Raw genomic sequence first — 114,332 nt, 5'->3', positions numbered from 1 at the left:
GGCGGCGAACAAGGACGTGGGGCTGAAGGGCTTCTGGATGGGCTACTTCGGCAGCCGCGCCGCCCCGCTCGGCGCGGTGCCGGCGGGCGTGGTCGAGGCGACGTTCTTCGGGTTCCATCCGTCCCGGGTGCGGCGGGCCGTCCCGGACGCGTGGCGTTTCGCCTCGCCCGCGAGCATCCTCGCGGCGCGGGGCGCCGCGGCGGCGCGGGCCCTGCGCAGGATCGTGCCGGGCATCGAGCGGATCGCCGCCGGCGCGGCGCCGCCGCTGCGCCGGGCGGTCGAGGCGGCGGACGCGGCGGGCCGTCCGCTGTTCGGCGCGAACCGCGACCTGGACGTCCCGGACGACCCGGTCGAGGCGCTCTGGCAGGCCGCGACGGCGCTGCGCGAGCACCGCGGCGACGGGCATGTGGCCGTCCTGACGAGCGAGGGCCTCGACGGCCTGACCTCGAACGTCCTCGCCGCCGCCGTCGGCGCGGTCACCCCTGACCTGATGCTGCTGAGCCGGGGATGGACGCGGGAGCAGTGGGACGAAGCGGCCGGCGCCCTCGCGGCCCGCGGCCTCGTGGACGGCGGTGCCGCGACCGACGCGGGACGCGCCCTCAAGGCCCGCGTCGAGGAGCGCACCGACGCCCTCGCCGCGCCGCCGTACCGCGTCCTGGACGACCCGAAGGCCCTCTACGACCTCCTGATGCCCGCGGCGGAGGCGGTGGCCGATGCGGGGGAGATGCCCTTCCCGAACCCGATCGGCCTGCCTCGCGTCGGCGCGGGTTAACCGCGGGTCGGGGTCTTGGAGAGGTCGACTTCGGTGATGCTGCGGGTGATGCCCGCGGCGGAGTAGGCGGCCTCCTCGTCGAGGGTCTCGGCCTCCAGCAGCGCGGCGGCGAGCGAGTCGAGCTGGTCGCGGTGCGCGCGCAGCGTCTCGAGGGCCTCGGCGTAGCATTCGTCGACGATGCGGCGGGCCTCCAGGTCCACGGCGTCCAGGGTGCCCTGCGCGGCGTACTGGCCCATCGGCTCCATGCCGTCGGACGGCAGGATCGACAGCGGGCCGACCTTCGGGGACATGCCCCACCGGCCCACCATCCCGCGGGCGATCTTGGTGACCTGCTCCAGGTCGCTCTCCGACCCGGTGGTGATCACGCCGAACACCAGCTCCTCGGCGGCCATCCCGCCGAGCGCGCCGATGATCCTGCCGCGCAGGTACCGCTCGTCGTAGGCGTAGCGGTCGCTGTCGGGCGTGGACACGGTGACGCCGAGCGCCCGGCCGTGCGGCACGATCGTGATCTTGCGGACCGGGTCGGCGCCCGGCTGCAGCATGCCGAGCAGCCCGTGCCCGGACTCGTGGTAGGACGTGCGGCGCCGCTCCTCGTACGGCATGACCAGCGCGCGGCGGGTGCCGAGCTGCACCTTCTCCAGCGCGGTCTGGAAGTCGTCCATGTCGACCGCGCCCTTGTCCCGCTTGACGGCGAGCAGCGCGGCCTCGTTGACGAGGTTGGCCAGCTCGGCGCCCGTCATGCCGGGCGTCATCTTCGCGACCGAGACGATGTCGGCGTCGCCGCCGAGCGGCACCTCGCGGGTGTGCACCCGCAGGATCGCGACGCGCCCGTCCAGGTCGGGGGGCGACACCGCGACCTGCCGGTCGAACCGGCCCGGCCGCATCAGCGCCGGGTCGAGGATGTCGGGACGGTTCGTGGCGGCGATGACGACGACGCCCTCGGAGCCGGAGAACCCGTCCATCTCGGTGAGGATCTGGTTCAGCGTCTGCTCGCGCTCGTCGTGGCCGCCGAGGCTGGCGCCGCTGCCGCGGGCCCGGCCGATCGTGTCGATCTCGTCGATGAAGATGATCGACGGGGCGGTCTTGCGGGCCTCGGTGAACAGCTCGCGGACCCGGGCCGCGCCGACGCCGACGACCATCTCGATGAACTCCGACGCGGCTGCGGAGTAGAACGGCACGTTCGCCTCGCCGGCGACGGCGCGGGCCAGCAGCGTCTTGCCGGTGCCGGGCGCGCCGGTGAGCAGCACGCCGCGCGGGACGCGGGCGCCCATCCGGCGGTACTTGCCGGGGTCCTTGAGGAAGTCGACGACCTCGCTCAGCTCCGCCTCGACCTCGTCGATGCCCGCGACGTCGGCGAACGTGGCGCGCTTCTCGTCGGGCGCGACGGGCTTGGGCGAGCGGCCGAAACCGCCCATGAGGCCCCCGCCGCCGCCCCCGGTCATCCGGCGCTGCAGCCACACCATGACGCCGATCCACAGGCCGACGAACAGCAGGGTGGGCAGCAGCGACAGCGCCAGGTTGGCGAGCAGGCCGCGGTCCTCGTTGACGGGCTTCGCCTCGACCTCGACGCCCTTGCTCACCATCTCGGTGTAGATCTTGTCGTCGGCGAACGCCGGACGCAGCGTCTCGAACGCGGTGTAGGTCTTCTTCGGGTCCTTCTGCCCGGGGACCTGCTGCGCGCTCTTCAGCTTCCCCTGGATCTGGTAGCCCTTGGTGTAGACGTCCTTCACGTTCCCGGCCTGCACCTGCTGGGTGAAGGCCGTGTACGGGACGCTCACCTTGTCCTGCTGCCCGGTGTAGTGCATCGAGACGTAGCTCAGCCCGAACACCACGAGCAGCAGCAGCCAGAACAGGGAGGTGTTGCGGCGGGGACGCCAGCCGCCGAAGCCGCCGCCGGCCCGCTTCGGCCGCTCGGGCACGCCTTCGGCGCGCCAGGGCCGCTCGGGGTCGTTGCGCGGCGGCACCGACTCGCGCCGGTCGCGCTCCGTGGAACCTGCACGCTGCGCCGCCGCCTCGCTCGGCTGTGGCGCGGGTCGCTTGGACGGCACGTCTGGCATCTCCCGGTACGCATCGCTCGCGGGTGGCACGAGCGATCGGCTTCAGCGGGGTCCCGGTTCGGGGCTCCGGGGAGGTAAACGGGATTCCGCTACGAGACGTTCCCGTGCCGTATCAGCGGTGGGCGAACGCACACTCCGGGTGTGTCCCGGGTCACTGCGGCGCGACGGGGGTGGTGAACCCGTACTTGTGGAACAGTGCCTGCGCCTCGGGCGTGACCAGCCAGGATACGAACTCGTCGGCGTCGCGGCGGTGCGGCCCGCCCTTGACGGCCGCCGCGGAATAGGTCGCGGTGACGTTGTCGGCGGCCGGGATCGGAACGCTGCTGACCGCGACCCCGGCGGACCGCAGGTCGGTGACGTAGACCACACCGGCGTCGGCGTCGCCGACACGGATCTGGTCCAGCACGGCCCGTGAGCTGATCTCCTCGGCGCTCGTCCGGACACGCACCCCCGCCTTCGCGAACGCCTGGCGGGTGTAGCGGCCGATCGGCACCGACGAGGCGCCCGCGACGACGCGCAGCCCGCGCCGTTCCAGGTCGTCCAGGCCGCGGATGCGCCTGGGGTTGCCGGGGCCGACGGCGATGGTGAGCGAGTTCCCGGCGACGGCGCGGCGGTGGCCGTCGAGGTACATGCCGGCCTGGTCGAGGCTCGCGGTGTCCGCGGTGGCGAGCACGTCGCCGGGGTCGCGCTCGGAGAGCCGCTCGGCCATCTCCGCCGAGCCGCCGAACTCCGCCCGCACCCGCACGTCCGGATGCGACTGGCGGTAGGCCGTGCCCATCTCGCCGAGCACCTCGGTCAGCGACGAGGACGCCAGCACCGTCAGCGTCACCGGCCCGGACGACCCGCCGCACCCGGCGGCGAGGCCGAGCAGCAGGACCGGGACGAGCAGGGCGGACGCGCGGGCACGCCCGACGGCGCCGCTGAGGCGCGCTCGGGGGGAATCGGGCATATCGCAGCATCCTAGGGACGCCCCCGGCCCGTCCCGAGCATTACGCCCCCAGCGTGTCGGTACTGCCCGAGGGGGGTCGACCCTCCACTCCCCCCGATCGCCTCCGGCGTGTCGGTACTGTTCGAGGGGGGTCGACCCCCCACTCCCCCCGATCGCCTCCGGCGTGTCAGTACTGTTCGAGGGGGGTCGACCCCCCACTCCCCCCGATCGCCTCCGGCGTGTCAGTGGGCAACGCTACTGTTCCCTCAACTGGAGATCACCTTCCCCGGAGGCACGGACGATGTCCCTCGACCTGATGGAACTGCTCCCCGGCGACTGGCGGCAGCGGCTCGACCCGCTGCTCGACCCGGCCGCCACCGCCGCGCTGGGCGCCTTCGTGGCCGGGGAGTACGACGGGCAGACCGTGTACCCCCCGCGCGAGGACCTGTTCAACGCGTTCCGGCACTGCCCGTACGACCGGGCCCGTGTGCTGATCCTCGGCCAGGACCCGTACCACGGCCCGGGCCAGGCGCACGGGCTCAGCTTCAGCGTCCGCGACGGCGTCCGGCTGCCGCCGTCGCTGCGCAACATCTACAAGGAGATGGCGTCCGACCTGGAGATCCCGCCCGCCGTGTCCGGCGACCTCACCCCGTGGGCCGACCAGGGCGTCCTGCTGCTGAACGCGGTGCTGACCGTGCGCGGCGGGGAGGCCGGGTCGCACGCGGGCAAGGGCTGGGAGGACTTCACCGACGCCGCGATCCGCGCGCTGAACGACAAGACCGACCGCGTCGTGTTCGTGCTGTGGGGCGCGTACGCGCGCAAGAAGGCGCGGCTCGTCACCGGCCCGCAGCACACCGTGATCGAGTCCGCGCACCCGAGCCCGCTGAGCGCGAAGAAGTTCTTCGGGACGCGCCCGTTCAGCGCCGTGAACAAGGCGCTCGTCGACGCCGGCCAGCCCGAGATCGACTGGAGCCTCGCCTGACCGCGGCGGCCTGAGCGCCGCGCCCGGCTCAGAGCGCCAGGCCGATGGCGAGCAGCACCCCGTAGGCGATCTGGAGGCGGCCGGTCTCGCCCAGCACCGGGATCAGGGCCGGGCCGGCCGCCCCGCCCAGCACCTTCTGCGTCGGCGGGATCGACAGCGGCGCCGCGAGCAGCGCGATCAGCACCCACGGGTGCGGCGCGGCGAGCGCCAGCACGAACATGAACGGCAGCGCGGCGCACGCGGCGTACAGGAGCCGGGTCCGGCGGTCGCCGAGGACGACCGCGAGGGTCCGCTTGCCGGACTCGCGGTCGGTGGGGATGTCGCGCAGGTTGTTGGCGACCAGCAGCGCGCAGGCGAGCAGGCCGACCGGCACCGCCGCCACCCAGCCCTCCCACGGCAGCTCCTCGGCCTGCACGTACACGGTCCCGACGACGGCGACGAGGCCGAAGAACACGAAGACCGACACCTCGCCGAGGGCACGGTAGCCGTAGGGGGTCTTGCCGCCGGTGTAGAACCAGGCGGCGAGGATCGCGACGGCGCCGACCAGCAGCAGCCACCAGGTGGTGACGGCGGCGAGCACCAGCCCGGCCACGGCGGCGGCGAGGAAGCAGCCGAGCGCGGCGGCGAGCACCTGCCCGGGCGGCGCGGCCTTCGAGCCGACGAGGCGCAGCGGGCCGACGCGGTCCTCGTCGGTGCCGCGGATGCCGTCGCTGTAGTCGTTGGAGTAGTTCACGCCGATCTGCAGGACGAGCGCGACGAACGCCGCCAGCAGCGCCCGCCACCAGATGGCGTGGTCGACGCCGATGGCGACGCCCGTTCCGACGACGACGGGAACGAGGGACGCGGGCAGGGTGCGGGGCCGGGATCCGGCGACCCATTGGTTCAGCGTGGCCACAGTTACCGCTCGATCTCGTGGGACGACAGGGGTGCAGGGGGCGGAGGGTGTCAGCCGTCCTGGCGCTTCGATTCTTCCCGATGCCGATCAGTGCTCGGGCGCAGGCGCAGCGACAGGGCCAGCCCCGCGGCGAGGATCGCCGCGGTCGCGAGCGCGGCGTGCCTGGTCGCGACGGCGAGGCTCGCGTCCGCCGCGTGCGCCTCGACCGCCATGCCGGGACTGTCGTGAAGATCACGTCCGTACGTGCCGGCGCTCTCGCGCAGGTGCCGGGTCACCGACGCCTGCTCGGCCGGCGTCAGCGACGTCCCGGCGAGCCGGTCGCTCATCGCGTGCCCGAGGCCCGTGGCGAACACCGTCCCGATCAGCGCGATGCCGAGGGCCGCGCCGACCTGCCGCGCGGTGGACTGCGTGCCGGACGCCTGCCCCGCCCGCGCCGGCGGGACGTCGGCGAGCGACACGTTCGTGAGCTGCGCCGACGTCAGGCCGAGGCCGAGGCCGTACAGCAGCATCCAGGGCGCGAGCCCGAACCCGCCGGTGGTCGCCGACACGGTGACGGCGAGGGCGAGGACGGCGGCGACCTCCAGCACCATGCCGATCTGGACGACCCGGTGCGCGCCGCGCTTGTTGGCGAGCCTGCCCGCGTAGCCGCCGGTGAGGAACGCGCCGACGGCCAGCGGCAGGATCGCGACGCTGATCTGCAGCGGGTTCGTGCCGTGCACGCCGAGCAGGAACAGCGGCAGGACGAACAGCAGCCCCAGCTCGCCGACGTTGATCAGGGACGAGGCGAGGTTGCCGTGCCGGAAGTTCGGGATCCGGAACAGCTCGAAATCCAGCATGACCGGGCGGCCCGCCGCGGCCCGCGACCGCTCGACGACCACCAGCGCCGCGAGCAGCACGGCGCCGAGCGCGATCACGACCGGGACGGGCGACAGCGCGGTGCCCGGCCAGTCGAACCCGGCCGCCGAGAACCGCCGGGTGGCCGCCCACCAGCCGTACGTCTGGCCCTCGATCAGCCCGCACACCAGCGCGGCGAGCCCGAGCGCGGACAGCCCCGCGCCCGGCCAGTCGATCTCGCGCAGCGCCCCGTGCGCGGCGGCGCCCGCCGCGCGGGTCTCCGGCATCAGCCGGAACGCGCCCGCGATGAGCGCCGCGCCGAGCGGCACGTTGATCCCGAAGGCCCAGCGCCAGCCGCCGCCGGTCGCGACGGCCCCGCCGAGCAGCGGCCCGAGCGCGGCCATCCCGCTGATCATCGAGCCCCAGATCCCGAACGCGACGGCACGGTCCCGTCCGGTGAACACCGCGTTCACGGTGGACAGCGTCGCGGGCATGATCATCGACGCGCCGACGCCCTGCGCGGCCCGCGCGGCCACCAGCGCGCCGCCGCCGCCCGCCGCCGCGGCGGCCAGGCTCGCGACCGCGAACACCGCCGTGCCGAGCACGAACATCCGGCGCCGCCCGAACAGGTCGCCGGCCCGGCCGAACGGGATCAGCAGCGCGGCGAACACCAGCGCGTACACCGAGGTGATCCACTCCGCGCCGGCGGTCGTCAGGTCCAGGTCGGACACGATCCGCGGCAGCAGCACGCCGACGATGGTGGCGTCCACCACGACCAGCGAGACGCCCAGGCTCATGACGACCATGCCGAGCCAGCGGCGGTGGTCGGCGCGCGGCGGCGTCGCCGGGGCATGCGGCGTCAGGGAGGTGGACTCGGGCACGGCCTCAACGATATGGCCGGACGGGCCGTGCCCCTCACCGGCCCCTACGGAACGCCGATGTCGGTGTGCAGCCGGATCTGCCGGACGGGCTCGCCCATGTCGAGGGTGCGGGCCGTCCCGTCGGGCGCCCAGCCGGCGCCGCCGAGGAACGCCCGGGTGACCTCGTCCTGCTCGAACGCCCAGCTGGTCAGGGTGGTGAAGCCGGCCTCGCGGAGCAGGTCGACGGTGGCGGCGAGCAGCCGGCTGCCGTGCCCTTCCCGGGCGTGCAGCGGGTCGACCAGCAGCGTGATCAGCTCGGCGGTGGTCGCCGGGTCCAGGTCGGGGTCCTCGGCGGGGGCGTGCGCCGCGAACCCCACGACCAGGTCGGACGCGACCGCGACGAGCAGCCGGTGCCGCGGGCTCGGCGGGTTCGCCGCCGCGTCCGCCCAGCGCTCCCGCCACGCCTCCAGCGCGTCCGGGCCGGTCACCCGGTCCAGGACGCCGGCGGGGAGCAGGTCGCGGTAGCCGTGCCGCCAGGCGCGCACCTGGATGTCGGCGACGGCGGCCGCGTCCGCGCGCCGCGCCTCCCGCACCCCCGCATCGGCCCCACCGGCGGTCATGGCAGCCCCCTCTCCTGGACGATCACCGCACACCCTAGGCCCGGGCGGCGCCTCAGGCGCGGTTGCGGGCCCGGTAGGCGCGGGTCTTGGTCCGGTTGCCGCAGGTGCGCATCGAGCACCAGGACCGCGACCGGTTCTTGGACGTGTCGAGGAACGCCCAGCGGCAGGTGTCCTCCTGGCAGACCTTGAGGCGCGGCCAGGTCCCGGCGGCGGCCGCGTCCACGATCGCGGCGGCGATGCGGGCGAGCCCGGCGGCGGCGGTCGCGGGCGGGTCGAGCGGGACGAGCGCGGGCCGCTGCCCGGCGAGGCCGACCCGCAGCGGCAGCGCGGACAGCGCGTCCTCCAGCTCGCCGGGCGCGTCGGCGTCCTGCGGCCCGTGGTGGGCGGCCATCGCCTCGCGCAGGCCCCCGCGCAGGGTGAGCGCGGTGCCGAGGTCGGCGGCGCCGGCGGGCGTCCCGGCCGGGACGAGCCCGCGCCCGGCCAGCCATCCGGCCAGCGCCTCCGGGGTGGGGAGGCCGTCGGTGCCGGCGTCGAGGTTCAGCGTGTTGACGAAGTCCCGCAGCAGCAGCGCCGGGTCGGCGGCCCGCGGGGCGCCGCCGGTCTGCGCCGGGTCGTCGGTCTGCGCGTCGGCCATCGGTCCCTCCACCCGTCCGTGAGCAGCGTACCAACCATCGACACCGGTAAACGGCTTTTGCTGGTTGTACAATTCCGACACCGCCGTTACGGTTTCACTGGTGTCAACGAAGGGAGGCGCGATGAACGCGCTGCCGTACCTGGCCGGTCCCGCGACCCGGCACGCCTGGGCCGAGCGGGAGTACGCGCAACTTCAGGCCGACCTCGTCCAAGTGCGGCTCGCCGCCGGCGCCCTCGCGGGGGACCGCGCCGCGCGGCGGCGCGCACGGCTCCGGGCCCTGCTCCGAGACCTGCTTCCGGCGCGTCCGGTCCGCCGCCCCGAGCCCGCCCGCTCCCAGGGCGCCGCCGCGCCCTCGGCCCGGATCGTCCGTCCTCTGGGAGGGTCCCGATGACCGGGCGGGACGTCAGCGCAGCACGGTGGCGAGGCGCCGGACGCCCTCCGCCAGCTCCGCCTCCGACGCCGCGCTGCCGTAGCTCAGCCGCAGGTACGCGCCGGGAGGCTCGGCGGGGAAGAACGGGCGCCCGGCGCTGACCAGCACGCCGGCGCGCAGGGCGGCCTCGGCGACCGCGACGTCGTCGAGGCCGTCCGGCAGCCGGACCCACAGGTGCAGGCCGCCCGCCGGGCGGTTCGCCCGCAGCTCCGGCAGCTCCCGGGCGAGCGCGGCGCGCAGCGCGTCCCGGCGCGCCGGCAGCGCCGCCCGGAGCGCCCGCAGGTGCCGCGGCCAGCCGGGCGAGCTGACGAGCTCGAGCAGCGTCTCCTGCAGCGGCCGGGCCGGGAAGAACCCCTCGACGAGCTGCGTCGCGCGGATCCGCTCGGCGACCGGCCCGCGCGCGATCACCGCGGCGATCCGCAGGCTCGGCGCGGTGGCCTTGGTCAGCGAGGCGATGTGCACGACCCGGCCGTCGGCGTCCTGCGCGACCAGCGGCGGCGGGGGCGGGTCGATGCCGAGGTGCCGTGCGTAGTCGTCCTCGACGACGAAGGCGCCGGCGGCGCGCGCGACGTCGAGGACCCGCCCGCGCCGCTGCGCGCTCAGCACCGCCCCGCTCGGGTTGTGGAACGCGGGCTGGCAGTAGAACGCCCGCGCGCCGCTCATCGCGAACGCCTCGGCGAGCAGGTCGGGCCGGACGCCGTCGCCGTCCACCGGCACCGGGACGGGCCGCAGCCCGCTCGCCCGCGCGACGGCGAGCACGCCGAGGTAGGTCGGCGACTCGACCAGGAGCGGCGCGCCGGGCGGGAGCAGCGCCCGCAGCACGGTCGTCAGCGACTGCTGCCCGCCGTCGGCGATGGTCACGTCGCCGGGGGACACGCCGCCGCCGACCGCGCGGGCGAACCAGGCGCGCAGCTCGGGCACCCCGCCGAGCCGGGGCATGTCCCAGGCGCTCGGGCGCCGCGCGGCCCGCGCCGCGGCGTCCGCCAGGGCGCGGACCGGCTGCAGGCCCGGGTGCGGGTAGCCGCCGCTGAGCGGGACGGTCCCGTCCGGCGGCGGGGTGAGCAGCCAGGACACGCCCGCCGCGTCCACCGCGCGGCCGGCGAGCGGCACCGCCTGCCAGCCGTAATCGGCGGGCTCGGACGCGGAGGACGGCCGGCGCGTGGCGAACGCGCCCGCGCCCGGGCGCGTGACGACCAGCCCCTCGGCGGCGAGCAGCCCGATCGCCCGCGACACCGTGACAGGGCTGACGCGGTGCCGCTCGACCAGCGCCCGGCTGGACGGGAGCCGCTCGCCCGGGCTCAGCCGGCCGACCTCGGCGCGCAGCGCGTCGGCGAGCGCCGCCACACTGCTATCGTTTTTCATGAGGAATAAAGATAGCGCTACTGTCACCGGCCCGGTAGCGGGCAAGGGCCCGGTGCTCGGCATCTGGTCCGCCGCGCTGGGCGTGCTGATCTTCTCTTTCACCCTTCCCGCCAGCGAGTACGGCCTCGAAGGGCTCGACCCCTACCTGATCGGCGTCGGCCGTTCGGCCGCCGCCGCCGTTCTCGCCGCCGTGGCACTGCTATCGGTCCGGGCCCGCCGGCCGCGCGGCCGGGAGTGGGGCGCGCTCGCCGTCGCGGCCGCCGGGGTCGTCTTCGGCTTCCCGGTGCTGTCCACGCTCGCGCTCGACCAAGGCGCCTCGTCCGCGCACTCGGCCGTCGTGGTGGGGCTGCTGCCGGCCGCGACCGCCGTCCTCGGAGTGCTGCGCGCGGGGGAGCGCCCGTCGCGCGCCTTCTGGCTGGCGAGCGCCACCGGGGCCGCCTGCGTCACCGGCTTCGCGCTGATCCGCGGCGCCGGCCGGTTCAGCGCCGCCGACCTGCTGCTGTTCGGCGCGCTGCTGGCGGCCGCCGCGGGCTACGCCGAGGGCGGCCGGCTCGCCCGCGGCATGCCCGGCTGGCGGGTGATCTCCTGGGCGCTCCTGCTGGCCGCGCCGATCACCGTCCCGCTGACCGGGTGGCTGCTCGCCACCACGCACCCGCGCTGGACGGGCCACGCCGTGCTCGGTTTCGGCTACGTGACCGTCCTGTCCGCCTACCTCGGCTTCTTCGCCTGGTACGAGGGCCTGGCACGGGCCGGGATCGCCCGCGCGAGCCAGGTGCAGCTCGCCCAGCCGGTGCTGACGCTCGCCTGGTCGTGGCTGCTGCTCGGCGAGCCGGTCGACGCGGTGACCGTGCTGGGCGCCGCCGGCGTCCTCGTCTGCGTCGCCCTGACCCAGCGGACCCGGGTCCGCCGCGCCCCCGCCGCCGACCCCGACGCGGCCGGGCCGCACGCGGCCGGGACCGAGGTGCGCACAATGGACGGCAGGGCGTCATGAAACGGGGACCAGCGAGGAGCCTTCCATGGCCGACGAGCCGACCGTTCCTGAGGGCGGGTTCTGGCCCTCCCCGGACATCCCGCAGCCGAACATCTACCCGATGGAGTGGCGGGTCGAGACCGGCAAGCTCGCCGCCATCTACGAGAAGTCCAAGCGCACGGTGTGGAACCCCGCCGACCTGCCGTGGGACGAGCTGCGCCCGGACGGCTTCACCCCCGAGCAGCGCCTCGGGCTCATGTACTGGTTCGCCGTGCTGGCGAACTTCGACGCGTCCGGTCCCGCGGTGGTCGCCCGCGCGACCATCCACGCGTTCGAGCAGCACGAGGAGGACCCGGTCCGCAAGTGCTTCTTCTCGATCACCCGCGACGAGATGAACCACGAGGAGTGCTGCCAGCGGTCGATCGCGCGGATCTGGCCGGGCGGCCCGCTCGACTGGACCCCGCGCACCGACCTGGAGAAGGCCGCGCACAAAGCACCCGCTGTTCAGCGAGATGTTCAAGCGGATCGGCCGCGACGAGTCCCGGCATCTGCAGATCTGCATGACGATCCTGGAGAACGAGTGGCCCGGCCTCACCGAGGACGTCAAGGGCCAGATCACCAAGCAGCTGCGGGCCGGCTTCGTCTTCCTGCCGATGATCCTCTGGGAGCCGCCGGAGGGCTTCTGGGACCTGCCGCCCTACTTCCTGCACAACCACCGCGTCCTGATGGACCACGCCCGCGACGCGGGCCTCGGCGTGCTGCCGTTCGAGGAGCAGGCGGAGAACTGGCGGGTCGCGATCGCCCGCGTCCGCGCGATCGTGGAGCGGTGGGGGATCGCGTTCCCCGCGATCCCCGGCGTCGACGTCACCGGCATCGAGGCGGAGGACATCATCCCGGTCTTCTGATCTCTCGTCGAGTTGTGGGGGGGGGGGGGGGGGGGGGGGGGGGGGGGGGGGGGGGGCCCCCCCCCCCCCCCCCCCCCCCCCCCCCCCCCCCCCCCCCCCCCCCACACCCCCACGGCCTTCAGTCCTTGACGATCTGGGCCAGCAGGGTGACCACGCCGACGCCGACCCCGATCGGGATCGCGGCCTGCGGGGCCCACGCGGTCAGGGCGCCGGCGCCGATCGCCACGAGGACGATCAGCAGCGCCCGGGTGCTGACCAGCGCTTCTCGCGGGGGAACGGCCCCCCGCGCCCCGCGGGACGGCTTCGGTGGCGGCAGGGGTCTCGGTTCGGCGTGGTCCGGTCGTGCTCGCATGTCGGTTCGACCTCCATCCCGGTATTCGGAACAGGATCGGGGCGACCCCCCGCGAGACCCCATCGGACCAGGGGCCCGGCACCGCTGAGCCGCCTCGTCACCTAAGGGTTCCCCCGCTGTCAACGCTTGCCGCGCGCGACGCGCCGTCCCGGCGCAATCATGATCGACTCATGGCCGGCGCGTGGCCTCCGGCACCCCGGACCGGGAAGCGGGGGGAACGCGGCGCGCCCGATGTGACGGGCCGATACGGGATCATTGCTGGATGACGGGGATAAGGCGTTCTGTCAGGATCCAGCGCGGTTTCCGGCGCGGTGCGCGGTGGGCGGGCTGGACGGCGGCGTACGTGCTCGGGCTCGTCGCGATCACCTTCGCCGGCGCCTGGACGTGGTGGCAGCCCGAGCCGGAGGCGCGCGGCACCGAGGCGAACGCGCTGTGGGCCAGGCACCAGTGGGTGGGGGAGCCGCACACCGACGCCGAGTACCGGGGCCTCGCCGCGCTCCTGCGGGAGAACCGCATCACCGACGTGTTCTTCCACGCCGGGCCGTTCGAGGCGGACGGGACCGTCCCCGCGGCGAAGTACCGGTACGCGGGGGCCCTCATCAAGGCGGTTCACCGGTACGCGCCGGGCGTGCGCGTCCAGGCGTACCTCGGGCAGATCCGCGAGGTCGAGGGGAAGGGCGTCATCGACCTGGACGACCCCGCCGTCCGCGACCGGGTGGTGCGCACCGACGCGGCCCTGCTCGACCTCGGCTTCGACGGCGTCCACTACGACTTCGAGCCGATCTACCCCGACGACGGCGCGTTCCTGGCGCTGCTCGACGCGACCCGCGCGCTGACCCGCTCACGCGGCCGGCTGCTGTCGGTGGCGCTGGAGCAGCCGACGCTGGTCGACGCGGCGCAGCCCGTCTACAAGGCGCTGCTGCCGCGCACCGGGCCGTGGCACTACCCGCCGCGCCCCACCGACGCGTTCCTGCGCAAGGTCGCCGCGCGCGTCGACCAGGTCGCCCTCATGGCTTATGACGTGGAGTTGCCGACGCAGTCGCTCGCGGGCTGGCACTTCGCCCGGCATACCCGCCGCACCCTGGAACTCATCGGCGATCAGGTCACGGTGTTCATCGGCGTTCCGACGTACCGGCCGATGATGGACTGGGCTGAGAATCTCACCGTCGCGCTGCGTGGTGCACGGCGCGGAATAGCCGAGCTCAAACGCCCGCCGAAGCGCCCGTACGGCGTCGGCGTGTACGCGGACTGGACCACCACACCGGCCGAATGGGCTCGATATCGCGCCACCTGGCTGCCGCCGGCGACAGAAAAGGTTGGCCGCTGAGAAACCCGGCCGACTACGTACCGATTTCTTCGTATGCCCAGGTGGGAAGGGGCGTATAGGCGTGCGGCGGCGGGGTACGCATCGGTGCGGAAGTCCGGGAGGTACCGGCGGATGGCTAGGGAAGTGGGGACGAGGCCGATGCGCATTCAGCGGACCGCGCGGCATGACGCCGACCGGCTCAGCGAGCTGTCAGCCGAGTTCACCGGCTGGCGGATCGGGCGCGGCGGATCGGGCCAGTGGTGGGCCGTCCGGGGCAATGATCTCGTGCGCACGCCGGACGTCGAGGAACTGCGCGGCCGGCTGCGCGAACTGACCGGAGGGTCACGTTATCCAACCGAGTCCGGGAAGTGGCCGGACTGACCCCGTAACGAGGCATTTGCGTGCCACGATGACGGGTGTGGGAGCCGCCGCCACGCGTACCCCCGAGCGTGTGGCGGCGGCTTCTTCCGCGCCCGCCCCCGGCCCGCCCGGGAGCCGCCGCGGACCCGTCCGAAGCCCGGTGCCGGGGCCCTCGCGGAGGCCGGTCGGCGCGCCCGTCCGGGCCCGGCCGCGAAACCCCTCCACCTGCGGCTCCAAGCCGGCGGCCGGAACGGTACCGTTCGATGCATGGCACCCAGCACAACGACCGACGCCCCGTTCGGGCGGATGCTGACCGCGATGGTCACGCCGTTCCTGCCGGACGGCGGAGTCGACTACGACGGCGCCGCGCGCCTCGCGACCCACCTGGTCGACGAGCGGCGCCACGACGGCCTGGTCGTCAACGGGACGACCGGCGAGTCGCCGACGACGAGCGACGACGAGAAGAGCACGCTTCTGCGCGCGGTCATCGAGGCGGTCGGCGACCGCGCCGTGATCGTCGCCGGTGCCGGAACCAACCACACCGAGCACACCCTGAAACTCGCGCGGCAGGCCGAGGCCGCCGGCGCGCACGGGCTGCTCGTGGTCACCCCGTACTACAACAAGCCCCCGCAGGAGGGCCTGCTCCGCCACTTCACGGCGGTGGCCGACGCGACGGGCCTGCCGAACATGCTCTACGACATCCCGGGGCGCGCCGGGGTGCCGATCCAGAACGACACGCTGGTGCAGCTCGCCGAGCATCCGCGGATCATCGCCGTCAAGGACGCCAAGGGCGACCTGTTCGGCGCGTCCAGGGTGATGGCGCAGACCGACCTGGTCTGGTACTCCGGCGACGACGTGCTGAACCTGCCGTGGCTGTCGGTCGGCGCCGCCGGGTTCGTCAGCGTGGTCGGCCATGTCGTGGGAACCGAACTCCATGAGATGATCGACGCATACCGCGCCGGTGAGCATGGGCGGGCGCTGGAGATCCACCGGCGCCTGCTGCCCGTGGTCGCCGCGATCATGACCCGTACGCAGGGCGCCATCGCCGTCAAGGCAGCGCTGAACCTGCTGGGCCTTCCCGGGGGCGGCCCGCTGCGCGCCCCGCTGGTGGAGGCCACGCCGGAGTTCGCGGCGCGCCTGCGCGAAGACCTCACGATAGGGGGAGTCAAAGTGCCGGAGGACGTCATTCCGGAGGTCGCCCGGTGAGTCATCCTCACCCGGAGCTCTCGGACCCGCCCGCCATGCCCGAAGGGGGCCTGCGCATCGTCGCGCTCGGCGGGCTCGGGGAGATCGGCCGCAACATGACGGTCTACGAGTACGGCGGCCGCCTACTCGTCGTCGACTGCGGCGTCCTGTTCCCCGAGACCGAGCAGCCCGGCGTCGACCTGATCCTGCCGGACTTCGAGTACATCAGGGACCGCCTCGACGACATCGAGGCCGTCGTCCTCACGCACGGGCACGAGGACCACATCGGCGCCGTCCCGTACCTGCTGCGCGAGCGCCGCGACATCCCGCTGATCGGCTCGAAGCTCACGCTGGCCCTGCTGGAGGCCAAGCTCACCGAGCACCGCATCAAACCGGTCACCGACGTGGTGGCCGAGGGCGAGCGGCGCGCGTTCGGGCCGTTCGACTGCGAGTTCTTCGCCGTCAACCACTCCATCCCGGACGCGCTCGCGCTCGCGGTCCGCACGCCCGCCGGGCTCGTCCTGCACACCGGCGACTTCAAGATGGACCAGCTGCCGCTGGACGGCCGGCTCACCGACCTGCCCGGGTTCGCCCGGCTCGGCTCCGAGGGCATCGACCTGCTGCTGTCGGACTCGACCAACGCCGAGGTCCCCGGGTTCGTCACCAGCGAGCGCAACATCGGCCCGGTCGTCGACGAGGTGTTCCGCACCGCGCAGGAGCGGCTCATCGTCGCCTGCTTCGCCTCGCACGTCCACCGCGTCCAGCAGGTGCTGGACGCCGCCGTCGCCAACGGCCGCAAGGTGTGCTTCGTCGGCCGCTCGATGGTCCGCAACATGGGCGTCGCCCGCGAGCTCGGCTACCTCAACGTCCCCGAGGACGTGATGGTCGACCAGAAGGAGCTGGACGACATCCCCGGCGACCGGCTCGTGCTGGTGTGCACCGGCTCGCAGGGTGAGCCGATGTCGGCGCTGTCGCGGATGGCCAACCGCGACCACTCGATCCGCATCACCGACCGCGACACCGTGATGCTGGCGTCCTCGCTCATCCCCGGCAACGAGAACGCGGTGAACCGCGTCATCAACGGCCTCACCCGGTGGGGCGCGCGGGTCGTGCACAAGGGCAACGCGCTGGTGCACGTGTCGGGGCACGCGTCGGCGGGCGAGCTGCTGTACGTGCTGAACGTGACCAAGCCGGGCAACTTCATGCCGATCCACGGCGAGTGGCGGCACCTTCGGGCGCACGCCAAGCTCGCCGCGCTCACCGGCGTGCCGGACGACAACATCGTCATCGCCGAGGACGGCGTCGTCGTCGACCTGGTCGACGGGCACGCCGAGATCGTCGGTGCGGTCCCGGCCGGGTACGTGTACGTGGACGGCCTGTCGGTCGGCGAGGTCACCGAGACCTCGCTGAAGGACCGGCGGATCCTCGGCGAGGAGGGCTTCGTCTCCATCGTCGTCGGCATCGACTCGACCTCCGGCAAGCTGGTGGCCGGGCCCGAGGTGCACGCCCGCGGCGCCGGCATCGTCAACGAGGACTTCGACGAGGTCATCGAGCGGATCGAGGACGTGCTGGCGGGCGCGGCCGGTGACGCCGTCAACGACTTGCACCAGATCAATCAGCTGATCCGCCGCACGGTCGGCAAGTGGGTGAGCGACAACTACCGCCGCCGCCCCATGATCATCCCGGTGGTCGTCGAGGTGTAGCGGCCGCTCCGGGGCGGCCGTGCGCGCACAGCGCGGCTGCCCCAGGGTGGTGTCGTCCCGGGCCCGCCGGGTGGTGTCAATGCCCGGTCGTCCCGGTATGGGCAACACGCCCGTTCGCCGTCCCGGGAACCCCGGCGCTCCTTGGTTACTCTCATAACCATGGCCACACGTGCGTCCGGGGGAGCGAAGACCACCTCCTCGCGTACCGGGGGCAGCGCGGCTCGCAAACCAGCAGGGTCGGCCCCCCGGAAGCGAACGAGCGGCGGCGCGAAGGGCGGTGGAGCGCGCGGCGGCGCGAAGGGCGGCGGACGGGGATCCGGCCGGGGCCGCCCGCAGCAGAAGCCGGACCCGATCTCGCAGGCCGTCCTCGGGTTCTTCAAGCTGCTGTTCAAGCTGTACCTGCTCGCGGCGGTCGCCGTCGGCTCGATCTTCCGCGCCTACGGCAACGGCGCCCGCAACCTCGACCCCGAGCACCGGCGCGACGGCCTCGGGCTCGCGCTGCTCGGCTCGTCGATCGTGCTGGCCTCGGTCACCTGGTTCCGGCCCGACGGCGTCGTCACCATCGCGCTGGAGAAGGTCGTGCGCGGCGGCATCGGCATCGTCGCGATGGCGCTGCCGGTGGTGCTGGCGCTGCTGGCGTGGCGGACGCTGCGCCACCCCGAGCAGAACGAGGAGACCGGGCGCGTCGTCATCGGCCTGACCGCGCTCACCGTCGGGGTGCTCGGCATCCTGCACATCGCGGCGGGCATCCCGTCGCCGTCGAAGGACATGCCCGGCGTCCGCGACGCCGGGGGCGTCGTCGGCTGGCTGGTGTCGGCGCCGCTGGACGCCGCGCTCAGCGGCTGGGTGGCGGTGCCGCTGCTGCTCCTGCTGTCGGGGTTCGGCCTGCTGGTCATCACCGCGACGCCGATCGCGAAGGTGCCCGAGCGGGTCGGTGAGCTGTGGGCCGTCGCGACGCTGCAGGGCCGTCCGGAGCGCCCGTCCGACGCGGCGGACGACGAGCAGGAGGCGCCGAAGAAGCGCTGCCGCAAGAAGAAGGCGGACGAGGCCGACGACGAGCTGGAGGTCGGCGAGCACTCCCGGCCGTACGACACGCCGCTGCTGGAGGACGAGCCGAAGCGCCGCGAGCGGCCGAGCCGCGACCTCGCCGACGAGCTGTTCGAGCCGGACCCGTTCGGCGGGGACGTCCCGCCGCCGGCGCCGCCGGTCGACGACATGCCGCCCTTCGACGACGCGCCGCCGCCGGCCGACCCGGTCCCGCAGGAGCCCGCGCCGCCCGAGGAGCCCGTGCACGGCGACGTCCCCGACCCGACGCCGGCGCCGCGCAGCTCCGAGCAGCTGCCGCTGTCGTCGTCCGGGGAGATCTACCTCCTGCCGGACCCGTCGGCGCTGCGGCCGGGCAGCGTGGCCAAGCCGCGCACGAAGGCCAACGACACGGTGGTGAACGCGCTCACCGGCGTGCTGGAGCAGTTCGACATCGACGCGCAGGTCACCGGGTTCACCCGGGGCCCGACGATCACCCGGTACGAGATCGAGCTCGGCCCGGCGGTGAAGGTGGAGAAGGTCACCGCGCTGACCAAGAACATCGCGTACGCGGTGAAGAGCGCGGACGTGCGGATCATCTCCCCGATCCCCGGCAAGTCGGCGATCGGCGTGGAGATCCCGAACACCGACAAGGACATCGTCAGCCTCGGCGACGTGCTGCGGTCCCCGGCGGCGACCAACGAGCACCACCCGATGGTGGTGGGGCTCGGCAAGGACGTCGAGGGCCGCACGGTGGTGGCGAACCTGGCGAAGATGCCGCACATCCTGATCGCGGGCGCGACGGGCGCGGGCAAGTCGACCTGCATCAACGGGCTCATCACCTCGGTGCTGATGCGGGCGACGCCGGACGAGGTGCGGATGATCCTGGTCGACCCGAAACGGGTCGAGCTGACCATGTACCAGGGAATTCCCCACCTGATCACCCCGATCATCACCAACCCCAAGAAAGCGGCCGAAGCCCTCGAATGGGTCGTCGGCGAAATGGACCGCCGGTACGACGACCTCGCCGCGTCCGGGTTCCGGCACATCGACGACTTCAACAAGGCGGTGAAGGCGGGCAAGCTGACCGCGCCTCCCGGCAGCGAGCGCGTCTACACCCCCTACCCGTACATGCTGGTGATCGTCGACGAGCTCGCCGACCTGATGATGGTCGCGCCCCGCGACGTCGAGGACTCGGTCGTGCGCATCACCCAGCTCGCCCGCGCCGCCGGCATCCACCTGGTGCTCGCGACGCAGCGCCCGTCCGTCGACGTCGTCACCGGCCTCATCAAGGCCAACGTGCCGTCCCGGCTGGCGTTCGCGACCTCCTCGCTGTCCGACAGCCGCGTCATCCTCGACCAGCCCGGCGCGGAGAAGCTCGTCGGCCAGGGCGACGCGCTGTTCCTGCCGATGGGCGCGAGCAAGCCCATGCGGATCCAGAACGCCTACGTGTCGGAGAAGGAGATCCACAGCGTCGTCGACCACTGCAAGGGGCAGATGGAGGCGAACTACCGGGAGGACGTCGCCGAGTCGTCCGCGCCGAAGAAGGAGATCGACGAGGAGATCGGCGACGACATGGACCTGCTCGTCCAGGCGATCGAGCTGGTGGTGTCGACGCAGTTCGGGTCCACCTCGATGCTGCAGCGCAAGCTGCGCGTCGGCTTCGCCAAGGCGGGGCGGCTGATGGACCTGATGGAGAGCCGCGACATCGTCGGGCCGAGCGAGGGCTCCAAGGCGCGCGATGTGCTCGCCAAGCCCGACGACCTGCCCGGGGTGCTCGCGGAACTGCGCGGCGGCGGCTGACCGGCGCCGCCCCGCGGCGCTTACCGCGGGGAACAACGGAATGTCGGCGCCGTTACCGTCATATGGCCACCGGACAGCGGGAAGGGCATGGCGGAATGATGCGAAATCTTGCCCTGTTTCGAACGTGTTGGCGCTCGCCGAGCGGGCATTTCCGTTTCTAGACTGGTGTCGCAGCAGTGTGGAACCAGCCGCGAACGTGCTCGAAGGAGGCTCGGCGTGAGCATCGGTGAGACCTTGGCCCAGGAGCGTCGGCAGGCGGGTCTCTCGGTGACACAGGTCAGTCTGCAGACGCGGATCCGCGAGACGGTGATCCGCGGCATGGAGGCCGACGACTTCTCCGCCTGCGGCGGCAACTTCTACGCGCGCGGCCACATCCGCAGCGTCGCGCGGGTCATCGGCATCGATCCGGAACCGCTCGTCAGCGAGTTCGACGCCGCGCACGGCGGCGCGCCGCAGCCGGTGTCGGCGACGGCCGCGTTCGAGCCGGAGCGCCCGATCCCGTTCCGCGAGCGCCGGTCGGCGAACTGGAGCGCGGCGATGGCGCTCGCCCTCGCCGTCGTGGTGATCGCCGGGGTGTTCCAGGCGGTCCGGCACGACGGTGGCGGCGAGCGGCACACCGCTCGGCAGGTCGCCGGGACGCCCGCGCCGCGCCCGTCCAAGCCGAGCCCGACGGCGCCGCCCAAGTCCACCGACCCGGTGGCGGCGGCGCCGCGCACCACGGTCGAGGTCGCGGTCGTCGCCAAGCGGACGGTCTGGGTGAACGTCCGCGGCGACAAGGGCAAGGCGCTGTACTCCGGCGTGCTGCGCAGCGGCGACCAGAAGAAGTGGACCGCCAAGAAGAAGATCAGCATGGTGATCGGCATCGGCGGCGGGGTCCGGCTCACCGTGAACGGCAAGGACATCGGCACGCCCGGGAAGGGCAAGGGCGTCCAGCGGCTCAGCTTCGACCGCGACGATCCCGCTGCGGCCTGAGCGCCCCGCCCGCCGCGCCCGAGTCGGCCGACCCGGCGGCTGACCGCTTGGTCACCGGGGCGGGGCGGCGGTCCGCGGCGCTGCCCGGGCCCATTACCTTAGGGGCATGTCGACTCGCCGCAAGGTCTCGCTCATCACGCTCGGATGCGCCCGCAACGAGGTGGACTCCGAGGAGCTCGCCGCGCGCATGGAGGACGCCGGGTGGGACCTGGCGGACGGTGCGGACGGCGCCGACGTCGTGGTCGTCAACACCTGCGGCTTCATCGAGGCGGCCAAGAAGGACTCCATCGACACGCTGCTCGCGGCGCACGACTCCGGCGCCAAGGTCGTCGCTGCCGGCTGCATGGCCGAGCGGTACGGCAGGGAGCTGGCGGAGGCGCTGCCCGAGGCCGACGCGGTGATCGGCTTCGACGACTACCTGTCGATCGGGGAGCGGCTCGACGAGCTGATGGAGGGCCGCGCGCGCGAGGCGCACACCCCGCGCGACCGCCGCACGCTGCTGCCGATCAGCCCGGTCGAGCGGTCCGCGTCCGCGGCGGGCGTGGCGATCCCGGGGCACGGCGGTCCCTCCGGCGAGCGGGACGACCTGCCGGACGGCGTGGCGCCCGCGTCCGGGCCGCGAGTGCTGCGGCGGCGCCTCGGCGGCGGTCCGGTGGCGCCGCTGAAGCTGGCGTCCGGCTGCGACCGGCGCTGCACGTTCTGCGCGATCCCGGCGTTCCGCGGCGCGTACGTGTCGCGGCCCCCGGCGGAGGTGCTGGAGGAGGCCCGCTGGCTCGCCGGGCACGGCGTCCGGGAACTGGTGCTCGTCAGCGAGAACTCCACGTCCTACGGCAAGGACCTCGGCGACCTGCGCGCGCTGGAGAAGCTGCTGCCCGGCCTCGCCGCCGTGGACGGCGTCGAGCGCGTCCGGGTCAGCTACCTGCAGCCCGCCGAGACGCGGCCGGGACTGATCGAGGCGATCTGCGGCACGCCCGGCGTCGCGCCCTACTTCGACCTGTCCTTCCAGCACGCCAGCGGCCCGGTGCTGCGCTCGATGCGCCGGTTCGGCGACCGCGTCCGGTTCCTGGAGCTGCTCGACCAGATCCGCGCGCAGGCCCCGGAAGCCGGCGTGCGGTCGAACTTCATCGTCGGGTTCCCCGGCGAGACCGAGGACGACTTCGAGGAGCTCGCGGAGTTCCTGTCCGCCGCGCGGCTCGACGCCGTCGGGGTGTTCGGCTACTCCGACGAGGACGGCACCGAGGCCGCGGACCTCGACGGCAAGGTCGACCCGGACGAGATCGCCCGCCGCGTCGAGGAGCTGTCGGAGCTGGCCGAGGAGCTGACCGCGCAGCGCGCCGAGGACCGTGTCGGCTCGCTGGTCCACGTGCTGCTGGAGGACAAGGCGGACGGCGGGTTCGAGGGCCGCGCCGCGCACCAGGCGCCGGAGGTCGACGGGACGGTGCTGGTCCGCGGCGAGGGCCTGGCCCTCGGCGAGATCGTCGCCGCCCGGGTCACCGGCAGCGATGGGGTGGACCTCGTCGCGGACGTGTCATGATCGCGGGCATGCCCGAACCGGTCGCCGGGGCGCCCGATCCGCCGCCCGCGAGCGTCTACAACATCGCCAACGCGCTGACGCTGCTGCGCATCGCGCTGGTGCCGCTGTTCGTGTGGCTGCTGTTCATGGACGGCACCGGCTGGCGGATCGGCGCGTTCGCGGTGTTCGCCGCCGCGTCCGTCACCGACAAGATCGACGGTGATCTGGCCCGGTCCCGCGGGCTGGTCACCGACTTCGGCAAGATCGCCGACCCGATCGCCGACAAGGCGCTGACCGGCGCGGCGCTGGTCAGCCTGTCGGCGCTGGGCGAGCTGTGGTGGTGGGTGACGACCGTCATCATGGTCCGCGAGATCGGCATCACGCTGATGCGGTTCGTCGTCATCCGGTACGGGGTGATCCCGGCCAGCAAGGGCGGCAAGCTGAAGACGATGCTGCAGGTCTTCGCGATCGGCTTCTACATCCTGCCCGGCCCGCTGGACTACCTGCGCTGGGTCACGATGGGCGCCGCGCTGATCGTCACCGTGGTGACCGGCGCCGACTACGTCGTGCGGGCATGGCGCCTGCGCCGCGCTTCCCGTAGCTGACCCTCTCGGCGGGTCAGGACGCGGTCAGCTCGTCGCCGACGCGGAGCGTGCCGAGCGCGCGCGGGACGCCGAGCCGGCCGAACACGATCTCGCGGGCCCCGTCGGAGCGCTGGGTGCGGTAGGTCGCGAGCGCGCGCAGCGGAGCGGGGGAGCGTTCGGCCGTCTCCTGGTCGGTGTTGATGATGACGCAGCGCCCGCACGGCTTGACGAGCTCGATCTCGGCGGCGCCGCGCAGCCGGGTCACCCCGTCCTCGCCGTAGGCGCCGAGGCCGCTCAGCACGATGTTGGGACGGAACCGGTTCATCGGGAGCGGACCGTCCATCCGATGGTTCAGGTCGTCGAGCGACTCCTGCGACAGCACCGACACCGGGTAGCCGTCGGCGTACGCGAGCGTGCCGCCGCCGCGCTTCGTGGGACGCGTCCCGGTGAAGCGGACGAGGCGGCAGGAGATCCCGAGCGCCTCGCGGAACCAGCCGGCGGCGTCGTCCCCCTGGTCGATGCCCAGGCAGGGCCGCCGGTGCACGGTGACGTCGCGGGCCGGGCCGTCCGCCTCCGCGCAGATCAGCGGCGCGTCCGCGAGCGGCGAGGTGACGGTGAGCTTCGTCCCGTCGTAGGCGGGGTGGATCAGCGCGAGGGCGGGCACCTCCCGTTGCGACAGGTGCCGCCCGTCCGGGCGGACGAGCATGAAGGCCCGGTCGTGGCGCAGCCCGTCCGGGGCCATCTCCGCTTCGGCGAGCGGGACGCCGGCCGCGCTCTTGACGGGGTAGACGTTCAGCGCGGTGATGACGGCGATCATGAGCCGACGGTAGGGCGGCACCCGCGCGGGTGACCAGGAGAACCGGCGATACTTGACACCGATTGGTCGGTTTGGAGGCCGCACCGATGAGCGGGCAGGACTTCACCTATCCGGACGTCGGCGCCACCTGGGACGCCGAGCGGCCGGCGGGGTACCGGCACCTGCGGGTGCGGACGCCCGTCGGCGCGGGCCCGGCGGCCATGCGCAACGCCTCGGACGCGCTGATGGAGTTCTGGATGCACCGGGCGCTGCCCGTGCGCGTGCGGGCGTCGGCCCCCCGCGCGGAACCCGGCGTGAGCGTGGATCTCCAGTGCGCGTACGCGCGTCGCTGCGGGGCCGTCCTGCGCCGCCTGGCGCGTCCCTGACCACCGGGGGCGGCCCGCGACCGGGCGGGGACGAGCACGGCCGCCATGCGGGCTGCGGGAGCACGCCCACCCCGGTCGTGCCCCGCAGCCTCGTTCATGGCGGCCGCACTGCAATTATCCCCGTGAATGGGGAGTGGTCGCGACATGGCAAATGAGTTCTGACTCACAAAATGACGCCGCGGTTGGCCGATGGTGGACCGCGGGGGCGATGGCGCAGGTCGGAGCGGTGCGACGATGCGCGCCCCGGTCGCGTTCCCACTCGCGTGCAGTGTGCGGGCCCGCGCGCGTGTGTGAAACAATACGCGGCACGCGTTTTTGCCGGCGAACGAAATGCGATATGCAGGGACTGATCAGCCGATCGGGCGTTAGTCGAGCAAAGCGGGGTTCGTCCTGATTCGGTCACGGGTGCGGTCAACCGGGCCCGCCGCGCCGCCGTCGCCCGCAACCGCCCGCGCCGCACCGCGCGGACCGTCGTCCCGCGCCGGTAGATTCGGGGGACCGGCGACGGGGAGGCGGATGTGCTGCGGGTCGAACTGCTCACCGTCGGGGACGAGCTGCTCCTCGGCGACACCATCAACGGGAACGCGGCCTGGCTCGGCAGGCGGCTCGCCGAGCACGGCGTCGAGGTGACCCGCAGCGTCGTCGTCGGCGACGAGATGGACGTCATCGTCGCCGCGGTGCGGACCGCGCTCGAGCGCGCCGACGCGGTCATCACCACCGGCGGGCTCGGCCCCACCTACGACGACGTGACCCGCGACGCGCTCGCCGAGGCCGCCGGCGTCGCGCTCGTCCGCGACCCGGAGCTCGAGCTGCGGCTGCGGGCGCGGGCCGAGGCGGCGGGCCGCGAGCTCCAGCCGATGGCGTACCGGATGGCCGAGGTCCCGAAGGGCGCCGGCCTGCTGCGCAACTCCGCCGGCACCGCGCCCGGCCTGCGCGTCGAGCTGGACGGCGGGGTCGTGTACGCGCTGCCCGGCGTCCCGTTCGAGATGCGCACGATCATGGACGAGGTGGTGCTGCCGGAACTGGCCGCGCGCGCCGGGCTGCCCGCGGTCGCCCGCCGGACCCTGCGCACCGCCGGGATCTGGGAGTCGGTCGTCGCGACGCGGCTCGCCGAGGTCGAGGCGATGGACGGGGTGAAGCTCGCCTACCTGCCCGATCCGGCCGAGGTCAAGGTCCGGATCACGGTGGCCGGCGCGGACGCCGCGGCCCGGCTCGAGCGGGTCGACGCGCGCGTCCGCGAGCTGCTCGGCCCGGTCGTCTACGGCGTGGAGGACGAGTCGCTCGACCGCGTCGTCCACCGGCTGCTCGCCGAGCGGTCCGCGACCGTCGCGGTCGCCGAGTCGCTGACCGGCGGCCTCATCGGCGCGGAGCTGACCGCGATGCCGGGGTCGTCGGCGACGTACGCGGGCGGGGCGGTGGCGTACGCGACGGAGCTGAAGCACCGCCTGCTCGGCGTCCCCGACGTGCTGCTCGCCGAGCACGGGGCCGTCCACCCGGACGTGGCCGCCGCGATGGCGGACGGCGTCCGGGACCGCCTCGGCGCGACGTACGGGCTCGCGGTGACGGGCGTCGCGGGCCCCGAGCCGCAGGACGGCGCCGCCGTGGGAACGGTCTATATCGGCGTGACCGGACCCGGGGATACGCGCACCGTGGTCAGGCCGAAACTGCCCGTGCCCGGCACCGGCCCGGAGATCCGCGCGGTGATCCGCAGGATGACCGTCGTGCACGCGCTTGAGCTGCTGAGACGTGTGCTGCTGGGACTTGACGCCGAGGTCGCGACCGGGGACGCTCGGGAAGATCGGGAAGTTAGGGGCTGATTACAGCGTTACGTTCCGAGCGAACACGAATTCAACGGTCTGCCATGGCCACCGTCAAGCCGGGTACGGTGGAACCGGCAGATGGTCCGAACTGAGGGAGGGAGCGAGACGATGGTCCTGCTTCGCCAGCTGCTCGGTGACGTACTGCGGCAGCTGCGGCTGCGCCAGGGACGCACCCTCCGTGAGGTGTCCGCGGCCGCGCGGGTTTCCCTCGGCTACCTGTCCGAGGTCGAACGAGGGCAGAAGGAGGCCTCCTCCGAGCTGCTCTCCTCGATCTGCAAGGCGCTGGGCGTTCCGCTGTCGCACGTGCTCAGGGAGGTGGCCGACTCGCTGGCCCTCGCCGAGCTGCAGCACGAGCCGGTCATGGCGGGCGCGCCCGAGCACGAGCGGATCCCCGCCGAGCGCATTCCGGAGACCCCCGAGGAGATCACCGGCGAGTTCCGCGGCGACATGGTCGCCGCCTAGCCGCCGGCACCGGCCCGCGGTGCGCGCCGCGGCGCCGGGTCCATGCCCGATCGGGGCCGCGGGTGTGCGCGGTCTCACGCATGGGCACGGCATAGGGGGGAAGCCTCCCCCGTTGTAACGGAAATCCCGTAACGACGCGGAGGGAGCTCCCATCATGGCGGCCGTCAAGAGCCCGCTTTCGGACGAGGCACTGAAGGTCACCGGGCAGGCGCTGCAGAGCGCCCTGGTGGACCTCATCGATCTCTCACTCGTGGCCAAGCAGGCGCACTGGAACCTGACCGGCCGTAACTTCAAGGTCGTGCACGAGCACCTGGACGAGGTCGTGAACCTCGCCCGCGCCGGCCAGGACGACGTCGCCGAACGCGCCGTCGCGATCGGCCTGAACCCCGACGGCCGTGCCCGCACGGTCGCCGACCGCACCGAGATCCCGCAGCTGGAGGCCGGGTACCTGGCCGACGACAAGGTCGTGGCGGCGGTGACCGACGTGCTGGCGCAGCTCATCGCGCGGTTCCGCGAGCGGATCGCCGCGACCGACGAGTCGGACCCCGTCACGCAGGACCTGCTCATCGGCATCGCGGCCCAGCTCGAGAAGCAGCACTGGATGTTCCAGGCGCAGACCTGATCGCCATAGATCGCGGATCCCGCGCCGCGCCGCCGCGATCCTCGGCGCGGCCCCGGATCCGGCGGGACAAGGCCCGGCCCCTCTCCCGGGGGGCCGGGCCTTTTCCGTCCTGAGGGACATGGCGGGGTCAGCGGCGCAGGTGCTCCAGGACGGTGTCGGCGAACTCGAGGGCGAGCGGGCTCAGCGCGTCCCAGCGCCGGGCCGCCCAGCCCGCGGTGAGCGGCGGCAGGTCCGGGATCGGGATCAGCCGCACCTCTCCCCGGCCGCCGCCCCAGCCGGGCAGCGCCGGCAGGATCGCGTGGCCGAGGCCGAGCTCGGCGAGCAGGAGCGCGGTGTCCCAGTCGGCGACGCTGGTGGTGGAGGCCAGCCGCACCCCGTGCCGTTCGAGGTGCGTCTCCAGGTGGACGCGGGACGTGGAGTGCGCGGGCAGCTCGATGTGCCGGATGCCTCCGAGGTCGCCGAGGGCGATCGTCTCCCGGGCCGCCAGCGGGTCATCGGCGTGCACGGCGAGCATCCACGGCAGCTCGCAGGACGCCCGCTGCTCGACGCCCTCGAGCGGCGGCCCGATCGTCACCCACGCGAGGTCCGCGGTGTGCGCCCGCACCGTCTCCAGGCAGCGGCGGCTGGACCCGGCGGTCTCGAACTGCAGCGCCGCCTCGGGATGGCGGGCCCGGAACGCGGCCACCCCGGCGGCCATGAAGTGCCGGACGGTGGTGGCGCCCGTCGCGATCCGGACCGTGCCGCCGACGCCGCGGCGCAGGTCGTCCAGGTGCCGCAGCGCCGCGTCGATCCCCGCGATGCCGTCGGTGGCGGCCTCGTGGAGGATCCGGCCGGCGCGGGTGGGCAGCACACCGCGCGGGCGCCGCTCCAGCAGCACCAGCCCGGTCTCCCGCTCGAGCCGCTTGACGTGCTGGCTGACCGCGGACTGGCTGCACGACAGGTCGCGCGCGACGGCGCTGAGGTTGCCGGCCGCGCAGACGGCCACGAACACGCGGAGGTCGTCGAGGGTCACCCGTCCCAAGGTAGGCCTAGGAGATCGATAAGGAAACCCGAGAATTGACTTGGAACGATCGCAATCGGAGGATGCTTCTGCGGGCGCAGGATCCGGCGACCCGCCGCCGGCGGCGACCCGTCCGCGACCTCGAGGCGCGGCACGGGCGCCGACCGCTCCGATACGCCGTACCGGCTGCCCAGCCGGGCAGGCGGTGTTCGTTCTAGCGGGCCGGTTGGCAGCGGGGGCACCAGAAGGCCGTCCGGTCGCCCACCCCGGACGCCTGGGAGGCGCGCTCGATCCGGGTCCCGCAGCGGCGGCACGGACGCCCGGCGCGCCCGTACACCCAGTGCTCCTGGCCGCGCCCCAGGTTTCCCGTGGTGATGTGCCCGTGCCGCTCCTTGTTGGCGTCCAGGAGCCGGTGAGCGAGCTCCACGAGAGCGGGGAGGTCGCGGACGCCGGCCACGGGCGTCCACGGGTGGACGCCGCGCAGGAACAGGATCTCGGCCTTGTAGACGTTGCCGATCCCGGCGAGCCGCGTCTGGTCGAGCAGCGCCTCGCCGATCGCGCGCTCGGGCTGCTCCTCGAGCCGCGCGACGGCCCGCGCCGCCAGATCACCGTCCCAGCCGGGGTCGAGCAGGTCCGGGCCGAGGTGGCCGACGGCCGCGTCCTCCTCGGCGGTGCGCAGCAGCTCGACCAGCCCGAGCGACTGCCCGACCGCCTGCCGTTCGGCGTTCGCCAGCACCAGCCGGACCCGGTGGTCGCGCGGCGGCGGCCCCGCCGGCCGGATCAGCCAGCGGCCCTCCATGAGCAGATGCGTGTGGATCGTCAGGCCGCCCTCGACACGGATGAGCAGGTGCTTGCCGCGCGAGACGACCTCCAGGACCGTCCGGCCGCGCAGGTCGGCGGTGGCGAGGCGCGGCACCCGGAACTGGGCACGGGTCAGCGGCCGCCCGGCGAGCGCCTCGTGCAGGCGCCGGGCGGTCAGCCAGACGACGTCCCCTTCCGGCACGGTCCCGACCCGCTAGATGAAGGAGGGGCTCTCCCAGGCGGACGGGTCCTCGGTGAGCTTGCGGACGCCGTCGGGCAGCTCGCCGGCGGCGATGTGCGCGAGGGTCACTCGCTCCAGGATGGCGCGCTCGCTCGCGCGCAGCGCGATCCACACCTCCTGCAGGGACCGGGCCGGCCCCTCGTAGCCGACGTGCTCGGGGCGCTCGCCCCGCACACCGAGCAGCGGACCGTCGATGGCGCGGATGATGTCGGCGAGGGAGATCTGCTCGGCCGGGCGCGCCAGCCAGTAGCCGCCCTCAGGGCCGCGCTGGCTGCGGACGAGCCCCGAGCGGCGCAGCTGGCCGAGGATGTTCTCCAGGAATTTGGGCGGAATCTGCTGGGCCTCCGCGAGCTGGACCGCGGTCACCGGGTGACTCCCGGCCACCGCCAGCTCCGCGGCGGCACGCAAGGCGTAGTCGACCCGGGCGGACAATCGCATGCAAGTATTATCCCTTGCCGATCGGACTGGTCTGGTGCTGCGGTGCCGCTTGCACCGCCCTCGGCGGTCGGGCGCTGGAGCGCCTTCTCGTCAACGGGCGATGCGTGCGATCGCTGCATCGCTCCGACTCGGCCCTGAGGGGCCTCGCTGCGCGATCAAGTTCTTGCTTCGCTCGAACTTGGCTTCGCTCGCGATCGCGACGGCTGAGGGCGGCGCCGATTCAGCAGAGGCCGAGGAGTTCGGCGGCGGCTTGGGCGTTGGCGGCGGCGGCGCCGTAGGTGGCAACGTAGACGGCCGCGCCGGGGCGCCAGACCGGCAGGCCCATCTCCACGACCACGGCGTCCGGGCGGGCGGTGAGCAGGGCGGTGGTGAGCGCCCGCTGCGCCGCGTTCCGGTGGGCGTCCCGCAGCACGATCACCAGACCGCGCCCCGTGGCACGTTCCAGGACACCTTCCGCCTCTCCGGGCGCCCCCGCGGCCCGGACGGCGTCGGGCGCCCAGGGGTGCAGGCCCCAGGGCGTCGGCCCCACCGCGATGTTGCCGGTCGCCTCCACCTCGACGACCAGCGGCGCCCCGGTCCAGCCGGGCAGCGCCCCGGTCACCCGGACCGCCCGGCGGGCCGCCTCCAGCCCGGCGGCGCGGTCCACCGCGGCGGGGCTGCGGCCGGCGAGCCAGTCGCGCAGCCGCCGGGTGCGCTCCGCCGCGTCGTGCAGCCGCGCGGCGGGCAGCCGGCCGGTGCGGACGGCCTCCTCGATCGCGTCCAGGGTCGCCCGGAGCGACTCTGCGTGCTCGTTCGGGCCGAGGCACAGCAGGTCCGCGCCGGCGATCAGGGCCCGCACCGACGCCTCCGGGATGCCGATCGCGCCGCTCGCGCCCCGCATGTCCAGCGCGTCGGTGACGATCACGCCCTGGTAGCCGAGGTGCTCGCGCAGCAGCCCGGTGATCGCGGCGGGGGACAGCGTGGCCGGCACCCCGCCGGTGATCGCGGGCAGGTTCAGGTGCCCGGTCATCACCGCGCGGGTGCCCGCCGCGATCGCCGCCCGGAACGGGACCAGCTCGCGGCGGTCCAGCAGCTCCAGGTCGGCGTCGACGATCGGGACGCCGAGATGGGAGTCCTCCACGGTCGCGCCGTGCCCCGGGAAGTGCTTGCAGCAGGCGGCGACGCCCGCCTCCTGGGTGCCGGTCACGGCCGCCGCCGCGTGCCGGGCGACGAGCCCGGGGTCCGAGCCGAACGAGCGGGTGCCGATCACCGGGTTGTCGTCGGCGGTGTTGACGTCCACCGACGGGGCGAAGTTGAGATTGACGCCGACCTCGGCGAGCTCCGCGCCGAGCGAGCGGTAGATCCGCCGGGTCAGCTCCGGGTCGTCGACCGCGCCGAGCGCGGCGTTGCCCGGGTACGGGCTGCCGGTGGCGTGCCCGCCGAGCCGGGTGACGTCGCCGCCCTCCTCGTCGATGCTGATGAACGGGTCGCCCGCCTTGCGCAGCCGCGCGGTCAGCGCGGCGAGGGATTCCGGGCTCGGCACGTTGCCGGTCAGCGCGAACAGCGTCACGCCGCCGAGCCCCGCCTCCAGCTCGTCCAGCAGCCACCGCGGCGCGGACGCCCCCGGGAAGGAGGGCAGCAGGGTGCCCCGCGCCAGCCGGGCGATCTCGCCGGTGGTCGCGATGTCGTCGGCGGTCACCCCTTCACCGCCCCGGCGGTCAGCCCGGACACCATGCGGCGCTGGACGAGCAGGAAGAAGGCGATGACGGGAATGGTGAGCAGCGTCGATGCTGCCATGATGGGCCCCCAGGCGGTGCTGCTGCGGCCGAAGAAGAACTGCAGCATGATCGGCAGGGTGTACTTGTCCTGGTCGTCCAGGAACGTGAAGGCGAAGATGAACTCGTTCCACGCGGTGATGAACGAGAAGATGCTGGTCGCGACCAGGCCGGGCGCGACGAGCGGGAGCATGACGGTGAAGAAGGTGCGGACCGGGCCGGCGCCGTCGATCGCGGCGGCCTCCTCCAGCTCCTTCGGGACGGCGGCGACGAAGCCGCGCAGCATCCAGATCGCGAACGGCACCGCGAACCCGATGTAGACGACCGCGAGGCCCGGCAGCGTGTTCAGCATGTCGAGCCGCTTGAGGTCCAGGAACAGCGGGATGACCAGCGACTCCAGCGGCACCATCTGCACCACCAGCAGCATGATCAGGAAGGTGGTGCGGAACCGGAAGCGGAACCGCGCGACGGCGGTCGCGGCCAGCAGCGCCAGCAGGCTCGACACCACGACGGTGATCAGGGCCAGCACGAGGCTGTTGCGGAAGTAGGTCCAGAACGACACCTGCGCGATGCCGCCGTTGAGGACGAAGTCGAAGTGAGCCAGCGTCGGGTGCGCGGGCAGCGGCTTCGGCGTGGTGCTGAAGATCTCGCTGTTCGGCTTGAACGCGGTGGACGCCATCCAGAAGACGGGGAAGACCGCCAGCACGAACACCAGCAGGCCGAGCCCGTTCAGGCCGATCCTGCGGGCCCGCTTGCGCGCGGCCGGCCGGCCTCGTGCGGGGCGCCGCGCCTTGAGGGTCGCCTGGCTCATCGGGTCTCCCCCTGACGCACCATGACCCGCACGTACAGCGCGGTGACGACGAGCAGGATCAGCGTGAGCACCGCCGCGATGGCCGAGCCCATCCCGAGCTTGGGGTTGAGCGCGCCGAACGCCTCGGAGTAGCCGTACAGCGACAGGTTGAACGCGTCGCGGTTGGCCATCCCGGACATGATGAACAGCTGGGTGAACACCTTGAAGTCCCAGATGATCGACATCACCAGGACGACGAGGAAGATCGGCTTGAGCATCGGGTAGGTGAGGCTCCAGAACGTCCGCCACGGGCCGGAGCCGTCCACCCGCGCCGCCTCGTACAGCTCGCGGGGGACGCTCTTCAGGCCGGCGAGCACCGACACCGCCACGAACGGGCATGCCTGCCAGACGACGCAGACCGTCAGCACCGTGTAGGTGGACAGCGGCGTGGAGAACCAGTTGTAGTCGTTCCAGCCGCCGCCGACCAGCGCGTCCGGCAGCTTGTCGAGGAACCAGTTGACCAGGCCGCCGGTCGAGCCGAACAGCCAGCTGAAGATGATCGCGGCGGTGACCGGCGGGGTCGCCCAGGCGACCATCACGCCGCCGGAGACGAAGCTCGACATCCGCTTGCCGAGCTTGTTGAGCAGCAGCCCGACGAGCGTCCCGATCAGCATGGTCAAGGTGACGGCGACGACCGCGAACAGCACGGTGTGCCGGAAGGCCGCCCAGAAGAGCGGGTCCTTGAGGATGGTGTCGAAGTTCTCGGTGCCGACCGACTCGGCCGGCTCGCCGCGCAGCTGGCGGTTGCCGACCTTCTGGAACGACATGATCGCGATCTGGATCATCGGCCAGAACATCAGCACGGCGATCACGACGACGGTCGGCGCGATCAGCAGGTAGGGCCCGATTCGGGGCCGGCGGCGCGGGCGCCCGCGGCCGGACGGTCTGCGGCCCGGCGGCCTGCGCACCGCGGGAGCGGTGTCGAGCATGAACGCTTCCGATCAGCGGGGACGGGTGGCATGCGGGTCCCGGCGGGGCGGGATCCGGCGGGTCCGCGGGGGGAACCTGCGGTGCGGGCCCGCCGGATGCCCGGTGCTACGGGACGAACGGCCCGGCTACTGGTTGAGCAGCTCGTTGGCCTGCTCGTTGGCCTTCTTCATCTCGTCGTCGGCCGACTTGCCCTGCATGATCGCCTTCACCGCGTTCGGCAGCACCTTCTTGGACTGCTCGAAGTCGCCCCAGCCGGCGCTGATCGGGGTGAACTTGGTGTTGGTCGCGATCTTCGTGAACGGCGCGAGCGCCGGGTCGGAGAACTGGACGTCCGACCGCATCGAGGAGAAGCCGCTGATGTCGGCCCACTTCTTGGCGTTCGCGGCGTTGTTGAGGATCGTGATGTAGTCGAACGCGGCCTTCTTGGCCTTGCTGTCCTTCCAGACGGCGAGGTCGGAGCCGCCCGCCATGACCGGCGCGTTCCCGCCCGTCTTGGCCGGGATCGGGAAGACCGCCCACTTGCTCGCGTCCTTGGGCGAGATCTTCTTCATCTGCGCCAGCGCCCAGCTGCCGTCGATGTACATGCCGAGCTTGCCGAGCGCGAAGTCGCGCTGCGGGCCGTCCAGCTCGTTCTTGCCGACGTACTTCTCCGGCGCGACCTTCTCCTTGTTGACGAGGCCGGCGTAGAAGTTCACGGCCTCGACCGCCTGCGGCTGGTCGAGCTTGCCGGTCCACTTGCCGCCGTCCTTGACCGCGACCTCGCCGCCGTTGCCCCAGATGAAGCTGACCAGGGCGTTGGTCTGGTCGCTCGGGGCGCCGATGCCGGGCACCTTCTTGGCGTCCTGGATCTTCTTGGCCGCGGCGACCAGGTCCGCCCAGTTCGCCGGCGGCTGAATCTTCAGCTCGTCGAACCAGTCCTTGCGGTACCAGATGGCGCGGACGCCGCCGTACCACGGCACGGCGTAGGTCTTGCCGTCCGCCTGGTCGTTGGCGATGGCGGTCTTGTTGAGGGTCTTGGAGTCCGCCCAGCCGGACATCTCGTCGGTGACGTCGGCGAGGTTGCCCTGCTCGATGTGCGACTGGACGTCGGTGTTGCCGAGCTCGGTCACGTCCGGGCCCTCGCCGCCGGCGGCGGCCTTCTGGAAGGTGGTGGCGACCTGCGGCCACGGCACGTACTTGATCTGGACGGCCGTGTTCGGGTGCTTCTGCTTGAACTCGGTCTCGACGCCCTTGAGGAAGTTCGTCTGCTCGGTGGTCCCGTCGCCCATCATCCAGACCTTGAGCTGCGCCGGGTCCTTGCCCGCGCCGGAGTCGTCCTTCTTGTCGTCTCCGCCGCCGCAGGCCGTGGCGGCCAGGGCGATCACGGCCGCCGTGGCCGCAACCTTGATGTACTTCACTGGGGGTTCCTTTCCGGCATCGCCTCGCGGGGCCTGGTGGCCTGCGGTGCGAGTGGAGCACGTCCCGACCCTTTAGGGTCCGGGACATGCCCCGCTCGCCGTCGCGTCGCTCGCGGGCGCCCTGCTCGCCAGTCGGCGCTCTGCACGCCCCTCCCCGGATGAGGGATCGGTCGGCGCTTGCGGGTAAACTAACAAGAAACTTTCCTAAACAAAACCGCCCGTTAGCGGATTGAGACATCGAGGGGTACCAGCATGGCCAGACGCCCGGGAACGCCGCGGCTGCTGCGTGAGCTGAACGACCGCGCGGCGCTGGACCTGCTCGTCGAGCGCGGCCCGCTGACGCGCGCGCAGATCGGCGAGCACACCGGGCTCTCCAAGGTCACCGCCTCCCAACTGCTGTCCCGGCTCGAGGAGCGCGGTCTGGTGGCGGTCGTCGGGGAGCAGGCCGGCGGCCGCGGGCCGAACGCCGCCCTGTACGCCGTGGTGCCGTCGAGCGCCTACGTCGCGGGTCTGGAGGTGGGGCCGGACGGTGTCACCGCGGGCGTCGCCGACATCACCGGACGCATGGTCGCCCAGGTTACCGTCGACCCGAACGGCGCTGACGAGCCCGTCAAGATGATCCACAACGCGGTCGTCAAGGCGTGCCGCTCCGCCAAGGTCGCGCTCGACCGGTTGAGCGCCTTCGTCATCGGCACCCCCGGCGTCGTCGACCCGCGCTCCGGCGACGTCCAGTTCGCCTTCGACCTTCCCGCCTGGCACGAGGGCGTCCTCGCCGCCCTGCGCACCGACCTGCGCCGGCCCGTGACGATCGAGAACGACGTGAACCTCGCCGCGATCGCCGAGCGCGCCTACGGCGCCGCCCGCGACGCCGAGGACTTCGCGCTGATGTGGTTCGACCGCGGCATGGGCCTCTCGGTGATGCTCGGCGGCCGGCTGCACCGCGGCAGGTCCGGCGGCGCGGGCGAGATCGGGTACCTGCCCGTCCCCGGGGCGCCGCTGCCGCTCAGCACCGCCCGGCGCGTCCCCGAGGAGGAGGGCGGCGTCACCGAGTCGACCTCGTGGGGGATCCCGACCCTCGCCGGCGGCTACGGCGCCCTGGTCGGCGCGGACGGGGTCCGCGCCCTCGCCCACGAGCACGGCATCACCGAGCCGACCGCGGTGGAGTGCGTCCGCGCGGCGGCGGCCGACGAGTCCCGGGGCGGCGCGTTCCTGGACGAGCTCGCCGACCGGTTCTCCTACGGCGTGACCTCGGTCAACATCGTCCTGGACCCGGGCCTGGTGGTACTGTCGGGCAGCCTCGGGCGGGCCGGCGGCGCACCGCTCGCCACCCGCATCGAACGGGCCGTCGGGCGGATCAGCCCGACCCGCCCCACCGTCGCGGTGACCGAGGTGGAGGGCAACCCGGTGCTGCGCGGCGCCCTGCACGCCGCCCTGGAGCAGGCCCGCGACGAGGTCTTCTCGGCGGGCGAGGGCTGACCCCGCCGGGGGACGGCGCTCGTGCGGGGGACGCGGCTCGTGCGGGCATACCGAAGCGCCCCCGCCCGAAGCGGGGGCGCCGGGCAGGCCGGCGAACCGGCCTTACTTCCCCTGCGCCGTGAGGGCCGCGGCCTGGTCGTGGCGCCGCGGGTCGTTGAGCGCGCGGTCGATGACCGTCCGGCTGATGATCTGGCGCTTGCGCCGCTGCGCGGCGGCCCACCGTGCCGTAGGTGTCATGGTGAAACCCCGTTCCGCGGTGACGCTCTCCCCGTGGCCACCGCAACCCCGTGATGCGTCCATGCTCTCAAACGGAAGGCTCGCGGGGATCCATCTTGGGGATGAATTCGAGGTCAGACCTCGTGCGGAGACCTCCCGGAGATCTTCCGGAGACCTTCTGCGGTGATCATGTGGAACGAGGGATCCGACCCGGCCGTTGGGGGGACCGTGACCGAGCCATCGAGGGGGCGTTATGGCGCTGCGTGACCGATTCCGGCGGCTCGTCCAGAAGCCCGGAAGCGTCGACCTCGCACCCTTCCGCGCCGTCGTCGAGGAGGCCGGACGGCGCGAGGAGCGGATCCGCGGACTCACCGACGCGGAACTGACCGCCGCCGCGTCCGCCCCGGACCTGATCGCCGACCTGCCCGAGTTCTGCGCGATCGGCCGCGAGGCCGCCCGCCGCGCGATCGGCGAGCGGCCCTTCGACGTCCAGCTCGCCGGCACCCTCGCGCTGCTCGCCGGGCACGTCGCCGAGATGGCCACCGGCGAGGGCAAGACCCTGGCCGGCGCCCTCGCCGCCGCCGGCTACGCGCTGCGCGGCGAGCGCGTCCACGTCATGTCGGTGAACGACTACCTCGCCCGCCGCGACGCCGCCTGGATGGGACCGCTCTACGCCATGCTCGGGGTGTCGGCCGCCTCGATCGGGCAGGCCTCCGCACCGGACGAGCGGCGCGCCGCGTACCGGGCCGACGTCGTCTACGGGCCCGTCAGCGAGATCGGCTTCGACCTGCTCCGCGACCGGCTCGTCACCGACCCCGCCGGCGCCGTGCAGGCCGCGGCCTCCGTCGCGCTGATCGACGAGGCCGACTCGGTGCTGGTCGACGAGGCGATGGTGCCGCTCGTGCTGGCCGGCGCCGCCGACCTCGACCCCGCCGACCCCCGCTACGCCGACCTCGTCCGGCGGCTGCGGCCCGGCCTGCACTACGCCACCGACGAGGAGGCCCGCAACGTCCAGCTGACCGCCGCGGGCTCCCGCGAGGTCGAGCGCGTCCTCGGCCTGGACCTGTACGCCCCCGAGAACCTCGCGACGCTGACCGCGGTGAACGTCGCGCTGCACGCCGAGGTGCTGCTGCATCGCGACGTCGACTACATCGTCCGGGACGGCGCCGTGAAGCTGATCAGCGAGTCGCGGGGCCGGGTCGCGCTGCTGCAGCGCTGGCCGGACGGCCTGCAGGCGGCCGTCGAGGCGAAGGAGGAACTCGAGGCGTCGCCGTCCGGGGAGATCCTCGACTCGATCACGGTGCAGGAGCTGATCGGCCGCTACCCGGTTCGCTGCGGGATGACCGGCACGGCGATGGCCGTCGCGGGGCAGCTCACCGAGTTCTACGGGCTGCAGATCGCCGTCGTCCCGCCGAACCGGCCCTGCGTCCGCGACGACGAGCCCGACCGCCTGTACGCCACCACCGCCGACAAGGAGGTCGCGGTCGTCGAGGAGATCGTCGCGGCGCACGCCGCCGGGCGGCCCGTCCTGGTCGGCACCGGCGACGTCGCCGAGTCCGAGCGGCTCGCCCGCCGGCTCGTCCGCGCGGGCGTCGACCCCGTCGTGCTCAACGCCAAGAACGACGCCGAGGAGGCCGCGATCATCGCCGAGGCGGGCGCGCCCGGCGCGGTCACCGTCTCCACCCAGATGGCGGGCCGCGGCACCGACATCCGGCTCGGCGGCGGGCCCGGCGAGTCCGTCCCCGGCACCGCGCCCGCCGACCGGGACGGATCGCGGCGCGACCAGGTCGCCGCCGCGGGCGGCCTGCTGGTGATCGGCACCGGCCGCTACCACAGCAGCCGGCTGGACGACCAGCTCCGCGGCCGCGCCGGCCGGCAGGGCGACCCCGGCGGTTCGGTGTTCTTCACCAGCCTCCAGGACGACCTCGTCACCCGCTACGCGCCCGACGAGACCTACCAGGGCCCCGCCGCGGACGACGGCCGCGTCGACGACAGGGGCGCGCACTGGATCGTCGGCCACGCCCAGCGCGTCGCCGAGGGCGTCGACCTCGAACTGCACCGCAACACCTGGCGGTACAACCAGCTCATCGGGCTGCAGCGCCGCGAGGTGCTCGCCGAGCGCGACGCCGTCCTGACCGGTGACGCGGCCGACAAGGCCATGGCCGCCGACGCCCCCGGCAAGCACGCCGAACTGACGAAGATCGCCGGCGCCGGCGCGGTCGCGGAGGCCGCCCGGCAGATCGTCCTGTACCAGCTGGACCGCTGCTGGGCCGAGCACCTGGCCTTCCTCGCCGACCTGCGGGAGGGCATCCACCTGCGGTCCCTCGGCCGCGGCCTGGACCCGCTCGTCGAGTTCAACCGGGAGGCCGTCCCGGCGGGCAAGCGCCTGCTCGGCGACGCCCGCCGCCGCTCGGCCGCCGCGTTCGAGGAGCTCACCGCCACCGAGGCCGGCATCGACCTCGACGCCGCCGGCCTGAAACGGCCGTCCGCGACCTGGACGTACCTCGTCCACGACAACCCGTTCGGCTCCCTCGACGAGCGCGCCCTCCGCGGCCTGATCTCCATGTTCAAGGGCCGCCGCCGCTGACCCCCCGTCAGGCGCGCAGGCGCAGGCCCCGGGGGGTGGGGTGGAAGCCCGCCGACTCCAGGGCGGCGGCGAGCGGCGAATCGCCGATCGCCGCCCCGTCGGCGCGCTCCACGGTCAGCTTGCCGAGCGCGCCCTCGCGCACCGCGAGCGCGAGCGCGTCGACCGCCGGCTGCAGCACGTCCGGGTCGTCGTCCCAGGTCAGCAGCGTCTTGCCGCCGCGCTCGACGTAGAGGACGAGGCGCCCCTCGACCAGCACGACCAGCGCGCCCGCCTTGCGGCCCGGCTTGTGGCCGCTCGCGACCTCGTCCTCGCGGCCGGGCCAGGGCAGCGCGGCGCCGTACGGGTTCGCCGGGTCGGCGGCGGCGAGGACCAGCGCGCGGACGTCCGGTTTGCGGGGCGTCTCCCAGAGCGCGGAGATGTCGTCCGGCGCGGCGGCCGACGGGCGCAGCGCACGGAGCCGGTCGACCGCCCCGGGCAGCGCGAACTGCGCGGCGCCGAGCCCTTCGACGAAGTACCCGCGCCGGCACCGGCCGCTCTCCTCGAACGCGCGCAGCACCGGGTAGACCGCGGAGAACCCGCCCGGCGTGCGCTCGGCCGCCACCGCGCCGCGGATGACGATGCCGTACCGCTCCAGCAGCGCCTCCGCCAGCGCGTGCGAGCGCAGCGTCGCCGTGGTCTCGCGGGCCGGCAGCGGCCACCAGCGGCCCGCGACCGTGGGCGGGCCCGTCCTGGACGGCAGGACGGGACGGCCCCGCCGGGTCGTCCGCGACCGGTGCGTCGGCCGGCCCGAGCCGAGCGCCGCGCGCAGCGGCGCGAGCGTGTCGTTGGTGAGGTGCCCCGCCCAGACCAGGTCCCACACGGCCGTGACCAGGTCGGTGTCGGCGGTGGTGACCTGCGCGTTCACCCGGTCGGAGAGGGTGCGGAAGAACAGCGCGCCGCCACCGTCGAGGGCGTCCAGCACGGCCTGATGCGCGGGCGTCAGGGTGATCTCCGCGGGCTCCGGCATGAGCAGCGGCGCGGTGTCGGCCAGGTACAGCGCGACCCAGCCGTCACCGCCGGGCAGCCCGCCCTGGCCCGCCCAGACCACCTCGCCGGCGGAGGTCAGCTCGTCCAGCATGGCGGGGGAGTAGCCCGCGACCCGCGACGGCAGCACCAGCGACTCCAGCGCCGACGCCGGCACGGCCGCGCCCTGCAGCTGCTCGATCGCCTGGACGAGCGCGTCGACGCCGCGCAGCCGCGACCCTCCGGTGACGCCGTGCCAGACCGGCAGGAAACGCCCGAGCGACTCCGGCGGGGACGGCTCCACCTCGGCGCGCAGCCGCGCCAGCGACCGGCGCCGCAGCGTCCGCAGCACCCCGGTGTCGCACCATTCACCGGTCAGCGGGCCCGCGACGGCCTCGACCGGCAGGAACTCGCCCTCGACCACCCGGCCCGCGCCCGCGAGCCGCCGGAGCGTCTCGGCGACCACGGCCGCGCCGAGCCCGAAACGCGCGGCGACCTCGCCGGTCCGGAACGGCCCGTGCGTGCGCGCGTAGCGCGACACCAGGTCGCCGAGCGGGTCGTCCACCGGTTCGAGGAACGCCTCGGGGACCCCGACGGGCAGCGGCGCGCCGAGCGCGTCCCGGAGGCGCGCCGCATCCTCGATCGCCGACCACCGCTCCTCCCCGGCGACGCGGACGCGGATCGCCCGCCGCGTCGCCTCCAGTTCTTCCAGCCACCGCGACGCCGCCACCATGACGTCCCGCGCCGGCGAACCGTCTCGCGCCTGGGAGCCGCCGTGCGCCGCGTCCACCGCACCGGCGCCGGCTCTGCCCGTGCCTTCGGCGGAGTCGGGATCACCGCCGACCGTGAAATCGGCTGCTTCGCCACCAGAGGCGCCGGGCTCCCGCTCCGCGCCGGTCCCGGGCCGGGCGGCCGCGCCGTCGGCGGGGCGCGGATCGACGGGCACCCCGGCGTCGCTCGCCACGGTCGTCCGGAGCGCGACCTCGGCCGTCGTGAGCGGGCCGAGGGCGCGCAGCAGGTCCGCCACGCCTTCGAGATCGCGGGCGCGGCGGTCCGGGACGAGGCACTGCAGCTCGCGCTCGATGTCGGCGACCGCGTCCGGGTCGAGCAGCTCGCGCAGATCGGCCTGGCCGAGCAGCTCGGCGAGCAGCGCCGAGTCGAGCGCCAGCGCCTGCGCGCGGCGCTCGGCCAGTGGCGAGTCGCCCTCGTACATGAACGCGCCGACATAGTGGAACAGCAGGGAGCGCGCGTAGGGCGACGGCTCGGGCGTCTCCACCTCGACGAGGCGGACCTTGCGGCCGGACATGTCGCGCATCAGCTGGACGAGGCCAGGGACGTCGAACACGTCCTGCAGGCACTCGCGCATCGTCTCCAGGGTGATCGGGAACGATGGGTACTTGCTCGCGACCGCCAGCAGCTGCGCGGCCCGCTGGCGCTGCTGCCACAGCGGCATCCGCTTGTCGGGCCGGCGGCGCGGCAGCAGCAGGGAGCGCGCCGCGCACTCGCGGAAACGCGCCGCGAACAGCGCGGAGCCGCCCAGCTCGTCCACCACGATGCGCTCGATGTCGTCGGCGTCGAACACCGCGAGGTCGAGGCTCGGCGGCTCGTCCATGTCGGGGATGCGGATGACGATGCCGTCGTCGGCGTGCATGGCCTGCGCGTCGACGCCGTACCGTTCCCGCAGCCGGCCCGCGATGGCGAGCGCCCACGGGGCGTGCACGCGCGCGCCCAGCGGGGAGTGGACGACCATCCGCCAGTCGCCGAGCTCGTCGCGGAACCGTTCGACGACCATCGTCCGGTCGTCGGGGACGTGCCCGGTGGCCTCCCGCTGCTCGCCCAGGTAGGAGACGAGGTTCCCGGCCGCCCAGTCGTCCAGCCCGGCCGAGGCGACGCGTTCGCGGGCCGCCTGCGCGGGCAGGGCGGCCAGCTCGCGGGTGAACGCGCCGAGCGCGCGGCCCAGCTCGGCGGGGCGGCCCAGCGCGTCGCCGTGCCAGAAGGGCAGCTTGCCCGGCTGCCCGGGGGCGGGCGAGACCAGGACGCGGTCGGGGGTGATGTCCTCGATCCGCCACGAGCTGGCGCCCAGCACGAACACGTCGCCGACCCGCGACTCGTAGACCATCTCCTCGTCGAGCTCGCCGACGCGGGAGGACTTCTCTCCGACGAGGAACACGCCGAACAGGCCGCGGTCGGGGATGGTGCCGCCGCTGGTCACGGCGAGGCGCTGCGCGCCCGGGCGGTCGTGCAGGACGCCGGTGACGCGGTCCCAGACCAGGCGGGGGCGCAGCTCGCCGAACTCGTCGCTGGGGTAGCGCCCGGCGAGCATGTCGAGGGTCGCCTCCAGCGCCGACCTCGGCAGCGTCGCGTACGGCGCGGCGCGCTTGACCAGGGACTCCAGGTCGTCGACGGTCCACTCGTCCATGGAGACCATCGCGACGATCTGCTGCGCCAGCACGTCGAGGGGATTGCGCGGGTAGTGCAGCTCCTCGATCGCGCCGCCGCGCATCCGCTCGGCCACCACGGCCGTCTGGACGAGGTCGCCGCGGTACTTGGGGAAGATGACGCCCTTGGAGACCGCCCCGACCTGGTGCCCGGCGCGGCCGACCCGCTGCAGGCCGCTCGCCACCGACGGCGGCGACTCCACCTGGACGACCAGGTCGACCGCGCCCATGTCGATGCCCAGCTCAAGACTGGACGTGGCGACGACCGCCGGGAGGCGGCCCTCCTTGAGCGCGTTCTCGATCCCGGCCCGCTCCTCCTTGGAGACGGACCCGTGGTGCGCGCGCGCGATCTCCCCCGGCGCGCCCCTGGACGAGCCGGCCTCGGCCATCAACTCGGCGGGGGAGTGGTTCTCGGGGAGCGGCTCGCCGGCAGCACGCTCATAGGCGAGCTCGTTGAGGCGCCCGCAGAGGCGTTCGGCCAGGCGCCGCGAGTTGGCGAACACCAGCGTCGAGCGGTGCGCCTGGATCAGGTCGAGGAGCCGGTCCTCCACGTGGGGCCAGATGCTGCGCTGGCGCGGGTCGGCGCCGCCGGACTCGGTGACGAACTGCGCCACCTCGCCCATGTCCTCGACCGGGACGACGATGTCGAGGTCGAACACCTTGTCCGAGCCCGGTTGCACGACCGACGCGGGCCGCGTCCCGCCGAGGAACGCCGCGACCTCCTCCGGCGGCCGCACGGTCGCCGACAGGCCGATCCGCTGCGCGGGCCGCTCCAGCAGCGCGTCCAGCCGCTCCAGGGACAGCGCCAGGTGCGCGCCGCGCTTGGTGCCCGCGACGGCGTGCACCTCGTCGACGATCACCGTCTCGACGCCGCGCAGCGACTCGCGGGCGCGCGAGGTGAGGATCAGGAACAGCGACTCCGGCGTGGTGATCAGGATGTCGGGCGGCTTCACGGCGAGCCGGCGGCGCTCGTCGGCCGGGGTGTCGCCGGACCGCATCCCGACCCGGACGTCCGGTTCGGGCAGCCCGAGCCGCCGGGCGGCGTGCCGGATGCCGGTGAGCGGCGCGCGCAGGTTGCGCTCCACGTCGACGGCCAGGGCCTTCAGCGGCGAGACGTACAGCACGCGGCAGCGGCGCAGCGGATCGGCGGAGCCCGCGGCGGGGCGCCCCTCCGGCGCGGCTTCGCCGCCGGCACCGGAACCCGTCTTGGTGCCGGCACCGGCGCCGGGCGGCGGGCCCGCGGCGAGGCGGTCGAGCGACCACAGGAACGCGGCGAGGGTCTTGCCGGACCCGGTCGGCGCCACGACCAGGGTGTTGTCGCCGCCGGCGATCGACCGCCACGCCCCGGCCTGCGCCGGGGTGGGCGCGGCGAACGCGCCGGCGAACCACTCGCGGGTCGCCGCAGAGAAGAGTTCGAGCACGTCACCGCCCATGGCGCCATACTGCCTCGCGGGTCCGACAGAATGCGGCGGCGTGGCGCGCGTCACGTTGTAAGCAAGCGCTTGTATGGGCATGGTCTACGGATAGGACGCATGCCGCCGAGGAGTCGCGATGCCCTACCTGCTGCTCGCCTTCGGGATCATCTTCGCCCTTCTGGCGGCCAACGCCCACGCCCCCCGCCGCAGCGCCCTCCTGCTGGCGCCGAGCTTCTTCTTCGGCTGGATCACCATCGAGATGGCCCCGCACCTGCTCGTCACCGAGGTCGTCGCGATCGCCCTCACCGCCGCCTACGGGGGACTGGACGGCTGGGCCGGCTGGGCGGGCCTCGTCCTCGGCGTCCTCGCCGTCGCGGGGACCGTCGCCACCATCCTGGCGTCGCGCCGTACCGTCGTCACGCTCCGGGAGAGCGGAGCACCCCTCGACCTCGACCCGGACGGCGCGCCGCGCTTCCCGTTGGCGCCCCTGTTCGTCCCGCCGCTGTGCCTGATCCCGCGCAAAGGCGTGAAGGTGCAGCGCAACGTCGTCTACCACCAGGACGGACGGCTGCGCCTGAAGCTCGACGTCTACGGTCCGGCGGGGGACGGCCACGGCGGCGGGCTGCGGCCGGGGCTCATGCAGATCCACGGCGGCGCCTGGGTCATCGGCGACAAGCGCGAACAAGGGCTGCCCCTGCTCAACCACATGGCCGTCCAAGGATGGGTCGGGTTCAACGTCAACTACCGGCTCAGCCCGCGCGCCACCTGGCCGGAGCACCTGATCGACCTCAAGCGGTTCCTGGCCTGGTACAAGGAGCACGCCGAGGAGTACGGCGCCGACCCCGGCTTCCTGTGCGTGACGGGCGGCTCCGCGGGCGGCCACCTCACCGCGATGGTCGCGCTCAGCGCGAACGTGCCCGACTTCCAGCCCGGCTTCGAGGACGTGGACACCTCCGTCCAGGGCGCGGTCCCCTTCTACGGCGTCTACAACCTCGTGGACGCCGGCCCATGGCCGGTCCCCATGGGCTCCACCCGGCTCATGGAGAAGATGGTCGTCAAACTGCCCTTCGAGGAGAACCGCGAGGCGTACGCCAAGGCGTCACCCGTCACCTACATCCGCAAGGACGCCCCACCCTTCTTCGTCATCCACGGAAGCCGCGACTCGCTCATCCCCGTACCGGAGGCGCGCCGCTTCGTCGAACGGCTGCGCGAGGTCTCCGAGGCGCCGGTCATCTACGCCGAGATGAAGGGCGGGCAGCACGCCTTCGACGTCTTCCCCTCCTACCGGACCGCCCGCGTCGTCGAAGGCGTCGAGCGCTATCTCACCGGGCTGCACCGCCAGTACCGCCAGGGGACGGGCCCCGCCGTCCCGGGCGAGGTCGCGCAGCCCTTGGACGGCCCGCCCGTCGGATAGCGTGGACGGGTGCGTCTAACAGTCTTCTGGGACCGGATGAACCAGCAGTTCGGCGAGGCCTACGCCCAGAGCGTGGCCAAGGACTACGTCATGGCCGAACTGGACGGGCGCACCATCGAGCAGGCCCTCGCGGACGGCGAGCCCGCCAAGCGCGTCTGGCAGGCCGTCGTCGCCACCTTCGACGTCCCCTCCAGGCTCCAGTAGCGCGGCGCCGCGCGGCGCCCTGCGCTGTCATGGCCGCGTAGCTACAGCGCGATGCGGTGCGGGACGAACGACGACGTGTCATCGGTGATGAGCCCCGACGTCTCGCGGATGCCCACCCCCGCCGACTCGTCCTCGACCACCCACGCGCCGAGCACCGGGTGCTCGCCGTCGAAGTCCGGCAGCGCGCAGAACTCCTGATAGACGAAGCCCTCCGCGCCGTAGTCGCCCTGGGTCCGCTGCTCGCTGCCGTCCGGCGCGACGATCCGCATGCTCGCGCCCTCCCGCCCCAGAAGCGGCTTCTGGACGTAGAAGGTCAGGTCCGAAGGCGTGTTCAGATACGCCGGCAGCAGGTTGGGATGCCCCGGGAACAGCTCCCAGAGCAGCACCTTCCCGTCGCTCGGCCGGTACTGGCTGCCGCCCGAGACGAAGCCGTTCGAGCCGCGCTTGCCGCCGTAGTACCAGAAGTACCGGTTGTAGGAACTGAACAGCGGCCACAGCCTAGAGGTGGCCCAACATGGGACGAAAGAGGGCATATACCGGTTCCGTCACACTCCGGACACATGCCGTTCGCCCGTCCGCCCCCGCGTCAGTCCGGGACGGGCAGGTGCGCGTACAGGTCCATCGCGTCCACCGACGCGGGCAGATCGCTGACCTGGCCGTCGCCGACCTCCACGACCCGCCACTCGCCGTCGGCACGGCGCGCCAGGTCCGTCGTGATGAAGCGGCAGCCCAGCGCCCGGACCGCGTGCGCGACCGCGTCCAGCCGCGGATCGGGGTCCACGCCCGGCGTGTCCGGGTGCGGCCCTACCAGGGCGGGCTCCCCGTCCACCCACCACACGCGCGCCTCGCCCTCGCCCTCATAGGGCTCGAACTCGCGCACCACCAGGCCGCCCGCGAGGTACTCGTCCTGCAGGGCGATCATCTTGGCGGCGATGTCGCGCAGCCGCGCGACGTTCTTCACGTCCGGCACGAAGCACGCCTCGTCCCACTCGTGCTTGCGCGACTTCACGTAGTCCTTGACCACGCCGGGGCCGCTCCGCAGCGGCCGGACGAGCTCGGCGAGCGCGTTCAGGTCCCCCGGATCCTGCCCGGGGGAGAGAGGGCGCCACACGCTCTGCGGTGTCAGCCCGGCGAACGTGTCGTGCCAGCCGGGCAGCTCGTGCGCGCGCGTGTAGTCGTCGGGGTGTGTCAGCAGCACCGTGCCGCGCCGCTTCAGGGCGGCGGCCATCGCCGCGTACTCCGGCCCGGTGACCATCCAGCCGCGATACCAGACGGGACCCAGGTCCGCCGGCACCGCGCGCACCGCGGCCTCCACGTCCCCGCGCCGCAACGCGTCGTGGTCCAGCAGCGCCGTCTCGCCGTAGTGGTCCCGCACGGCCGCGGCCTCGCGTGCATAGTGGGGGTCAACGCGCCGGGGGTGGATCGGATCGACGCAGAAGAGGACGGTCAGCGTCATGATGGAACCCTCCGTTGACGGCGCCAGCGTACGGGGTCCGGACCAAGGCGCGCACGGTGATTCCCACCTGAATCGGCGCGCCGGGCGATGATCGAACGAATGTTCGGTAAGCTGGCCCCGGCCGGTGTCGTCGTCCACAACCGCGCCCGCATCTCGAAAAGTGTCGGTGGCCCGCCGTAACGTCGCCCTCGACATCGCAACCAGCGGCCGAGAGCCGACAAGACACAACGCGAAGGACATCTCACATGGCAGCGAACGACCGGGAGAAGGCTCTCGAGACCGCACTCGCCCAGATCGAGCGGCAGTTCGGCAAGGGCTCGGTCATGCGGATGGGCGAGGAGGCGCGGGCACCGGTCGAGGTGATCCCGACCGGCGCGATCTCCCTCGACATCGCGCTCGGCATCGGCGGCCTGCCCCGCGGCCGGGTCGTCGAGGTCTACGGCCCCGAGGGCTCCGGCAAGACCTCCATCGCCCTGCACGCGGTCGCCAGCGTGCAGAAGAAGGGCGGCATCGCCGCGTTCGTCGACGCCGAGCACGCCCTCGACCCCGAGTACGCCGCCAAGCTCGGCGTCGACATCGACGCCCTGCTGGTCTCCCAGCCCGACACCGGCGAGCAGGCCCTGGAGATCACCGACATGCTGATCCGCTCCGGCGCGATCGACATCGTCGTCATCGACTCCGTCGCCGCGCTCGTCCCGCGCGCCGAGATCGAGGGCGAGATGGGCGACAGCCACGTCGGCCTGCAGGCCCGCCTCATGTCGCAGGCGCTGCGCAAGCTCACCGGCGCGATCAACCAGACCAAGACCACCGCCATCTTCATCAACCAGCTCCGCGAGAAGGTCGGCGTCATGTTCGGATGTGCATCCCGGTACACGAATGTCATTCTCGCCGATGGGACCAAGATGCCCATTGGGAAGCTCGTGAACCAAAAGATGGACGTCGAGGTTCTCTCGTACGACACCGAGCTGGGAAAGATTGTTCCCAAGAGGGTGACGAACTGGTTCAACAACGGAAAAACGGAAGAGTTCCTTCACTTCCGTGTGGAGAGGTCGGGTGGAGGGGCTGGTAATGGCCGTGCCTGCATGGACCTGACGCATAATCACCTCGTTCGCACGCCCGGTGGTTGGCGTGAAGCCGGGGAAATCGCGGTGGGAGACCGTATCATTCTTGCGCAGAAGCACTACCTCAGCGATCAGCAATGGCAGGTCGTGCTCGGTGCGGTGCTCGGTGACGGAACTCTGTCTCCGCCGGTGAGGAGGGATGACGCCAGCGCGCGGTTCCGCATGGGCCACGGTGCCGCCCAGGCGGCTTACCTGGACTGGAAAGTCTCCCTGCTCGAGAATGTCGAGCACTGCAAGTCCACCAACTCAAAGAACGCCGTGTTTGCGGACTTCACCCCTCTCGCCGAACTCGGTGAGTTGCGACAGGTTGTCTACTTTGGTGACGGAAAGAAGCACATCACCTGGGACTACCTGAAGGCACTCACTCCACTGGCGCTGGCTGTCTGGTACATGGATGAGGGCTGCTTCACCATCCGGTCCAAAGGCGTCCAGAAGCGCACGGAAGGCGGTACGGGCCGCATCGAAATCTGCGTCGAGGCATTCAGCCCGGGTTCGCGGGAGCGCATGGTCGAGTACCTTCGCGACACCCATGGTCTCGATGTGAAGCTCACGACGCGGGGAGCGCGGGCGATCAGCGTCATCCAGTTCACGACCGCGGCGTCGGCGAAGTTCCAGGAGATCGTCGCTCCCTATATCCATCCGTCGATGGAGTACAAGCTCCTCCCGAGATACCGTGGACAGTTCAGGGTCGAGCCGGAGTTCATCGAACCCGTCATGAAGGCGGCGCCTGCGCGTGTTCTCGAAATCACGAGCAAGCGGGACTACCAGTCCATGGACCGCTACGACATCGAGGTAGAGGGGTCGCACAACTATCTCGCTGACGGCATCATCGTCCACAACAGCCCGGAGACCACCACCGGCGGCCGCGCGCTGAAGTTCTACGCCTCCGTCCGGCTGGACGTCCGCCGCATCGAGACCCTCAAGGACGGCACCGAGGCCGTCGGCAACCGCGTCCGCGTCAAGGTCGTCAAGAACAAGATGGCCCCGCCGTTCCGGGTCGCCGACTTCGACCTGCTCTACGGCCAGGGCATCAGCCGCGAGGGCGGCCTCATCGACCTCGGCGTGGAGCACGGCTTCGTCCGCAAGTCCGGCGCCTGGTACACCTACGACGGCGACCAGCTCGGCCAGGGCAAGGAGAACGCCCGCAACTTCCTCAAGGCCAACCCCGACATGGCCGACGGGATCGAGAAGAAGATCAAGGAGAAGCTCGGCATCGGGCCGAAGGTCGACAAGGAGGCCGAGCCGGCCGCCGTGCCGGTCGACGGCGCCGCCGACCCCGCTCCGGCCCCCGCCACCGGCCGGGCCGCCGCGTCGAAGAAGGCCAAGGCGGGCAAGACCGCGGGTGATTCCTGACGGCGAATCCGCCGTTCCGGGTGACTCTTGACGAAGAGTGAGCGATGATCCCATATGCAGGGCGGCGGCGCCCCACCGCGCACCGGCGCGCCGATGCGCGGACCTTCCCCGACGGCGCCGTCGCTCTAGTTTGTCTTGTATTGCCCTTGGCGTCAGGCCGTTAGACGGCCTTCCTTCGGCGGGCAATACGTGCGATCGCTGCATCGCTCCGACTCGCCTAGCGGCTCGCTGCGCGATCAAGTTCTTGCTTCGCTCGAACTTGGCTTCGCTCGCGATCGCGACGCTTGGGGTCGTCGCGTGGCTGGGCACAAGCCTCCGTGCTCGTTGCGGTCCGCGATCTATGTTCGCTCGTGAGCGTGCCGCTTCAGGGCGGCGCATCGGCCCGGTCTGGACGTGGCTGGGCCCAGTGTGAGTTGCGGCGGGCGCGTACTCGCTCGCTCGCCGCCGGGTGGCGGGGGCCCGTCCCTGGTGACGGGGTTGGTGGTTAGAGCGGGTGCCGGGAGCTGTGGGTGGCCTGCTCACTCACGGTCGTGACGCTCCGGGGGCATGGGGGCTTGCCGTTAGTGGCGGTGGTCGGTCTTGGGAGGTGAGGGGTGTGGAGGAGCGGAGGGCTCGGCATCGGGGTGCTCGGGAGAAGGGCGGCGGGCCGCCGGGGGATTCCGAGGCCGCCGCGCGGGAGGTGTGCCTGCGGCTGCTGGCGTCCTCGCCGCGCACCCGGGCGCAGCTGGCCGACGCCCTGCGGCGCAAGGACGTCCCGGGTGACGTGGCCGAGAAGGTCCTGAGCCGGTTCACCGACGTCGGGCTCATCGACGACGAGGCGTTCGCGCGGGCGTGGGTGCAGTCCCGGCATGCCGGACGGGGGCTGGCCCGGCGGGCGCTCGCCGCCGAACTGCGCCGCCGCGGCGTCGCGGACGAGACCGTCAGCGACGCGGTCGAGGCCCTCGAGCCCGACCAGGAGGAGCGCACCGCCCGCGCACTGGTCGACCGCAGGCTCCCCGGCACCAGGGGAGTCGATCCCGCCAAGCGCATGCGCCGGCTCGTCGGCATGCTCGCCCGCAAGGGCTACTCGCCGGGCCTGTCCTACCGCGTCGTCAAGGAGGCCCTCGCCGACGAGGGGACCGACCCGGAGGAGCTCCCCGACGAGCCGCCGCTCGACTGACGCCGGCCGTTCCGGTCGGGGCGACACGCCGGGAATGACGGGCGGGCTGACCGCGCGCCGCCCCTTGCCTGACTCCGCCGCCGGGTCATCGGGGCAGGTGGTGCGGGGTCCGGGCGGTTGAGGGAAGCGGTAAGGAAGGACTCACGCGCACGTTCGGTTAGTCCGGAATGCCCGGCGTTTGCTTGCTCATTACCTCCATGCCGCTTACCGTTACGGCAGTGAGGAGTTACTCCGCGTCTCGCGGATTGCCATACGACCGAGCACGTTCCAGCAGCTGAGAGGCATACAGGACACGTTCGTCGACCGGAACCGGCCGAACGCCCGGGGCGCGCCGCGCGGCCCGGCGGTGCCGTGTACCCGGCCGTCCGCCTGGCGCGAGTAAATCCTCGCTAGTCAGGGCCCCGATCCCGGGCGGGCCCGCGGCGAGGAAGGATCTGCCTCATGGAGAGCGTCCTGCTGGGTGCAGCGCTGCTGGTGACCCTGGTCGCTCTCGTGATCGTCATACTGTGGCGGCCCGGCGTGCCCGGTAAGGCGGCCGCGGAGATGGCCCGCGCGCAGAGCGAGGCCGACGGGATCCGGAGCCGGGCCGAGCAGGAGGCCCGGGAGTCGCGCGAGCAGGCGCAGGCGCAGGCGCAGCGGATCGCCGCGTCGGCGCGTGCGGATGCCGAGGAGGAGGCCCGGGCCCTCCGGGACGACCTGCGGACCGCCAGAGAGGATCTGGAGCGCCGGGAGACCCGGCTCGCGGAGCGGGAGCAGCGCCTGGACGGCGAAATGCGCCGGCTCCAGGAGTGGGCGGACCGGCTCGCCGAGACCGAGCGGAGCCTGGAGGAGCGCAAGAAGGAGCTGGCCGGGGTCGAGGACGAGCGCCGCAAGGTGCTGGAGCGCGCGGCCGGCCTGACCGCCGAGCAGGCCAAGGGCGAGCTGGTCGCGGCGATCGAGAACCAGGCCAAGCGGGAGGCCATCCCGATCACCCGGGAGATCGAGAACGCGGCGCGGGCGGAGGGCGACAAGCGGGCCCGCAAGATCGTGACGCTGGCGATCCAGCGGGTGGCGAGCGAGCAGACCGCCGAGTCGGTCGTGTCGGTGCTGCACCTGCCGAGCGATGAGATGAAGGGCCGGATCATCGGCCGCGAGGGCCGCAACATCCGCGCGTTCGAGACCACCACCGGGGTGAACCTCATCATCGACGACACGCCGGAGGCGGTGCTGCTGAGCTGCTTCGACCCGGTGCGCAGGGAGGTCGGTCGGCTGACCCTGGAGAAGCTCGTGCTGGACGGGCGGATCCACCCGCAGCGGATCGAGGAGGTCTACGACCGCAGCCGCAGCGACGTCGAGCAGCGGTGCGTGCGGGCCGGTGAGGACGCGCTCGTGGAGGTCGGCATCGCCGACATGCATCCGGAGCTGATCGCGCTGCTCGGCCGGCTGCGGTACCGGACGTCCTACGGGCAGAACGTGCTGAAGCACCTCGTCGAGTCCGCGCACATCGCCGGGATCATGGCGAGCGAGCTGCGGCTGCCGGTGGAGGTCGCCAAGCGGTGCACGCTGCTGCACGACATCGGCAAGGCGCTCACGCACGAGGTGGAGGGCAGCCACGCGCTCATCGGGGCGGAGATCGCGCGCCGGTACGGCGAGGACGAGGACGTGGTGCACGCGATCGAGGCGCACCACAACGAGGTCGAGGTCCGCACGGTGGAGGCGGTGCTCACGCAGGCCGCGGACGCGGTGAGCGGCAGCCGCCCGGGGGCGCGCAGGGAGTCGCTGGAGGCCTACGTGAAGCGCCTGGAGCGGCTGGAGCAGATCGCCAAGGAGAAGCACGAGGGCGTGGAGAAGGTCTTCGCGATGCAGGCGGGCCGGGAGATCCGGGTGATGGTGAAGCCGGACTCGGTGGACGACATCCAGGCGCAGGTCATCGCCCGCGACATCGCCAAGCAGGTGGAGGACGAGCTGACCTACCCCGGCCAGATCCGGGTGACCGTGGTGCGCGAGTCCAGGGCGATCGAGTTCGCGCGCTGACCGGTGCGATCGTTCGCGTTGTGCGGGCCCGGCAAGATCGGTAGTTTTGCGCGATGCGCAATCGGTGGATGCGGTGGACGGCCGCGGGCGGGGCCTGCGCCGGCGTGGTGGCGGCGGGGGCCGCGACGGTCTGGTACACGCAGGGCGACGCCCAGGGGCACACGGTGGCGGACACGTCCGCGAGCATGCGGATCAGCGCGGCCGACGCCGGCGACGCGTCCCGCTACTGGACGGCGAAGCGGATGGCCGCGGCGACGCCCGTCGACCGGGCGGGCGGGGCGGCGTCCGAGCGGAGGCTGACCGCGCAGTCGGTCACGCAGTCCAAGGCGTTCGGCGGCGTGCCGACGATCGGCGCGCTGTTCTTCAACAACGGCCAGGGCGACCACTTCTGCACCGCGAGCGTCGTGCAGAGCTCGTCGCAGCGGCTGCTGATCACCGCCGCGCATTGCATCCACGGCGGCAAGGGCAAGAAGTACGCGACGAAGGTGGCGTTCGTCCCGAAGTACGACCGGGGGAAGCGCCCCTACGGCACGTGGACGGCCAAGATGCTGCTGGTCGACCAGCGCTGGATCACCAGCACCGACCCGGACCTGGACTTCGGGTTCATCGCGCTGAACGACCGGAGCGGCAAGACGATCCAGAAGGCGGTCGGCTACAACCGGCTCGCGATCAACCAAGGCGTCGGCAAGACGGTGAACGTGGCCGGCTACCCGAAGATCGCCTTTGACCCGCGCGACCGGCCGATCTACTGCCGGACGAAGACGGCGCAGCAGGCCAAGTACCAAATCCGGATGGACTGCACCGGGTTCTACGGCGGGACGAGCGGCAGCCCGTGGCTGCTGAACTACAGCTACACGACGCAGAAGGGCGACATCAACGGCGTCATCGGCGGCTTCCACGGCGGCGGCTGGACGGCGGACCGGTCGTTCTCGGCGTACTTCGACAAGGACGTCTACAACCTGCGCGCGGCGGCCGACAAGCGCGCCTGACCGGCGCCTGGAGCGGAGCTCCAGCGGAGCGGAAGGTGTCGGTCAGGCTGTTTTTGTCGGGGGGTGTGGGGGGTCGTCCCTCCACTGGGGTGTTGACCGGCGCCTGGAGCGGAGCTCCAGCGGAGTGGAAGGTGTCGGTCAGGCTGTTTTTGTCGGGGGGTGTGGGGGGTCGTCCCTCCACTGGGGTGTTGACCGGCGCCTGGAGCGGAGCTCCAGCGGAGCGGAAGGTGTCGGTCAGGCTTGCTTTTGCCGGGGGTGTGGGGCGTCCCCATCGCGGCACTGACCCGCCCCGCCGGGCCGGGGCCGTCCGCCGAGGGCCCGGGGGCCGCCGGCGGACGGGGCGGGCGGCTCAGGCCACCGTCAGGTCGATGGGGTCGACGCCGCGCGGCTTGAACCCGAGGGTCTGGCCGTAGAACGCCAGCTCGGCCTCCAGGCATCGGATGACGGTGTCGGCGCGGCGGAAGCCGTGCGACTCGCCCTCGAAGGTCAGGTAGGCGTACGGCATCTTCTTGGCGGCGAGCGCGACCGCGAACCGCTCGGACTGGTCCGGCGGCACGACGGGGTCGTCGAGGCCCTGCAGGAGCAGCACGGGGCACGCCGTCCGGTCGGCCCGGTTGAGCGGCGAGCGCTCCTCGTAGGCCCGCTCGAAGCCGGGCAGCGGGCCGATCAGCCCGAACAGGTAGTGCGACTCGAAGTCGTGCGTGGCCGCGGCGAAGCTCTGCAGGTCGCTGATCCCGAAGTAGGACGTGGCGGCTTTGAACAGGTCGGTCTGGGTGGCCGCCGCGAGCGTCGTCCAGCCGCCCGCGGAGCCGCCGCGGATGGCGAGCCGCGCCGGGTCGGCTATGCCGCCGTCGACGAGCGCCTGGGCGGCGGCCATGGCGTCCTCGACGTCGACCACGCCCCACTGGCGGCGCAGCCGCTCGCGGTAGGCGCGCCCGTATCCGGTGGATCCGCCGTAGTTGACGTCGATGACGCCGATACCGCGGCTGGTGAAGTAGCACCGCTCCAGGTCGAGGTCCTTGGAGACACGGCCGGTCGGGCCGCCGTGCACGAACACCACGTAGGGCGGCAGCTCCCCTTCCGGTGCGGTGGCCTCCGGGTTGGTCGGCGGGAACACGTAGGCGTGGACGGGCCGCCCGAACGGGCCTTCGAGGCGCTCGGTGCGCGGCTTGGACAGGTACGCCACGTCGGGCAGTTCGGCGAGCTCGCGGCGGAGCCCCTCGACGCGGCCCGTGGTGGTGTCGACGCGGACCACCGACGTGGGCAGGTCCGGGCCGCCGGCGATGCCGACGATCGTGGTGCCGTCGGCCGACAGCTGCGGGTGCCAGTCCTCGTAGGGCACCTCCACGTCGACGAGGTCGAGCGTCTCGGGGTCGTAGATGCCGAGCCTCATGTCGCCCTCGCCGTGCAGGACGGCGAGGCGCCCGTCGTCGAGCAGCGCGTACGGCATGCCGCCGAGCTGCCAGAGCGCCCCGGTGAACTCCTCCTCGGCCGGGTACAGCGCCTGCGGGGACTCGCCGTGCAGGCCGACCTGGTAGATGTTCCACCAGCCGGGCCAGTCGGAGATGACGTAGAGGGACTCGTCGTCGCGCCACAGCGGCGCGACGGCGGACTCGGTGAGGCCGCCCTTGACGGTGCGGGGCGCGACCGTGGCGCCGTCCTCGATGGCCGCCACGCGCAGCTCCGTGCCGTCCCACGGCATGCGCGGGTGGTTCCACTGCACCCAGGCGAGGTGCCCGCCGCTCGGGGACGGCGCCGGCGACGCGTAGAAGTGCGCGCCGGTCACGAGTTCGCGGATGGCCCCGGCGTCGTCGGCGGCGCTGCCGTCCAGGGGGACGGCGACGATGGCGCGGCGGATCCCGGCGGCGGTGTCGCCGCCCTCGGGCGACTCGGCGATGTGGCCCTCGCACACGCACCAGATCTCGGTGCCGTCGGGGGACAGCACGTAGTCGGCGTAGCGCAGCCCCGCCTGGACGGCCGGCTCCGGCGTGAGCGGGTACGGCTTGGGGTCGCCTTCGTCCAGCCGGTGCAGGCGCTGGTCCTCGTAGTTGGAGAACACCAGGGACAGGCCGCCGGCGGTGCGGACCGGCAGGTACGACCGCCCGCCGTACTCGTGCACGCGGGTGCGGGCGTCCCAGGGCGCTTGGAGCAGCTCGGTGCGCCGGCCGCCTTTCAGATGGACGACCGTCGTACGCCCGCCCTCCTCGGGGCGGGTCTCCTGCCACCACACGTCATCACCCTCGACGGTGGGGAAACTGAGGCGCAGCCGGGCGCGGGCCACGTCGGCCGCGGAGATGGGGGAAGGCCAGGAGCCGTAGGGGAGGGTCGCACGAGCGGTCATACCAGGAATCGTCCCGCATACGGGGATCGGTTGGGGCCATGACGGGCGCTTTGACTTCGGAAAGATATGTGCCGGTCACGGGTGATCGACGGCCGTCCGCCGCGCGCGCGGGAAAGGGCCGCGGAAGCGGAGGGCCCCACCGGTGACCGGCGGGGCCCTCCGAGCCGTTCAGGGGGCGGATGGCGCCGCTCCGGCGGCGGTCAGATCGATGCGGATCCCATCTCGCCCGCCGTCTGGTCCCTGACCGACATCCCGGGCGCCGACGGCGTGCCGGTCCCCGTGCCGAGCGTCGTGCCGGAGGTCTTGCGGCTGCGGCGGCTGCGCGCCTCCAGCCACGTCGCGAACCGGCTCACCGACATGTTGATCGCGATGTAGATCACCGCGATGACGATCCCGGCCTGGATCTTGTTGTTGTGGTAGTTCGCCGGGATCAGGTTGAAGCCCGCGTTGAGCAGCTCGCTGTAGGCGATGATGAAGCCGAGCGCCGTGTCCTTGAGCAGGACGACGAGCTGGCTCACGATCGCCGGCATCATCACCCGGATGGCCTGCGGCAGCAGCACCAGCCGCATGACGCCGTTCTTGCGCAGGCCGATGGAGTAGGCGGCCTCCGACTGCCCCTTCGGGATCGACAGCACGCCCGCCCGCACGACCTCCGCCAGCACCGAGCCGTTGTACAGCACCAGGCCGAACACGACCGCGGCGAAGGCCGGCACGATGATGGTCCCGGCGTTGATCTCCACGCCGAACAGCGAGAAGAAGTCGTCCACCAGGACCCGCTGCAGGGTGCCGAACTGCGAGTCGGCGATCGACGGGCTGATCTTGTTCGGCACGAAGAACATCAGGAAGATCAGGATCAGCAGCGGGATCGCCCGGAAGAACTCGACCACCGCGCCCGCCGGGATCCGGATCCACCAGTGGTCCGACAGCCGGCCGAGGCCGAACACGATCCCGAACAGCATGGCCAGCACCGACGCGACCGCCGCGGCCTTCAGCGTGCTGCCGAGGCCCGGGAGGATGAACTCGCGCCAGACCGTCCACTTCAGGAACGGGTTCCACAGCTCGCCCGCGAACTGGCCCTTGTCGTTGAAGCGCCAGACCAGCGCGGCGAAGATCGCCAGGAGCACGACCGCCGAGACGGCGGTGAGCACGCGGTTGCGCGCCTGCGCCCGCGGGCCGGGGGCGTCGAAGAGGACCGTCGCTTCCTTGCTCACCGCGCCACCGCCATCCGCTTGGCCAGCCAGCCGAAGAAGAACCCGGTCGGCAGGATCAGGATCATGAAGCCGACGGCCACCCCGATGAACAGCGGGATCGCGCCGCCGGTGAAGGTCGGCGCGTCCAGCAGCGTCTTGCTCACCAGCGCCACCTCGGCGTAGCTCGCCGCCGCCGCGACCGTGGTGTTCTTGATCATCGCGATGAGGATGCTGCCCATCGGCGCGATCACCGAGCGGAACGCCTGCGGCAGGATGACCATCCGCAGCGACTGGGTGAAGGTCAGCCCGATCGACCGCGCCGCCTCGGCCTGGCCGAGCGGCACCGTGTTGATGCCGGAGCGGAGCGTCTCGCAGACGAACGCGCCGGTGTAGCCCGACAGGCCGAGGACCGCCCACCAGTAGTAGGTCGTCGAGGAGCTCTCCGAGAACGTCAGATGCAGCGTGTCGTTGAGCCCCTGGGCGCACAGCAGCAGCACCAGGGTCAGCGGGGTGTTGCGGACGACGTTGACGTAGCCCGCGCCGAAGGACCGCAGCACCGGCACCGGGGAGACCCGGAAGCTCGCGAGGAGCGTGCCGATGATCAGTGACAGCACCGCCGACGCGGCGGCCAGCCGGATCGTCGCCCAGAACCCCTGGAGGATCTCGTCGAAATGGTCGAAGAAGGCGCTGAAGTCAAACATTGATTAGCTGTTCCATAGCGTTCCAGCCGGTCGAGTCCACGCCGCCGCCTCCCCGGGAGCGCGTCCCGGGGAGGCACCGGCCGAGGGGGAGCCTCAGCCTGGGATCAGGCGCAGCCTTCCATCTGCGGGACGGTCGTGACGAGCTTCAGACCCGTGCCCGTGAAGTTCTTCTCCAGGTAGGTCTTGGCGCTGCCGTCCTGGTACATCTTCTGGATGGCGGCGTTGACGGCCTCGCAGGTCTCCTTGTCGCCCTTCTTGATGCCGACGCCGTACTTCTCGTCGGTGAAGGGGTCGTTGATGACCTTGAACTGGCCGGGCTGCTGCGCGGCGAAGCCGGCGAGGATCAGGTCGTCGGTGCTGACCGCGTCGAGCGCGCCCGACTTCAGCTTGCTGACGCAGTCGGAGTAGCTGTTCGCGTCGACCAGCGTGACGCCCTTGATGTTGAGCTTGCCGTCCGGCGGCGGCTCGGTGACGCGGCGGAACGAGTTCGACCCGGCCGCGCGGCACAGCTTCTTGCCCTTGAGGTCCTGGGCCTTCTTGATGCTGTTGTTGCTCGCCTTGACCATCGTGTCCTGGTGCGCGACGTAGTACGGGCCGCCGAAGGTGACCTGCTGCTTGCGCGCGTCGGTGATGGAGTAGGTCGCGATCACCAGGTCGACCTGGCCGCCGCCGAGGAAGGACTCGCGGTTGGCGGAGGTCGTCTCCCTGAAGGTGATGCCGCTCTCCGGGACGCCGAGCTGCTTGGCGATGTAGCGGGCGACGTCGACGTCGAAGCCGGCGAACGTGCCGTCCGGCTTCTTCAGCCCGAGCGCGGGCTGGTCGAACTTGATGCCGATCGTCAGCTTCTTGTCTTCCTTGGCCTTCTGGACGACCGTCTTCGCCTCGGTCTTCTCCTTGTCGCTGCCGCAGGCCGACACGGCCAGCGACAGGGCCAGGCCCGCGCCGATCAGAGCGCCGAAACGCTTGAATCGCATTACTCGTCACACCTCTGCTTCTCTGAGGAGCCCCGCGGCTCAGTGCGTGAGGATCTTGGAAAGGAAGTCCTTCGCGCGGTCCGTGCGCGCGTTGGTGAAGAACTCGTCGGGCGTGTTCTCCTCGACGATCTGGCCGTCCGCCATGAACACGACCTTCTGCGCGGCCCGGCGGGCGAAGCCCATCTCGTGGGTCACGACGATCATCGTCATGCCCTCCCGGGCGAGGCCGGTCATGACGTCGAGGACCTCGTTGACCATCTCGGGGTCGAGTGCCGAGGTGGGCTCGTCGAAGAGCATCACCTTCGGCTTCATGGCGAGGGAGCGGGCGATCGCGGCGCGCTGCTGCTGCCCGCCGGAGAGCTGGGCGGGGTACTTGGCCGCCTGGTTCGCGATGCCGACGCGCTCCAGCAGCTCCATCGCGTGCTTCTCCGACTCCTGCTTGCCCTGCTTGCGGACCTTCACCGGCCCTAGCGTGACGTTCTCGAGGATCGTCTTGTGGGCGAACAGGTTGAACGACTGGAACACCATGCCGACGTCCGCGCGGAGCCGTGCCAGCTCCTTGCCCTCCTTGGGCAGCTCCTTGCCGTCGACGAGGATCCGGCCGCCGTCGATGGGCTCGAGCCGGTTGATCGACCGGCACAGGGTCGACTTCCCGCCGCCCGACGGGCCGATGACGACGACGACCTCGCCGCGGTCCACGGTGAGGTTGATGTCCTTGAGCACGTGCAGCTCGCCGAAGTGCTTGTGGACGTGCTCGACCACGACGAGCGGTCCCGTGCCGGTTGCGGCGGCCTGCGTGATGGCGTCCTCCGGCCCTTCGCCCTTGGTGAGGTCGGGCCCGCCTTCGCTGTCCGTCATGCGGCCGGACTCTACGTCATGCCGTTGTACGCGTTGGTTCCACAGCGGTACCGATCCGATCACAAGATGCAGCTCGGGGGGCGGGTCGGGCACCGCGGCGTGATCGTCCGTGCCCGGCGCGGGCCCTCCGGCGCGTACGCTTGGGGACTGTCATGAGTGCGCCTTTGGAGACGAGCCCCCGCACGTACGAGATCCGTACCTACGGGTGCCAGATGAACGTCCACGACTCCGAGCGGTTGTCCGGGCTGCTGGAGGCGGCCGGCTACGTGCGCGCGGGCGAGGCGGAGCCCGACGTCGTGGTGTTCAACACCTGCGCGGTGCGGGAGAACGCCGACAACCGGCTCTACGGCAACCTCGGCCATCTGCGGCCCGTCAAGGACGGCCATCCGGGGATGCAGATCGCCGTCGGCGGCTGCCTGGCGCAGAAGGACCGCGACACGATCGTCGAGCGCGCCCCCTGGGTGGACGTGGTGTTCGGGACCCACAACATCGGGTCGCTGCCGGCCCTGCTGGAGCGCTCCCGGGTGCGGAGCGAGGCGCAGGTCGAGATCGAAGAGTCGCTGGTGACGTTCCCCTCGACGCTGCCGACGCGCCGCGAGTCCCCGTACGCGGCGTGGGTGTCGATCTCCGTCGGGTGCAACAACACCTGCACGTTCTGCATCGTCCCGTCGCTGCGCGGCAAGGAGCGGGACCGCCGGCCCGGGGAGATCCTCGCCGAGGTCGAGGCGCTGGTGGGCGAGGGCGTCCTGGAGGTCACGCTGCTGGGGCAGAACGTCAACGCCTACGGCTCGGGCTTCGGGGCCCTGTCGGCGGCGCCGGACGAGGTGCGCGCCATGACGGAGGGCGGCCAGTCCGCCTTCGCGGGCCTGCTGCGCGCGTGCGGGAGCGTGGACGGACTGGAGCGCGTCCGGTTCACCTCGCCGCACCCCAAGGACTTCACCGACGACGTGATCGCGGCGATGGCCGAGACACCGAACGTGATGCCGTCGCTCCACATGCCGCTGCAGTCCGGATCGGACGCGGTGCTGCGGGCGATGCGTCGGTCGTACCGGCAGGAGCGCTACCTCGGCATCATCGAGAAGGTGCGCGCCGCCATCCCGGACGCCGCCATCACCACCGACATCATCGTGGGCTTCCCGGGCGAGACCGAGGCGGACTTCGAGCAGACGCTGCACGTGGTGCGCGAGGCGCGGTTCTCCTCGGCGTTCACGTTCCAGTACTCCAAGCGGCCGGGGACGCCCGCCGCCACCATGGACGGCCAGCTGCCCAAGGAGGTCGTGCAGGAGCGGTACGAGCGGCTCATCGCGCTGCAGGAGGAGATCTCCTGGGCGGAGAACAAGAAGCAGCTCGGCCGCACCCTGGAGGTCCTCGTGGCCGAGGGCGAGGGGCGCAAGGACGAGGAGACCCGCCGCCTGTCGGGCCGCGCGCCCGACAACCGCCTGGTCCACTTCCAGGCGCCGGACGAGCCCGTCCGTCCCGGCGACATGGTCACCGTAGAGGTCACCTATGCGGCGCCCCACCACCTGGTGGCCGACAAGCCGGTCCAGAACGTCCGCCGTACGCGGGCGGGCGACGCGTGGGAGGCGCACCAAGGCGAGGGCCCGAAGGGCGTCTCGCTGGGCATGCCGACCATCGGCCGTCCCGCGCAGAGCCAGGCAGCCGCGCCGGGCTGCGCCGGCCCCGCCCCGGCCAGGGCCTGATCGTCCGGTGCTGATCTCGGCGGCGGTGTGCCCGCATCCGCCCATCCTCGTGCCCGCCGTCGCGGCGGGCGCCGCCCCGGAGCTGGACGGCCTGCGCGCGGCCTGTGACGAGGCCGTCGCCCGGCTCGCCGCGCACGGCGCGGACGCGCTGGTCGTTGTGGGCGGGGCCGCGGAGACGCGCGCCTACGGCGCCGGCGCTTACGCGACGCTCCGCCCGTACGGGCTGGACTGGACGAGCCCGGTCGACCCGGCGGACGGGTACGGCGGCGAGGCGCTGCCGCTGTCGCTGACCATCGGGTACTGGCTTCTCGACCGGCACGGTCTCGCCTCGGAGGCGCGCTACCAGTCCATCGCGTTCGACGCGGACCGCGACGCCTGCCTGCGCCTGGGCGCCGAACTGGCCGGCTCGGCGGCGCGCGTCGCGCTGCTGGTGATGGGCGATGGGGCCGCGTGCCGGACCGAGAAGGCGCCCGGATACCTCGACGAGCGCGCACACGGATATGACGAGGGCGTAGCGCGCGCTCTGGGCAAGGCCGACGCCGCGGCCCTGGCCGCGCTGGATCCCGCTCTTTCCGCGGAACTCCAGGCCGCCGGGCGCGCGGCGTGGCAGGTGCTCGCAGGCGCCGCCCTCGCCGCGGACGCCGACGAAGGCGCACCGCCCGCCACGGCCGCGCCGGCGGCCGCTCTGCTGGCGGACGAGGCGCCCTACGGAGTCGGCTACTACGTTGCGAGCTGGTCCTCGGAGGGCCTCAGGACGACTTAGCGGGGCTCGTTCGGGCCGGGCTCGCCACCGGTACCGGGCTCGCCGCCGGTACCGCCCTCGGCGTTGCGGTCGATGTAGTCGTTCCCCTTCTCCTGGACCTTGTCGACCTTGTCGGCGTACTTGCCGCCCGTCTTCTGGTCGAACTTGTCCCCGGCCTTGTCCACGCCCTTCTTGGCCTGGTCCGAGTGCTGGCCCAGCATTTCCTTGACCTTGTCGACGAAGGACATCGTGTTCCCCCGGATCCCTCGGCTCGGCGGCTCCCCGCGGACGCGAGCGTCGCGCGGAGCCCGTACAAGCAGGGCCATACCCAATCTGTTGCCACAATTGCAGGCGTGAGCTCTCCAGATGTGATCGCGGTCGTGGGGGCGACGGCCGCGGGCAAGTCCGACCTCGCCGTGGAACTGGCGCTGCGCCTCGGCGGGGAGGCGGTCAACGCCGACTCGATGCAGCTCTACCGCGGCATGGACATCGGCACGGCCAAGCTGACGCGGGCCGAGATGCGCGGGGTCCCGCACCATCTGCTGGACGTCTGGGACGTCACCGAGACGGCGAGCGTCGCCGAGTACCAGCGGCTCAGCGCCGGCGCGATCGCCGGGATCCGCGCGCGCGGGCGCGTCCCCGTCCTGGTCGGCGGATCCGGCCTCTACGTGCGGGCGGCGCTGGACCGGCTGGAGTTCCCCGGGACCGACCCGGCGGTCAGGGCGCGCCTCGAAGCCGAGCTGGAGCGGGACGGGAGCGCCGCCCTGCACGCCCGCCTCCGCGATCGGGACCCGGCGGCGGCCGAGGCGATCCTGCCGAGCAACGGCCGCCGGATCGTCCGCGCGCTAGAGGTCATCGAGATCTCCGGCCGCCCGTTCACCGCCACCCTGCCCGAGCACGTCTACCGCTACGGCTCGGTCGTCCAGGTCGGGCTGAGCGTCCCGCGCGAGAGGCTGGACGAGCGGATCGCGGTGCGCGTGCGGCGGATGTGGGACGCGGGGCTGGTGGAGGAGGTCCGCGCCCTGGAGAAGCGGGGGCTGCGCGACGGCCTGACCGCCGGGCGCGCCCTCGGCTACGCGCAGGTCCTCCGGTTCCTCGCGGGGGAGTGGACGGAGGAGCGGGCCGTTGAGGAGACCGTCCGGGCGACGCGGCGCTTCGCGCGCCGGCAGGAGTCGTGGTTCCGCCGCGACCCCCGCGTCCACTGGCTCCCTCACGACGCCCCGGACCTGCTGGAGCGGGCCCTCGGCCTGGTCGGATGAGCCGTCCGGCCGAGGCCATACGATCGAAGGATGCGGTTTGTTAAGGGGCACGGCACCGAGAACGACTTCGTGATCCTGCCCGACCCGGACGGCGCGCTGGATCTCACGCCGGAGGCGGTGGCGCGGCTGTGCGACCGGCGCGCCGGCATCGGGGCCGACGGCGTGCTGCGGGTCGTCCGGACCAAGGCGATGGACCTCGACGCCGGTGACGCCGGTGACGTCGGCGGCGCGCAGGGGCTCGACGGCGCGGAGTGGTTCATGGACTACCGCAACGCCGACGGCAGCGTCGCCGAGATGTGCGGCAACGGCACCCGCGTGTTCGCCCGCTACCTCGTCGACGCGGGCCTCGCCGCGCCGGGCGAATGGGACATCGCCACCCGGGCCGGCCTCAAGCGGGTCACGCTCGGGGCGTCCGGGGACGTGAGCGTCGACATGGGCGCGCCCGTGGCGCTCGGCCCCGGGGAGGCGTCCCTCGCGGGCGCCGTCTTCCGCGGCGAGCGCGTGTCCATGGGGAACCCGCACCTCGCCTGCCGCATCGACCGGCCCGTCGCCGCGCTGGACCTGACCCGCGCCCCCGACTTCGACCCCGCGGTCTTCCCGGAGGGCGTGAACGTCGAGTTCTACCGGCTCCTCGCGGACCGGCACCTGGAGATGCGCGTGTTCGAGCGCGGCTCCGGCGAGACCCGCTCCTGCGGCACCGGGACCGTGGCCGCCGCGGTGGCCGCCGCCGGCGCGGCCGGCCCCGGTGAGTGGACCGTGGACGTCCCCGGCGGGCGGCTGACCGTCGTCCTGGACGGCCGCACCAGCCACCTGCGGGGCCCGGCCGTCCTGGTCGCCGAGGGGGAGACCCGGCCCGGCTGGATCTGACCGGGGCCGGATCTGACGATCTCGGGCCTGACCAGGGCAGACGGTGCTTCCGCCGCGGTCCCGGATCGATCGGGACAAGTGTCCCTCCGCAACGGGACCGCCCACCGCGTACTTTCTTTCTTGCACACCCTCTGGTGAATGGCCCGTACGGACCGGGATGGGAGCCCCGGCGCCGTACGGAGCCCGAGGGCCGGTGGCGACCTTCTTGGCGGGGGGCGGTCACCGGCCCTCCCACCCGGAGGGGCACCGGGCGGCCGGCGGAGAGACTCCCGTATCGGCGAGGGGACTCAGCCGCGGGCACCGTTGACCGGCAGCCGGGCGCGGACCAGCGTCCCGCCCTTGGGACCCGGCCCCACCGTGCAGGATCCGCCGAGTTCCGCCGCGCGCTCGCGCATCGACGACATCCCGATCCCCGAACGCATCCGCGGCGGCAGCCCCACGCCGTCGTCGCCGACGGTCACGTGCAGATCGCCGTTCAAGTACAGCCGCACCACCGCCGAGTCGGCCTTGGCGTGCCGGTGCACGTTCGTCAGGGCCTCCTGGACGATCCGGTACGCGGCGACCTCGGCGGCGGCGGGGAGCCGCTCCAGGTCGCCCTCGACGTGGACGTCCACCCGCGGGCCGTCGCCCGTCGCGACGACGCCGCCGAGCGCCTGGATCGCGCCCGCGAGCCCGAGATCGTCCAGCGCGGGCGGGCGCAGCCCGTACACCAGCTCGCGGATGTCGCCGATGGTGCGGCCCATCATCGTCCGCAGGTTCTCCAGCAGCGCGTCCGCGGCCTCGGGGTCGGTCTTCAGGGTGATGCGCGCCGCGTCCACCGTCATCGCGAGGCTGGCGAGCGTCGGGCCGAGGCCGTCGTGCAGGTCGCGGCGGAGCCGCCGGCGCTCCTCCTCCCGGGTGCGCAGGATGCGCTCGCGGGAGCGCGCCACATCCGCGGTCAGCCGCGCGGCGTTCGCCAGCTCGGCGAGGTTGCGGGCGAGGATGCCCGACAGCCGGGCGTCCGGCGGCCGGGCGACGCCGAACAGCAGCCGGCCCACCGGCTCGCCGTGCCACACCAGCGGGATGAGCTGCGGGCGGTCGCCGAGCACGCCGTCCTCCGCCGAGACCGTCCGGCCCTCGCGGTCCAGCACCTCGATCACGACGCCGGTGGCGTGCAGCGCCGAGCGCGCGACCTCCGCGGCGACCGCGAGCGCGGCGGCCGGGTCGACGGCGGTCTGCAGCCGCCGGTTCAGCCGGTCCGCGATCCGGTACGGGTCGCGCTCGCCGTGGATCAGCCCGTCCACGGCGCGCTGGAGCCGCCGCCGGACCGGCTCGAACACCGCGCCGGCGACGATCGCGCCGGCGAGGCCGGCGAGCGTCCCGTAGCCGTGCGCGAGCAGCCCGGCCGCCCCGACCAGCGCGAAGTACACGCCGGTGATCACCACGACCAGCCCGGCGTAGACCAGCGTCCGGCTGACCACGAGGTCGATGTCGTACAGCCGGTAGCGGCGGATCGCGATCCCGATGCAGATCGGCACGGCCGCGATGCTGAGGTCGCGCAGCGGGTCGCCGATCGCGCTGTTCTCCCCGACGAAGATCACGGCCTGCGCGATCACCCCGGGGTAGACGACCCAGGCGATCTGCCGGCGCACGTCCGGCGCCGACCGCACGAACCGGACCACCAGCGACAGCAGGCCCCCGGCGAGCGTCCCGAGGATCAGGACGCTGATCGCGACGGGGATCTTCTCGAACGGGTACACCGACACGCCGTTGTGGAACCGGCGAGCGTCCGGGTCGATCGTCAGGTGGACGCACACGACCACCGGCACCAGCCAGGCGAGCCACAGCCCGGGACGGAACCAGCGCGTCACCACCCGCCCGTCCGGGAAGATCAGCGGCAGGACCAGCGTCAGCGCGTAGGTGTCGACGGCCCACAGCCAGGTGCCGAGCCAGCGCAGAAACCCGGCCCCGGCCCAGCCGTGCAGCGTGAACCAGGGCCCGAGGTTGAGGACCAGGACGTACACCGCCGCGCTGAACCCCGAGCCGAGCATCAGCTGGCCGACCCGCAGCCCGGGCCGCCGGCGCAGCAGCGCGGCGGCCACCGGCGTCCAGAACAGCGCGATGACGATCTCGGGGTGCCACCAGACCAGCCGCGTGCCGGCGGGCAGGCGGGTGCCGAGCAGCAGCGTCGCGGCGACGGCCAGGACCGCAGCCAGGGCGAGCGGGACCGCCGCCCGTGCCGCGTGCCCGCGGCCGTGCCCGGCGGTGTCCATGGCGGCTCCCCGAATCAAAAGTAATGGAATGTTAAAACGTCCGGCGTACCGTGCTGCACTGGTGGCGGCGTCCGCCTCAGGACAGCGGGTCGCGTGCGTCGCACGGTGGCGGCGCGCGTGCCGAGATGGTAGCCGCGGAACCCGGCACAGGGAACAGATGCCCCAGTTCAGGGCGCTTCGGGCGCACTGGAGCGGTTTCTCGGCGGCGCCCGCAACGGAAACGGGAACCGTCGGCGTTTCTCCCACGCATCGCGTGATCGATCCATAACATTCTGTGATCGGCTCGCAGTGGGGAGGAGGGACATGGCGGCGTTCCTGCTGCGGCGGCTCGGGAACCACGTGGTCCTCGCCGTCGCGGCCACGAGCCTGGCCTACCTGCTCGCCGCCGCCGCGCTCGACCCGCGCGCCAACTTCGAGGGCCGCGCTCCCCGCCCGCCCGAGTCGGTCGTCGATGCCCGGCTCACCCGGCTCAACCTGAACGACCGCACGTCCCTGGCCGTGCGGTACGGCACCTGGGCCGCGGGCGTCCTGCACGGCGACTTCGGCCGCACGTGGGACGGGCGGCCCGTCAACGCCGAGCTGTGGCGGCGGCTGGGAGTGAGCGTGCGGCTGCTGTCTCCGGGCGCGTTCCTGGGGTCGGCCCTGGGGATCCTGCTCGGCGCCTACGCCGCGATTAGGCAGGGACGTGCGGCCGACCGCTTCATCACGCTCGGCTCGTACCTGCTGCTGGCCGTACCGGTGTTCGTCCTGGCCGTGCTGCTGCAGATCGTCGCGGCCAAGGCCAACGACGCGATGGGGATGCACGTGTTCGCCTGGGTAGGGGAGACCACGCCAGGGGCGGCGCACGGGACGTTCGGCGCGCTCGGCGGACTGGCGGACCGCATGCGCCACCTGCTCCTGCCCACGGTCACCATCGCCATGACACAGGCCGCCTTCTACAGCAGGTACCAACGCGGCCTGATGCTGGACGTCCTGCACACCGACTTCGTGCGGACGGCGAGGGCGAAAGGGCTGCGGCGCCGCACGGCCCTGCTCCGGCACGGATTGCGGACCGCGCTGATCCCGATGACGACCTACTTCGCGTACTCGTTCGGGTTCCTGGTCCTGGGCGGCATGTTCTGCGAGCAGGCCTTCGGCTGGCACGGCATGGGCGAATGGCTGGTCGAGGCGATCTCGCGCGGCGACGTCAACGTGGTCGCGGCGATCAGCTGCCTCGCGGCGTGCGGGGTCCTGTCGGCGGGGCTGGCGTCGGACGTCCTGCACGGCGTCCTCGACCCGCGCGTCCGCGCCGGGGCCGCCGCGTGATCACCGGACTCGCCGCCACCACCGCGCCGGGGCGCCCGGCCGGCGCGCCGGCCCCCGGCGGCCCGCCCCGGCTGCCGCGCCGCATCGCGCGCAGCAGGCGGGCCGTCGCGGGGCTGGTCCTGCTCGCGGCGCTGTTCGCCGTCGCGTTCGGCGGGCCGCTGCTGTCCCGCTGGGGGTGGGACGACACCGACTTCGCCGCGTTCCGGCAGGGGCCGTCCGCGCGGCACTGGCTCGGCACCACGCAGAGCGGCCGGGACGTCCTCGCCCTCACCCTGCGCGGGACCCGGCGGTCGCTGCTCATCGGCCTGTCGGTGGCCGTGCTGTCAACCGGGCTGGCGGGGCTGGTCGGCACCGTCGCCGGGTTCGCCGGCGGGCGGCTCGACCGGGTCCTGATGTGGGCCACCGACCTGCTGCTCGTCCTGCCGTCGTTCCTGCTCGTCGCCGTGCTGGCACCGCAGCTCGGCGGCGGGGGGCTGGTGCCGCTGCTCGCGGCGCTGCTGTGGATGGTCAGTGCGCGCGCGGTGCGCGGGACGACGGTCTCGCTGCGCGAGCGCGAGTACGTGCTCGCCGCCCGGTTCCTCGGCGCGAGCCCGGCCCGGGTGATCGTCCGGCACGTGCTGCCGCAGCTGGCGTCGCTGCTGGTCGTGGACGCGAGCGTGAACGTCAGCGTCGCGGTGATCGCCGAGAGCGGGCTGTCCTACCTCGGGTTCGGCGTGCGGCCGCCGGACGTCTCGCTCGGCACGCTGGTCGCCGCGGGGCAGGGCGCCGCGGCCACCTGCCCCTGGCCGTTCGCGGCGGCCGCGGCGATGCTCGTGCTGATCGTCCTCGCGGTGAACCTGCTCGGCGACGGGCTGCGCGACGTCCTGGACCCGGCGGCCGGCCAGGGGCGGGGTGACCGGTGACGGTCCTCGCGGTGCGAAACCTGACGGTCCGGTACGCGCAGGGCGTGCCGGCCGTGTGCGGGGTGGGCTTCGACGTCGGCGCGGGGGAGGTCCTCGGCGTCGTCGGCGAGTCGGGGGCGGGCAAGACGGCGCTGGCGCTGGCGATGGTGGGGCTGCCGCCGCCGCACGCGCGCGTCACGGGCTCGGTCCGGCTGCGCGGCGAGGAGCTGGTGGGACGGTCCGACGCCGAGCTGTCCCGCGTCCGCGGCAGGGACCTGGCGATGGTGTTCCAGGACCCGCTGTCCGCGCTGACCCCCGTCCATCCGGTCGGCGACCAGATCGCCGAGGCCGTCCGCGTGCACTCGGGCGCCACGCGGGCGGCGGCCCGCGCCCGGGCCGTGGAGCTGCTCGACCTCGTCGGCATCCCCGGCGCGGCGCGGCGGGCCCGCGCCCACCCGCACGAGTTCTCCGGCGGGATGCGGCAGCGCGTGATGATCGCGATGGCGATCGCCAACGACCCGGTCGCGATCGTCGCGGACGAGCCGACGGCGGCGCTGGACGTGACCGTGCAGGCGCAGGTCCTGGACGTGCTGAAGGCCGCGAAGGAGGCCACCGGCGCCGCGATCGTGCTGATCACCCACGACCTCGGGGTCGTCGCCGGGTTCGCCGACCGGATCATGGTGATGTACGCGGGCCGGGCGGTCGAGTCGGGACCGGTGGAGGAGGTCTACCGGCGCCCGCGGATGCCGTACACGATCGGGCTGCTGCAGTCGCTGCCGAGGATGGACGCGGCCGGGACGGCCCGTCCGGCGCCGGTCGACGCGGCGCCGCCCCCGGCCGGCGGGTGCGCGTTCCGGCCGCGCTGCCCCGTCGCGGTGGACGCGTGCGCCGGCGCCGATCCCGAGCCGGTGCTGGTCGGACCGGCCGGGCACACGGCCGCGTGCGTCAACACCGAGGCGACCGCCGATCCCGACGCGGTGTTCCCGCTGCCCGACCCCATGCCGCAGCCCGCGCTCGCGCCCCGGCGCGAGCGTCCCGTCGTCCTCGAGGTGGACGGGCTGGTCAGGCACCACCCGCTGTACCGGGGGACGCTGCTCAGGCGGCGCGCGGGCACCGTGCACGCCGTGGACGGCATCGGGTTCGACGTCCGGGAGGCCGAGACGCTCGCGCTCGTGGGCGAGTCGGGCTGCGGCAAGACGACGGCGCTGATGGAGATCCTGCGGCTGGCGCGCCCGCAGCGCGGCCGCGTCGCCGTCCTCGGCCAGGACACCGCCGCGCTGCGCCGGAGGCGCCGCAAGGCGCTGCGGCGCGACGTCCAGGTGGTCTTCCAGGACCCGTTCGCGTCCCTCGACCCCCGGATGCGCGTCGCCGACATCATCGCCGAGCCGTTCGCGGCGCACGGCCTGCGGGCGCCGCGCGGGCGCGTGCGGGAGCTGCTCGACCTGGTGGGGCTGGAACCGGTCCATGCCGGGCGGTATCCGCACGGCCTGTCGGGCGGGCAGCGGCAGCGCGTCGGCATCGCACGGGCTCTCGCGCTGGAGCCGCGGCTCCTGCTGCTGGACGAGCCCGTCGCGGCGCTGGACGTGTCGGTGCAGGCGGGCGTCATGGACCTGCTCGAAGGGCTGCGCGCCCGGCTCGGCATCGCGTACCTGTTCGTCGCGCACGATCTGGCGGTCGTGCACCGCATCGCCGACCGTGTCGCCGTCATGTACATGGGGCGGATCGTGGAGATCGGTTCCGTGGACGAGGTGTATGGCCGTCCCGCCCATCCGTACACGCGCGCGCTGCTGGACGCGGTGCCGCTGCCGGATCCGCGTCTGGAGCGCCGCAGACGGCGCGTCCCGCTGCGAGGAGACCCGCCCGATCCCACGGCCCCGCCCTCGGGCTGCCGCTTCCGCTCGCGCTGCCCCCGGTACACGGCGCTGGGGGCGGTGGACGCCCGCCGATGCGAAGAGCACGACCCCATGCCCCGTCCCATGAGCACCGACCGAGAAAGCGATCAATGGGCCGCCTGCCATCACCCCCTCGTCGAAGCCGGATCAGGTACGTGAAACGCCCGCTGGGCGCCCTTCTGCTCGCCGCCGCGACCGCCGCCGCCGGCGGGTGCGGGGGCCCGGGCTCCGGGGAGGCGACGACCCGCGCGGCCGGCCGGCTGCCCGCGTCGGACGTCAACCCGACCCCGCGCGACCACGTCCGTAGCGGCGGCACGCTCCGCTGGCCCCTCCCCGAGTTCCCGTCGCAGTGGAACTTCAACGACGTCAACGGGACGAAGGGGTCGGTCGAGCAGGTGATCCAGGGCGCGCTGCCCCACCTCATGCGCGCCGACGAGAAGGCCGTCCCGCACCCCGTGCCCGAGTACCTCCGCTCGGCGGAACCGCACCGCAACGGCCGCGACCAAGTCGTCACCTACCGGCTCAACCCCGAAGCGCACTGGTCCGACGGCAGGCCTCTGAGCTATCGCGACTTCGCGGCGCAGGCGCGCGCGCTGTCCGGCCGCGACCCCCGCTACGAGGTCTCCACCGTCACCGGCTACAAGCAGATTGAGCGTGTCGAGCAGGGCGCGGACCCTCACACCGTCAAGGTGACCTTCGCGGGAACGTACGCGGACTGGCGGAGCCTGTTCAGCCCGCTCTACCCGGCGGTGGCCTACTCGACGCCCGCCGCGTTCAACACCGGCTGGATCGACCGCATGCCGGTCACCGCGGGCCCGTTCCGGCTCGAAAGGATCGACCAGACGGCCGAGACCGTCACGATGGTCCGCGATCCCGGCTGGTGGGGCCCGCCCGCCAAGCTGGACAGGATCGTCTACCGGGCCATGGACACCAGCGCGATGCCCGGCGCGTTCGCCGCCAACGAGATCGACCTGATGGACGTCGGCATGGACGCGGGCGCCCTGCGCCGCGCCCAGGCCGTCCCCGGGGCCGTCGTGCGCAGGGCGGGCGGCCCCGACTGGCGGCATTTCACGTTCAACGCCGCCGGGCCCATCCTGTCCGACCCGCGGGTCCGGCGCGCAGTCATGCTCGGCATCGACCGCCGCGCCATCGCGCGCTCCGACCTGTCCGGCCTCGGCGTGCCGATCCAGACGCTCGGCAACCACTTCTACGTCAACACCCAGGACGGCTACCAGGACGACTCCGGGGAACTGGGAGGCTACGACCCGGCGGCCGCGGGGCGGCTCCTGGACCAGGCCGGCTGGACCCGGCACGGCCGGTACCGAGCGAAGGGCGGCCGGACGCTCGCGCTGCGGTTCGTCATCCCCTCCGGCGTCCCGATCAGCGAGCAGGAGGGCGAGCTCACGCGCGCGCTACTGCGGCGCATAGGCGTCCGGGTGGACATCGACGCCGTCCCCGCCGACGACGTGTTCGACCACTACGTCACCCCTGGGAACTTCGACATCGTCCCGTTCTCCTGGCTGGGCACGTCGTTCCCGGTGTCGCCCATGAAGGCGGTCTTCGCGCGGCCGCGCGGCGACCGCGTCCAGCAGAACTATTCGCGCACGGGAACGGCCGCCATCGACGCGGCCATGGACCGCGCGATCGCGGAGGTCGATCCCGAACGGATTCACGTCCTTGTGAACGAGGTGGACCGGCTCGTCTGGCAGGAGGCCACCGTCCTGCCGCTGTACCAGCGTCCCCAACTCGTCGCGGTGCGCGCCGACCTCGCCAACATGGGTGCCCGCGGCTTCTACGAGCCCGGCTACCAGGACATCGGCTTCACGAGCCCTGGCTGACCCCGCACCCGGTTACGGGAAGGCGATCTCGACGCCCTTGCGGTCGCTGGTGTAGCGGGCGTTCCACACGTACATCTTCAGGTCGTCGGCGGACAGCGCCTCCTCGACCGGCAGGTCGGTCGCGATCCGCACCAGGTAGGAGGCGCCCGCGGGCATCATCTGGTCGCCGTCGTCGTCGACCGGCGCCTTCGACCCGCCGAGGCGGGCGGTGATCTTGCTGTGGTTGGGCAGGGTGCACAGGTCGTCGGGGATGCCCGGCTGCGGCATGCAGCGGGCCTGCGCGTCCGCCGGGACCTGCGACTTCGGCATGAACAGGTCCGCCGGGAAGTCCAGCAGGACGGGCCTGCGCTGGCTGTTGGTGAGGACGTAGTCGGCGTAGGCGTACGTCGTGCCGGACGGCGGCGCAGCGGTCGCGCCGAGCGGCTGCCGGTTCGTCCCGGCCTTCACCGCGGCGAGGCTGTAGCCGTAACCCTCGGGGGTGGTGAAGTTGACGGGCGGCCCGGTCTTCGGCAGCGGTGCGGCGTTCTGCGACCCGGTCTCGCCCTGGCTGGCGAGCGACGGCCGGCCGGTGCCGGCGTCGCCGTCCGGCCGCAGGTACACGATCCCGGCGGCGACGGCGGCGATGCCCACGACGCCCGTGAGGGCGCCGGCGAGGCCGAGCCGGCCCGCGCCGCTCTTCCTTCGGCGGTGTGAGTGGTGGCTGTTCGACACGTTTCTCGTGCTCCCTCGGGCCCGTTTTCTGCCCAGTTAGCGCGTCCTGCCTGCAGGGGCCAGTCACGATACAGGACGGCCGGAACCGCGGCGGCGGGGCTTCTCCGGCCGGGGAAGCGGCGTACCACCTGGTCAGGGCCTTACGAAGTGCGTCCGACAAGGGCGTCGCGGCCGAGCCCGCGCAGGGAGGCGTCGAGCACCTGCGCGGTGTGCGCGACCGCGATGTGCGCGCCGCGGCGTTGCAGCGCGGTGGCGATCTGCATGGAGCAGCCGGGGTTGGCGGCGACGAGTAGTTCGGCTCCGGTGGCGTCCACGTTCACCGCCTTGCGGTCGCCCAACGCGGAGGCCGCCTCCGGTTGCAGCAGGTTGTAGGTGCCCGCGGAGCCGCAGCAGAGGTCCGGTTCGGCTATCTCCACGACGGTCAGCTCCGGGATGCCGCCCAGCAGGGCCCGCGGCTGGGCGCGGACCCCCTGCGCATGGGACAGGTGGCACGCGTCGTGGTAGGCGAGGGTGACCGGAAGTGGCCGCCGTTCCGCGCGGGGCCCGAGCTCCACGAGGAACTCGGCGAGGTCCCTGGTCCTGGCGGAGAGCGCCTCGGCCCGCGCTGCCCAGGACGGGTCGTCGGCGAGCAGCGCCCGGTACTCCTTCATCGCCGACCCGCAGCCCGCCGAGTTCACCACGATGACGTCGGCGGACTCGAAGGTCTCGACCGTCCGGCGCGCGAAGGCCCGGGCCTCGTCCTCGCGTCCCGAGTGCAGTGACAGCGCCCCGCAGCAGCCCTGGTGCTTCGGGATGACCACGTCGCAGCCCTCCAGCGCCAGGACGCGCGCGGTGGCCGCATTGACGCCGGGGAAGAACTCGCCTTGGACGCAGCCCGTCAGCATCCCGACCGTCGCGCGGCGCTCACCGCGCGCGGCGACGAACTCGGGCAGGCGCGGCGCCTTGCCCAGGGGCGGCGCGAGACGTTCCATCGCCGCGACGGACGGAGAGACGCGTTCCAGGACGCCGCTGCGCCGCACCAGCCGGTCCAGACCCGACTTCTGGTAGGCGCGCAGCGGGCCGCGGAGCGCGCGCAGACGACGCCTGTACGGGAACAGGCGGAAGATCGCCCCGCGTACGGCCCGCTCCTTCAGCGAACGGGGATGCTCGCGCTCCACTTCGGCCCGCGTCGTCTCGATGAGCCGGTCGTACTGCACGCCCGACGGGCAGGCCGTCACGCACGCCATGCACCCCAGGCACTGGTCGAAGTGCTGCACCATCGGCGCGTTGAGCGGCGCGCCCTCGATGTGCTGCTGCATGAGGTGGATGCGGCCGCGCGGCGAGTCCATCTCCTCGCCCCACAGCACGTACGTGGGGCACGTCGGCAGGCAGAACCCGCAGTGCACGCAGTCGCCGAGCAGCTCCGGGAGGTCGTCCTGCGCGCTCATCAGATTCCTCCCACGAAGCGGCCGGGGGACAGCCGATGATCGGGATCGAACTGGTCCTTCACCCGGCGCATCAGCGCGAGGGACGGCACCGGCCCCCACATGTCGATCTCACTGCGCACTTCCTGCGGCGCGTAGCGGACGACGGCACCGCCCTTGTGGCGTCCTAGGACGTCGCGCAGTGCGCCGAGCGCCCCGCCCACCTCCTCGGACGTCATGCCCGAAGGGAGACCGATCTGCCCGTGTCCGACGCCGCTCCATGTCATCGCCACGTCGTGCTGTAGGCCGTCGACAAGGCCGATGAGTTCGCGGAGGGACGGCGGTGGTGCGGACGCGTCGATGAGGGTGGTGCCGTCCGGGTACAGGCCCCAGCCGTCCGGCGCGTCCTCCGTGATCCGGGCATCGCCTCCTAGAAGGTCGACGAGCCGCCCAGCGCGCGCGGCGACACCGTCCGGAACGCCCTCCAGCAGCGCCGCGACCGTCCCGGGATGGATGTACTCGAGAGCGCTCGGCGCCGCCGGAGAGTGCAGGACGGCCTGGACGGCCTCGTGCGCCTCCTCCGGGCCGCCGACCCGGCGCGTGACCCACGCCGCCGCGGCCGGCACCGGGTGCAGCCGGAACGTCGCCTCCACGATGAGCCCGAGCGTCCCGTACGAACCGGAGAACAGCCGCCCCAGGTCGTACCCCGCGACGTTCTTGACGACCTTCCCGCCGGACCGCGCGACCTTCCCGTCCGCCCGCACGACCGTGAGGCCGATGACGAGGTTGCGCGGCGTCCCGAACAGCGTCCGGAGCGGGCCGGCGGCCCCGGTGGCGATCGTCCCGCCGACCGTGGATCCGGGCAGCGGGACGTCCAGCGACAGCCGCTGCCCCTTCTCCGCCAGCCTCTCCGCGAGCGCCTCCAGCGAAAGCCCCGCCTCCGCCGTGGCGACGAGGTCGCCGGAGGCGTGCTCGACCAGCCCGTCCAGGCGGTGGGTGTCCACCAGCAGGTCGCACCGCCGCGGAGGCGTCCCCCAGTCCAGCCGCGTCTCGGCGCCGCGAGGGACCACGGACAGGCCCTGCTCGGCGGCGGCGCGCATCACCTCCGCGGCCTCCGCGACGGACGCGGGGGCCGCCACCAGCGCGGGCTGCACGCCCAGCACGCCCTCCTCGGGCTCGCCCGCGCGGACGTCAACGCAGACCTTCGCCAGCGCCTCCAACGGCCGCATCAGAAGACGTCCGCCTTTCCCTCGAACGGGTGCGGGCCCTTCCGCACGCCCGGGACCTCGCCGCACAGCCGCGGCGTGGGGAAGACCTTCCCCGGGTTGCACAGCCCCGCCGGATCGAACCCGCAGCGGACCATCTGCATCGTGTCCAGATCGGTGTCGCTGAACATCCGCGGCATGTAGCGGGACTTGTCCACGCCCACGCCGTGCTCGCCGGTAATGGACCCGCCGTGCTCGATGCACAGGTCGAGGATCGCGCCCGACACCACCTCGGCGCGCTCCGCGGCGCCCGGCTCGGCGTCGTCGAACAGCACCAGCGGATGCAGGTTGCCGTCCCCGGCGTGGAACACGTTCGCGACCCGCACGCCCGACTCCGCCGACAGCGCGTCGATCCGCGCCAGCACCCGCGGCAGCGCGGTGCGGGGGATCACACCGTCCTGCACGATGTAGGCGGGGCTGATCCGGCCGACCGCCGCGAACGCCGACTTGCGCCCCTTCCAGATCAGCGCGCGCTCCGCGTCGTCCGCCGCGATCCGGATCTCGAACGCGCCCGCGTCCCGGCACAGCCGCTCCACCTCGGCGAACTGCGCGGCGACCTCCGCGTCCGGGCCGTCCAGCTCCACGATCAGCACCGCGCCGGCGCCCGGCGGGTACTCGCAGCGCACCGCCGCCTCCGCGGCCTCGATGGACAGCGCGTCCATCATCTCGATCGCCGCCGGCACCATCCCCGCGCCGATGATCGCCGACACCGCGGTCCCGCCCGCCTCGATCGACCCGAACGCCGCGAGCAGCGTCTGCACGGTCTCCGGCACCCGCGTCAGCCGCACCGTGATCTTCGTGGCGATGCCGAGCGTGCCCTCCGCTCCGACGAACACGCCGAGCAGGTCGTAGCCGGGGCCGTCCGCCGCCAGCTCCACCAGCTCCCCGTCCGGCGTCACGACCTCGCACGCCAGCACGTGATGGGCGGTGAAGCCGTACTTCAGGCAGTGCGCGCCGCCGGAGTTCTCCGCCACGTTCCCGCCGACCGAGCAGATCTGCTGGCTGGACGGATCGGGCGCGAAGTAGTACCCGTACGGGCGCACCGCCCGGGTCACGTCCAGGTTGATCACGCCGGGCTCGACCACGGCCCGCTGCCCCGGGATGTCGATCTCCAGGATCCGGCGCATCCGGGACGTGACGATCAGCACGCCGTCCGCGCGGGGGAGCGCCCCGCCGGACAGGCCCGTCCCGGACCCGCGCGCCACGTAGGGGACGCCCGCCCGCGCGCACACGCGCACGATCGCCGCGATCTCCTCGGCGGTGTCGGGGAGCACGACGATCCCGGGCGTCGACCGGTGGTTGGTGAGGCCGTCGCACTCGTACGTGCGCAGCCGCACCGGGTCGGTGATCACCCGGTCGGTCCCGAGCAGCGCGTCCAGGCGCAGGCCCAGCGCCTTCAGTAGCGGTTCCATCCCCTCCACCATCCTCCCGGCCCCCCGCGCACGGCAAGATCCCCAGGAATCCCCGGAACTCGTCCCCCTGCGCTACAACGGGCGGGCACGCGGAGCGAGTGCAGCGAGCGCAGCGGGCCCGCCCGGCGGTCGGCAGGCTGTTTCGCGCGGAGCTCGAGCGGAGCGGGAAACGGCCTGCCGACCGTGACGGGGGTTCGAGGGGGTCGCCCCCTGGGAGTTACGGGAACTGCTGGTAGGCGGGGGTGGTGAGGAACTCGGAGTACTCGTCGGCGAGCGTGACCTCCTTGAAGAGGGTCACGGCCTGGTCGTAGCGCGGCTCGTTGTACGCCTCGCCCAGCTCGGCGCGGATCTTGGCCAGCTCCTCGTCGAGGAGCCGCTCGACCCACTCCTTGGTGATCTCCTTGCCCTCGGCGGTGGAGACGCCGTTGTAGATCCACTGCCAGACCTGCGAGCGGGAGATCTCCGCGGTGGCGGCGTCCTCCATGAGGTTGTGGATGGCGACGGCGCCGGAGCCGTTGAGCCAGGTCGCCAGGTAGCGCAGCGCGACGTCGATGTTGTTGCGGACGCCGGCCTCGGTGATCTCGCCGGGGGTGGCCTTGATGTTGAGCAGGTCGGCGGCCGAGACGTCGACGTCCTCGCGGAGCCGGTCGCGCTGGTTGGGCTTGTCGCCGAGCACGCCGTCGAAGACCTCCCGGCAGACCGGGACGAGGTCGGGGTGGGCGACCCAGGAGCCGTCGAACCCGTCGCCGGACTCGCGGGTCTTGTCGGCCCGGACCTTCTCCAGCGCGACCTTGTTGACCTCCTCGTCCTTGCGGGACGGGATGAACGCGGCCATGCCGCCGATCGCGTGCGCGCCGCGCTTGTGGCAGGTGCGGACGAGCAGCTCGGTGTAGGCGCGCATGAACGGCGCCGTCATGGTGATCGCGTTGCGCTCGGGCAGCACGAAGTCGGCGCCGCGGTCGCGGAACTTCTTGATCACCGAGAACAGGTAGTCCCAGCGGCCGGCGTTCAGGCCGGCGGAGTGGTCGCGCAGTTCGTAGAGGATCTCCTCCATCTCGAACGCGGCCGGGATCGTCTCGATCAGCACGGTCGCGCGGATGGTGCCGCGCGGGATCCCCAGGGCGTCCTGGGCGAGGTTGAAGGCGTCGTTCCAGAGCCGCGCCTCCAGGTGGCTCTCCATCTTCGGCAGGTAGAAGTAGGGGCCCTTGCCCTTGTCCAGCTGCCGGCGCGCGCTGTGGAAGAGGTACAGCCCGAAGTCGAACAGCGACCCCGACATCGGCTCGCCGTCGACGAGGAGGTGCTTCTCGTCCATGTGCCAGCCGCGGGGGCGCACGACGATGGTGGCCAGCTCGGCGTCGTCCTTGAGCGCGTAGGACTTGCCGGACGTGGCGTCGGTGAAGTCGATGGTGCGGTCGAGGGCGTCGCGCAGGTTCAGCTGCCCCTCGATCATGTTGTTCCACAGCGGGGTGTTGGCGTCCTCGAAGTCGGCCAGCCACACCTTCGCGCCCGAGTTCAGCGCGTTGATGGTCATCTTCCGGTCCGTCGGGCCGGTGATCTCGACGCGGCGGTCCTCCAGGCCGGGCGCAGGGTCGGCGACCCGCCAGGTCGCGTCCGCGCGGACGGACGCGGTCTCGGGCAGGAAGTCCAGCGTCCCGCCCTCGGACAGCGCGCGCTGGCGCTCCGCGCGGGCCGCCAGCAGCTCCTTGCGGCGTCCGCCCAGCTCACGCTGGAGCGCGGCGAGCAGGCCGAGCGCCTCGGGCGTCAGGATCTCCTCGTACCGCTCCCCGAGAGGCCCAGCGACCTCGACACCGTCCAGTTCGGCCATCTGCTCGCCCTTTCGTCTGATGAAATTCCACTTCTGTCTTATGGAGTAACGCTACTCGGCGGTTCAGAGCCCGGTCAAAGCGGGGGCACCCTTCCGCTGTGCCGTTGACCTCCCCGCACGCATGGCGGGTACGCACTCGATAACCACGTGACCCGCCGGGACGCCCGTGAGACGATTTCGGGGAAGACACGGCCGCGCCGCGGCGTTCTACCGAGGACATATGACTCTTCCTTTCTCTGCAGACCAGACCCACGAAGACCGGACCTACGACGAGTTCGACGCCGAGCCCATGACCGGCGAGCTCGACCTGGAGGACCGGCGGGCACTGCGCCGCGTCGCGGGACTGTCCACCGAGCTCACCGATGTCACCGAGGTCGAGTACCGCGCCCTGCGCCTGGAGCGGGTCGTCCTCGTCGGCGTGTGGACCGAGGGCACCGCGGCCGACGCCGAGAACTCCCTGCGCGAGCTGGCGCTGCTCGCCGAGACGGCGGGCTCCGAGGTTCTCGAGGGCCTCGTCCAGCGCCGCTCCCGGCCCGACCCGGCCACCTACATCGGCTCGGGCAAGGCCGCCGAGCTGCGCGACGTCGTCATCTCCACCGGCGCCGACACCGTCATCTGCGACGGCGAGCTGGCCCCGAGCCAGCTGCGGCACCTGGAGGAGACAGTCCAGGTCAAGGTCATCGACCGGACCGCGCTGATCCTCGACATCTTCGCCCAGCACGCCAAGAGCCGCGAGGGCAAGGCGCAGGTCGAGCTCGCGCAGCTCGACTACCTGCTGCCGCGCCTGCGCGGCTGGGGCGGCAACCTGTCCCGGCAGGTCGGCGGGCGCGCCGCGGGCGGCGTCGGGATCGGCGGCCGCGGCCCCGGCGAGACCAAGATCGAGCTGGACCGGCGGCGGATCCGCACCCGGATGGCCAAGCTGCGCCGGCAGATCGCCGAGATGTCCAAGTCCCGCGACACCAAGCGCGGCGAGCGCCGCCGCAACGAGGTGCCCGCCGTCGCCATCGCCGGCTACACCAACGCCGGCAAGTCGTCCCTGCTCAACCGGCTCACCGGCGCCGGGGTGCTGGTGGAGAACGCGCTGTTCGCCACCCTCGACCCCACCGTCCGGCGCGCCGAGACGCCGGGCGGCCGCGCCTACACCCTCGCCGACACCGTCGGGTTCGTCCGGCACCTGCCGCACCAGCTCGTCGAGGCGTTCCGCTCGACGCTGGAGGAGGTCACCGACGCCGGGCTGATCCTGCACGTCGTGGACGGCTCCGACGCCGACCCCGAGGCGCAGATCGACGCCGTCCGCGAGGTGCTGCGCGAGATCGGCGCCGACGCGATCCCGGAGATCGTCGTGATCAACAAGGCGGACGCCGCCGACGACCTCGCGATCGCCCGCCTCCAGCGGCGCGAGCCGCACAGCGTCGTCGTCTCCGCCCGCACCGGGTTCGGCATCGAGGAACTGCGGGAGGCCGTCGAGGCCGACCTGCCGGGCCTGGAGGCCGAGCTGCGCGCGCTGGTCCCCTACGAGCGCGGCGACCTGGTCGCGCGGGTGCACGACCGCGGCGAGGTGCTCAAGCAGGAGCACGTCGCCGAGGGCACGCTGCTGCACGCGCGCGTTCCCGAGGACGTCGCGGGCGAGCTGTCCCGGTACGAGGTCGCGGCGCAGATCGTCTGACCGTTCCGGTCCGCCGGACCGCGTTACCGTTCTTCCGGGCTCGGGCCGTCCGAAAAGGGCGGTCCGAGCCCGTCCGGATACCGGGGCCGGCCGGAACCTGGTCGCCGAACGGTGACAGCTTCCCCAATCGGCTTGACGGTTCGGTTGAAATCCGTACGGTCGAAGGGCTAGGGGGCTGGTGATGGCTGTCGATGGTTCCGGAACGCACGACAAGCGGCGCGCGGACGAGCGGGCAGGCCCCGTCGCGTCGGCCGACCCGCGCCGCCCAGAGCTTGTCGGGCGGACCCGTAGTGCACTACCGTGACGAAACCGATATCTCCGGTCTCGTTGCCAGTGGTGGTCGCCCGATCACCCGACCCTCCAACGGTGAATCGCCGGCACCCAGTCGGCGTTTCGGATCGAGAGCAGGTGGCCCCATCCATGGCAGGTGCGAACACCGGACGGCGCGCAGGCGGCCCGCTCCATCACTTCCTGCTCCCCTCTCACACAGCGTCCGGTACCGCGCCGTGCGGCGCGTCGTCCGAAGCAGGTCGGTGACCCTATGACGGTACGGCTGTTGACGAACATCGGCAGGCTCTGGACGGGCACCGACGTCTGCAGCAACGCCGCCGTGCTGATCCACGACGACCGCATCGTGTGGGCCGGCCCCGCCTCGGACCTCCCGCAGAGCGTCCCCGGCATCATCGACGACATCGTCGACGTCGACCACGTCGAGAACCTCGGCGGCGGCCTGGTCACCCCCGGCCTCATCGACGCCCACTCCCACCCCGTCTACGCGGGCAACCGCTGGGCCGAGCTCGCGATGCGCACCAGCGGCTCGTCGCACTCGGCGATCGCGGCGGCGGGCGGCGGCGTCAACTCCACCGTCACCGTGACCCGCGGCACCGACCCCTGGACGCTGTGCAACGGCGTCCGCGAGCGGCTGCGCCAGTGGATCCTCGCAGGCACCACCACCGTCGAGGCCAAGACCGGCTACCACCTCACCCGCGACGGGGAGCTCGCCGACATCCGGATGCTGCGCTCGCTCGAGGGCGAGCCGTCCATGCCCCGCATCCACGCCACGTTCCTCGCCGCCCACATCCTCCCGCCGGAGTTCTTCGGCCGCCGCCGCGACTACATCGAGGCCGTCCGCCTGTGGGCCGGCGACGCCGCCGTCGCCGGCGCCGACTCGATCGACGTCTACTGCGACGAGGGCCACTTCACCGCCGAAGAGGCCCGCGCCCTGCTGCTCACCGGCAAGCGCGCCGGGCTGAAGGCCCGCATGCACGCCTGCGCCAACGAGCGCATCGGCGCCGCGCAGGTCGCCGCCGAGGTCGGCTGCGCGTCCGCCGACCTGCTCACCCAGGCCAACGACGACGACATCAAGGCCCTCGCGCACGCCGGCGTCACCGCCACCGTCTGCCCCGGCAGCGCCCTCAACAGCAGCCGCGCCCCGGCGCCCGTCCGGCAGATGATCGACCGCGGCGTCACCGTCGCGCTCGGCACCGACCACAACCCCGGCCAGTGCGGCATCACCTCGATGCCGCTGGTCATCGGCCTGTCCGTGGCGATGTTCGGGCTGAGCGTCACCGAGGCGCTGCGCGCCGCCACCCTCGGCGGGGCCGCCGCCCTGCGCGTCGGCGACCGCGGCTCCCTGGCCCCCGGCATGCTCGCCGACATCGTGCTGTGGGACGCCGACCACGAAGGCGCGTTCGCGTGGGCGTTCGGCCTGCGCGCGCTGCGCGTGTGGCGCGGCGGCGTCCCCGTCCAGCCCTGACCGACATCCGGGGGTAATGTCCCGTTCATGGGCAGCTCCGTCGCGGTCGTCACGGATTCCACCGCCTACCTCCCGCCGGGGCTCGCCGAACGGCACGGGCTGACCGTCGTCCCCATGCAGATCTCCCTGGGCGGCGCCATGCGCGACGAAGGCGACATCAGCGGCGACGAAGCGGTCCGGGCGCTCCGGGACCGGCGGCCCGTCAGAACGTCCCGCCCCTCGCCCGGACGGTTCGCCCAGGCCTACGAGAGCGCCGCTGAGGCGGGTGCCGACGCGGTGGTGTCCGTGCACCTGTCCGCCGCCATGTCCGGGACGCTCGCGGCCGCCCGCCTCGCCGCCGCGGACGCGCCCGTGCCCGTCCACGTCGTCGACAGCGGCACCATCGGCATGGGCCTCGGGCTCGCGGCCCTCTCCGCGGCCGCCGTCGCGCTGGCCGGCGGAGGCGCCGAGGCCGCCGCGCGCGCCGCGGCACGCCGTGCGGAGACGTCGCGATCCCTGCTGTACGTCGACACCCTGGAGCACCTGCGGCGCGGCGGCCGGATCGGCGCAGCCGGGGCGCTGCTCGGCTCCGCCCTCATGGTCAAGCCCCTCCTGGACATCGCCGGCGGCCGGATCGTCCCGCTGGAGAAGGTCCGCACGTCCGCGAGGGCCCTGGCGCGGCTGGAGGAGATCGCCGTCGAGCAGGCCGGCTCCCGCCGCGTCGACCTCGGCGTCCAGCACCTCGCCGCCGCGGCCCGCGCCGACGCCCTCGCCGCCCGGCTGCGCGACCGCATCCCCCACGTCGAGGACGTCTACGTCGGCGAGGTCGGCCCCGTCATCGGCGCCCACGTCGGCCCCGGGATGCTCGGCGTGGTGATCGCTCCGCACCTCTGAGCATCGTCGCCGGTCACCTGGGGTGCGGCGAGAGTTATCCACATTTTCCGCGGCCCCTGCCCGGGGATCGCCGGCGCACCTAGCGTCGGCGCCATGACAGCCGACGACCGCCTCCAGTCCCTCGCCGCCCGGCTCAAGCCGTCCGCGCAGCCGCAGTCCGCGCAGCCACCCTCCGCCCGGCTGCGCTCCGGCCCTGAGAAGGCGAACGTCCGCGTCCTGGCCGTCCTCGCGATGATCGCCGCGCTGGTCGCCGGCGGCTACCTCTGGCTCGCCCGCCCCCGCCCGGATCCGGCGCCCACCTCCGCGGACGCCGCCGCCACCGAGGTCCCCGCACCGCCCGCACCGTCCGGCGCGTCACCGAACGCCGTCCCCGCCGGCGCCGTCTCCAGCGGCCCGGCGTCCGTGGTCGTCCACGTACTCGGCAAGGTCAAGCACCCCGGCGTCGTCACCCTGCCGTCCGGCTCCCGCGTCGAGGAGGCCATCAAGGCCGCGGGAGGCGTGCGTCCCGGCGTCGGCACCGGCACGCTCAACCTCGCCCGCAAGCTCGTCGACGGCGAGCAGATCCCGGTCGGCGTCCGCCTGCCCTCGCCCGCGCCCGGCGCGCCGCCGCCTGGCGGGCCGCCCGGGTCCGCCGCCTCCGGCTCACCCGGAACGCCCGGCACGCCCGGCACGCCCGTCGACCTCAACACCGCCACCGCCGCCCAGCTCGACCAGCTCCCCGGCGTCGGCCCCGTCCTCGCCCAGCGCATCGTCGACTACCGCACCCAGCACGGCGGCTTCCACTCCGTCGACCAGCTCCAGGACGTCGACGGCATCGGCGCCCGCCGCTTCGCCGACCTGAAACCGATGGTGCGCGTATGACCCCCCACCTCCGCCTGGTCGCCCCGGCCCTCGCCGCCTGGATCACCGCCGCCCTGACGATCGGCTTCCCGCCCGCCGCTGCCTGGACCGTGGCCGCCGCCGCGACCACCACCGCCCTTTACCTCCTTCTAGCTCCCCGCCCCACCCCCGAGAGCCCTCCACGCCCCCGTCCCGCCCCGGCGGACGCCCCCTTGTTCTCGGACACGGCGCCGGGTCGCTCGCGGTCGGAACGGGTCGCCGAGTCATCGCCCGGCAATGGCCGGAGGGAAGGGGGAGGAGAGCGGTGGACGCCCCCTAGGCCGGTGTTCAGACGCGGGCGTTCGGCTGCCGCCCGAGACGAGCCTCTGCTGCAGGACGCCGCGGTAAGGGGAGCGGGGGAGGCCGATGCGGCCGTCAGATCTTCAATCGAGCCCGGCGGTGGCGCGCGGCGGACTGCGGCGTGGTCGCCGGCCGGGAGTCCGGCCACGGCGGGAGGTGCGGCCGAGCGGCGCGGACCGGCGGGGGCGGTCGTGGGGGGCGGGCGGCTGGTCATCGCCCGCCTGGCCGCGTCGCGGCAGAGGCGCGGCGCAGGCGGGTCCTCGCGGGCGGTCAATCGGCGGGTCCTGGGGATGGTGCTCGTCTGTGCGGCCGCCTCCGCGACCGGGGTGGCGTTCCGGGCGTCCGCCGTCGGCAGCGGGCCGGTCCGGGCGCTCGCGCGTGCCGGAGGGACGTCGACGGCCGAGGCGGTGCTGACCGCGGACCCGCAGGCCAGGAAGGCCGGCGGGCGTCCCATGGTGATCGTCCGGGCGCGGGTCGAGGCGGTCGCGCGGGCCCGGGTGCGCGTGCCGGTGCTGCTGATCGCGCACGACCCGCGGTGGCTCGGGCTGCTGCCGAGCCAGCGGGTCCGGCTGCGCGGCCGGTTCGACGAGCCGCGCGGCGCCGAACTGCTCGCCGCCGTCGTGATCGTGCGGGGCCCGCCCGCGCTCCTCGGCGGCCCGTCTCCGCTCCAGCGGGCGGCCGAGGCCGTCCGGGCGCGGCTGCGCGCGGCGGTCGAGCGCCTCCCGCCCGATCAGCGGGGCGTCCTGCCCGGCATGGTCGACGGTGACACCTCCCGGCTCGACCCGGCGCTCGCCGAGGACTTCCGCACCGCGGGCCTCAGCCACCTGCTGGTCGTCTCCGGCGCCAACCTCGCGATCGTCATCGGCGCGGTCCTGTGGCTGTGCCGGGTCACGGGGCTCGGGCGGCGGCGCGCCCCGCCCGTCGCCGCCGTCGCGGTGGTCGCGTTCGTGCTGGTCGCCCGGCCGGACCCGAGCGTCCTGCGGGCCACCGTCATGGGCCTGGTGGCGCTGCTCGCGCTGTTCACCGGACGGTCCCGGCAGGGGGTGCCCGCGCTGTGCGCCGCGGTGCTGCTGCTCGTCCTGATCGACCCGGAACTGGCGCGGTCGTACGGCTTCGTGCTCTCCGTGCTCGCCACGGCGGGGCTGCTCGTCCTCGCACCGCCCTGGCGGGAGCGCCTCGCACGCCGGCTTCCCGGCCCGCTCGCGGACGCCCTCGCCGTCGCGGCGGCCGCCGAGATCACCGTCGCCCCGGTCCTGGTGATGCTCTCCGGAGAGGTCGGCGTGGTGTCCCTGCCGGCGAACCTGCTCGCCGCACCGGCCGTGGCACCCGCGACGCTGCTCGGCGCGCTCGGCACCGCGATCGCGCCCGTGTCCCTGCCGCTCGCTCGCCTGACGGTCCGTCCCGCCGGCCTCGCCGTGGGCTGGATCATCTGGATCGCCCGGACCGCCGCCGCGCTCCCGTACGCCACCGTCCCGTGGACGGGCGGCGGGCTCGGCGCGGTGACCCTGCTGCTGGCGGGCGGCGCCGCCGTCCTGATCCTGCGCCATCCCCGGCTCCGCATGGCCACCGTCGCGGTCATGGCCGGCGTGCTGATCGCCGTCGTCGCGCTGCGGGTCACGGCCCCGGGCTGGCCGCCGCCGGGCTGGCAGCTGGTCGCCTGCGACGTCGGCCAGGGCGACGCGCTCGCGCTCGCCGCCGGACCCGGCCGCGCCGTCGTCGTGGACACCGGCCCGGCCCCCGCGCCGGTCGACCGGTGCCTCTCCCGCCTGCGCGTGAAGGACGTGCCGCTGCTGGTCCTGACCCACCCGCACGCCGACCACATCGGCGGGACGTCCGGCGTCCGGCACGGACGCACGGTCCACGGGGTCGTGCGGACGCCGCTCACCGACGGCGCCGAGAACCGCTTCATCGCGGGGCTTGCGTCGCGTCCCGCGCTCGCCGGGGCGCAATGGCGCATTGGCGACCTGACCCTCGCGATCCTCGCCCCCCTGGGCACCGGCTCCGCCCTGTCGCCGAGAGACGACGGCACCACGATCAACAACGCCAGCGTCGTCCTCGTGGCCCGCCGGCCCGGTTTCAGCGCCCTGCTCGCCGGCGACGTCGAGACCGACGCGCAGCGCGCCCTGGAGACGAGCGTCCCCCGCGTCCAGGTCCTCAAGGTCCCGCACCACGGCTCCCGCAGCCAGGACCCCCGCTTCCTCGCCGCCGCCCATGCGTCGATCTCCCTGGTCTCCGTCGGCCGGGACAACGACTACGGCCACCCCGCCCCGTCCACCCTCGGCCTGCTGCACCGCCTCCGCACGCAGGTCCACCGCACCGACCAGGAGGGAGACATCGCCATCGTCCGCACCAGAACCGGCATCGCCGCCATCCCACGCCATTGACCCCGCCCGCACACCGCCGAACGCGCCCGAGGAGTGACCAGGCGGGCATCGAACCAGCCGATCGCCACCGGTCCAGGACGTCGCCCACATGCTGCGCCGGGACGGCCCGAGAATGCCCGGGTTCTTTCACCAGCGGCGGCATGCCTCCGCACGCAGTACGGCACAGGGCGCCGCGGCGCTCGCCGACGACATCGAGACCGCGTGAGCGGCGGGAGGCGACGTGGCGCGGGGAGGGGGTGGGGCGTGGCATGCTGCAAGGGTGTCCGAGGCCATCACCTTGATCGTGGGAGACGAAGAGCTGCTCGTGGAGCGGGCGATCGGCGAGGTCGCCGCCTCGGTGCGGGCGAAGGACCCGGACGCCGAGGTGATCGACCTCGCGCCGGGTGGGCTGGAGCCCGGCCGGATCGCGGAGCTGACGTCGCCGTCGCTGTTCGGCGGCGGGAAGGTGCTCGTGATCCGGTCCGCGCAGGACCTCGGCAAGGACCTCACCGCCGAGGTGCTCGCCTACGCCAAGAACCCGGCCGACGACGTGGTCCTCGTGGCCGTTCACCACGGCGGCGCCAAAGGCAAGGCGCTGGTGGACGGGCTGACGAAGCTGAAGGCGCACAGGATCGCCTGCCCCAAGGTGACCAAGATGGGGGAGCGCGTCGACTTCGTGCGCGCCGAGATCCGCCGGTCCGGCGGCAAGATCTCGCCGGACGCGGCGCGGGGGCTGCTGGACGCGGTCGGCAACGACCTGCGCGAGCTGGCCGCCGCGTGCAGCCAGCTCGTCGCCGATACCGGCGGGAAGGTCGACGACGCGGCAGTCGCCCGCTACTACCGCGGCCGCGCGGAGGTGAGCGGGTTCACCGTCGCGGACAAGGCGATCGACGGGCACCTCGCGGAGGCGTTGGAGCAGCTGCGCTGGGCGCTCGCGACCGGGGTGGCGCCGGTCCTGATCGTCAGTGCGCTCGCCCAGGGCGTTCGGGGGTTGGCCAAGGTCGGCGGCGCGCCCCGGGGAGCCCGCGGCGCGGCCCTGGCCAAGGATCTGGGCATGCCGCCGTGGAAGATCGAGCGCGTGCAGAAGCAGCTGCGCGGCTGGTCGGGCGACGGGGTGGCGCGCGCGCTCACCGCCGTGGCGGAGGCCGATGCGCAGGTGAAGGGCGGCGCGGCCGATCCCGCCTACGCGCTGGAGAAGACCGTCGCCGACATCGTCGCCGCCCGCGGCTGACCACCGGCCGCCGTCCCTTTGCCCAGCCGCCGTCCCGTGTTCGGCTGCCGTTCCGGTGTCCGGCGGACGACCTTGTTCGGCGGACGGCTGTCTTTCGACGTCGCTCCCGCGTGGCGTCTTTTAGCGCGTGGGTTAGGAGGATTCGGCCTTGGTCTTGAGGCCGTTGGCTTCCATGGTGACGTAGCGGCGGGTTCGGGAGCCCATGAGGACGGCCAGCAGCGGGGCCAGGAGGCCGGTCTGGTCGAGGGTGAGGCGGACGGTGCTGCCGCCCGACGGGCCGGGGCGGACCTCGTGGCCGCCGGTCGTGGTGACGCCGGGGGAACGGGACCGCCAGGTGAAGTTCTCGTTCTCGGTGAACGTGGTGACCGTCCAGACCGCGGCGGGCATGCCGGGCTGGTGGACGCGGGCGCGGGCGCCTTCGCGAAGGGGGCCGTCGAGCAGTTCGACGCGGTTCATCGAGGCGGTCATGTCGGGCCAGCGCTCGACGTCCGTCAGCAGCTTCCAGACGGTGTCGGGGGCGGCGTCGATGTCGACGGAGATCTCGAAGTGCACGGTGGGCTCCCGGTGGTCAGCGCGGCGCGGATCCTGGTCAGCAGGCCGGTGACGAGGGGGTCGTCGTCGCGGCCCGGCAGGTGGACGGCATAGTAGGGGACGGTGGGCAGGTCGGTGATCTCGCGGAGGACGACCCCCGGCGGCGGGACGACGCAGCCGTTCACGACGGCGAGCCCGGCCCGCAGGGACACGAAGTGCAGCAGCAGCGGCCAGCCCTCGGCCTCGACGGCGGCCGTCCACGGGACGCCGGCGGCGCGGAGGGCGCGTTCGAGCGCGACGCGGTGCGGGCCGGCGGGCGGCGGGACGACCAGGGACGCGCCCGCGAGGTCGGCGAGGGAGAGGGACGGGCGCGCGGCGAGCGGGTGGTCGTCCGGGACGGCGAGGGCCTGCGGGTACGCGGCCAGCGGGACGGTGGCGAGGTCGGCGGGCAGAACGTCCAGGACGGCGACGCCGAGGTCGGCGCGGCCGGTGCGGACGGCGGTGAGGGTGCGCGCGCGGTCGCCGTTGACGAGCCGGACGCCGTGCCGGACGGCGTCGCCGAGCAGGTAGAGGTAGGCGCCCTCGCCGGCGGCGAGGACGGGGAGGCGGGCCGGGGCGGTGCCGTCGAGGTCGGCGAGGAAGGCGGTGACGCGGGCGTCGAGGTCGCGGGCGAGGCGGGCGACGGCCTCGCCGGCGGGGGTGAGCGCGATGCGGCGGCCGTGCCGGGTGTAGAGGGGGCGGCCGAGGGTCTCGGCGAGCTTGCGGATCTTGACGTGCAGGGCCGGCTGGGAGATGTGCAGGTCCTCGGCGGCGCGGGTGAAGTTGAGGCGGTCGGCGAACGCGGCGAAGGAGGCGAGCGCGTCGGTGGACAGGCGGCTCAGCTCCATAGATCAGAACTATAGACCGCCGCGCGATCGATAGTTCAGTATTAGCGGCGACGGGGCCAGGCTCGAGGCATGGAACCTCGTCTCGGCATCGATTTCGGCCGCGTGATCCAGGGCGTCTCGGCTCCGGGGACGGCGGACACGGCGTTCCTCGGCGGCTCGTTCGCCGAGGCGCTGGCGTCGCCGGCGGCGGACGGCGTGTACGACGTGCTGCCGGGGCTGGTGGAGGCGTTCGGCGGGCGCGCGTGGATCATCTCCAAGTGCGGCGAGCGGGTCCGCGAGCGGACGCTGGCGTGGCTCGACCACCACGACTTCTACGGCCGGACCGGGCTGGCCAGGGGGAACGTGCGGTTCTGCCGGAAGCGGCCCGAGAAGGCGCTGCACTGCGCGGAGCTCGGCATCACGCACATGATCGACGACCGGCTGGACGTGCACCGAGCGATCCGCGGCATCGTCGCGCACCGGTACCTGTTCGGGCCGCAGAAGGGCGAGGTCCCGGACTGGGTGCGGCACGTCCCGACGTGGGCGGACGCCGCGGCGATCAGCGAAGATATTCCGGCGGGACGGCGTCGGCCAGCCACACGCCGTTCGCGCTGACGCGGAACGCGTGGCCGGCCGCGGCCATCCGCCCCGCCTCGACGACGAGGACGACGGGCCGGCCGCGGCGGGCGCCGACGCGCCGCGCGGTCTCGGGGTCGGCGGACAGGTGGACGGCGTGCCGGTCCATGCGCCGCAGGCCCTCGCGGCGGATCGCCGGGGCGGCGGCGTCGGTGGTGCCGTGGTACAGCAGCTCGGGCGGCGGGACGGCCGGGAGGCCGAGGTCGACGTCGATGCTGTGGCCCTGGACGGCGCGGATCCGGTCGCCGTCGAGGGCGTAGCGCCGCTTGTCGTTGACGGCGACGACGTGCTCGAGCTCGGCGCGCGTGATGGGGAAGCCGTGCCGGGCGGCGGCGTCGAGCAGGTCGGGCACGCGGGCCCAGCCGCCGGCGTCGAGGGTGAGGCCGATGCGCTCGGGCCGGTGCCGCAGGTGCTTGGCGAGGTACTTGGAGATCTTCACCGTGCGCCGTGCGTCCATGGAGCCCCGACCGCCTCTCCGCTCCGGGCATGCGTCAGGGCCGGTCGCGGTGGACCGGCCCCGGGCGTGCGCGTCTAAGCGAGCGCCGTGCTCACTCGGCCTGCAGGGCGGCGGCCTGCTTGGCGATCGCCGACTTGCGGTTGGCGGCCTGGTTCTTGTGGATGACGCCCTTGCTGACGGCCTTGTCCAGCTTGCGGGCGGCGACGCGCTGCGCGGCGACGGCCGCCTCGACCTCGCCGGCCTCCGCGGCCTCGCGGAACTTGCGGATCGCGGTCTTCAGCTCCGACTTGACGGCCTTGTTGCGCAGCCGCGCCTTCTCGTTCTGCTTGTTCCGCTTGATCTGGGACTTGATGTTAGCCACGTCGTAGTGCCTCAGCCTTGGTTGCGATCATGGCCCGCCGTCTCGGCGGGCGCGAACAGGATGTCTGACGGGGGCGGACGGTGCCCCCGGGGCACGACGCTACGCCACACGCAGTCGCACAGCCTACCAATCGGGCCCGTCCGCCGCGAACCGGCCGGGTCCGGCGGCCCCGGGGCCGCCGCGGAGGCCGTGCACGGAGCATCAGGTCCGGCATGGGACTATGGACGGACAGATCCATTGTCCACCTGTGAGTTTGCGAACGGACCCCGGTGCCAGCGCCTGAGCCTGACAAGACCGATCCCGCGATCATCCGCAACTTCTGCATCATCGCGCACATCGACCACGGCAAGTCGACGCTCGCGGACCGCATGCTGCAGCTGACCGGCGTGGTCGAGGAGCGCCAGATGCGCGCCCAGTACCTCGACCGGATGGACATCGAGCGCGAGCGCGGCATCACGATCAAGAGCCAGGCGGTCCGGCTGCCCTGGAGCGCGGGCGGCACGGACTACGTCCTGAACCTGATCGACACCCCCGGCCACGTCGACTTCTCCTACGAGGTGTCGCGGTCGCTGGCGGCGTGCGAGGGCGCGGTGCTGCTGGTGGACGCGGCGCAGGGCATCGAGGCGCAGACGCTCGCGAACCTGTACCTGGCGCTCGAGGCGGACCTGCACCTGATCCCGGTGCTGAACAAGATCGACCTGCCTGCGGCGCAGCCGGAGAAGTACGCCGAGGAGCTCGCCGGGATCATCGGCTGCGACCCGTCCGAGGTGCTGCGGGTGTCCGGCAAGACCGGCGAGGGCGTGCGCGAGCTGCTCGACAAGATCGTGCAGGATGTGCCGGCGCCGGTCGGCGACCCGGACGGCCCGGCCCGCGCGCTGATCTTCGACTCGGTGTACGACACCTACCGCGGCGTGGTCACCTACGTCCGGATCGTGGACGGGCATCTGTCGCGCCGCGAGAAGAGCCTGATGATGTCGACGGGCGCGGCGCACGACACCCTCGAGGTCGGCGTCATCTCCCCGGAGCCGAAGCCCGTCCAGGGGCTCGGCGTCGGCGAGGTCGGCTACCTGATCACCGGGGTGAAGGACGTCCGGCAGGCGCGGGTCGGCGACACGGTGACGGGCGCGGGCCGTCCGGCGCCCGAGGCGCTCGGCGGCTACCAGGACCCGAAGCCGATGGTGTTCTCCGGCCTGTACCCGGTGGACGGCGACCAGTACCCGGAGCTGCGCGACGCGCTCGACAAGCTGCGGCTGAACGACGCGGCGCTGATCTACGAGCCGGAGACGTCGGCGGCGCTGGGGTTCGGGTTCCGCTGCGGGTTCCTCGGCCTGCTGCACATGGAGATCGTCCGGGAGCGGCTGGAGCGCGAGTTCGACCTGTCGCTGATCTCGACGGCGCCGAACGTGGTCTACCGGGTGGTCATGGAGGACGGGTCGGAGCACACCGTCACGAACCCGAGCGAGTTCCCCGAGGGCAAGATCGGCGCGGTGTACGAGCCGGTGGTGAAGGCGACGCTGCTGTCGCCGGCCGACCACATCGGCGCGATCATGGAGCTCTGCCAGGGCCGCCGCGGCGTGCTGCTCGGCATGGACTACCTGTCGGAGGACCGGGTCGAGATCCGCTACACGCTGCCCCTCGCCGAGATCATCTTCGACTTCTTCGACCAGCTGAAGTCGCGGACCCGCGGGTACGCCTCGCTGGACTACGAGCCGAGCGGCGAGCAGGAGTCCGACCTGGTGAAGGTCGACATCCTGCTGCAGGGCGAGTCGGTGGACGCGTTCAGCCAGATCGTGCACCGCGACAAGTCGCGCGAGTACGGGCTGATGATGACCGCGAAGCTCAAGGAGCTGATCCCGCGGCAGCAGTACGAGGTGCCCATCCAGGCCGCGATCGGCGCGCGCATCATCGCGCGGGAGAACATCCGCGCCATCCGCAAGGACGTCCTCGCCAAGTGCTACGGCGGCGACATCTCCCGCAAGCGCAAGCTGCTGGAGAAGCAGAAGGAGGGCAAGAAGCGGATGAAGACCATCGGGCGGGTCGACGTCCCGCAGGAGGCCTTCGTCGCGGCGCTTTCCACCGGCGGCGAGTCCGCCGACAAGGGACGCAAGTAGCGGAGCCGGGGCCGGGCGGGCGCGCCGCCCGGCCGGGCTGTTCGACGATCGGCCGGGCTATTTGACGATCGGCCACGCGACGACGACCGGCACCGCGCGGAACTCGCCGCGGTTCGCCGCCCGCGCCGCGTAGACCAGGAAGAACAGCACGGCCGCGGTGAACAGCAGCGGCACCCAGATCAGGACGTCGACGGCGAGCGCGAGCAGGCCGCCGACGATCCAGACGGCGATCGCCGCGATGCCCATGTTCAGGCCCTGCGCGGCGTGCCGGCGGACGAACGGCGAGCGCGCCTTGCCGAGGTAGACGATGGCGGGCGCGATGGCGCCGACGAGGAACTGGCCGAGGTAGGCCATCAGCGACCAGGTCTTATCGTCGTCGCTGACGGGACCGTAATGGCCGGGCAGCTGCGCGGTGCCGCGCCCGTGCTGCCCCTGCTGCGGCTGCTGCCAGGCCTGGCCCGGGCCGCCCTGCTGCGGCGGCTGCTGCCACGCGCCGCCGGGCAGCGGGGGCTGAGCGGGCTGCTGCGGCTGCTGCCAGGCCGATCCGGGCTGCTGCCACGGGCTCTGCTGCTGGGGCGGCTGCTGCCATCCGGGCTGCTGTCCCTGGCCGGGCGACGGGGGAGGCCCGTAGGCCATGGCGGGTGTCCTCTCCGGGTTCGCTGAGCGAGCTTTGGCGAAGTGTACGACTCCTAGGACGCACCCGGAGTTCGCCCGGTTTCCCGCCTTTCCTGCCCCCGCAGCCCGGCGCGCGGCCGATGCGGGACGTCAGGGACGCCAGAGGCGTCAGGGACGCCAGAGCACGCCCGACGGGTCGTCCGGCGTGAGCGTGACCGACCCCTTCCAGCTCAGGAACGAGGGCTTCGGCAGGTACGAGCCGTCCAGGAAGAAGCCCCGGTTGAGCGAGGCGACGGTGGCGGGGGCGCCGTTGTCGCCGAGCCCGGTGGGGCGGCGGATCGCCTCGACGCTCGCGATGTCGGACGCCGTCGTGCCCTCCGGCAGCTCCACCGTCGTCGCGACCGGGCCGTCCCGGTCGATGGACCAGGTCGGCTGGTCGTGGTCGGACCGGTAGAGCCGCGACGGATCGGACTTCAGCCGCACCCCGAGCGCCACGCCCGGCACGGACCCGGTCCCGGTGGCGGCGCCGGTCGTCTTCGCGAACTCGACGAACAGGTACGTGCGCTGGTCGCCGACCGCCGTCGTCGCGGGATCGGACGGGCTCTCGATCTTGCCTTCGCGGAGCATCTCCTGGGCCATGACCCGGTACGTCCACGGCTGCTGGTCCATCACGTACTCGCGGGTGCGGTCCTCCGGACGGGTGGCGGTGACGTCCGGCATGAAGCGCAGCGGCGAGCCCGGCGTGACGGCGTCGCACATGTTGTTGTTCACCGTGCACGTCTGCAGCACCGGGTGGTCGGCCTCGTACTCGCCGGTGAACTGCAGCGTCGCGTGGTTGGGCGCCTGGTAGACACCGGTGCCGTCCACGCGGTTCCCCTTGGCGTCGACCTCGACGCGGTAGATCCACTCGATGTCTGTGGTGCGGCCCCAGCGGGCCATGAGCGCGGGCGTGTCGGTCCCGCCGTCCTCGTTGCTCCAGACGACCGAGTATTCGAGGATCTTGTGGCCCGGCGTCGCCGCCGGCTTCGTCTCGTGCCAGGCGATCAGCGGGGTGTCGGTGGTGGCGTTCTGGTAGGCGTCGCCGGTCACCGCGAGGGTCCGCCCCACCACGACGGGCGCGTAACGCAGCACGAGCTGGTCGGCGGAGGGCATCCGGACGCCGGTGCGCGCGAGCCGCACGCGCCGGGCGGCGGGGGCGCTGCCCTTGGCGAACCGGAAGGTGACCTTGTGCCGGCCCCGGCCGACGCGGCCGAGGGCGAGGCTGCGGGGCGTCGGATCCGACGCCGGGACGACGAGGTCGGTGACGTGCCGGCCGTCCACCGCGATGGACACCACGGCGGACTCGGCGCCCTTCGTCGCCCACGACACGCCGGGCGCGGACGCGGTGAAGCCGATCAGCGCCTCCCCGGCGCGTCCGGCGGTGAAGGCGAGCGAGCGGACGGGCCCGCCCCGGTGGACGTCGATCGTCCGCCCGGCGGGGGCCCCGGCGGGAGCGGCTTCGGCGGGGGCGGCGGCAAGCGCGAGGGGAGCGGCGGCGAGGGCGGCGGCGGACAGGGCGAGTGCTGTGTGACGCGCACGGCTTCTCATGATCGGGAAACCTAGGGCGGCCGGATTGCGCGCCGGTGACGGGCCGGTCCCCGGTGGGTGTCGAGATCATTGCCGCGCGATCTTCCGGAACCGCGGCGCCCGCCGCGAGTCAGGCGTTCGCCCGGAACGGGACGGACGGCGCCGGCGGCTGCAGCGACACCGCCGCGAAACGCTCCTCCCGCCCGGCGGACCGCCGCGCGGAGCCCGGCCGTCCGTCCGGCTCGTACAGGGTGAGGCCGAGGGAGGGCAGCCGCACCGCCCGCCCCCGCCGCACCACCTCGTGGCCCAGCTCGGCGAGGAGCGCGGTCACATCGCGCGCCGGCTCGTCCAGCAGGTCGATCCCGTCCAGCCGGAACCGCATTTCCGGGTTCCCGCTCCAGCCGGGCCGCCGCGTCCCGCAGATCTCCGCGACCCGCTCCGCGCCCGTCCCGGACCGGTCCGTCGACAGCGACAGGACCCCGCGCCCCACCTGGACCCTGCGATGATCGGCCCACCCGCACAGGAACTGCGCCCTCGGCGGCGGCGTCCCGCACCGTTCCGCGACCGCGGCGAGCGTCGCCCACGCGTCCGACGCCGGCGTGCTGAACAGCAGGTGGGCGTCCGGCAGCAGCGCCCCGCGCCCCGGCTCCAGCGTGATCACGAACGGCGCGACGCGGCCGGGGAACCGCGCCGGGTCCGCCTCCCGCAGCGTGACCAGGCCCTCCCACTCGACCGGGTCGTCCACCGCGAACCAGGTGATCGCGGCCTCCGCGCCGAGGTCGCGGAACGTCGCGTCGGTGAGCCGCTCGGCGATCGCGGCGCGCAGCCCCTCGGCGGTCTCGGCGAGCCTGCGCCGCCACCACGCCGGCTCCGGATCCGAGCGGCCGCCGGTCTGCCACAGGACACCGGGGCCGTCGAACGCGGTCCGCCGCTCCGCGCCCTTGTCGTCCACGACGACGTAGTCCCATCCGCCGGGGCCGCCGCGCAACACCACCCGCGCGGGCACGCGCCCCCAGTCCACCGGCCCCTCGTTCCGCATTCGGACGACCCTATCCGCCCAAGAGGGGCGGCACGCATCATTGCGGCCCGTGCCGCCCGCCGCCCGCCCGGCTCGACCAAGATCGTCCCGGCTGGGCGCCGAACGCGGCCGGCGGTTTCGCCGCGACACGGCCGGCGCTCCGCGATCCGGGCCCGGATGTCGGTACGGTCGGGGGCAGTGCGTCGACGGGACCGGAGGTTCGAGCGTGACCCACTCCGAGCAGGTCCTGCGCTCCCAGCGGGAGCGGGAGACCGTGAACGGCGCCGTGCGCGCCCTGCGCTCGGCCGCGCCGCCGGACTGGGCGCGGCTCGGCTTTGAGTTCCGCGCCACCGTCGGCATCGACAGCGCGTCCTTCGAGGTGGAGGACGCCGCGGGCGAGCGCCGCAAGGCGACGCCGCCGGGCCAGGCCGTCGGCAAGATGGACGAGCTGCGCCGGGTGATGTACCGGCGCGGCAAAGGCGCCTGGTTCACCGCCCGGCTGGAGGTCGAGCGCTCCGGCCGGTACAGCGCCGAGTTCGACTACGACGGCGAGCCCGAGTTCACGCCGCCGCTGACGCCGTCCGCCTACGCCCTGGACCTCGACCGCTTCCCCCGCAGCGACGCGCACATCCCCGCCTGGCTCCGCCGCAAGCTCGACGAGGCCTGACCAGTCCGCCGCGGACGGCAGACTGGAGGCGTGCCCTCCACACTGCCCGACGGCGACCCCGTACCCGCCGACGGCGCGCTGCCCGGCAGCGCGCTGGAAGGCCTGGGCGCACGCCCCTTCGCGTTCTACGTGCACGTGCCCTTCTGCGTGACCCGGTGCGGGTACTGCGACTTCAACACCTACACCGCCACCGAGCTCGGCCCGGGCGCGAGCCGCGACTCCTACGCCGACACCGCCGTCGCCGAGGTCCGGATGGCCCGCAGGGTGCTCGGCGACGCGGACCTCCCCGTCCAGACGGTCTTCGTGGGCGGCGGCACACCGACCCTCCTCGCGCCCGACGACCTCGGACGCGTCCTCGCGGCCATCGACGCCGAGTTCGGCCTCGCCCCGGGCGCCGAGATCACCACCGAGGCCAACCCCGAATCGGTGGACGAGGCCTACATCGCGAAGCTCCGCGAGGTCGGTTTCACGCGTGTCTCCTACGGCATGCAGAGCGCGCGCGAGCACGTCCTCGCCGTCCTGGAGCGGACGCACACGCCGGGCCGCGTCCCCCAGGTCGTCGAGTGGACGCGCAAGGCGGGATTCGAGCACGTCAACCTCGACCTCATCTACGGGACGCCGGGGGAGACCGACGACGACTGGCGCGCGTCCCTGGAGGCCGCCCTCGCCTGCGAGCCCGACCACGTGTCCGCGTACGCGCTGATCGTCGAGGAGGGCACCCGCCTGGCCGCGCAGGTGCGGCGCGGCGAACTCGCCGCCCCCGACGACGACGCCATGGCCGACCGCTACCTGATCGCCGACGAGCTCCTCAGCGCGCACGGCCTGAACTGGTACGAGATCTCCAACTGGGCCTCGTCGCCCGGGGCGGCCTGCCGCCACAACCTCCTGTACTGGACGGGCGCGGACTGGTGGGGCGTCGGCCCCGGCGCGCACAGCCACGTCGGCGGAACCCGCTGGTGGAACGTCAAGCACCCCGCGGCCTACGCCGCGCGCCTCGTCGAGGGCACCACCCCCGCGTACGCGCGCGAGGTCCTCGACGCCGCCGACCGCCGCATCGAGCGGATCATGCTCGAGCTCCGCCTCGCGAACGGCTGCCCCGCCGACCTCCTGGACGACGCCGCCGTCCGCCGCGCCGTCGCCGACGGCCTCATCGACCCGGCCGCCCACGACCGCGGCCGCGCCGTCCTCACCCGCCGAGGCCGCCTCCTGGCCGACGCCGTAACCCGAGACCTAACCTGACCACCCCAAGGGCCCGCCCTCCAGCCCCGGCAGATCGAACCCCAGCCCCGGCAGGTCGAACCTCAGCCCCGGCGGCCCGGACCTCAGCCCCCGCCACGGGCAGGCACGCGGAGCGAGTGCAGCGAGCGCAGCGGGCCTGCCCGGCGACGGACGGGCTGTTTCGCGCGGAGCTCTAGCGGAGCGGGAAACAGCCCGTCCGTCGTGACGGGGGTTCCAGGGGGTCGCCCCCTGGGCTAACACGTCACGAAGTCGATCAGTTCTTCGACGCGGCCGAGGAGGGCCGGTTCGAGGTCGGTGTAGGTGGTGACGGAGCCGAGGATGCGCTTCCAGGCCGCGCCGGTCTCGCAGTCCCAGCCGAGGGCCTCGACGACGCCCTCCTTCCAGGGGACGCCGCGGGGGACGCGGGGCCAGGCGGGGATGCCGACGGCGGCGGGCTTCACGGCCTCCCAGATGTCGATGAACGGGTGGCCGGTCACGAGGACGTGCGGGGACGACACCCGCGCGGCGATCCGGCTCTCCTTGGAGCCCTCCACGAGGTGGTCGACGAGCACGCCGAGGCGGCGGCCCTCCTCGGGCGCGAACTCCTCGACGATCGCGGGCAGGTCGTCCACGCCTTCGAGGTACTCGACGACGACGCCCTCGACGCGCAGGTCGTGGCCCCAGATCTTCTCGACCAGCTCGGCGTCGTGGACGCCCTCGACGTAGATGCGGCTCTCCTTGGCGACCCGCGCGCGCAGCCCCTGGACGGCGATGGACCCGGAGGCCGAGCGGGCGGGGGCGGCGGGCGCGGCGGCGGGCCGGACGAGGGTGACCGGCTTGCCGTCGATGAGGAAGCCGGCCTTGGTCAGCGGGAACACGCGGCGCTTGCCGAACCGGTCCTCCAGCGTGACGCCGAACTTGTCGCAGCCGACGACGGCTCCGCAGAAGCCGCTGTCGGGATCCTCGGCGACCAGGCCGGGTTCGGCCGGGACCTCCGGGATCCGCCCCTTGCGGGGGCGGCGCCAGTCGCCGGCGAGGACGTCGTCTCCGTAGTTCTTGCTCCGCACGGTTCCGCACACTAACGGCCGGGATAGGATCGCGCAGCCGCGCGCGGGCCGGCGGCCTGGCCGGGGCCTCCGGAACGTCCCCTGCGGGCCGTACACTTGGCACTCGGAACTACGGAGTGCCAGCAAGGCCTTGTCGGCGGTATATCTGGACGTGAGGACCTGTGGAAGGCGGAGAAGGAGGTGACCGGGTGCTGGACGACCGGAAGCTCGCGGTGCTGCGCGCCATAGTCGAGGACTACGTCTCCACCAACGAGCCGGTGGGCTCCAAGGCGCTCGTGGACCGCCACAACCTCGGCGTGTCCTCGGCCACCATCCGCAACGACATGGCGGTGCTGGAGGAGCAGGGGTACATCGCCCAGCCGCACACCAGCGCCGGGCGGGTCCCCACCGACAAGGGGTACCGGCTGTTCGTCGACCGGCTGTCGACGATCAAGCCGCTGTCGATCGCCGAACGCCGGGCGATCGAGACGTTCCTGTCGGGCGCGTACGACCTCGACGACATCGTCGGCCGCACCGTCCGGCTGCTCGCGCAGCTCACCCGGCAGGTGGCGGTCGTGCAGTACCCGTCGCTGACCCGCTCGTCGGTGCGGCACGTCGAGCTGGTCCCGGTCGCCGAGGGCCGGCTGCTGCTGGTGCTGATCACCAACACCGGGCGGGTGGAGCAGCGCGTCATCGAGACGGGGAAGATCTCCGAGGAATCCGTGGGGCACCTGCGGGCGTTGCTCAATACGTGCCTGGACGGGCTGGGCTTCGGCGACGTGCCGTCCGCCGTGGCGGACCTGCCGGACAAGGTGGGCCCGGACGAGCGGCCGGTGGCCGCCGCGGTCCTGTCGGTCCTGCTGGAGACCCTCGTCGAGAACCACGAGGAGAAGATCGTTTTCGCGGGTGCGGCGAACCTGGCCGCCGTCGACTTCTCGCAGAGCCTGCGGGAGGTGCTGGTGGCCCTGGAGGAGCAGGTGGTCCTCATGCGGCTGCTCGGCGAGACCGGCGACTCCTCTACTCTTACGGTGCGGATCGGCACCGAGAACCCCGATGAGGGGCTCCGTTCGACCTCGGTCGTCGCAGCCGACTACGGCGTCGGCGACCTCACACTGGCCCGGCTGGGCGTACTCGGGCCGACACGCATGGATTACCCCGGCACGATGGGAGCGGTACGGGCAGTGGCACGCTACGTGGGACAGATCCTGGCGGGGTCGTAAGTGGCCAACGACTACTACGCGACCCTCGGCGTCCGCCGGGACGCCAGCGCCGACGAGGTCAAGAAGGCGTACCGGCGGCTCGCGCGCGAGCTGCACCCGGACGTCAACCCGGACCCGGAGACGCAGGAGAAGTTCAAGGAGATCACCCAGGCCTACGAGGTGCTCTCCGACCCCAAGAAGCGCGAGATGTACGACCTCGGCGCGGATCCGTTCGCGCCGGGCGGCGGCGCGGGCGCGGGCGCGGGCGGGTTCGGCGGCGCCGGGTTCCCGTTCAGCGACATCATGGACGCCTTCTTCGGCACCGCGACGTCCCGCGGCCCCCGTTCGCGCGCGCGCCGGGGCCGGAACGCGACGCTGCGCGTCGAGCTGGACCTGGCGGAGACCGCGTTCGGCACGACCCGCGAGCTGTCCATCGACACCGCGGTCGCCTGCACGACCTGCGAGGGGACGGGCTGCGCGCCCGGCACCCACCCGGAGACGTGCGAGACCTGCCACGGCCGCGGCGAGGTGCAGCAGGTGCAACGCTCGTTCCTCGGCCAGGTGATGACGGCCCGGCCGTGCCCCGCCTGCGGCGGGTTCGGCTCGGTGATCCGGCACCCGTGCACCGAGTGCTCGGGCGACGGCCGGGTCCGCACCCGGCGCACCGTCAAGGTCAAGATCCCGGCGGGCGTGGAGAACGGCATCCACATCCAGCTGGCCGGCGAGGGCGAGGTCGGGCCCGGCGGCGGCCCGCCCGGCGACCTGTTCCTGGAGATCGCCGAGAAGCCGCACCCGATCTTCGAGCGGGAGGGCGACGACCTGCACTGCACGGTCGAGATCCCGATGACGGCCGCCGCGCTCGGCACCAGCGTCACCATCGAGACGCTGGACGCCGCCGAGGAGGTCGACATCAAGCCCGGCACCCAGTCCGGCCAGGTGATCACGCTCTACAACCGGGGCGTGCGGCACCTCAACGAGAGCGGCCGCGGCGACCTGATGATCCACGTGAACGTGGAGACGCCGGGCAAGCTCGACGAGGAGCAGGAGGAGCTGCTGCGCCGGCTCGCCGCGCTGCGCGGCGAGGAGCGCCCGCCCGGCAAGTTCGCGCCGGGGCAGCGCGGCATGTTCTCCCGCCTGCGGGACGTGTTCAACCAGCACTGAAGAGCCGCCGCGGCGGCCTACCGCGAGGGCCGCGACGGCACGCCGCCGGCCTCGGACGGGCCCGCCGGCGGCGGTCCGGGGGGAGGGCGATGAGTCCGCCGGTGTTCCTCGCCGACCCGGGCCGGCTGCGCGCCGACCGGGTCGTCCTGGACGGCGCCGAGGGCCGGCACGCGGCGACCGTGCGGCGGCTGCGGCCCGGCGAGCGCGTCGACCTGACCGACGGCGCCGGGCTGCTCGCCGAGTGCGTCGTCGCGGCGGCCGGCAAGGCGTCCCTGACGCTGGACGTGCTGGCCCGCCGCACGGATCCGGCGCCCGCGCCGCGGCTCGTGGTCGTGCAGGCGCTGCCGAAGGGCGACCGGGGCGAGCTGGCCGTGGAGACGATGACCGAGGCCGGCGTCGACGAGATCGTCCCGTGGGCGGCGGCGCGGTGTGTGACGCAGTGGCGCCCGGAGCGCCGCGAGAAGGCCCTCGGGCGGTGGCGGAACGCCGCCCGCGAGGCGGCGAAGCAGGCGCGCCGCAGCCGGCTGCCGGACGTGCCGGACCTCGCGTCCACCGGCGACGTCGCCGGCCGGATCGCGGTCGCGTCGCTGGCGCTCGTCCTGCACGAGGACGCAGAGGAGCCGCTGAGCGCCGTCCGGCCGCCCGCGGACGGGGACATCGTGCTGGTGGTCGGCCCGGAGGGCGGGATCGCCGGCGAGGAGCTGGAGCGGTTCGCGGCGGCGGGCGGGCACCTCACCCGGCTCGGCCCGACCGTGCTGCGGACCTCGACGGCCGGAGTGGCCGCCGCGTCGGTGCTGCTGGCCGCCACGGGCCGCTGGTGACCCGCCCGCGCCGATGAGGCGATGACCCGCCCACGGCGGCCCTGGCGGGCGTCTGCGGCGGGCTAGGGCGCGGAGGCGCCGGCGCCCTGCTCCGCGGTGGTGGCGGGAGCGCTCGTCGCGGGCGGCGTCGGCTGCTCGGTCGGCTGCGTTGGCGCCGTCGGCGTTGGCGTCGTCGGGGTCTGCGTCGGCGTCGGGCTCGTGGTCGGGCTGCCGCTCGGGCACGGCGAGGCCGAGGCCTTCGCCGCCTTCTTCGCCGCCCCGGACGACGCGGTCGACTCCGTGCCGCCGGCACCGGCGGATCCGCACGGCGTGGGGCTGGACGACGCCGACGAGGACGGGGACGCCGACGTGGACGCCGAACCCGACGTGCCGAGCTGCGACGGCGTCGGCGACCCCGGCTGCAGCGGGCGGCCCTGCGAGTCGACGTGGTCGCCGGTGTGATCACCGTGGCCGCCGCTGGAGGGCCCGTTGTTGCCGACCGACTGCTGGATCAGGTCGATCGTCTGGGGCGCGGTCACGCCGAGCCCGGCGATCGCCACGGCGGCGGCCACGGCGAGCGCGGGTCTCGCCCAGGTCAGGGCGAACCGGTCCAGCCCGTACCAGGCGGTGCCGAACCGTTCCAGGCCGAACCAGCGCCGGCGGCGCGGGTCGGCGATCCGGGCCCGGATGCGCTCCAGGCCGTCGTCGGCGGGTGTGACCGAGTCCGCCTCCGCGTGCAGGGCGCGGCGGAGGATCTCGCCGTGCTCGTCGTGGGGGTCGGTGGTCATGAGAACTGCTCCAGGACGTTGCGTAGCGCGGTCATGCCGCGCGCCGTATGGCTCTTCACGGCGCCTCGGGAGATCCCCATCGCGTTGGCGATCTCCGCTTCGGACAGATCGGCGTAGTAGCGCAGGACGAGCGCCTCCCGCTGGCGTGCGGGGAGCCGGGAGAGCGCGTCGATCACCGCCGAGCGTTCCAGTTCGCCGATCGCCCCGGCCTCCGCGCTCGGCGCGTCCGGCAGCCCCTTCGGGGCGTACTTCTCGACGACGGCGCGGTGCCGGAGCACCGATCGCGACCGGTTGACCACGGACTGGCGCAGGTACGACAGGGCCTTGTCGGGGTCGCGCAGGCGGCGCCAGCCGCCGTGCATCGCCACGAACGCGTCCTGCACGACCTCTTCGGCCGTCCCGGAGTCGCGCACGAGCATGGCGGCGAGACGCACGAGCGAGCGGTAGTTGGCGCTGTAGAGCGCGGTCACCGCCTGATCGGCGTCCCAGGCGACGGCCACGGCCCCCGCCGTTCCCCTGGCCACGAGGGTCTCGGTCACGTCAGTGGGACGCGCACCCTCGCCGTTGGGTTTACGAAAGGGCATGTTCTTGAGGACCTCGGTCACCTATCCGCCGCCTTCACCGTCCTTCGGCCGCCTTTCGGACGGGCCTCGCGGACCGGCATCGAACCGGGTGTGCCCCACCCGCGCGAAGACGCGGCAACGCCCTCGGAACGGGGGGTACGCCCTGAGTTGACAACCTTAACCAGTGGCCGGTCGGAATGCGGCTCGACAACCGGAGATCGACGCCGGAAACCTTAGCGATCATGGGGCGCCGCGGACCATCCCGCACCGGTCTCGATAGGATCTCGGAACGCGGTTCCGGCCGCCGTGAGGGGAGACAGATGACCGACTGCCTGTTCTGCAAGATCGTTTCGGGGGACGTGCCCGCCAAGGTCGTCCGGGACTCCGCGCGCGTGCTCGCGTTCCGCGACATCAACCCGCAGGCGCCCACGCACGTGCTGGTCATCCCCAAGGACCACCACCCGACGGCCGCCGAGCTGGCCGCCGCCGACCCGGAGCTGCTGGCCGAGGTCCTCGGCGAGGCGCACCGGGTCGCCGCGGACGAGGGCGTCGACGGCACCGGCTACCGGATCGTCTTCAACACCGGCGCGCAGGCAGGCCAGACCGTTTTCCACGTGCACGCGCACGTGCTCGGCGGGCGTGGCCTGAACTGGCCGCCCGGCTGACCGTTCCGGGGCCGGCCGCCCCGGGCGACGCGGGATCGGGTGCGGGGAAAAGCGGCGGCGTTCCGTCGGGGCCGCCCAGTACCATGGAAACGCAACCCAGGACACCCGGAGCGAACAGAAGGCAGGTCGGAGAGGCCGCAAGGCCCGGCTGATGGTCGAATCAACTCACACGAGGTCAACTCGGACGGGGCGTGACGACGGCGCGCGCTCCCAGATCAAGATCGTGGTGCCGGACGACCATTCGATGGTGAGCCTTCTCGGCTCCCGGGACGAGCTGCTGCACGCCGTCGAGCGCGCGTTCGGCAGCGCCGTCGACGTGCACGTCCGCGGCAACGAGATCACCGTGACCGGCACGGACAGCGAGACCGACCTCGCGTCCCGGCTGTTCACCGAGATGCTGGAGCTGCTGAAGAACGGCACCCAGCTCACGCCCGACGCGGTCGAGCGCAGCCTGGCGATGCTGCGCGGCGAGGGCGGCGAGCGCCCGGCGGAGGTCCTCACCCTGGACGTGCTGTCCAGCCGGGGCCGCACCATCCGCCCGAAGACGCTGAACCAGCGCCGCTACGTCGACGCGATCGACAAGCACACGATCGTGTTCGGCATCGGCCCGGCGGGCACCGGCAAGACCTACCTGGCGATGGCCAAGGCCGTCCGCGCGCTGCAGGACAAGAAGGTCAACCGGATCATCCTCACGCGCCCGGCGGTCGAGGCGGGCGAGCGGCTCGGCTTCCTGCCCGGAACGCTCTACGAGAAGATCGACCCGTACCTGCGGCCGCTGTACGACGCGCTGCACGACATGGTCGACCCCGACTCGATCCCGCGCCTGATGGCCGCCGGCACCATCGAGGTGGCCCCCCTGGCGTACATGCGCGGGAGGAGCCAGCCAACTTTCACCAAGGTTCTGACTCCTTCGGGTTTCCGGCCGATCGGGGAGTTGGCCGTTGGAGACCTGGTTATCGGTTCGAATGGTGAACCCACCCCTGTGCTCGGCGTCTATCCGCAGGGTGAGAAGGAGATCTTCCGCGTCTCGACCCAGGACGGGGCGTCCACCCTTGCCTCTGCCGATCACCTCTGGGCTGTGTCGACAAGAGATGACCGCCGTCGAGGGAAGCCTCGCCGGATCCTCACGACCCGGGAAATGATCGGGAACCTACGAGCAGCTCACTACCATCGGTACGAGCTTCCGCTGCTAAGCCGGCCAGTGGCTTTCCCACCCCGTGACTTGCCGATGGACCCCTATGCGCTTGGTCTGATGCTCGGTGATGGGTGCGTGACGGGGAAGAGCTTCCCGAGCTTTACAACGGGTGATCCGGAACTTGCCGATGCTCTCGTGCGGCTCCTGCCTGGGCTTGAGATCCACAAGAGGAGCGAATTCGATTACGACTTGAGGCGAGTGACGCACCCAGGAGCAGTCGCCGTCCTCGAACACCCCATCAAGACGATCATGGTCGGCCTCGGCCTTTGGGGCAAGAAGGCCCCGAGTAAGTTCGTTCCGGAGTTGTACCTCCATAACACCGATGCGGTCAGGCTTGCCGTTCTGCAGGGACTGCTCGACTCTGACGGCGGTCCTGTGACACAGGACGCACGAACGTGTCGCATCCACTACGCGACCACATCCCGTCGTCTACGTGATGACGTCCTGTTCCTCGTCCGGTCGCTGGGCGGCGTCGCCTACCACCGAACCCGCCCGGCGGAGGGCCGGCCGCCAGGCCGGGCCAAGGGGCGTGACGTTCATCATCGGCACGATGCCTACGTTCTCGATCTCAGGTTGCCGCCAGACGTCGTCCCGTTCCGCCTCGGCCGAAAGCTTGAGAAGTACCGCGCGGCGGGTGGTGAACGGCCGATGCGGTTCATCGACTCGATCGAGCTGGAGGGCACCGCCGAGGCGGTCTGCATCCAGGTCGCCGCGTCGGACTCCCTGTACGTCACGGAGGACTTCCTTCTGACCCACAACACGCTGAACGACTCGTTCATCATTCTCGACGAGGCACAGAACACCTCGCCCGAGCAGATGAAGATGTTCCTCACCCGGCTCGGCTTCGGCTCGAAGGTCGTGGTGACCGGCGACGTCACCCAGGTCGACCTGCCGAACGGGCAGCTGAGCGGGCTCCGCGTCGTCCAGGACATCCTGGAGGGCGTCGAGGACATCCACTTCTCCCGGCTCGACAGCCGCGACGTCGTCCGGCACAAGCTGGTGACCGACATCGTCGACGCCTACAACCGGTACGACGAGTCGCGGGTGCCGGAGTTCAAGCAGAACGGCCGCGGCGCGCCGCGCAAGCGGGGGCGGCAGTGAGCATCGAGGTGCTGAACGAGTCGGGCGCCGCGGTCGACGAGAAGGGCATCGCCGCCCTCGCCCGGCACGTCCTCGACGGCCTGCGCGTGCACCCCCTCGCGGAGCTGTCGATCCTGTTCGTCGACGAGGCCGCGATGACCGAGCTGCACGAGAAGTGGATGGACGAGCCCGGCCCCACCGACGTGCTGTCGTTCCCGATGGACGAGCTGCGCCCCGGCCACATGTCCGGCGGCGCCGACGAGGACGGCGAGACCGACCCGAGCCTGCTCGGCGACGTCGTGCTGTGCCCGTCGGTCGCCGAGCGGCAGGCCAAGGAGGCGGGCCACGCCACCGAGGACGAGCTGGAACTGCTGTGCACGCACGGCATCCTGCACCTCCTCGGCTACGACCACGCCGAGCCGGAGGAGCACAGGGAGATGTTCGGCCTGCAGGCCGGCCTGCTCGCCTCCTGGCGGGAGGAACGCGGCCGCTGATGAGCACCGCCCAGGGGTGGCTGTCCGCCCTGGCGGTGGGCCTGGTCCTGATGGCGGGCCTGCTGGCCGGCGCGGAGACCGCGCTCGCCCGCGTCTCGCGGGTCACCGTCGAGGAGCTCGTCCGGGAGAACCGGCGCGGCGCCGGCAAGCTCGCCGAGGTCGTCGCCGACCCGGCCCGCTACGTCAACATGGTCCTGCTGCTGCGGATCGGCTGCGAGCTCGTCGCCACCGTGATCGTCGCGGACCTGTGCATCTCCTGGCTGGACGAGACGTGGCGCGCCTACGTCGTCGCCGCCGCGATCATGATCGTGGTCAGCTACGTCGTGATCGGGGTGGGCCCGCGCACGCTCGGCATCCAGCACGCCGGCCGCATCGCGCTCGCCGGCGCCGCCGTGATCCACCCGGTCACCCGGGTGCTCGGGCCGCTGCCGCGGCTGCTGATCGCGCTCGGCAACGCCCTCACCCCCGGCCGCGGCTTCCGCGAGGGCCCCTTCGCGTCCGAGGCCGAACTGCGCGACCTCGTCGACCTCGCCGAGCAGCGCAGCCTGATCGAGCCCGACGAGCGGCAGATGATCCACTCGGTGTTCGAGCTGGGCGACACCCTCGTCCGCGAGGTGATGGTGCCCCGCACCGACATCGTGTTCATCGAGCGCGGCAAGACGCTGCGGCAGGCGATGTCCCTCGCCCTGCGCAGCGGCTTCTCCCGCATCCCCGTCGTCGGCGAGAACGAGGACGACGTCGTCGGCATCGCCTACCTCAAGGACGTCGTCCGCCGCAGCCAGGAGAACCCGGCCGGCGAGGCGGTCGAGACCGTCGGCTCGATCATGCGGGACGCGACGTACGTCCCGGACAGCAAGCCGATCGACGAGCTGCTCCGCGAGATGCAGGCTCGCCAGATCCACCTCGCCGTGGTGATCGACGAGTACGGCGGCACCGCCGGCCTCGTCACCATCGAGGACATCCTGGAGGAGATCGTCGGGGAGATCACCGACGAGTACGACCGGGAGATCCCGCCGGTGACCTGGCTCGACGACGGCGCCGCCCGCGTCACCGCCCGGCTCCCCGTCGAGGACCTCGCCGAGCTGTTCGACGTCGAGCTGGACGCCGAGGAGGTCGAGACCGTCGGCGGCCTGCTCGCGCACGCCCTCGGCCGCGTCCCGATCGAGGGCTCCACCGCCGAGGTCGGCCCCGCCGACGGCGAGCCCCCCGTCCTGTCCCTGAAGGCCGAGACGATCGCCGGCCGCCGCAACCGCGTCGGCACCGTCCTCGTCCGCCGGCTGCGTTGACCCAGGGGGCGACCCCCTGGAACCCCCGTTACGACTGACAGGCTGTTTCCCCGCTCCGCTGGCGCTCCGCGCGAAACAGCCTGCCGACCGCCGGGCAGGCCCGCTGCGCTCGCAGAGCTCGCTCCGCGGGCCTGCCCGTGTCTGCCCAGGGGGGCGACCCCCTGGAACCCCGTCACGGTCGGCAGGCTGTTTCCCGCTCCGCTGGCGCTCCGCGCGAAACAGCCTGCCGACCGCCGGGCAGGCCCGCTGCGCTCGCAGAGCTCGCTCCGCGTGCCTGCCCGTGAGCGGGCTGAGCTTCGAGCTGCCCGAACCTTGGCCTCGACACTCGCCGACGCGGAGGTCTCACACCCTCACCTGGTCGTCGCGGCTCGGGGGGCGGTGTTCAGGTGGTGGTGCGTAGGTCGCCGTTGGGGGCGGCCACGAGGACGGGGGCCTTCGGGCCGAGGTCGCGGACAGCGGCGACGTCGGCGGGGTCGGCGGTCTCGGCGGCGGTGACGACGGCGGCGGCCTCGAGGTCCTCGGCGCCGCTGGAGACGGCCATCGCGACGGCGACCTTGAGGGCCGACAGCTTCAGCGACGGCAGGTCCACGCTCGTGGCGGAGTAGGTGCGGCCCGTCTCGTCCCGGACGGCGGCGCCCTCGGCGGCGCCGGTGCGCGCCCGGGCGGACCGGGCCAGGGTGATGATCTTCGCGTCCTCGGCGTTCAGCTCGCTCACGGCCCCAGCGTACGGGTTCGCCGGGCGCAGGGCGCTCCGGGACCGGACGGTCGCCGGGGTGGGCGACAATTGGGGGGTGACGAGCAGCGCAGACGTGATGGGCGGGGCCGCGCCCGAGGGGTACCGGGCGGGGTTCGCCTGCTTCATCGGGCGGCCGAACGTGGGCAAGTCGACGCTGATGAACGCGCTGGTCGGCACCAAGGTGGCGATCACCAGCAGCCGGCCGCAGACCACCCGGCGGGCGATCCGCGGGATCGTGCACCGGCCGGACGCGCAGCTCGTCGTCGTCGACACGCCCGGCCTGCACAAGCCCCGGACGCTGCTGGGGGAGCGGCTGGACAGCCTCGTCCGCTCGACCCTCACCGAGGTCGACGTGATCGGCTTCTGTGTTCCGGCGGACCAGCCCGTCGGGCCCGGCGACAAGTACATCGCGCGGGAGCTGGCGGCGGTGAAGCGGACGCCGGTCGTGGCGATCGTCACCAAGACCGACCTGGCCGCGCCCGAGCGGGTCGCCGAGCAGCTGCTCGCGGTCGGGCGGCTCGGCGAGTTCGCCGACATCGTGCCGTGCTCGGCGGCGGACGGCTTCCAGGTGGACCTCGTCGGCGACCTGCTGATCTCGCGGCTGCCGGAGGGCATGCCGCTGTACCCGGAGGGCGACCTCACCGACGAGCCCGAGCAGGTCCTCATCGGCGAGCTGATCCGCGAGGCGGCGCTGGAGGGCGTCCGCGACGAGCTGCCGCACTCGATCGCCGTCGTCGTGGACGAGGTGAACCCGCGCGAGGGCCGCGACGACCTGATCGACGTGTACGCGCACCTGTTCGTGGAGCGGCCGAGCCAGAAGGGCATCATCATCGGGCACAAGGGCGCCCGGCTGCGCGAGGTGGGCGCGGCGGCGCGGCGGCAGATCGAGGCGCTGCTCGGCACCAAGGTCTTTCTCGACCTGCGGGTCAGTGTTCTGAAGGACTGGCAGCGCGACCCGAAGCAGCTGCGGCGGCTCGGCTTCTACGACTGACCCGGGTTGGGGCGCGCCTCCTCGGCGCCGCGCTCCGGGGCCTCCGCCTTCTCAGGGGCACCGTTCGGGGTCTCCGCGTCCTCGGCAGGCCGGCTCGAGGGCGGCGTCTCCTCCTCGGGACGGCTCCAGGCCGGCCCCTGCTGGGGGGCCTGGCCCCAGGCCTGTGCCTCTTCGGGCCACGCGGCGCCCTGCTCGGCCCAGTAGCGCTGCTGCTCCGCGTACTGCTGGGCGGCGTACTCGTGCTCGGTGCCCGGCCGCTGCCCGTCCCGGGCCGCGAGCCGGTCGGAGACGGGCCGGACGAGGCTGAACACGGCCAGCAGCAGGCTCATCGCGACCGCCAGGAACCAGCCGTACCGGAGGCTGACCTGGTAGGTGAGGTTCAGCCCGTAGTCCGGCAGGCGGTCCGGCACATGGCCGAGCCGCAGCACGAAGATGCCGCAGGTCACGAGCGACAGGATGGCCGGGACGGCGGCGAGCGCGCCGATCCTCGGGTCGCGGGCGACGAGGTTCCAGAACGCCATCACGATCGCCACCACCGCCAGCACCGGGACCGCGAGGACGAGGTTGTCGGCGTCGATGCCGGCGACGCTGCCCTGGTCGCGGACGAGGGACCGGCCGAACAGGTCGATGACGGTCTGGGCGTGCGCCCACGGCAGGAACGCCGACACCACCAGCAGGGCGGACGCGGCGATCACGGCGAAGTCCCACCCGGTGCGGCGCGGATCCGCCGCGGGCGGCGCCGGCGGCGGGCCGTACGCGGCGGGCACCGTGTCCGGCGGCCCTCCTTCGGGCGGCAGGAAGGACGGCCGCGGCCGCGCGCGGCCCGCGTCGGAACCCAGGTCACCGGTCATGGACCCAGCGTAAACGGAGCGGCCGGGTTCGCCGGGACGGCCACGTCGGCGCCGCCGGGTCGGTACTTTGGAGCCGAGTCCGTTTTGGGAGGAGAGCCCCGGTGTTGCTCGTTTTCGGGCTGACGGTCGTGTTCCGCACGGTCGGCGAGGGCACGTTCCACTGCCCGCAGTGCGGCGGTGACCGCGCCTACCGGAGGCGGGCCGCGCGGCGCTGGTTCAGCGTGTTCTTCGTGCCGCTGGTCCCGCTGTGGCGGCTCGGGCACGCGGTGCAGTGCCGCACGTGCCGCGGCCGCTTCCCGGTGTCCGCGCTGCGGGCGCCGACCGCGCAGCAGATGGCGGCGGCGCTGCCGGCCGGCATGCGCGCCGCCGCGGCGCTCGTGCTGCGCTCGGGCGCGCCGCAGGACGCGGCGGCCCGCGCCCGCGCGATCGAGACCGTCACCCGCTACGGGGAGCCGGACTACGACGACGACGCCATCGACGCCGACCTGGTGGTGGCACCGGTGTTCCTGGGCCAGGAGGTCGAGCGGGCGGGCGCCCACCTCGCCGTGGAGGCCAAGGAGTGGTTCCTGGCCGAGGCCGTCCGCGTCGCGCTGGCGGACGGCCCGCTCGACGAGGGGGAGCGGCAGGCGCTGCACGCCGTCGCCGAACTGCTCGGCATGTCCCGCGCGTACGCGCTGGGCGTGATCGTCACCACCGAGGGGGCGTCCCGCTGACATGGACCCCGCCGATGCCCGTCCCGACCCCGGCACGGCCCTGGTGCGGCCGCCGGGGCCGCGGCTCGCCGAGGGGATCGTCACCCACATCGGACGGCGCCCGGTCGACACGGCGCTCGCCGCGCGGCAGCACGAGGCGTACGTCGCGGCGCTGCGGGCGTCCGGCCGGCGGGTGCGGGCGGTGCCGCCCGCCGACGACCATCCGGACGCGGTGTTCGTCGAGGACACCGTGGTGGTCTGCGGCGACCTCGCGGTGCTCGGCAGGTCCGGGGAGGCGCGGCGGCGCGGCGAGACGTCCGGCACCGAGCAGGCCGTCCGCGAGCTGGGGCTGCGGGTGGAGCGGATCAAGGCGCCGGGCACCCTGGACGGCGGGGACGTGCTGTGCGTCGGCGACACCGTGTACGTGGGGCGCGGCGCACGCACCAACGAGGAGGGCATCTGCCAGCTCGCGCACCTGCTGGGCGGGCGGCGGGTGGTGCCGGTCGACACCCGGGGCTGCCTGCACCTGAAGTCGGCGATGACGGCGCTGCCGGACGGCAGCCTGATCGGGGTGCCGGAGCTGGTGGACACCTCGGTGCTGCCGTTCATCAGGGTCGTCCCGGAGCCGGCGGGCGCGCACGTGGTGCTGCTCGGCCCCGACCACGTGCTGATGTCGGCGTCCGCGCCGCGCACCGCCGCGCAGTTCGCCGCGGACGGGCTGCGCGTGACCAGCGTCGACATCAGCGAGTTCGAGGCCCTGGAGGGCTGCGTGACCTGCCTGTCCGTGCTCGTCCCCTGACCGGGCGGGACGGGAATGCCCGGCGTGCCGCGAACCGTTGGAGGAGACGGCGGAGGCCCCTGTTGTCTCAGCATGCGGACGTCGGTTTCCGTAACCGAGACGTCGTCTGTTACCTTGGCAGGCGTGTTGCGTGAGCTGCTCCTCCTTAGCGGCCGCAGCGGGGGCCTGTAACCAGGTCGGCTCCCTCGCTGCGGGACTTCGTTATGGACGTCGGCCGTGAGGTTCGAGCAGAGGGATCACATCGGATGTATCCGCAACAGCAGTCTTCCGGCATGCCGTTCCAGCGCTACCGGCCGTTCACCCCGGTCAGGCTGACGGACCGGACCTGGCCGGACAAGGTCATCACCGAGGCGCCCCGCTGGTGCGCGGTCGACCTGCGGGACGGCAACCAGGCACTGATCGACCCGATGGACGCGCACCGCAAGCTCAAGATGTTCGAGCTGCTGGTACGGATGGGCTACAAGGAGATCGAGGTCGGCTTCCCAGCGGCCAGCCAGACCGACTACGACTTCGTCCGGCAGATCATCGACGAGGACCGGATCCCCGGCGACGTGGTGATCCAGGTGCTGACGCAGGCCCGCCCCGAACTGATCGAGAAGACCTTCGAGGCGGTGCGCGGCGCGAAGCAGGCCATCGTCCACCTGTACAACTCGACCAGCACGCTGCAGCGCCGCGTCGTGTTCGGGCAGGACAAGGACGGCATCACCGCGATCGCGGTCGAGGGCGCCAAGCTGTGCGCCAAGCTCGCCGAGGACATGGGCGACACCGAGATCTTCTTCGAGTACTCGCCGGAGTCGTTCACCGGCACCGAGCTGGAGTACGCCGTCGAGGTCTGCAACGCCGTCAACGACGTGTGGAAGCCCACGCCGGACAAGAAGGTCATCGTCAACCTGCCGGCGACCGTCGAGATGGCCACCCCGAACATCTACGCCGACCAGATCGAGTGGATGAACCGGAACCTCGCCCACCGCGACTCGGTCGTGCTGTCGCTGCACCCGCACAACGACCGCGGCACCGCCGTCGCCGCCGCCGAGCTCGGCTACATGGCGGGCGCCGACCGCATCGAGGGCTGCCTGTTCGGCAACGGCGAGCGCACCGGCAACGTGTGCCTGGTCACCCTCGGCCTGAACCTGTTCACCCAGGGCGTCGACCCGCAGATCGACTTCTCCGACATCGACGAGATCCGCCGCACGGTCGAGTACTGCAACCAGCTGCCCGTCCACGAGCGCCACCCCTACGGCGGCGACCTGGTCTACACCGCCTTCTCCGGCTCCCACCAGGACGCCATCAACAAGGGCTTCGACCACCTCAGGCGGGACGCCGAGGCCGCCGGGACGCCGGTGGACGACTACACCTGGGAGGTCCCGTACCTGCCGATCGACCCGCACGACGTCGGCCGGACGTACGAGGCCGTCATCCGGGTCAACAGCCAGTCCGGCAAGGGCGGCGTCGCCTACATCATGAAGACCGAGCACTCCCTGGAGCTGCCGCGCCGGCTGCAGATCGAGTTCTCCCGGGTCGTCCAGGAGCACACCGACGACCAGGGCGGCGAGGTCACGCCCGAGCGGATGTGGGAGATCTTCGAGGCGGAGTTCCTCGCCAACGGCCCCCGCGTCGGCCTGCTGGCGCACCGCGCCACGTCCCGGGTGGACGAGAAGGACGTGCTCAGCTGCGACGTCCGGGTGGACGGCGAGATCCGCGAGATCGAGGGCGTCGGCAACGGCCCGGTGTCGGCCTTCGAGGACGCGCTCGCGTCCGTCGGGATCGGCGTGCGGGTGCTGGACTACGCCGAGCACGCGATGAGCGCGGGCGGCGACGCGCGCGCCGCCGCATACGTCGAGTGCGACGTCAACGGCACGACGGTATGGGGCGTCGGCATCGACGGCAACATCGTCACCGCCTCCCTGAAGGCCATCCTCTCCGCGGTCAACCGGGTCGCTAGGGGTTGACCCAGGGGGCTGCGTTTTCCCAGGGGGGCGACCCCCTGGAACCCCCGTCACGGTCGGCAGGCCGTTTCCCGCTCCGCAAGAGCTCCGCGCGAAACAGCCTGCCGACCGCCGGGCGGG

96 protein-coding genes and 7 pseudogenes (1 of these 103 running past the window's edge) are annotated in these 114,332 nt (G+C 73.1%); 58 read left to right on the top strand and 45 right to left on the bottom strand.

Annotation, left to right across the window (positions count from 1 at the left end; genetic code table 11):
* Positions 1 to 772: the 3' portion of an SCO6745 family protein gene (locus tag F8568_RS29730; protein WP_151596998.1), read on the top strand. Its footprint begins 80 nt before the window's first position; 772 of the gene's 852 nt are visible here — the last part of the coding sequence; its start codon lies off the left edge, out of view; the stop codon is at positions 770 to 772.
* On the opposite strand, the gene ftsH is transcribed toward F8568_RS29730, so the two are convergent.
* A complete protein-coding gene (gene ftsH, locus F8568_RS29725) occupies positions 769 to 2,820 on the bottom strand; it encodes an ATP-dependent zinc metalloprotease FtsH (protein ID WP_328601079.1) in 2,052 nt (683 codons plus the stop codon). The genes F8568_RS29730 and ftsH overlap by 4 nt on opposite strands.
* A gap of 160 nt (positions 2,821 to 2,980) precedes the next feature.
* Positions 2,981 to 3,778 carry a molybdate ABC transporter substrate-binding protein gene (gene modA, locus F8568_RS29720; RefSeq protein WP_151596996.1) on the bottom strand — a complete coding sequence of 266 codons (798 nt, stop codon included), beginning with the start codon at positions 3,776 to 3,778 and terminating at the stop codon, positions 2,981 to 2,983.
* Positions 3,779 to 4,058: 280 nt separating this feature from the next.
* Here modA and F8568_RS29715 point away from each other — a divergent pair, with 280 nt between their 5' ends.
* A complete protein-coding gene (locus F8568_RS29715; protein WP_151596995.1) occupies positions 4,059 to 4,739 on the top strand; it encodes a uracil-DNA glycosylase in 681 nt (226 codons plus the stop codon).
* Between the two features lie 28 nt (positions 4,740 to 4,767).
* Here F8568_RS29715 and F8568_RS29710 read toward each other — a convergent pair whose 3' ends face one another.
* The 4 genes from F8568_RS29710 to F8568_RS29695 are packed head-to-tail and all read right to left on the bottom strand — an operon-like array spanning position 4,768 to position 8,582.
* On the bottom strand, positions 4,768 to 5,634 hold the full coding sequence (locus F8568_RS29710; RefSeq protein ID WP_151596994.1) for a 1,4-dihydroxy-2-naphthoate polyprenyltransferase: 867 nt from the start codon (positions 5,632 to 5,634) through the stop codon (positions 4,768 to 4,770).
* A gap of 50 nt (positions 5,635 to 5,684) precedes the next feature.
* Positions 5,685 to 7,349 (bottom strand): MFS transporter, encoded by a 1,665-nt coding sequence (locus F8568_RS29705; protein ID WP_328601078.1) that lies wholly within the window; start codon positions 7,347 to 7,349, stop codon positions 5,685 to 5,687.
* Positions 7,350 to 7,393: 44 nt separating this feature from the next.
* Positions 7,394 to 7,948, bottom strand: a complete 555-nt coding sequence (locus F8568_RS29700; protein WP_151596993.1) for a GNAT family N-acetyltransferase — start codon at positions 7,946 to 7,948, stop codon at positions 7,394 to 7,396.
* A 52-nt stretch (positions 7,949 to 8,000) separates the two neighbouring features.
* Positions 8,001 to 8,582: a CGNR zinc finger domain-containing protein gene (locus F8568_RS29695; protein ID WP_151596992.1), complete on the bottom strand. Its 582-nt coding sequence runs from the start codon at positions 8,580 to 8,582 to the stop codon at positions 8,001 to 8,003.
* A 100-nt stretch (positions 8,583 to 8,682) separates the two neighbouring features.
* On the opposite strand from F8568_RS29695, the gene F8568_RS29690 reads away from it, so the two are divergent.
* Positions 8,683 to 8,973: a hypothetical protein gene (locus tag F8568_RS29690; RefSeq protein ID WP_151596991.1), complete on the top strand. Its 291-nt coding sequence runs from the start codon at positions 8,683 to 8,685 to the stop codon at positions 8,971 to 8,973.
* Positions 8,974 to 8,985: 12 nt separating this feature from the next.
* On the opposite strand, the gene F8568_RS29685 is transcribed toward F8568_RS29690, so the two are convergent.
* Positions 8,986 to 10,374, bottom strand: coding sequence for an aminotransferase-like domain-containing protein (locus F8568_RS29685; protein WP_202125496.1), 1,389 nt, complete (start codon positions 10,372 to 10,374; stop codon positions 8,986 to 8,988).
* Here F8568_RS29685 and F8568_RS29680 point away from each other — a divergent pair.
* Positions 10,373 to 11,365 (top strand): DMT family transporter, encoded by a 993-nt coding sequence (locus tag F8568_RS29680; RefSeq protein WP_151596990.1) that lies wholly within the window; start codon positions 10,373 to 10,375, stop codon positions 11,363 to 11,365. The genes F8568_RS29685 and F8568_RS29680 overlap by 2 nt on opposite strands.
* A gap of 138 nt (positions 11,366 to 11,503) precedes the next feature.
* On the opposite strand, the gene F8568_RS48750 is transcribed toward F8568_RS29680, so the two are convergent.
* The gene (locus F8568_RS48750) at positions 11,504 to 11,812 is read right to left on the bottom strand and encodes a hypothetical protein (protein ID WP_236009319.1); all 309 of its coding nucleotides are present in this window, start codon (positions 11,810 to 11,812) and stop codon (positions 11,504 to 11,506) included.
* Positions 11,813 to 11,856: 44 nt separating this feature from the next.
* Here F8568_RS48750 and F8568_RS48745 point away from each other — a divergent pair, with 44 nt between their 5' ends.
* On the top strand, positions 11,857 to 12,249 hold the full coding sequence (locus F8568_RS48745; RefSeq protein ID WP_236009315.1) for a hypothetical protein: 393 nt from the start codon (positions 11,857 to 11,859) through the stop codon (positions 12,247 to 12,249).
* 118 nt (positions 12,250 to 12,367) lie between these two features.
* On the opposite strand, the gene F8568_RS29670 is transcribed toward F8568_RS48745, so the two are convergent.
* Complete coding sequence (locus F8568_RS29670) at positions 12,368 to 12,601, bottom strand: hypothetical protein (protein ID WP_151596989.1); 234 nt, start codon at positions 12,599 to 12,601, stop codon at positions 12,368 to 12,370.
* Positions 12,602 to 12,863: 262 nt separating this feature from the next.
* Here F8568_RS29670 and F8568_RS29665 point away from each other — a divergent pair, with 262 nt between their 5' ends.
* From F8568_RS29665 to F8568_RS29630, 8 genes are all read left to right on the top strand, one after another.
* The gene (locus F8568_RS29665) at positions 12,864 to 13,928 is read left to right on the top strand and encodes a glycoside hydrolase family 18 protein (RefSeq protein ID WP_236009314.1); all 1,065 of its coding nucleotides are present in this window, start codon (positions 12,864 to 12,866) and stop codon (positions 13,926 to 13,928) included.
* Between the two features lie 138 nt (positions 13,929 to 14,066).
* Positions 14,067 to 14,288 carry a hypothetical protein gene (locus F8568_RS29660; RefSeq protein WP_151596988.1) on the top strand — a complete coding sequence of 74 codons (222 nt, stop codon included), beginning with the start codon at positions 14,067 to 14,069 and terminating at the stop codon, positions 14,286 to 14,288.
* Positions 14,289 to 14,534: 246 nt separating this feature from the next.
* Positions 14,535 to 15,473 (top strand): 4-hydroxy-tetrahydrodipicolinate synthase, encoded by a 939-nt coding sequence (dapA, locus tag F8568_RS29655; protein WP_151596987.1) that lies wholly within the window; start codon positions 14,535 to 14,537, stop codon positions 15,471 to 15,473.
* On the top strand, positions 15,470 to 17,155 hold the full coding sequence (locus F8568_RS29650; protein WP_151596986.1) for a ribonuclease J: 1,686 nt from the start codon (positions 15,470 to 15,472) through the stop codon (positions 17,153 to 17,155). The genes dapA and F8568_RS29650 overlap by 4 nt, the downstream gene beginning before the upstream one ends.
* A 159-nt stretch (positions 17,156 to 17,314) precedes the next feature.
* Complete coding sequence (locus tag F8568_RS29645) at positions 17,315 to 19,981, top strand: FtsK/SpoIIIE family DNA translocase (RefSeq protein WP_202125494.1); 2,667 nt, start codon at positions 17,315 to 17,317, stop codon at positions 19,979 to 19,981.
* A gap of 216 nt (positions 19,982 to 20,197) precedes the next feature.
* Positions 20,198 to 20,953 (top strand): helix-turn-helix domain-containing protein, encoded by a 756-nt coding sequence (locus tag F8568_RS29640; RefSeq protein WP_151596985.1) that lies wholly within the window; start codon positions 20,198 to 20,200, stop codon positions 20,951 to 20,953.
* A 106-nt stretch (positions 20,954 to 21,059) separates the two neighbouring features.
* On the top strand, positions 21,060 to 22,487 hold the full coding sequence (rimO, locus tag F8568_RS29635; RefSeq protein WP_151596984.1) for a 30S ribosomal protein S12 methylthiotransferase RimO: 1,428 nt from the start codon (positions 21,060 to 21,062) through the stop codon (positions 22,485 to 22,487).
* Positions 22,488 to 22,495: 8 nt separating this feature from the next.
* Positions 22,496 to 23,071 carry a CDP-alcohol phosphatidyltransferase family protein gene (locus F8568_RS29630; protein WP_236009313.1) on the top strand — a complete coding sequence of 192 codons (576 nt, stop codon included), beginning with the start codon at positions 22,496 to 22,498 and terminating at the stop codon, positions 23,069 to 23,071.
* A 13-nt stretch (positions 23,072 to 23,084) separates the two neighbouring features.
* Here F8568_RS29630 and F8568_RS29625 read toward each other — a convergent pair whose 3' ends face one another.
* Positions 23,085 to 23,867: an MOSC domain-containing protein gene (locus F8568_RS29625; protein ID WP_151596982.1), complete on the bottom strand. Its 783-nt coding sequence runs from the start codon at positions 23,865 to 23,867 to the stop codon at positions 23,085 to 23,087.
* 86 nt (positions 23,868 to 23,953) lie between these two features.
* Between F8568_RS29625 and F8568_RS29620 the strand changes: the two genes are divergently transcribed.
* From F8568_RS29620 to F8568_RS29605, 4 genes are all read left to right on the top strand, one after another.
* Positions 23,954 to 24,232 (top strand): DUF1990 family protein, encoded by a 279-nt coding sequence (locus tag F8568_RS29620; protein ID WP_151596981.1) that lies wholly within the window; start codon positions 23,954 to 23,956, stop codon positions 24,230 to 24,232.
* 518 nt (positions 24,233 to 24,750) lie between these two features.
* Positions 24,751 to 26,049: a CinA family nicotinamide mononucleotide deamidase-related protein gene (locus tag F8568_RS29615; protein ID WP_328601077.1), complete on the top strand. Its 1,299-nt coding sequence runs from the start codon at positions 24,751 to 24,753 to the stop codon at positions 26,047 to 26,049.
* Between the two features lie 111 nt (positions 26,050 to 26,160).
* Positions 26,161 to 26,514 (top strand): helix-turn-helix domain-containing protein, encoded by a 354-nt coding sequence (locus F8568_RS29610; RefSeq protein ID WP_151538353.1) that lies wholly within the window; start codon positions 26,161 to 26,163, stop codon positions 26,512 to 26,514.
* 154 nt (positions 26,515 to 26,668) lie between these two features.
* Positions 26,669 to 27,136 carry a Dps family protein gene (locus F8568_RS29605; protein WP_151596980.1) on the top strand — a complete coding sequence of 156 codons (468 nt, stop codon included), beginning with the start codon at positions 26,669 to 26,671 and terminating at the stop codon, positions 27,134 to 27,136.
* 127 nt (positions 27,137 to 27,263) lie between these two features.
* Here the strand turns inward: F8568_RS29605 and F8568_RS29600 are convergent, their stop codons facing one another.
* The 7 genes from F8568_RS29600 to F8568_RS29570 all read right to left on the bottom strand — a co-directional run bounded on the left by F8568_RS29600 (position 27,264) and on the right by F8568_RS29570 (position 34,547).
* A complete protein-coding gene (locus tag F8568_RS29600; RefSeq protein WP_151596979.1) occupies positions 27,264 to 28,148 on the bottom strand; it encodes a LysR family transcriptional regulator in 885 nt (294 codons plus the stop codon).
* Between the two features lie 202 nt (positions 28,149 to 28,350).
* Positions 28,351 to 29,139 (bottom strand): DNA-formamidopyrimidine glycosylase family protein, encoded by a 789-nt coding sequence (locus F8568_RS29595; protein ID WP_151596978.1) that lies wholly within the window; start codon positions 29,137 to 29,139, stop codon positions 28,351 to 28,353.
* Between the two features lie 12 nt (positions 29,140 to 29,151).
* A complete protein-coding gene (locus F8568_RS29590) occupies positions 29,152 to 29,616 on the bottom strand; it encodes an RrF2 family transcriptional regulator (RefSeq protein WP_151596977.1) in 465 nt (154 codons plus the stop codon).
* Between the two features lie 220 nt (positions 29,617 to 29,836).
* Positions 29,837 to 31,294, bottom strand: a complete 1,458-nt coding sequence (locus F8568_RS29585; RefSeq protein WP_328601076.1) for a glycoside hydrolase family 3 protein — start codon at positions 31,292 to 31,294, stop codon at positions 29,837 to 29,839.
* Positions 31,291 to 32,181 carry a carbohydrate ABC transporter permease gene (locus tag F8568_RS29580; RefSeq protein WP_151596976.1) on the bottom strand — a complete coding sequence of 297 codons (891 nt, stop codon included), beginning with the start codon at positions 32,179 to 32,181 and terminating at the stop codon, positions 31,291 to 31,293. The genes F8568_RS29585 and F8568_RS29580 overlap by 4 nt, the downstream gene beginning before the upstream one ends.
* Positions 32,178 to 33,149: a carbohydrate ABC transporter permease gene (locus tag F8568_RS29575; RefSeq protein WP_151596975.1), complete on the bottom strand. Its 972-nt coding sequence runs from the start codon at positions 33,147 to 33,149 to the stop codon at positions 32,178 to 32,180. The genes F8568_RS29580 and F8568_RS29575 overlap by 4 nt, the downstream gene beginning before the upstream one ends.
* 126 nt (positions 33,150 to 33,275) lie before the next feature.
* Positions 33,276 to 34,547, bottom strand: coding sequence for an extracellular solute-binding protein (locus tag F8568_RS29570; RefSeq protein ID WP_151596974.1), 1,272 nt, complete (start codon positions 34,545 to 34,547; stop codon positions 33,276 to 33,278).
* Between the two features lie 252 nt (positions 34,548 to 34,799).
* Between F8568_RS29570 and F8568_RS29565 the strand changes: the two genes are divergently transcribed.
* A complete protein-coding gene (locus tag F8568_RS29565; protein ID WP_151596973.1) occupies positions 34,800 to 36,023 on the top strand; it encodes an ROK family transcriptional regulator in 1,224 nt (407 codons plus the stop codon).
* Positions 36,024 to 36,125: 102 nt separating this feature from the next.
* On the opposite strand, the gene F8568_RS49860 is transcribed toward F8568_RS29565, so the two are convergent.
* Entirely contained in the window at positions 36,126 to 36,260 is a 135-nt protein-coding gene (locus tag F8568_RS49860) for a hypothetical protein (RefSeq protein WP_268896412.1), read from the bottom strand.
* Positions 36,261 to 36,492: 232 nt separating this feature from the next.
* On the opposite strand from F8568_RS49860, the gene secA2 reads away from it, so the two are divergent.
* The gene (secA2, locus tag F8568_RS29560; protein ID WP_202125492.1) at positions 36,493 to 38,826 is read left to right on the top strand and encodes an accessory Sec system translocase SecA2; all 2,334 of its coding nucleotides are present in this window, start codon (positions 36,493 to 36,495) and stop codon (positions 38,824 to 38,826) included.
* 7 nt (positions 38,827 to 38,833) lie between these two features.
* Here secA2 and F8568_RS29555 read toward each other — a convergent pair whose 3' ends face one another.
* Entirely contained in the window at positions 38,834 to 43,699 is a 4,866-nt protein-coding gene (locus tag F8568_RS29555; protein WP_151596972.1) for an Lhr family helicase, read from the bottom strand.
* 118 nt (positions 43,700 to 43,817) lie between these two features.
* Here F8568_RS29555 and F8568_RS29550 point away from each other — a divergent pair, with 118 nt between their 5' ends.
* Positions 43,818 to 45,095 (top strand): alpha/beta hydrolase, encoded by a 1,278-nt coding sequence (locus F8568_RS29550; protein WP_151596971.1) that lies wholly within the window; start codon positions 43,818 to 43,820, stop codon positions 45,093 to 45,095.
* Positions 45,096 to 45,104: 9 nt separating this feature from the next.
* On the top strand, positions 45,105 to 45,299 hold the full coding sequence (locus F8568_RS29545; RefSeq protein ID WP_151596970.1) for a DUF3046 domain-containing protein: 195 nt from the start codon (positions 45,105 to 45,107) through the stop codon (positions 45,297 to 45,299).
* A 41-nt stretch (positions 45,300 to 45,340) separates the two neighbouring features.
* Here the strand turns inward: F8568_RS29545 and F8568_RS29540 are convergent.
* Together F8568_RS29540 and F8568_RS29535 are read right to left on the bottom strand one after the other, a co-directional pair.
* Positions 45,341 to 45,682: pseudogene (locus F8568_RS29540) on the bottom strand (glutathionylspermidine synthase family protein); the annotation flags it as partial.
* Positions 45,683 to 45,885: 203 nt separating this feature from the next.
* Positions 45,886 to 46,755 carry an ATP-grasp domain-containing protein gene (locus F8568_RS29535; RefSeq protein WP_151596969.1) on the bottom strand — a complete coding sequence of 290 codons (870 nt, stop codon included), beginning with the start codon at positions 46,753 to 46,755 and terminating at the stop codon, positions 45,886 to 45,888.
* A 245-nt stretch (positions 46,756 to 47,000) separates the two neighbouring features.
* On the opposite strand from F8568_RS29535, the pseudogene recA reads away from it, so the two are divergent.
* The 6 genes and pseudogenes from recA to F8568_RS29515 all read left to right on the top strand — a co-directional run.
* Positions 47,001 to 47,616: pseudogene (gene recA / locus F8568_RS50665) on the top strand (recombinase RecA); the annotation flags it as partial.
* Positions 47,604 to 48,692 (top strand): annotated as a pseudogene (locus F8568_RS50660) (intein-containing recombinase RecA); the annotation flags it as partial. The pseudogenes recA and F8568_RS50660, both read left to right, overlap by 13 nt.
* A 12-nt stretch (positions 48,693 to 48,704) precedes the next feature.
* Positions 48,705 to 49,229 (top strand): annotated as a pseudogene (locus F8568_RS50655) (recombinase RecA); the annotation flags it as partial.
* Between the two features lie 595 nt (positions 49,230 to 49,824).
* Complete coding sequence (locus F8568_RS29525; protein WP_151596967.1) at positions 49,825 to 50,388, top strand: regulatory protein RecX; 564 nt, start codon at positions 49,825 to 49,827, stop codon at positions 50,386 to 50,388.
* A gap of 441 nt (positions 50,389 to 50,829) precedes the next feature.
* Positions 50,830 to 52,401 carry a ribonuclease Y gene (gene rny / locus F8568_RS29520; protein WP_151596966.1) on the top strand — a complete coding sequence of 524 codons (1,572 nt, stop codon included), beginning with the start codon at positions 50,830 to 50,832 and terminating at the stop codon, positions 52,399 to 52,401.
* A 53-nt stretch (positions 52,402 to 52,454) separates the two neighbouring features.
* The gene (locus F8568_RS29515) at positions 52,455 to 53,390 is read left to right on the top strand and encodes a trypsin-like serine peptidase (protein ID WP_151596965.1); all 936 of its coding nucleotides are present in this window, start codon (positions 52,455 to 52,457) and stop codon (positions 53,388 to 53,390) included.
* 349 nt (positions 53,391 to 53,739) lie between these two features.
* Here the strand turns inward: F8568_RS29515 and F8568_RS29510 are convergent, their stop codons facing one another.
* The 5 genes from F8568_RS29510 to F8568_RS29490 all read right to left on the bottom strand — a co-directional run bounded on the left by F8568_RS29510 (position 53,740) and on the right by F8568_RS29490 (position 59,358).
* Positions 53,740 to 55,731: a S9 family peptidase gene (locus F8568_RS29510; protein ID WP_151596964.1), complete on the bottom strand. Its 1,992-nt coding sequence runs from the start codon at positions 55,729 to 55,731 to the stop codon at positions 53,740 to 53,742.
* Positions 55,732 to 55,931: 200 nt separating this feature from the next.
* Entirely contained in the window at positions 55,932 to 56,942 is a 1,011-nt protein-coding gene (locus tag F8568_RS29505; RefSeq protein ID WP_151596963.1) for an amino acid ABC transporter permease, read from the bottom strand.
* Positions 56,939 to 57,622, bottom strand: coding sequence for an amino acid ABC transporter permease (locus F8568_RS29500; RefSeq protein ID WP_151596962.1), 684 nt, complete (start codon positions 57,620 to 57,622; stop codon positions 56,939 to 56,941). Before F8568_RS29500 ends, F8568_RS29505 begins: the two co-directional genes overlap by 4 nt.
* A gap of 104 nt (positions 57,623 to 57,726) precedes the next feature.
* On the bottom strand, positions 57,727 to 58,596 hold the full coding sequence (locus F8568_RS29495) for a glutamate ABC transporter substrate-binding protein (RefSeq protein WP_151596961.1): 870 nt from the start codon (positions 58,594 to 58,596) through the stop codon (positions 57,727 to 57,729).
* A gap of 39 nt (positions 58,597 to 58,635) precedes the next feature.
* Positions 58,636 to 59,358, bottom strand: a complete 723-nt coding sequence (locus tag F8568_RS29490; RefSeq protein WP_225991328.1) for an amino acid ABC transporter ATP-binding protein — start codon at positions 59,356 to 59,358, stop codon at positions 58,636 to 58,638.
* 248 nt (positions 59,359 to 59,606) lie between these two features.
* Here F8568_RS29490 and miaB point away from each other — a divergent pair, with 248 nt between their 5' ends.
* Complete coding sequence (miaB, locus tag F8568_RS29485) at positions 59,607 to 61,154, top strand: tRNA (N6-isopentenyl adenosine(37)-C2)-methylthiotransferase MiaB (protein ID WP_151596959.1); 1,548 nt, start codon at positions 59,607 to 59,609, stop codon at positions 61,152 to 61,154.
* 7 nt (positions 61,155 to 61,161) lie between these two features.
* The gene (locus F8568_RS29480) at positions 61,162 to 61,917 is read left to right on the top strand and encodes a class III extradiol ring-cleavage dioxygenase family protein (protein ID WP_151596958.1); all 756 of its coding nucleotides are present in this window, start codon (positions 61,162 to 61,164) and stop codon (positions 61,915 to 61,917) included.
* Here the strand turns inward: F8568_RS29480 and F8568_RS29475 are convergent.
* On the bottom strand, positions 61,914 to 62,144 hold the full coding sequence (locus F8568_RS29475) for an antitoxin (RefSeq protein ID WP_151596957.1): 231 nt from the start codon (positions 62,142 to 62,144) through the stop codon (positions 61,914 to 61,916). The two genes, F8568_RS29480 and F8568_RS29475, sit on opposite strands and share 4 nt — an antisense overlap.
* Before the next feature lie 120 nt (positions 62,145 to 62,264).
* Between F8568_RS29475 and miaA the strand changes: the two genes are divergently transcribed.
* Both miaA and dapF read left to right on the top strand, forming a co-directional pair.
* Positions 62,265 to 63,155 carry a tRNA (adenosine(37)-N6)-dimethylallyltransferase MiaA gene (miaA, locus tag F8568_RS29470; protein WP_151597014.1) on the top strand — a complete coding sequence of 297 codons (891 nt, stop codon included), beginning with the start codon at positions 62,265 to 62,267 and terminating at the stop codon, positions 63,153 to 63,155.
* Between the two features lie 30 nt (positions 63,156 to 63,185).
* The gene (gene dapF / locus F8568_RS29465) at positions 63,186 to 64,022 is read left to right on the top strand and encodes a diaminopimelate epimerase (protein ID WP_151596956.1); all 837 of its coding nucleotides are present in this window, start codon (positions 63,186 to 63,188) and stop codon (positions 64,020 to 64,022) included.
* Between the two features lie 287 nt (positions 64,023 to 64,309).
* Here the strand turns inward: dapF and F8568_RS29460 are convergent, their stop codons facing one another.
* Positions 64,310 to 66,274, bottom strand: coding sequence for a sensor histidine kinase (locus F8568_RS29460; protein WP_151596955.1), 1,965 nt, complete (start codon positions 66,272 to 66,274; stop codon positions 64,310 to 64,312).
* 303 nt (positions 66,275 to 66,577) lie between these two features.
* Between F8568_RS29460 and F8568_RS29455 the strand changes: the two genes are divergently transcribed.
* The 4 genes from F8568_RS29455 to F8568_RS29440 are packed head-to-tail and all read left to right on the top strand — an operon-like array spanning position 66,578 to position 72,190.
* On the top strand, positions 66,578 to 67,579 hold the full coding sequence (locus tag F8568_RS29455) for an ABC transporter permease (RefSeq protein ID WP_151596954.1): 1,002 nt from the start codon (positions 66,578 to 66,580) through the stop codon (positions 67,577 to 67,579).
* Entirely contained in the window at positions 67,576 to 68,481 is a 906-nt protein-coding gene (locus F8568_RS29450) for an ABC transporter permease (RefSeq protein ID WP_328601075.1), read from the top strand. The genes F8568_RS29455 and F8568_RS29450 overlap by 4 nt, the downstream gene beginning before the upstream one ends.
* Positions 68,478 to 70,511, top strand: a complete 2,034-nt coding sequence (locus F8568_RS29445; RefSeq protein WP_151596953.1) for a dipeptide ABC transporter ATP-binding protein — start codon at positions 68,478 to 68,480, stop codon at positions 70,509 to 70,511. Before F8568_RS29450 ends, F8568_RS29445 begins: the two co-directional genes overlap by 4 nt.
* The gene (locus F8568_RS29440; RefSeq protein WP_328601073.1) at positions 70,508 to 72,190 is read left to right on the top strand and encodes an ABC transporter family substrate-binding protein; all 1,683 of its coding nucleotides are present in this window, start codon (positions 70,508 to 70,510) and stop codon (positions 72,188 to 72,190) included. Before F8568_RS29445 ends, F8568_RS29440 begins: the two co-directional genes overlap by 4 nt.
* Before the next feature lie 12 nt (positions 72,191 to 72,202).
* On the opposite strand, the gene F8568_RS29435 is transcribed toward F8568_RS29440, so the two are convergent.
* From F8568_RS29435 to aceB, 5 genes are all read right to left on the bottom strand, one after another.
* Positions 72,203 to 72,901 (bottom strand): hypothetical protein, encoded by a 699-nt coding sequence (locus F8568_RS29435; RefSeq protein ID WP_151596951.1) that lies wholly within the window; start codon positions 72,899 to 72,901, stop codon positions 72,203 to 72,205.
* Between the two features lie 140 nt (positions 72,902 to 73,041).
* A complete protein-coding gene (locus F8568_RS29430; protein ID WP_151596950.1) occupies positions 73,042 to 74,328 on the bottom strand; it encodes a (Fe-S)-binding protein in 1,287 nt (428 codons plus the stop codon).
* A complete protein-coding gene (locus F8568_RS29425; protein ID WP_151596949.1) occupies positions 74,328 to 75,533 on the bottom strand; it encodes an FAD-binding oxidoreductase in 1,206 nt (401 codons plus the stop codon). The genes F8568_RS29430 and F8568_RS29425 overlap by 1 nt, the downstream gene beginning before the upstream one ends.
* Complete coding sequence (locus tag F8568_RS29420) at positions 75,533 to 76,981, bottom strand: FAD-linked oxidase C-terminal domain-containing protein (RefSeq protein ID WP_151596948.1); 1,449 nt, start codon at positions 76,979 to 76,981, stop codon at positions 75,533 to 75,535. Before F8568_RS29420 ends, F8568_RS29425 begins: the two co-directional genes overlap by 1 nt.
* Before the next feature lie 217 nt (positions 76,982 to 77,198).
* Positions 77,199 to 78,806, bottom strand: a complete 1,608-nt coding sequence (aceB, locus tag F8568_RS29415; protein ID WP_151596947.1) for a malate synthase A — start codon at positions 78,804 to 78,806, stop codon at positions 77,199 to 77,201.
* 220 nt (positions 78,807 to 79,026) lie between these two features.
* Between aceB and hflX the strand changes: the two genes are divergently transcribed.
* The 6 genes from hflX (at position 79,027) to holA (ending at position 87,874) form a co-directional block, all read left to right on the top strand.
* Complete coding sequence (gene hflX / locus F8568_RS29410) at positions 79,027 to 80,472, top strand: GTPase HflX (protein ID WP_407924494.1); 1,446 nt, start codon at positions 79,027 to 79,029, stop codon at positions 80,470 to 80,472.
* Positions 80,473 to 81,013: 541 nt separating this feature from the next.
* Positions 81,014 to 82,228, top strand: coding sequence for an imidazolonepropionase (gene hutI, locus F8568_RS29405; protein ID WP_131755759.1), 1,215 nt, complete (start codon positions 81,014 to 81,016; stop codon positions 82,226 to 82,228).
* A gap of 27 nt (positions 82,229 to 82,255) precedes the next feature.
* The gene (locus F8568_RS29400; protein ID WP_151596946.1) at positions 82,256 to 83,101 is read left to right on the top strand and encodes a DegV family protein; all 846 of its coding nucleotides are present in this window, start codon (positions 82,256 to 82,258) and stop codon (positions 83,099 to 83,101) included.
* A 93-nt stretch (positions 83,102 to 83,194) separates the two neighbouring features.
* Positions 83,195 to 83,962 (top strand): ComEA family DNA-binding protein, encoded by a 768-nt coding sequence (locus tag F8568_RS29395; protein ID WP_151596945.1) that lies wholly within the window; start codon positions 83,195 to 83,197, stop codon positions 83,960 to 83,962.
* Positions 83,963 to 84,570: 608 nt separating this feature from the next.
* Entirely contained in the window at positions 84,571 to 86,664 is a 2,094-nt protein-coding gene (locus F8568_RS29390) for a ComEC/Rec2 family competence protein (protein ID WP_151596944.1), read from the top strand.
* Between the two features lie 259 nt (positions 86,665 to 86,923).
* Positions 86,924 to 87,874: a DNA polymerase III subunit delta gene (gene holA / locus F8568_RS29385; RefSeq protein ID WP_328601072.1), complete on the top strand. Its 951-nt coding sequence runs from the start codon at positions 86,924 to 86,926 to the stop codon at positions 87,872 to 87,874.
* A 132-nt stretch (positions 87,875 to 88,006) separates the two neighbouring features.
* On the opposite strand, the gene F8568_RS29380 is transcribed toward holA, so the two are convergent.
* Positions 88,007 to 88,426, bottom strand: coding sequence for an SRPBCC family protein (locus F8568_RS29380; RefSeq protein WP_151596943.1), 420 nt, complete (start codon positions 88,424 to 88,426; stop codon positions 88,007 to 88,009).
* Positions 88,366 to 89,292 (bottom strand): LysR family transcriptional regulator, encoded by a 927-nt coding sequence (locus F8568_RS29375; protein WP_151596942.1) that lies wholly within the window; start codon positions 89,290 to 89,292, stop codon positions 88,366 to 88,368. The genes F8568_RS29380 and F8568_RS29375 overlap by 61 nt, the downstream gene beginning before the upstream one ends.
* Before the next feature lie 69 nt (positions 89,293 to 89,361).
* On the opposite strand from F8568_RS29375, the gene F8568_RS29370 reads away from it, so the two are divergent.
* Positions 89,362 to 89,886, top strand: a complete 525-nt coding sequence (locus F8568_RS29370; protein WP_151596941.1) for a hypothetical protein — start codon at positions 89,362 to 89,364, stop codon at positions 89,884 to 89,886.
* Here F8568_RS29370 and F8568_RS29365 read toward each other — a convergent pair.
* Positions 89,831 to 90,364 carry an RNA 2'-phosphotransferase gene (locus F8568_RS29365; protein ID WP_151596940.1) on the bottom strand — a complete coding sequence of 178 codons (534 nt, stop codon included), beginning with the start codon at positions 90,362 to 90,364 and terminating at the stop codon, positions 89,831 to 89,833. The two genes, F8568_RS29370 and F8568_RS29365, sit on opposite strands and share 56 nt — an antisense overlap.
* 91 nt (positions 90,365 to 90,455) lie before the next feature.
* Positions 90,456 to 90,725: a 30S ribosomal protein S20 gene (gene rpsT / locus F8568_RS29360; RefSeq protein WP_151596939.1), complete on the bottom strand. Its 270-nt coding sequence runs from the start codon at positions 90,723 to 90,725 to the stop codon at positions 90,456 to 90,458.
* 269 nt (positions 90,726 to 90,994) lie between these two features.
* Between rpsT and lepA the strand changes: the two genes are divergently transcribed.
* Positions 90,995 to 92,836, top strand: a complete 1,842-nt coding sequence (gene lepA / locus F8568_RS29355; RefSeq protein ID WP_151596938.1) for a translation elongation factor 4 — start codon at positions 90,995 to 90,997, stop codon at positions 92,834 to 92,836.
* A gap of 57 nt (positions 92,837 to 92,893) precedes the next feature.
* Here the strand turns inward: lepA and F8568_RS29350 are convergent, their stop codons facing one another.
* The 3 genes from F8568_RS29350 to F8568_RS29340 form a co-directional block, all read right to left on the bottom strand.
* The gene (locus F8568_RS29350) at positions 92,894 to 93,472 is read right to left on the bottom strand and encodes a DUF4870 domain-containing protein (RefSeq protein ID WP_151596937.1); all 579 of its coding nucleotides are present in this window, start codon (positions 93,470 to 93,472) and stop codon (positions 92,894 to 92,896) included.
* A 147-nt stretch (positions 93,473 to 93,619) separates the two neighbouring features.
* Positions 93,620 to 95,038 (bottom strand): hypothetical protein, encoded by a 1,419-nt coding sequence (locus F8568_RS29345; RefSeq protein ID WP_160573796.1) that lies wholly within the window; start codon positions 95,036 to 95,038, stop codon positions 93,620 to 93,622.
* A 109-nt stretch (positions 95,039 to 95,147) separates the two neighbouring features.
* Positions 95,148 to 96,056, bottom strand: coding sequence for a hypothetical protein (locus tag F8568_RS29340; RefSeq protein WP_151596934.1), 909 nt, complete (start codon positions 96,054 to 96,056; stop codon positions 95,148 to 95,150).
* A gap of 205 nt (positions 96,057 to 96,261) precedes the next feature.
* Between F8568_RS29340 and F8568_RS29335 the strand changes: the two genes are divergently transcribed.
* Complete coding sequence (locus F8568_RS29335) at positions 96,262 to 96,702, top strand: hypothetical protein (RefSeq protein ID WP_151596933.1); 441 nt, start codon at positions 96,262 to 96,264, stop codon at positions 96,700 to 96,702.
* Between the two features lie 30 nt (positions 96,703 to 96,732).
* Positions 96,733 to 97,941, top strand: a complete 1,209-nt coding sequence (gene hemW / locus F8568_RS29330; protein ID WP_151596932.1) for a radical SAM family heme chaperone HemW — start codon at positions 96,733 to 96,735, stop codon at positions 97,939 to 97,941.
* Between the two features lie 233 nt (positions 97,942 to 98,174).
* Here hemW and F8568_RS29325 read toward each other — a convergent pair whose 3' ends face one another.
* Positions 98,175 to 98,987 (bottom strand): DUF3097 domain-containing protein, encoded by an 813-nt coding sequence (locus tag F8568_RS29325; RefSeq protein WP_151596931.1) that lies wholly within the window; start codon positions 98,985 to 98,987, stop codon positions 98,175 to 98,177.
* A gap of 188 nt (positions 98,988 to 99,175) precedes the next feature.
* On the opposite strand from F8568_RS29325, the gene hrcA reads away from it, so the two are divergent.
* The 3 genes from hrcA to F8568_RS29310 all read left to right on the top strand — a co-directional run bounded on the left by hrcA (position 99,176) and on the right by F8568_RS29310 (position 102,147).
* Complete coding sequence (gene hrcA, locus F8568_RS29320; RefSeq protein WP_151596930.1) at positions 99,176 to 100,186, top strand: heat-inducible transcriptional repressor HrcA; 1,011 nt, start codon at positions 99,176 to 99,178, stop codon at positions 100,184 to 100,186.
* Positions 100,187 to 101,326, top strand: a complete 1,140-nt coding sequence (gene dnaJ, locus F8568_RS29315) for a molecular chaperone DnaJ (protein ID WP_151596929.1) — start codon at positions 100,187 to 100,189, stop codon at positions 101,324 to 101,326.
* 89 nt (positions 101,327 to 101,415) lie between these two features.
* Positions 101,416 to 102,147 (top strand): 16S rRNA (uracil(1498)-N(3))-methyltransferase, encoded by a 732-nt coding sequence (locus F8568_RS29310; protein ID WP_151596928.1) that lies wholly within the window; start codon positions 101,416 to 101,418, stop codon positions 102,145 to 102,147.
* Between the two features lie 62 nt (positions 102,148 to 102,209).
* On the opposite strand, the gene F8568_RS29305 is transcribed toward F8568_RS29310, so the two are convergent.
* Together F8568_RS29305 and F8568_RS29300 are read right to left on the bottom strand one after the other, a co-directional pair.
* Positions 102,210 to 102,914, bottom strand: a complete 705-nt coding sequence (locus tag F8568_RS29305; protein ID WP_151596927.1) for a hypothetical protein — start codon at positions 102,912 to 102,914, stop codon at positions 102,210 to 102,212.
* Positions 102,911 to 103,498: a SigE family RNA polymerase sigma factor gene (locus tag F8568_RS29300; protein WP_151538426.1), complete on the bottom strand. Its 588-nt coding sequence runs from the start codon at positions 103,496 to 103,498 to the stop codon at positions 102,911 to 102,913. The genes F8568_RS29305 and F8568_RS29300 overlap by 4 nt, the downstream gene beginning before the upstream one ends.
* A gap of 299 nt (positions 103,499 to 103,797) precedes the next feature.
* On the opposite strand from F8568_RS29300, the gene F8568_RS29295 reads away from it, so the two are divergent.
* From F8568_RS29295 to F8568_RS29280, 6 genes and pseudogenes are all read left to right on the top strand, one after another.
* Positions 103,798 to 104,142, top strand: coding sequence for a histidine triad nucleotide-binding protein (locus F8568_RS29295; protein ID WP_151596926.1), 345 nt, complete (start codon positions 103,798 to 103,800; stop codon positions 104,140 to 104,142).
* Positions 104,143 to 104,293: 151 nt separating this feature from the next.
* Positions 104,294 to 105,022 (top strand): annotated as a pseudogene (locus tag F8568_RS48735) (PhoH family protein); the annotation flags it as partial.
* Positions 105,008 to 105,826 (top strand): annotated as a pseudogene (locus tag F8568_RS50650) (LAGLIDADG family homing endonuclease); the annotation flags it as partial. The pseudogenes F8568_RS48735 and F8568_RS50650, both read left to right, overlap by 15 nt.
* Positions 105,827 to 106,096: 270 nt before the next feature.
* Positions 106,097 to 106,438 (top strand): annotated as a pseudogene (locus F8568_RS48725) (PhoH family protein); the annotation flags it as partial.
* Entirely contained in the window at positions 106,435 to 106,911 is a 477-nt protein-coding gene (gene ybeY, locus F8568_RS29285) for an rRNA maturation RNase YbeY (protein ID WP_151596925.1), read from the top strand. The pseudogene F8568_RS48725 and the gene ybeY, both read left to right, overlap by 4 nt.
* The gene (locus F8568_RS29280) at positions 106,911 to 108,197 is read left to right on the top strand and encodes a hemolysin family protein (protein ID WP_202125490.1); all 1,287 of its coding nucleotides are present in this window, start codon (positions 106,911 to 106,913) and stop codon (positions 108,195 to 108,197) included. The genes ybeY and F8568_RS29280 overlap by 1 nt, the downstream gene beginning before the upstream one ends.
* A 382-nt stretch (positions 108,198 to 108,579) precedes the next feature.
* On the opposite strand, the gene F8568_RS29275 is transcribed toward F8568_RS29280, so the two are convergent.
* On the bottom strand, positions 108,580 to 108,912 hold the full coding sequence (locus F8568_RS29275) for a cytidine deaminase (protein WP_151596924.1): 333 nt from the start codon (positions 108,910 to 108,912) through the stop codon (positions 108,580 to 108,582).
* Positions 108,913 to 109,009: 97 nt separating this feature from the next.
* On the opposite strand from F8568_RS29275, the gene era reads away from it, so the two are divergent.
* Positions 109,010 to 109,924, top strand: a complete 915-nt coding sequence (era, locus tag F8568_RS29270) for a GTPase Era (RefSeq protein WP_151597008.1) — start codon at positions 109,010 to 109,012, stop codon at positions 109,922 to 109,924.
* On the opposite strand, the gene F8568_RS29265 is transcribed toward era, so the two are convergent.
* Positions 109,915 to 110,775 carry an ICP22 family protein gene (locus tag F8568_RS29265; RefSeq protein WP_151596923.1) on the bottom strand — a complete coding sequence of 287 codons (861 nt, stop codon included), beginning with the start codon at positions 110,773 to 110,775 and terminating at the stop codon, positions 109,915 to 109,917. The genes era and F8568_RS29265 overlap by 10 nt on opposite strands.
* A gap of 101 nt (positions 110,776 to 110,876) precedes the next feature.
* Here F8568_RS29265 and F8568_RS29260 point away from each other — a divergent pair, with 101 nt between their 5' ends.
* The 3 genes from F8568_RS29260 (at position 110,877) to leuA (ending at position 114,215) form a co-directional block, all read left to right on the top strand.
* Positions 110,877 to 111,488, top strand: a complete 612-nt coding sequence (locus F8568_RS29260; RefSeq protein ID WP_151596922.1) for a TerB family tellurite resistance protein — start codon at positions 110,877 to 110,879, stop codon at positions 111,486 to 111,488.
* Position 111,489: 1 nt separating this feature from the next.
* Entirely contained in the window at positions 111,490 to 112,266 is a 777-nt protein-coding gene (gene ddaH, locus F8568_RS29255; protein WP_151596921.1) for a dimethylargininase, read from the top strand.
* A gap of 245 nt (positions 112,267 to 112,511) precedes the next feature.
* Complete coding sequence (leuA, locus tag F8568_RS29250) at positions 112,512 to 114,215, top strand: 2-isopropylmalate synthase (protein ID WP_151596920.1); 1,704 nt, start codon at positions 112,512 to 112,514, stop codon at positions 114,213 to 114,215.
* Positions 114,216 to 114,332: the final 117 nt, after the last annotated feature.

The organism is Actinomadura physcomitrii (genome assembly GCF_008923205.2).
Lineage (GTDB): Bacteria > Actinomycetota > Actinomycetes > Streptosporangiales > Streptosporangiaceae > Spirillospora > Spirillospora physcomitrii.
The sequence above is the reverse complement of the archived record's forward strand: the minus strand, read 5'-3'. Positions and strand labels throughout refer to the sequence as shown.

Bases quoted from the DNA above. Each gene is read 5' to 3' on its own strand.
- F8568_RS29460 (WP_151596955.1), bottom strand. From the start codon at position 66,274: ATGGACACCGCCGGGCACGGCCGCGGGCACGCGGCACGGGCGGCGGTC.
- modA (WP_151596996.1), bottom strand. From the start codon at position 3,778: ATGCCCGATTCCCCCCGAGCGCGCCTCAGCGGCGCCGTCGGGCGTGCC.
- F8568_RS29390 (WP_151596944.1), top strand. From the start codon at position 84,571: ATGGTGCTCGTCTGTGCGGCCGCCTCCGCGACCGGGGTGGCGTTCCGG.
- F8568_RS49860 (WP_268896412.1), bottom strand. From the start codon at position 36,260: ATGACACCTACGGCACGGTGGGCCGCCGCGCAGCGGCGCAAGCGCCAG.
- F8568_RS29345 (WP_160573796.1), bottom strand. From the start codon at position 95,038: ATGAGAAGCCGTGCGCGTCACACAGCACTCGCCCTGTCCGCCGCCGCC.
- F8568_RS48745 (WP_236009315.1), top strand. From the start codon at position 11,857: ATGTTCAAGCGGATCGGCCGCGACGAGTCCCGGCATCTGCAGATCTGC.
- F8568_RS29715 (WP_151596995.1), top strand. From the start codon at position 4,059: ATGTCCCTCGACCTGATGGAACTGCTCCCCGGCGACTGGCGGCAGCGG.
- F8568_RS29365 (WP_151596940.1), bottom strand. From the start codon at position 90,364: ATGGACGCACGGCGCACGGTGAAGATCTCCAAGTACCTCGCCAAGCAC.
- F8568_RS29610 (WP_151538353.1), top strand. From the start codon at position 26,161: ATGGTCCTGCTTCGCCAGCTGCTCGGTGACGTACTGCGGCAGCTGCGG.
- miaB (WP_151596959.1), top strand. From the start codon at position 59,607: ATGAGTGCGCCTTTGGAGACGAGCCCCCGCACGTACGAGATCCGTACC.
- F8568_RS29565 (WP_151596973.1), top strand. From the start codon at position 34,800: ATGGCCAGACGCCCGGGAACGCCGCGGCTGCTGCGTGAGCTGAACGAC.
- F8568_RS29535 (WP_151596969.1), bottom strand. From the start codon at position 46,755: ATGACGCTGACCGTCCTCTTCTGCGTCGATCCGATCCACCCCCGGCGC.
- F8568_RS29680 (WP_151596990.1), top strand. From the start codon at position 10,373: ATGAGGAATAAAGATAGCGCTACTGTCACCGGCCCGGTAGCGGGCAAG.
- F8568_RS29665 (WP_236009314.1), top strand. From the start codon at position 12,864: ATGACGGGGATAAGGCGTTCTGTCAGGATCCAGCGCGGTTTCCGGCGC.
- F8568_RS29500 (WP_151596962.1), bottom strand. From the start codon at position 57,622: ATGTTTGACTTCAGCGCCTTCTTCGACCATTTCGACGAGATCCTCCAG.
- F8568_RS29265 (WP_151596923.1), bottom strand. From the start codon at position 110,775: ATGACCGGTGACCTGGGTTCCGACGCGGGCCGCGCGCGGCCGCGGCCG.
- F8568_RS29695 (WP_151596992.1), bottom strand. From the start codon at position 8,582: ATGGCCGACGCGCAGACCGACGACCCGGCGCAGACCGGCGGCGCCCCG.
- hutI (WP_131755759.1), top strand. From the start codon at position 81,014: ATGACGGTACGGCTGTTGACGAACATCGGCAGGCTCTGGACGGGCACC.
- leuA (WP_151596920.1), top strand. From the start codon at position 112,512: ATGTATCCGCAACAGCAGTCTTCCGGCATGCCGTTCCAGCGCTACCGG.
- F8568_RS29280 (WP_202125490.1), top strand. From the start codon at position 106,911: ATGAGCACCGCCCAGGGGTGGCTGTCCGCCCTGGCGGTGGGCCTGGTC.
- F8568_RS29510 (WP_151596964.1), bottom strand. From the start codon at position 55,731: ATGACCGCTCGTGCGACCCTCCCCTACGGCTCCTGGCCTTCCCCCATC.
- F8568_RS29645 (WP_202125494.1), top strand. From the start codon at position 17,315: ATGGCCACACGTGCGTCCGGGGGAGCGAAGACCACCTCCTCGCGTACC.
- F8568_RS29630 (WP_236009313.1), top strand. From the start codon at position 22,496: ATGCCCGAACCGGTCGCCGGGGCGCCCGATCCGCCGCCCGCGAGCGTC.
- F8568_RS29555 (WP_151596972.1), bottom strand. From the start codon at position 43,699: ATGGGCGGTGACGTGCTCGAACTCTTCTCTGCGGCGACCCGCGAGTGG.
- ddaH (WP_151596921.1), top strand. From the start codon at position 111,490: ATGGACCCCGCCGATGCCCGTCCCGACCCCGGCACGGCCCTGGTGCGG.
- F8568_RS29685 (WP_202125496.1), bottom strand. From the start codon at position 10,374: ATGAAAAACGATAGCAGTGTGGCGGCGCTCGCCGACGCGCTGCGCGCC.
- F8568_RS29400 (WP_151596946.1), top strand. From the start codon at position 82,256: ATGGGCAGCTCCGTCGCGGTCGTCACGGATTCCACCGCCTACCTCCCG.
- F8568_RS29605 (WP_151596980.1), top strand. From the start codon at position 26,669: ATGGCGGCCGTCAAGAGCCCGCTTTCGGACGAGGCACTGAAGGTCACC.
- F8568_RS29660 (WP_151596988.1), top strand. From the start codon at position 14,067: ATGCGCATTCAGCGGACCGCGCGGCATGACGCCGACCGGCTCAGCGAG.
- F8568_RS29670 (WP_151596989.1), bottom strand. From the start codon at position 12,601: ATGCGAGCACGACCGGACCACGCCGAACCGAGACCCCTGCCGCCACCG.
- F8568_RS29425 (WP_151596949.1), bottom strand. From the start codon at position 75,533: ATGCGGCCGTTGGAGGCGCTGGCGAAGGTCTGCGTTGACGTCCGCGCG.
- F8568_RS29700 (WP_151596993.1), bottom strand. From the start codon at position 7,948: ATGACCGCCGGTGGGGCCGATGCGGGGGTGCGGGAGGCGCGGCGCGCG.
- F8568_RS29575 (WP_151596975.1), bottom strand. From the start codon at position 33,149: ATGCTCGACACCGCTCCCGCGGTGCGCAGGCCGCCGGGCCGCAGACCG.
- rny (WP_151596966.1), top strand. From the start codon at position 50,830: ATGGAGAGCGTCCTGCTGGGTGCAGCGCTGCTGGTGACCCTGGTCGCT.
- F8568_RS29340 (WP_151596934.1), bottom strand. From the start codon at position 96,056: ATGCGGAACGAGGGGCCGGTGGACTGGGGGCGCGTGCCCGCGCGGGTG.
- F8568_RS29375 (WP_151596942.1), bottom strand. From the start codon at position 89,292: ATGGAGCTGAGCCGCCTGTCCACCGACGCGCTCGCCTCCTTCGCCGCG.
- F8568_RS29580 (WP_151596976.1), bottom strand. From the start codon at position 32,181: ATGAGCCAGGCGACCCTCAAGGCGCGGCGCCCCGCACGAGGCCGGCCG.
- secA2 (WP_202125492.1), top strand. From the start codon at position 36,493: ATGGCGCTGCGTGACCGATTCCGGCGGCTCGTCCAGAAGCCCGGAAGC.
- F8568_RS29350 (WP_151596937.1), bottom strand. From the start codon at position 93,472: ATGGCCTACGGGCCTCCCCCGTCGCCCGGCCAGGGACAGCAGCCCGGA.
- F8568_RS29370 (WP_151596941.1), top strand. From the start codon at position 89,362: ATGGAACCTCGTCTCGGCATCGATTTCGGCCGCGTGATCCAGGGCGTC.
- F8568_RS29475 (WP_151596957.1), bottom strand. From the start codon at position 62,144: ATGTCCTTCGTCGACAAGGTCAAGGAAATGCTGGGCCAGCACTCGGAC.
- rimO (WP_151596984.1), top strand. From the start codon at position 21,060: ATGTCGACTCGCCGCAAGGTCTCGCTCATCACGCTCGGATGCGCCCGC.
- hflX (WP_407924494.1), top strand. From the start codon at position 79,027: ATGACTCTTCCTTTCTCTGCAGACCAGACCCACGAAGACCGGACCTAC.
- F8568_RS29420 (WP_151596948.1), bottom strand. From the start codon at position 76,981: ATGGAACCGCTACTGAAGGCGCTGGGCCTGCGCCTGGACGCGCTGCTC.
- F8568_RS29395 (WP_151596945.1), top strand. From the start codon at position 83,195: ATGACAGCCGACGACCGCCTCCAGTCCCTCGCCGCCCGGCTCAAGCCG.
- F8568_RS29430 (WP_151596950.1), bottom strand. From the start codon at position 74,328: ATGAGCGCGCAGGACGACCTCCCGGAGCTGCTCGGCGACTGCGTGCAC.
- F8568_RS29590 (WP_151596977.1), bottom strand. From the start codon at position 29,616: ATGCGATTGTCCGCCCGGGTCGACTACGCCTTGCGTGCCGCCGCGGAG.
- dapF (WP_151596956.1), top strand. From the start codon at position 63,186: ATGCGGTTTGTTAAGGGGCACGGCACCGAGAACGACTTCGTGATCCTG.
- era (WP_151597008.1), top strand. From the start codon at position 109,010: ATGGGCGGGGCCGCGCCCGAGGGGTACCGGGCGGGGTTCGCCTGCTTC.
- F8568_RS29305 (WP_151596927.1), bottom strand. From the start codon at position 102,914: ATGACCACCGACCCCCACGACGAGCACGGCGAGATCCTCCGCCGCGCC.
- F8568_RS29300 (WP_151538426.1), bottom strand. From the start codon at position 103,498: ATGCCCTTTCGTAAACCCAACGGCGAGGGTGCGCGTCCCACTGACGTG.
- aceB (WP_151596947.1), bottom strand. From the start codon at position 78,806: ATGGCCGAACTGGACGGTGTCGAGGTCGCTGGGCCTCTCGGGGAGCGG.
- F8568_RS29550 (WP_151596971.1), top strand. From the start codon at position 43,818: ATGCCCTACCTGCTGCTCGCCTTCGGGATCATCTTCGCCCTTCTGGCG.
- F8568_RS29625 (WP_151596982.1), bottom strand. From the start codon at position 23,867: ATGATCGCCGTCATCACCGCGCTGAACGTCTACCCCGTCAAGAGCGCG.
- dapA (WP_151596987.1), top strand. From the start codon at position 14,535: ATGGCACCCAGCACAACGACCGACGCCCCGTTCGGGCGGATGCTGACC.
- F8568_RS29295 (WP_151596926.1), top strand. From the start codon at position 103,798: ATGACCGACTGCCTGTTCTGCAAGATCGTTTCGGGGGACGTGCCCGCC.
- F8568_RS29515 (WP_151596965.1), top strand. From the start codon at position 52,455: ATGCGCAATCGGTGGATGCGGTGGACGGCCGCGGGCGGGGCCTGCGCC.
- F8568_RS29455 (WP_151596954.1), top strand. From the start codon at position 66,578: ATGGCGGCGTTCCTGCTGCGGCGGCTCGGGAACCACGTGGTCCTCGCC.
- F8568_RS29620 (WP_151596981.1), top strand. From the start codon at position 23,954: ATGAGCGGGCAGGACTTCACCTATCCGGACGTCGGCGCCACCTGGGAC.
- F8568_RS29495 (WP_151596961.1), bottom strand. From the start codon at position 58,596: ATGCGATTCAAGCGTTTCGGCGCTCTGATCGGCGCGGGCCTGGCCCTG.
- F8568_RS29310 (WP_151596928.1), top strand. From the start codon at position 101,416: ATGAGTCCGCCGGTGTTCCTCGCCGACCCGGGCCGGCTGCGCGCCGAC.